This window comes from Streptomyces sp. CRCS-T-1, assembly GCF_024442335.1.
GTDB classification, from domain to species: Bacteria; Actinomycetota; Actinomycetes; order Streptomycetales; family Streptomycetaceae; genus Streptomyces; species Streptomyces koelreuteriae.
The window spans coordinates 5,861,291-5,974,517 of record NZ_CP101651.1 but is presented as its reverse complement, the minus strand read 5'-3'; the positions used below and the strand labels follow the sequence as shown (position 1 = coordinate 5,974,517).

106 protein-coding genes and 1 tRNA gene (2 of these 107 cut by a window edge) are annotated in these 113,227 nt (G+C 70.7%); 61 read left to right on the top strand and 46 right to left on the bottom strand.

Annotated elements, in window-relative coordinates:
• Both NNW99_RS27065 and NNW99_RS27060 read right to left on the bottom strand, forming a co-directional pair.
• Window positions 1–1,447 carry the 5' portion of an MFS transporter gene (locus NNW99_RS27065; RefSeq protein WP_251057952.1) on the bottom strand. Its footprint begins 830 nt before the window's first position, so 1,447 of the gene's 2,277 nt are visible here — the first part of the coding sequence; its start codon is at window positions 1,445–1,447; its stop codon lies beyond the left edge, outside the window.
• 227 nt (window positions 1,448–1,674) lie between these two features.
• On the bottom strand, window positions 1,675–3,729 hold the full coding sequence (locus NNW99_RS27060) for a phosphatase PAP2 family protein (protein ID WP_215121755.1): 2,055 nt from the start codon (window positions 3,727–3,729) through the stop codon (window positions 1,675–1,677).
• A gap of 275 nt (window positions 3,730–4,004) precedes the next feature.
• Between NNW99_RS27060 and proP the strand changes: the two genes are divergently transcribed.
• Together proP and NNW99_RS27050 are read left to right on the top strand one after the other, a co-directional pair.
• Complete coding sequence (gene proP / locus NNW99_RS27055) at window positions 4,005–5,396, top strand: glycine betaine/L-proline transporter ProP (protein WP_251057951.1); 1,392 nt, start codon at window positions 4,005–4,007, stop codon at window positions 5,394–5,396.
• A 104-nt stretch (window positions 5,397–5,500) separates the two neighbouring features.
• Window positions 5,501–6,172, top strand: coding sequence for an O-methyltransferase (locus NNW99_RS27050; RefSeq protein WP_215121752.1), 672 nt, complete (start codon window positions 5,501–5,503; stop codon window positions 6,170–6,172).
• Window positions 6,173–6,188: 16 nt separating this feature from the next.
• On the opposite strand, the gene NNW99_RS27045 is transcribed toward NNW99_RS27050, so the two are convergent.
• A complete protein-coding gene (locus tag NNW99_RS27045) occupies window positions 6,189–6,581 on the bottom strand; it encodes a hypothetical protein (protein WP_215121751.1) in 393 nt (130 codons plus the stop codon).
• A 114-nt stretch (window positions 6,582–6,695) separates the two neighbouring features.
• Here NNW99_RS27045 and NNW99_RS27040 point away from each other — a divergent pair, with 114 nt between their 5' ends.
• Entirely contained in the window at window positions 6,696–7,103 is a 408-nt protein-coding gene (locus NNW99_RS27040; protein ID WP_215121750.1) for a DUF1992 domain-containing protein, read from the top strand.
• A 7-nt stretch (window positions 7,104–7,110) separates the two neighbouring features.
• Here NNW99_RS27040 and NNW99_RS27035 read toward each other — a convergent pair whose 3' ends face one another.
• On the bottom strand, window positions 7,111–7,596 hold the full coding sequence (locus NNW99_RS27035; RefSeq protein ID WP_215121749.1) for a hypothetical protein: 486 nt from the start codon (window positions 7,594–7,596) through the stop codon (window positions 7,111–7,113).
• A 4-nt stretch (window positions 7,597–7,600) separates the two neighbouring features.
• Complete coding sequence (locus NNW99_RS27030; RefSeq protein WP_215121747.1) at window positions 7,601–8,302, bottom strand: hypothetical protein; 702 nt, start codon at window positions 8,300–8,302, stop codon at window positions 7,601–7,603.
• Between the two features lie 148 nt (window positions 8,303–8,450).
• Here NNW99_RS27030 and NNW99_RS27025 point away from each other — a divergent pair, with 148 nt between their 5' ends.
• Window positions 8,451–8,942, top strand: a complete 492-nt coding sequence (locus tag NNW99_RS27025; protein ID WP_215121746.1) for a GNAT family N-acetyltransferase — start codon at window positions 8,451–8,453, stop codon at window positions 8,940–8,942.
• 9 nt (window positions 8,943–8,951) lie between these two features.
• Here NNW99_RS27025 and NNW99_RS27020 read toward each other — a convergent pair whose 3' ends face one another.
• Entirely contained in the window at window positions 8,952–11,030 is a 2,079-nt protein-coding gene (locus NNW99_RS27020) for an MFS transporter (RefSeq protein WP_215121745.1), read from the bottom strand.
• A 1,899-nt stretch (window positions 11,031–12,929) separates the two neighbouring features.
• Here NNW99_RS27020 and NNW99_RS27015 point away from each other — a divergent pair.
• Window positions 12,930–13,832, top strand: a complete 903-nt coding sequence (locus tag NNW99_RS27015) for a peptidoglycan-binding protein (RefSeq protein WP_215121743.1) — start codon at window positions 12,930–12,932, stop codon at window positions 13,830–13,832.
• Between the two features lie 27 nt (window positions 13,833–13,859).
• Window positions 13,860–14,399 carry a chloramphenicol phosphotransferase CPT gene (gene cpt / locus NNW99_RS27010; RefSeq protein ID WP_215121741.1) on the top strand — a complete coding sequence of 180 codons (540 nt, stop codon included), beginning with the start codon at window positions 13,860–13,862 and terminating at the stop codon, window positions 14,397–14,399.
• 19 nt (window positions 14,400–14,418) lie between these two features.
• Here cpt and NNW99_RS27005 read toward each other — a convergent pair whose 3' ends face one another.
• A complete protein-coding gene (locus tag NNW99_RS27005; protein WP_215121740.1) occupies window positions 14,419–15,078 on the bottom strand; it encodes an HAD family hydrolase in 660 nt (219 codons plus the stop codon).
• A gap of 296 nt (window positions 15,079–15,374) precedes the next feature.
• A complete protein-coding gene (locus tag NNW99_RS27000) occupies window positions 15,375–15,956 on the bottom strand; it encodes a TMEM165/GDT1 family protein (protein WP_215121739.1) in 582 nt (193 codons plus the stop codon).
• 398 nt (window positions 15,957–16,354) lie between these two features.
• Here NNW99_RS27000 and NNW99_RS26995 point away from each other — a divergent pair, with 398 nt between their 5' ends.
• The 4 genes from NNW99_RS26995 (at window position 16,355) to NNW99_RS26980 (ending at window position 21,373) form a co-directional block, all read left to right on the top strand.
• The gene (locus NNW99_RS26995) at window positions 16,355–16,999 is read left to right on the top strand and encodes an HNH endonuclease family protein (RefSeq protein WP_215121737.1); all 645 of its coding nucleotides are present in this window, start codon (window positions 16,355–16,357) and stop codon (window positions 16,997–16,999) included.
• 80 nt (window positions 17,000–17,079) lie between these two features.
• Window positions 17,080–18,717 carry an alkaline phosphatase D family protein gene (locus NNW99_RS26990; RefSeq protein WP_215121736.1) on the top strand — a complete coding sequence of 546 codons (1,638 nt, stop codon included), beginning with the start codon at window positions 17,080–17,082 and terminating at the stop codon, window positions 18,715–18,717.
• A gap of 185 nt (window positions 18,718–18,902) precedes the next feature.
• Window positions 18,903–20,840, top strand: a complete 1,938-nt coding sequence (locus tag NNW99_RS26985) for an FAD/NAD(P)-binding protein (RefSeq protein WP_215121735.1) — start codon at window positions 18,903–18,905, stop codon at window positions 20,838–20,840.
• Window positions 20,841–20,920: 80 nt separating this feature from the next.
• Window positions 20,921–21,373, top strand: coding sequence for a DoxX family protein (locus tag NNW99_RS26980; protein ID WP_215121733.1), 453 nt, complete (start codon window positions 20,921–20,923; stop codon window positions 21,371–21,373).
• Window positions 21,374–21,496: 123 nt separating this feature from the next.
• Here NNW99_RS26980 and NNW99_RS26975 read toward each other — a convergent pair whose 3' ends face one another.
• Window positions 21,497–22,060, bottom strand: coding sequence for a superoxide dismutase family protein (locus NNW99_RS26975; RefSeq protein WP_215121732.1), 564 nt, complete (start codon window positions 22,058–22,060; stop codon window positions 21,497–21,499).
• Window positions 22,061–22,288: 228 nt separating this feature from the next.
• On the opposite strand from NNW99_RS26975, the gene NNW99_RS26970 reads away from it, so the two are divergent.
• Window positions 22,289–22,894 (top strand): DedA family protein, encoded by a 606-nt coding sequence (locus NNW99_RS26970; RefSeq protein WP_215121731.1) that lies wholly within the window; start codon window positions 22,289–22,291, stop codon window positions 22,892–22,894.
• 26 nt (window positions 22,895–22,920) lie between these two features.
• On the opposite strand, the gene NNW99_RS26965 is transcribed toward NNW99_RS26970, so the two are convergent.
• A complete protein-coding gene (locus NNW99_RS26965) occupies window positions 22,921–23,151 on the bottom strand; it encodes a DUF2277 domain-containing protein (protein WP_215121729.1) in 231 nt (76 codons plus the stop codon).
• A gap of 102 nt (window positions 23,152–23,253) precedes the next feature.
• On the opposite strand from NNW99_RS26965, the gene NNW99_RS26960 reads away from it, so the two are divergent.
• On the top strand, window positions 23,254–24,171 hold the full coding sequence (locus NNW99_RS26960) for a ketopantoate reductase family protein (protein ID WP_215121728.1): 918 nt from the start codon (window positions 23,254–23,256) through the stop codon (window positions 24,169–24,171).
• Between the two features lie 51 nt (window positions 24,172–24,222).
• Window positions 24,223–24,576: a hypothetical protein gene (locus tag NNW99_RS26955; protein WP_215121727.1), complete on the top strand. Its 354-nt coding sequence runs from the start codon at window positions 24,223–24,225 to the stop codon at window positions 24,574–24,576.
• Window positions 24,577–24,587: 11 nt separating this feature from the next.
• Here the strand turns inward: NNW99_RS26955 and NNW99_RS26950 are convergent, their stop codons facing one another.
• Window positions 24,588–25,172 carry a DUF305 domain-containing protein gene (locus tag NNW99_RS26950; RefSeq protein ID WP_215121725.1) on the bottom strand — a complete coding sequence of 195 codons (585 nt, stop codon included), beginning with the start codon at window positions 25,170–25,172 and terminating at the stop codon, window positions 24,588–24,590.
• A 109-nt stretch (window positions 25,173–25,281) separates the two neighbouring features.
• On the bottom strand, window positions 25,282–25,695 hold the full coding sequence (locus tag NNW99_RS26945; RefSeq protein WP_251057950.1) for a DUF6153 family protein: 414 nt from the start codon (window positions 25,693–25,695) through the stop codon (window positions 25,282–25,284).
• Window positions 25,696–25,817: 122 nt separating this feature from the next.
• Here NNW99_RS26945 and NNW99_RS26940 point away from each other — a divergent pair, with 122 nt between their 5' ends.
• The 3 genes from NNW99_RS26940 to NNW99_RS26930 all read left to right on the top strand — a co-directional run bounded on the left by NNW99_RS26940 (window position 25,818) and on the right by NNW99_RS26930 (window position 27,884).
• Window positions 25,818–26,342 (top strand): hypothetical protein, encoded by a 525-nt coding sequence (locus tag NNW99_RS26940; RefSeq protein ID WP_215121724.1) that lies wholly within the window; start codon window positions 25,818–25,820, stop codon window positions 26,340–26,342.
• 329 nt (window positions 26,343–26,671) lie between these two features.
• Window positions 26,672–26,983 (top strand): hypothetical protein, encoded by a 312-nt coding sequence (locus tag NNW99_RS26935; protein WP_215121723.1) that lies wholly within the window; start codon window positions 26,672–26,674, stop codon window positions 26,981–26,983.
• A gap of 259 nt (window positions 26,984–27,242) precedes the next feature.
• On the top strand, window positions 27,243–27,884 hold the full coding sequence (locus NNW99_RS26930) for a PASTA domain-containing protein (RefSeq protein ID WP_215121722.1): 642 nt from the start codon (window positions 27,243–27,245) through the stop codon (window positions 27,882–27,884).
• 169 nt (window positions 27,885–28,053) lie between these two features.
• Here the strand turns inward: NNW99_RS26930 and NNW99_RS26925 are convergent, their stop codons facing one another.
• The 3 genes from NNW99_RS26925 to NNW99_RS26915 are packed head-to-tail and all read right to left on the bottom strand — an operon-like array spanning window position 28,054 to window position 29,694.
• Window positions 28,054–28,908 carry a helix-turn-helix transcriptional regulator gene (locus tag NNW99_RS26925; RefSeq protein WP_215121721.1) on the bottom strand — a complete coding sequence of 285 codons (855 nt, stop codon included), beginning with the start codon at window positions 28,906–28,908 and terminating at the stop codon, window positions 28,054–28,056.
• 26 nt (window positions 28,909–28,934) lie between these two features.
• Window positions 28,935–29,462 carry a DUF6879 family protein gene (locus tag NNW99_RS26920; protein ID WP_215121720.1) on the bottom strand — a complete coding sequence of 176 codons (528 nt, stop codon included), beginning with the start codon at window positions 29,460–29,462 and terminating at the stop codon, window positions 28,935–28,937.
• Window positions 29,434–29,694 (bottom strand): hypothetical protein, encoded by a 261-nt coding sequence (locus NNW99_RS26915; RefSeq protein WP_215121719.1) that lies wholly within the window; start codon window positions 29,692–29,694, stop codon window positions 29,434–29,436. Before NNW99_RS26915 ends, NNW99_RS26920 begins: the two co-directional genes overlap by 29 nt.
• Window positions 29,695–29,927: 233 nt before the next feature.
• On the opposite strand from NNW99_RS26915, the gene NNW99_RS26910 reads away from it, so the two are divergent.
• The 3 genes from NNW99_RS26910 to NNW99_RS26900 all read left to right on the top strand — a co-directional run bounded on the left by NNW99_RS26910 (window position 29,928) and on the right by NNW99_RS26900 (window position 31,244).
• Complete coding sequence (locus NNW99_RS26910) at window positions 29,928–30,485, top strand: DUF6415 family natural product biosynthesis protein (protein ID WP_215121718.1); 558 nt, start codon at window positions 29,928–29,930, stop codon at window positions 30,483–30,485.
• A gap of 149 nt (window positions 30,486–30,634) precedes the next feature.
• Complete coding sequence (locus tag NNW99_RS26905; RefSeq protein ID WP_215124475.1) at window positions 30,635–31,093, top strand: hypothetical protein; 459 nt, start codon at window positions 30,635–30,637, stop codon at window positions 31,091–31,093.
• A gap of 22 nt (window positions 31,094–31,115) precedes the next feature.
• The gene (locus tag NNW99_RS26900) at window positions 31,116–31,244 is read left to right on the top strand and encodes a hypothetical protein (RefSeq protein WP_255961304.1); all 129 of its coding nucleotides are present in this window, start codon (window positions 31,116–31,118) and stop codon (window positions 31,242–31,244) included.
• Window positions 31,245–31,437: 193 nt separating this feature from the next.
• On the opposite strand, the gene NNW99_RS26895 is transcribed toward NNW99_RS26900, so the two are convergent.
• Window positions 31,438–31,509 (bottom strand) — tRNA-Val (locus NNW99_RS26895).
• Window positions 31,510–31,711: 202 nt separating this feature from the next.
• Here NNW99_RS26895 and NNW99_RS26890 point away from each other — a divergent pair.
• Both NNW99_RS26890 and NNW99_RS26885 read left to right on the top strand, forming a co-directional pair.
• Window positions 31,712–32,509, top strand: a complete 798-nt coding sequence (locus NNW99_RS26890) for a DUF4097 family beta strand repeat-containing protein (protein WP_215121717.1) — start codon at window positions 31,712–31,714, stop codon at window positions 32,507–32,509.
• Between the two features lie 74 nt (window positions 32,510–32,583).
• Window positions 32,584–33,996, top strand: a complete 1,413-nt coding sequence (locus tag NNW99_RS26885; RefSeq protein ID WP_215121715.1) for a hypothetical protein — start codon at window positions 32,584–32,586, stop codon at window positions 33,994–33,996.
• A 19-nt stretch (window positions 33,997–34,015) separates the two neighbouring features.
• On the opposite strand, the gene NNW99_RS26880 is transcribed toward NNW99_RS26885, so the two are convergent.
• The 3 genes from NNW99_RS26880 to NNW99_RS26870 form a co-directional block, all read right to left on the bottom strand.
• On the bottom strand, window positions 34,016–35,170 hold the full coding sequence (locus tag NNW99_RS26880; RefSeq protein WP_251057949.1) for an amidase domain-containing protein: 1,155 nt from the start codon (window positions 35,168–35,170) through the stop codon (window positions 34,016–34,018).
• A gap of 104 nt (window positions 35,171–35,274) precedes the next feature.
• Window positions 35,275–36,552 carry a hypothetical protein gene (locus NNW99_RS26875; RefSeq protein ID WP_215121712.1) on the bottom strand — a complete coding sequence of 426 codons (1,278 nt, stop codon included), beginning with the start codon at window positions 36,550–36,552 and terminating at the stop codon, window positions 35,275–35,277.
• Between the two features lie 57 nt (window positions 36,553–36,609).
• A complete protein-coding gene (locus tag NNW99_RS26870) occupies window positions 36,610–38,754 on the bottom strand; it encodes a transglycosylase domain-containing protein (RefSeq protein ID WP_215124474.1) in 2,145 nt (714 codons plus the stop codon).
• 214 nt (window positions 38,755–38,968) lie between these two features.
• Here NNW99_RS26870 and NNW99_RS26865 point away from each other — a divergent pair, with 214 nt between their 5' ends.
• Window positions 38,969–39,190, top strand: coding sequence for a zinc ribbon domain-containing protein (locus NNW99_RS26865; RefSeq protein ID WP_215121711.1), 222 nt, complete (start codon window positions 38,969–38,971; stop codon window positions 39,188–39,190).
• Between the two features lie 69 nt (window positions 39,191–39,259).
• The gene (locus NNW99_RS26860; RefSeq protein WP_215121710.1) at window positions 39,260–40,048 is read left to right on the top strand and encodes a DedA family protein; all 789 of its coding nucleotides are present in this window, start codon (window positions 39,260–39,262) and stop codon (window positions 40,046–40,048) included.
• On the opposite strand, the gene NNW99_RS26855 is transcribed toward NNW99_RS26860, so the two are convergent.
• From NNW99_RS26855 to NNW99_RS26845, 3 genes are read right to left on the bottom strand one after another with little or no spacing between them, the layout of a single operon-like run.
• Window positions 39,969–40,778 carry an HAD family hydrolase gene (locus tag NNW99_RS26855; RefSeq protein WP_215121709.1) on the bottom strand — a complete coding sequence of 270 codons (810 nt, stop codon included), beginning with the start codon at window positions 40,776–40,778 and terminating at the stop codon, window positions 39,969–39,971. The genes NNW99_RS26860 and NNW99_RS26855 overlap by 80 nt on opposite strands.
• Window positions 40,778–43,357, bottom strand: coding sequence for a phosphoribosyltransferase (locus NNW99_RS26850; RefSeq protein ID WP_215121708.1), 2,580 nt, complete (start codon window positions 43,355–43,357; stop codon window positions 40,778–40,780). The genes NNW99_RS26855 and NNW99_RS26850 overlap by 1 nt, the downstream gene beginning before the upstream one ends.
• Before the next feature lie 44 nt (window positions 43,358–43,401).
• A complete protein-coding gene (locus tag NNW99_RS26845; RefSeq protein WP_215121706.1) occupies window positions 43,402–44,568 on the bottom strand; it encodes an HpcH/HpaI aldolase/citrate lyase family protein in 1,167 nt (388 codons plus the stop codon).
• 227 nt (window positions 44,569–44,795) lie between these two features.
• Here NNW99_RS26845 and NNW99_RS26840 point away from each other — a divergent pair, with 227 nt between their 5' ends.
• Window positions 44,796–45,671 (top strand): TerD family protein, encoded by an 876-nt coding sequence (locus NNW99_RS26840; RefSeq protein WP_215121705.1) that lies wholly within the window; start codon window positions 44,796–44,798, stop codon window positions 45,669–45,671.
• A 34-nt stretch (window positions 45,672–45,705) separates the two neighbouring features.
• Here the strand turns inward: NNW99_RS26840 and NNW99_RS26835 are convergent, their stop codons facing one another.
• From NNW99_RS26835 to NNW99_RS26810, 6 genes are all read right to left on the bottom strand, one after another.
• Window positions 45,706–46,446, bottom strand: a complete 741-nt coding sequence (locus NNW99_RS26835; protein WP_215121704.1) for a Tellurium resistance — start codon at window positions 46,444–46,446, stop codon at window positions 45,706–45,708.
• Window positions 46,447–46,576: 130 nt separating this feature from the next.
• The gene (locus tag NNW99_RS26830; protein ID WP_215121703.1) at window positions 46,577–47,722 is read right to left on the bottom strand and encodes a DUF475 domain-containing protein; all 1,146 of its coding nucleotides are present in this window, start codon (window positions 47,720–47,722) and stop codon (window positions 46,577–46,579) included.
• 125 nt (window positions 47,723–47,847) lie between these two features.
• Window positions 47,848–48,423, bottom strand: a complete 576-nt coding sequence (locus tag NNW99_RS26825; RefSeq protein WP_215121701.1) for a TerD family protein — start codon at window positions 48,421–48,423, stop codon at window positions 47,848–47,850.
• 95 nt (window positions 48,424–48,518) lie between these two features.
• Window positions 48,519–49,094: a TerD family protein gene (locus tag NNW99_RS26820; protein WP_184592174.1), complete on the bottom strand. Its 576-nt coding sequence runs from the start codon at window positions 49,092–49,094 to the stop codon at window positions 48,519–48,521.
• Window positions 49,095–49,241: 147 nt separating this feature from the next.
• Window positions 49,242–49,700, bottom strand: a complete 459-nt coding sequence (locus NNW99_RS26815; protein WP_215121699.1) for a peroxiredoxin — start codon at window positions 49,698–49,700, stop codon at window positions 49,242–49,244.
• A 108-nt stretch (window positions 49,701–49,808) separates the two neighbouring features.
• The gene (locus NNW99_RS26810) at window positions 49,809–50,246 is read right to left on the bottom strand and encodes a DUF3052 domain-containing protein (RefSeq protein WP_039932421.1); all 438 of its coding nucleotides are present in this window, start codon (window positions 50,244–50,246) and stop codon (window positions 49,809–49,811) included.
• Window positions 50,247–50,673: 427 nt separating this feature from the next.
• Here NNW99_RS26810 and aceE point away from each other — a divergent pair, with 427 nt between their 5' ends.
• Window positions 50,674–53,421 carry a pyruvate dehydrogenase (acetyl-transferring), homodimeric type gene (aceE, locus tag NNW99_RS26805; RefSeq protein WP_215121698.1) on the top strand — a complete coding sequence of 916 codons (2,748 nt, stop codon included), beginning with the start codon at window positions 50,674–50,676 and terminating at the stop codon, window positions 53,419–53,421.
• 83 nt (window positions 53,422–53,504) lie between these two features.
• Entirely contained in the window at window positions 53,505–54,239 is a 735-nt protein-coding gene (locus NNW99_RS26800; protein ID WP_215121697.1) for a potassium channel family protein, read from the top strand.
• Window positions 54,240–54,302: 63 nt separating this feature from the next.
• On the opposite strand, the gene NNW99_RS26795 is transcribed toward NNW99_RS26800, so the two are convergent.
• On the bottom strand, window positions 54,303–54,614 hold the full coding sequence (locus tag NNW99_RS26795) for a small hydrophobic protein (RefSeq protein WP_215121696.1): 312 nt from the start codon (window positions 54,612–54,614) through the stop codon (window positions 54,303–54,305).
• Between the two features lie 235 nt (window positions 54,615–54,849).
• Window positions 54,850–56,475, bottom strand: coding sequence for an MFS transporter (locus NNW99_RS26790; RefSeq protein WP_215121695.1), 1,626 nt, complete (start codon window positions 56,473–56,475; stop codon window positions 54,850–54,852).
• A gap of 138 nt (window positions 56,476–56,613) precedes the next feature.
• Here NNW99_RS26790 and NNW99_RS26785 point away from each other — a divergent pair, with 138 nt between their 5' ends.
• From NNW99_RS26785 to NNW99_RS26775, 3 genes are all read left to right on the top strand, one after another.
• Window positions 56,614–57,246, top strand: a complete 633-nt coding sequence (locus NNW99_RS26785) for a TetR family transcriptional regulator (protein ID WP_215121694.1) — start codon at window positions 56,614–56,616, stop codon at window positions 57,244–57,246.
• A gap of 73 nt (window positions 57,247–57,319) precedes the next feature.
• Complete coding sequence (locus NNW99_RS26780; protein WP_215121692.1) at window positions 57,320–58,528, top strand: alpha/beta hydrolase; 1,209 nt, start codon at window positions 57,320–57,322, stop codon at window positions 58,526–58,528.
• Between the two features lie 66 nt (window positions 58,529–58,594).
• Window positions 58,595–59,452: a DUF4429 domain-containing protein gene (locus NNW99_RS26775; protein ID WP_215124473.1), complete on the top strand. Its 858-nt coding sequence runs from the start codon at window positions 58,595–58,597 to the stop codon at window positions 59,450–59,452.
• 80 nt (window positions 59,453–59,532) lie between these two features.
• Here the strand turns inward: NNW99_RS26775 and NNW99_RS26770 are convergent, their stop codons facing one another.
• Together NNW99_RS26770 and NNW99_RS26765 are read right to left on the bottom strand one after the other, a co-directional pair.
• On the bottom strand, window positions 59,533–60,546 hold the full coding sequence (locus tag NNW99_RS26770; RefSeq protein ID WP_215121691.1) for an aldo/keto reductase: 1,014 nt from the start codon (window positions 60,544–60,546) through the stop codon (window positions 59,533–59,535).
• Window positions 60,543–61,010, bottom strand: a complete 468-nt coding sequence (locus tag NNW99_RS26765; RefSeq protein ID WP_215121690.1) for a MerR family transcriptional regulator — start codon at window positions 61,008–61,010, stop codon at window positions 60,543–60,545. Before NNW99_RS26765 ends, NNW99_RS26770 begins: the two co-directional genes overlap by 4 nt.
• 98 nt (window positions 61,011–61,108) lie before the next feature.
• Here NNW99_RS26765 and NNW99_RS26760 point away from each other — a divergent pair, with 98 nt between their 5' ends.
• Both NNW99_RS26760 and NNW99_RS26755 read left to right on the top strand, forming a co-directional pair.
• Entirely contained in the window at window positions 61,109–61,579 is a 471-nt protein-coding gene (locus tag NNW99_RS26760) for a GNAT family N-acetyltransferase (RefSeq protein ID WP_215121689.1), read from the top strand.
• Between the two features lie 18 nt (window positions 61,580–61,597).
• On the top strand, window positions 61,598–62,413 hold the full coding sequence (locus NNW99_RS26755; RefSeq protein ID WP_215121688.1) for a serine hydrolase: 816 nt from the start codon (window positions 61,598–61,600) through the stop codon (window positions 62,411–62,413).
• Between the two features lie 3 nt (window positions 62,414–62,416).
• Here the strand turns inward: NNW99_RS26755 and NNW99_RS26750 are convergent, their stop codons facing one another.
• A complete protein-coding gene (locus tag NNW99_RS26750; protein WP_215121686.1) occupies window positions 62,417–63,070 on the bottom strand; it encodes a pirin family protein in 654 nt (217 codons plus the stop codon).
• Between the two features lie 58 nt (window positions 63,071–63,128).
• Between NNW99_RS26750 and fasR the strand changes: the two genes are divergently transcribed.
• The 5 genes from fasR (at window position 63,129) to fabF (ending at window position 68,067) form a co-directional block, all read left to right on the top strand.
• Window positions 63,129–64,334, top strand: a complete 1,206-nt coding sequence (fasR, locus tag NNW99_RS26745) for a fatty acid biosynthesis transcriptional regulator FasR (RefSeq protein ID WP_215121685.1) — start codon at window positions 63,129–63,131, stop codon at window positions 64,332–64,334.
• 89 nt (window positions 64,335–64,423) lie between these two features.
• The gene (locus tag NNW99_RS26740) at window positions 64,424–65,353 is read left to right on the top strand and encodes an ACP S-malonyltransferase (protein WP_215121684.1); all 930 of its coding nucleotides are present in this window, start codon (window positions 64,424–64,426) and stop codon (window positions 65,351–65,353) included.
• 25 nt (window positions 65,354–65,378) lie between these two features.
• Entirely contained in the window at window positions 65,379–66,380 is a 1,002-nt protein-coding gene (locus NNW99_RS26735; protein WP_215121682.1) for a ketoacyl-ACP synthase III, read from the top strand.
• Window positions 66,381–66,461: 81 nt separating this feature from the next.
• Entirely contained in the window at window positions 66,462–66,710 is a 249-nt protein-coding gene (locus tag NNW99_RS26730) for an acyl carrier protein (protein ID WP_003989952.1), read from the top strand.
• Between the two features lie 85 nt (window positions 66,711–66,795).
• The gene (fabF, locus tag NNW99_RS26725; RefSeq protein ID WP_215121681.1) at window positions 66,796–68,067 is read left to right on the top strand and encodes a beta-ketoacyl-ACP synthase II; all 1,272 of its coding nucleotides are present in this window, start codon (window positions 66,796–66,798) and stop codon (window positions 68,065–68,067) included.
• Window positions 68,068–68,193: 126 nt separating this feature from the next.
• On the opposite strand, the gene NNW99_RS26720 is transcribed toward fabF, so the two are convergent.
• A complete protein-coding gene (locus tag NNW99_RS26720) occupies window positions 68,194–68,688 on the bottom strand; it encodes a DUF3145 domain-containing protein (protein WP_215121680.1) in 495 nt (164 codons plus the stop codon).
• 258 nt (window positions 68,689–68,946) lie between these two features.
• Here NNW99_RS26720 and NNW99_RS26715 point away from each other — a divergent pair, with 258 nt between their 5' ends.
• Both NNW99_RS26715 and NNW99_RS26710 read left to right on the top strand, forming a co-directional pair.
• A complete protein-coding gene (locus tag NNW99_RS26715) occupies window positions 68,947–69,834 on the top strand; it encodes an SGNH/GDSL hydrolase family protein (protein WP_215121678.1) in 888 nt (295 codons plus the stop codon).
• Between the two features lie 15 nt (window positions 69,835–69,849).
• A complete protein-coding gene (locus NNW99_RS26710) occupies window positions 69,850–70,821 on the top strand; it encodes an aldose epimerase family protein (RefSeq protein WP_215121676.1) in 972 nt (323 codons plus the stop codon).
• Window positions 70,822–70,906: 85 nt separating this feature from the next.
• Here the strand turns inward: NNW99_RS26710 and NNW99_RS26705 are convergent, their stop codons facing one another.
• Window positions 70,907–73,339: a glycoside hydrolase family 3 protein gene (locus NNW99_RS26705; RefSeq protein ID WP_215124472.1), complete on the bottom strand. Its 2,433-nt coding sequence runs from the start codon at window positions 73,337–73,339 to the stop codon at window positions 70,907–70,909.
• A gap of 229 nt (window positions 73,340–73,568) precedes the next feature.
• On the opposite strand from NNW99_RS26705, the gene NNW99_RS26700 reads away from it, so the two are divergent.
• Complete coding sequence (locus NNW99_RS26700; RefSeq protein WP_215121675.1) at window positions 73,569–74,801, top strand: pyroglutamyl peptidase; 1,233 nt, start codon at window positions 73,569–73,571, stop codon at window positions 74,799–74,801.
• On the opposite strand, the gene NNW99_RS26695 is transcribed toward NNW99_RS26700, so the two are convergent.
• Window positions 74,752–75,585: an EI24 domain-containing protein gene (locus NNW99_RS26695; protein ID WP_215121674.1), complete on the bottom strand. Its 834-nt coding sequence runs from the start codon at window positions 75,583–75,585 to the stop codon at window positions 74,752–74,754. The genes NNW99_RS26700 and NNW99_RS26695 overlap by 50 nt on opposite strands.
• Before the next feature lie 143 nt (window positions 75,586–75,728).
• On the opposite strand from NNW99_RS26695, the gene NNW99_RS26690 reads away from it, so the two are divergent.
• Both NNW99_RS26690 and NNW99_RS26685 read left to right on the top strand, forming a co-directional pair.
• The gene (locus NNW99_RS26690) at window positions 75,729–78,305 is read left to right on the top strand and encodes a M14 family zinc carboxypeptidase (protein WP_215121673.1); all 2,577 of its coding nucleotides are present in this window, start codon (window positions 75,729–75,731) and stop codon (window positions 78,303–78,305) included.
• A complete protein-coding gene (locus tag NNW99_RS26685) occupies window positions 78,302–79,447 on the top strand; it encodes a serine hydrolase domain-containing protein (protein WP_215121672.1) in 1,146 nt (381 codons plus the stop codon). The genes NNW99_RS26690 and NNW99_RS26685 overlap by 4 nt, the downstream gene beginning before the upstream one ends.
• 68 nt (window positions 79,448–79,515) lie before the next feature.
• Here the strand turns inward: NNW99_RS26685 and NNW99_RS26680 are convergent, their stop codons facing one another.
• Window positions 79,516–79,935, bottom strand: coding sequence for an organic hydroperoxide resistance protein (locus tag NNW99_RS26680; RefSeq protein ID WP_215121671.1), 420 nt, complete (start codon window positions 79,933–79,935; stop codon window positions 79,516–79,518).
• Between the two features lie 94 nt (window positions 79,936–80,029).
• The gene (locus NNW99_RS26675; protein WP_215121670.1) at window positions 80,030–81,052 is read right to left on the bottom strand and encodes an NADP-dependent oxidoreductase; all 1,023 of its coding nucleotides are present in this window, start codon (window positions 81,050–81,052) and stop codon (window positions 80,030–80,032) included.
• A 102-nt stretch (window positions 81,053–81,154) separates the two neighbouring features.
• Here NNW99_RS26675 and NNW99_RS26670 point away from each other — a divergent pair, with 102 nt between their 5' ends.
• Window positions 81,155–81,604, top strand: a complete 450-nt coding sequence (locus NNW99_RS26670; protein ID WP_215121669.1) for a MarR family winged helix-turn-helix transcriptional regulator — start codon at window positions 81,155–81,157, stop codon at window positions 81,602–81,604.
• A gap of 387 nt (window positions 81,605–81,991) precedes the next feature.
• Here the strand turns inward: NNW99_RS26670 and NNW99_RS26665 are convergent, their stop codons facing one another.
• A complete protein-coding gene (locus NNW99_RS26665) occupies window positions 81,992–82,672 on the bottom strand; it encodes a hypothetical protein (protein WP_215121667.1) in 681 nt (226 codons plus the stop codon).
• Between the two features lie 234 nt (window positions 82,673–82,906).
• Between NNW99_RS26665 and NNW99_RS26660 the strand changes: the two genes are divergently transcribed.
• The 8 genes from NNW99_RS26660 to NNW99_RS26625 all read left to right on the top strand — a co-directional run bounded on the left by NNW99_RS26660 (window position 82,907) and on the right by NNW99_RS26625 (window position 93,444).
• Window positions 82,907–84,070 carry a mandelate racemase/muconate lactonizing enzyme family protein gene (locus NNW99_RS26660; protein WP_215121666.1) on the top strand — a complete coding sequence of 388 codons (1,164 nt, stop codon included), beginning with the start codon at window positions 82,907–82,909 and terminating at the stop codon, window positions 84,068–84,070.
• 11 nt (window positions 84,071–84,081) lie between these two features.
• The gene (locus NNW99_RS26655; RefSeq protein WP_215124471.1) at window positions 84,082–85,134 is read left to right on the top strand and encodes a zinc-binding dehydrogenase; all 1,053 of its coding nucleotides are present in this window, start codon (window positions 84,082–84,084) and stop codon (window positions 85,132–85,134) included.
• Between the two features lie 118 nt (window positions 85,135–85,252).
• Complete coding sequence (locus tag NNW99_RS26650) at window positions 85,253–86,221, top strand: hypothetical protein (protein ID WP_215121664.1); 969 nt, start codon at window positions 85,253–85,255, stop codon at window positions 86,219–86,221.
• A gap of 142 nt (window positions 86,222–86,363) precedes the next feature.
• Entirely contained in the window at window positions 86,364–87,476 is a 1,113-nt protein-coding gene (gene chvE, locus NNW99_RS26645; protein ID WP_370869162.1) for a multiple monosaccharide ABC transporter substrate-binding protein, read from the top strand.
• Window positions 87,477–87,522: 46 nt separating this feature from the next.
• Window positions 87,523–89,073 (top strand): multiple monosaccharide ABC transporter ATP-binding protein, encoded by a 1,551-nt coding sequence (mmsA, locus tag NNW99_RS26640; protein WP_215121661.1) that lies wholly within the window; start codon window positions 87,523–87,525, stop codon window positions 89,071–89,073.
• Window positions 89,070–90,314: a multiple monosaccharide ABC transporter permease gene (mmsB, locus tag NNW99_RS26635; RefSeq protein WP_215121660.1), complete on the top strand. Its 1,245-nt coding sequence runs from the start codon at window positions 89,070–89,072 to the stop codon at window positions 90,312–90,314. Before mmsA ends, mmsB begins: the two co-directional genes overlap by 4 nt.
• 58 nt (window positions 90,315–90,372) lie before the next feature.
• The gene (locus NNW99_RS26630; RefSeq protein WP_215121659.1) at window positions 90,373–91,521 is read left to right on the top strand and encodes an aldose epimerase family protein; all 1,149 of its coding nucleotides are present in this window, start codon (window positions 90,373–90,375) and stop codon (window positions 91,519–91,521) included.
• A 180-nt stretch (window positions 91,522–91,701) separates the two neighbouring features.
• On the top strand, window positions 91,702–93,444 hold the full coding sequence (locus tag NNW99_RS26625; protein ID WP_215121658.1) for a histidinol-phosphate transaminase: 1,743 nt from the start codon (window positions 91,702–91,704) through the stop codon (window positions 93,442–93,444).
• A gap of 15 nt (window positions 93,445–93,459) precedes the next feature.
• On the opposite strand, the gene NNW99_RS26620 is transcribed toward NNW99_RS26625, so the two are convergent.
• The gene (locus tag NNW99_RS26620; RefSeq protein ID WP_215121657.1) at window positions 93,460–93,918 is read right to left on the bottom strand and encodes an ATP-binding protein; all 459 of its coding nucleotides are present in this window, start codon (window positions 93,916–93,918) and stop codon (window positions 93,460–93,462) included.
• 144 nt (window positions 93,919–94,062) lie between these two features.
• Here NNW99_RS26620 and NNW99_RS26615 point away from each other — a divergent pair, with 144 nt between their 5' ends.
• From NNW99_RS26615 to NNW99_RS26605, 3 genes are all read left to right on the top strand, one after another.
• Window positions 94,063–94,884, top strand: a complete 822-nt coding sequence (locus NNW99_RS26615; protein WP_370869210.1) for a Scr1 family TA system antitoxin-like transcriptional regulator — start codon at window positions 94,063–94,065, stop codon at window positions 94,882–94,884.
• The gene (locus NNW99_RS26610) at window positions 94,881–95,129 is read left to right on the top strand and encodes a DUF397 domain-containing protein (RefSeq protein ID WP_215121654.1); all 249 of its coding nucleotides are present in this window, start codon (window positions 94,881–94,883) and stop codon (window positions 95,127–95,129) included. Before NNW99_RS26615 ends, NNW99_RS26610 begins: the two co-directional genes overlap by 4 nt.
• Before the next feature lie 899 nt (window positions 95,130–96,028).
• Window positions 96,029–96,805, top strand: coding sequence for an intradiol ring-cleavage dioxygenase (locus NNW99_RS26605; RefSeq protein ID WP_215121653.1), 777 nt, complete (start codon window positions 96,029–96,031; stop codon window positions 96,803–96,805).
• Window positions 96,806–96,900: 95 nt separating this feature from the next.
• Here NNW99_RS26605 and NNW99_RS26600 read toward each other — a convergent pair whose 3' ends face one another.
• Window positions 96,901–97,455: a YciI family protein gene (locus NNW99_RS26600; protein WP_215124470.1), complete on the bottom strand. Its 555-nt coding sequence runs from the start codon at window positions 97,453–97,455 to the stop codon at window positions 96,901–96,903.
• 108 nt (window positions 97,456–97,563) lie between these two features.
• Here NNW99_RS26600 and NNW99_RS26595 point away from each other — a divergent pair, with 108 nt between their 5' ends.
• Complete coding sequence (locus NNW99_RS26595) at window positions 97,564–98,334, top strand: alpha/beta fold hydrolase (RefSeq protein ID WP_215121652.1); 771 nt, start codon at window positions 97,564–97,566, stop codon at window positions 98,332–98,334.
• Window positions 98,335–98,345: 11 nt separating this feature from the next.
• A complete protein-coding gene (locus tag NNW99_RS26590; RefSeq protein WP_215121651.1) occupies window positions 98,346–98,753 on the top strand; it encodes a hypothetical protein in 408 nt (135 codons plus the stop codon).
• Between the two features lie 58 nt (window positions 98,754–98,811).
• On the opposite strand, the gene NNW99_RS26585 is transcribed toward NNW99_RS26590, so the two are convergent.
• On the bottom strand, window positions 98,812–99,456 hold the full coding sequence (locus tag NNW99_RS26585) for a DUF4360 domain-containing protein (protein WP_215121650.1): 645 nt from the start codon (window positions 99,454–99,456) through the stop codon (window positions 98,812–98,814).
• A 297-nt stretch (window positions 99,457–99,753) separates the two neighbouring features.
• On the bottom strand, window positions 99,754–100,212 hold the full coding sequence (locus NNW99_RS26580; RefSeq protein ID WP_184592257.1) for an Rrf2 family transcriptional regulator: 459 nt from the start codon (window positions 100,210–100,212) through the stop codon (window positions 99,754–99,756).
• 126 nt (window positions 100,213–100,338) lie between these two features.
• On the opposite strand from NNW99_RS26580, the gene NNW99_RS26575 reads away from it, so the two are divergent.
• Together NNW99_RS26575 and NNW99_RS26570 are read left to right on the top strand one after the other, a co-directional pair.
• Complete coding sequence (locus NNW99_RS26575; protein ID WP_215121648.1) at window positions 100,339–103,317, top strand: beta-galactosidase; 2,979 nt, start codon at window positions 100,339–100,341, stop codon at window positions 103,315–103,317.
• A gap of 132 nt (window positions 103,318–103,449) precedes the next feature.
• Window positions 103,450–104,505, top strand: coding sequence for a hypothetical protein (locus NNW99_RS26570; protein WP_215121647.1), 1,056 nt, complete (start codon window positions 103,450–103,452; stop codon window positions 104,503–104,505).
• Between the two features lie 13 nt (window positions 104,506–104,518).
• Here the strand turns inward: NNW99_RS26570 and NNW99_RS26565 are convergent, their stop codons facing one another.
• On the bottom strand, window positions 104,519–106,030 hold the full coding sequence (locus NNW99_RS26565; protein WP_215121646.1) for an alpha-N-arabinofuranosidase: 1,512 nt from the start codon (window positions 106,028–106,030) through the stop codon (window positions 104,519–104,521).
• 263 nt (window positions 106,031–106,293) lie between these two features.
• Between NNW99_RS26565 and NNW99_RS26560 the strand changes: the two genes are divergently transcribed.
• The 3 genes from NNW99_RS26560 to NNW99_RS26550 are packed head-to-tail and all read left to right on the top strand — an operon-like array spanning window position 106,294 to window position 109,525.
• The gene (locus tag NNW99_RS26560) at window positions 106,294–106,905 is read left to right on the top strand and encodes a toxin-antitoxin system, toxin component family protein (RefSeq protein ID WP_215121645.1); all 612 of its coding nucleotides are present in this window, start codon (window positions 106,294–106,296) and stop codon (window positions 106,903–106,905) included.
• Window positions 106,902–108,122, top strand: a complete 1,221-nt coding sequence (locus NNW99_RS26555; RefSeq protein ID WP_215121644.1) for an MAB_1171c family putative transporter — start codon at window positions 106,902–106,904, stop codon at window positions 108,120–108,122. Before NNW99_RS26560 ends, NNW99_RS26555 begins: the two co-directional genes overlap by 4 nt.
• Window positions 108,119–109,525 (top strand): NAD(P)/FAD-dependent oxidoreductase, encoded by a 1,407-nt coding sequence (locus NNW99_RS26550; protein ID WP_215121642.1) that lies wholly within the window; start codon window positions 108,119–108,121, stop codon window positions 109,523–109,525. Before NNW99_RS26555 ends, NNW99_RS26550 begins: the two co-directional genes overlap by 4 nt.
• A gap of 13 nt (window positions 109,526–109,538) precedes the next feature.
• Here NNW99_RS26550 and NNW99_RS26545 read toward each other — a convergent pair whose 3' ends face one another.
• Window positions 109,539–110,390, bottom strand: coding sequence for an SMP-30/gluconolactonase/LRE family protein (locus tag NNW99_RS26545; protein ID WP_215121640.1), 852 nt, complete (start codon window positions 110,388–110,390; stop codon window positions 109,539–109,541).
• Window positions 110,387–111,160 carry an IclR family transcriptional regulator gene (locus tag NNW99_RS26540; RefSeq protein ID WP_215121639.1) on the bottom strand — a complete coding sequence of 258 codons (774 nt, stop codon included), beginning with the start codon at window positions 111,158–111,160 and terminating at the stop codon, window positions 110,387–110,389. Before NNW99_RS26540 ends, NNW99_RS26545 begins: the two co-directional genes overlap by 4 nt.
• A gap of 232 nt (window positions 111,161–111,392) precedes the next feature.
• Here NNW99_RS26540 and NNW99_RS26535 point away from each other — a divergent pair, with 232 nt between their 5' ends.
• On the top strand, window positions 111,393–113,227 hold the 5' portion of the coding sequence (locus tag NNW99_RS26535) for a TerD family protein (RefSeq protein WP_215121637.1). The gene runs 214 nt beyond the window's last position; the window shows 1,835 of its 2,049 coding nt (coding positions 1–1,835); it begins with the start codon at window positions 111,393–111,395; its stop codon lies beyond the right edge, outside the window.

Below are 113,227 nucleotides of genomic sequence, written 5' to 3'. Positions count from 1 at the left end.
CCGCCCCCACCACCGCCGCCAGCAGCGCCAGCGACGCCGCGACGATCAGGCAGAGCTTGAGGCCGTCGAGGAAGGACTCGGACAGAGCGCCCAGGGCGCGGCCGGTGTCAGGGCCGAGGTTCAGGCGGGACACGGCTCCCAGCCCTGCCGTGTCGACGGCGGCGGTGACCTGATGGGCCGTCGAGCCGTGGACGCCGGCGTCGGCGAGGTGGCCGGGGAGGGCGTCGGTGGCCTTGGTGGTGAGCAACGTGCCCAGGACTGCGGGCCCGAGGGCGCCGCCGACCTGGCGGAAGGCGTTGTTGCCGGCCGCCGCCATACCGGCCAGGTGGTGCGGGACGGACGCGACGGCCGTGGCGGTCATGGGGGTGATGACGAGGCCCATGCCGAGGCCGAGCAGGGCCAGTCGCCAGGCGAGCGGACCGAACGCGGTGTGCGCGTCGAGGGCGGTCAGGGACAGCAGCCCGCCAGTCGTCGCCAGCAGGCCGGTGGTGATCAGGGCGCGGGCCGGGATGCGGCGCATCAGCGGTCCGACGACCACTCCGAGGAACAGGCTCACCGCCGTCACCATCAGCATGCGGTAGCCCGCGTCGAGGGTGTCGAGCCGCTGCACCATGCCGAAGTAGAGGCTGAGGACGAAGAAGAAGCCGATCAGGCCCAGGAAGCTGATCATCGCGATGAGCGTGGTCGCGCTGAAGGCGGCGCTGCGGAACAGCGTCAGGTCCAGCATGGGGCTCGGGCTGCGCCGTTCGGCCAGGACGAAGGCGAGGGCGCCGACGGCCGCGAGGGCCAGGGCGACGACGACCCGGGGCTCGGAGAAGGACTGGGCGCCGCCCTCGATGACGCCGTAGACGAGCGCGACGATGGTCAGCGCGGCGGTGAACTGGCCGGGCCAGTCCAGCTTGCGTGAGCCGGGGGCGCGCGAGTCGGCGACCAGGGGGACGGCGAGCGCCATGGTGAGGAGGGCCACGGGTATCGCGGGCAGATAGATCCAGTGCCAGGCGGTGTGCTGGAGGATCACGCCCGCCATGAGGGGGCCGACGGCCAGCGCCAGCGACAGGGAGGCGGCCCACAGTCCGACGAACTTGGCGCGTTCGTGGGGGTCGGGCACGGCGTGGCTGATCAGCGCCAGTGTCGTGGGCAGCAGCGCCGCCGCACCCGTCCCGGCCAGCGCCTGCCCGGCCCACAGCACCTGGACCGACTGCGCGCTCATCGCGACGGCGGCCCCGACGGCCGAGAACAGCAGGCCCGCCTGGAAGACCTTCTTGCGGCCGTGCACGTCTCCGACGACCCCGGCCGTCAGGATGAGCGCGGCCATGGGCAGCACGAACGCGTCCGAGACCCAGGACAGTTGGGAGGTCGAGGCGTGCAGGTCCCGCTGGATCGCGGGGAGGCTGACGGAGACGGTGGTGACCGGCAGGTAGGCGACGAACACCCCGATGCAGGCCATCAGGAGTGTGCCTTTCGGACTCCGCCGAGGTCCGTCAGCCGTCGTTGCCACGTTCACAGAACCCTCCATGTCGCTCTTCGGGTGGACAGCGAGGCACACCTTTCAGCCACCCGTGGCCGAGAGCCAGCCAGCGCCCGGCCGGGCACCGAAAACCGACATGTGGAGGGCATTTTCGACGGTTTTCCGACACACCGATCCGGCCGGTGGGGCACGTCAGACGACGTGTGTCAGCCGACGGAACTGGTCGAGCGGCCGGTGCTCGGGTCCGCCTCCCGGGACGCCCGGCGCGCGGCGGCGGTGTCCGCCCGGGGCCCGGACAGCAGATACGTGAGGCCGAAGCCCGCCCCGACCACCACCGCTCCCCCGGCCGCGTCCAGCACCCAGTGATTGGCCGTCACGACGATCGCGGTGCCGGTGAGCAGCGGATGCAGCAGGCCCAGGGCCTTCATCCACCACCGGGGTGCCAGCACCGCGATCACCACTCCGCACCACAGCGCCCAGCCGAAGTGCAGGGACGGCATGGCCGCGTACTGGTTGGTGACGTCCGTGAGGGTGCCGTAGTCGGGCCGGGAGAAGTCCTGGACGCCGTGGACGGTGTCGATGAAGCCGAGGGTCGGCATCAGGCGTGGCGGGGCGAGGGGGTAGAGCCAGAAGCCGACCAGGGCGAGGAGAGTGGCGAAGCCGAGGGCGGAGCGGGCCCAGCGGTATGCGGCGGGGCGGCGCCAGTACAGGACGGCGAGGACGGCCAGCGGGACGAAGAAGTGGAACGACTCGTAGGAGAAGTCGAAGAAGGCCCGCAGCCAGTCGGTCCGCACCACGGCGTGGTTGGCCCAGTGCTCGATGTCGAGGCGCAGGGCGCGTTCCAGGCGGAGGATCTGCCAGGCGTGCTCCTCGGCCTCGGCCCGCCCGGCCGAGACGCTGCCGCCGTTGGCCGCCAGCCGGACCTGGGAGTAGGCGGCGTAGGCGATGCGCAGGAGGAGAAGCTCCAGGAAGAGGTTCGGGCGGGTGAGGACCCGGCGCAGGAAGGGCAGCAGCGGCACGTGCCGGAAGCGGGACGGGACGGCGGGCGCGTACTCGGTCGGGATCGGTGACCGGTAGTACGGGGAGGCGCGGGACAGGAACGGGACGGCCACGGCGGCGGCGAGGGCGGCGAGCAGGACGAGTTCGGTGCGCAGCGGGTCCAGTGCCGTGATGTCCGGGAGCAGCAGCCTGGTCGGCAGGGTCATGACCAGGATGACGGCGACGGGCCATACGTACCGGTCACGGGCGCGTCTGCCGGCCAGGCCGACGATCGTGAGCAGCACCCACAGCAGCTGGTGCTGCCAGGCCGTGGGCGATACGACGATGGCGGCGCAGCCGGTGACCGCGACGGCGAGGAGGAGTTGCCCGTCGGCGACGTAGCGGACGGCGCGGCGCAGGGCGAGGACGGCGACGGCCGCGCCGAGGGCCAGGAAGAGCGCGACTTCCAGGGGGCCGTGCAGGCCGAGCCGCAGCAGGGCGCCGTGCAGGGACTGGTTGCCGAGGTCGTCGGCCCGGCCGCCGAGGCCGACGCCGGCCAGGTGGTGGACCCAGTAGACGGAGGAGTCGTGCGGCATCGCAGCCCAGGCGAGCGCGGTGCAGGCGGCGAAGGTGACGCCGCCGGAGAGCGCGGCGCGTCTGCGGCCGGTGCACCACAGCAGGGGCGTGAAGAGCAGCAGGGTGGGCTGGAGCGCGGCCGCCACCCCGATGAGCAGTCCGCTGGTCCGCTGTCCGTGGGCGACGAAGCAGCCGAGCAGGACGAGCAGGACCGGGATGATGCTGGTCTGCCCGAGCCACAGGGTGTTGCGGACCGGCAGGGACAGCATGAGCAGGCCGATGGCGACGGGGGCGGCCAGCAGCGCGGTGCGGCGGCCGACGGGCTGGGGCAGGGCGCGGGCGGCGATCAGGCCGAGGGCGGCGACCAGCAGCAGCGTGCCGAAGGTCCAGCCCCAGCCGAGGGCCTGTTCGGCCGAACGGGTGAGGGGCTTGAGGGCGAGGCCGTTGAAGGGGGTGCCGGTGAAGCGGGTCGAGTCGTAGAGCGAGCCGTTCACCTGGAGGACGCCGCTCGGCCCGACCCAGGTCTCCAGGGCCGTCAGCCGCTCCCCGCGCGGGGTGCCGAGGACGACGGCTACCTGCCGTGCGGCGAGGACGGCGACGATCAGCCACAGCCCGAGGCAGGCCAGGCGCAGGCGTGCGTGAGGCCTGCCGACGGCTGTCGCTCCGAAGGCTTCCGTCGGTCGTCCGCCGCGCTCCGCATTCGCCACGCCTCGTCGGCCTTCTACCCGGTATGACCTTTACGCCCCCTTCATCCGGTTGACGATAGTGCGCGGGGCGCGCGGTTGCCTCCCGTGGACGCGATAAGGATCACATCAAGATCACGTGGGAACGGCACGTGAACGGGCATGCGTGCCTGCACAGCCGGTGTTTAGATGCACCCTGCAACGAAAGGCATACCGCCCGTGAGCGGGCATTCTCCGCCTATCGTCGCCTTTTCGGCCCGTTCGACAGCGCCGCCGCGCGGACCGCGTTCCTGTCCCCGATGAAAGGTAGGCGAGCGAGTCTTGTGACTGCCTCAGTCATTGCTCCCACGTCCGCGCTCAAGAACCGCACGAAGGCCCAGGACACCACCGTCACCGACCCCGCGCTCGTCAAGCGCGCCGTGAAGGCGGCCGCGCTCGGCAACGCGATGGAATGGTTCGACTTCGGTGTCTACAGCTACATCGCGGTCACCCTGGGCAAGGTCTTCTTCCCGTCGGGCAACCCCACCGCGCAGCTGCTCTCCACGTTCGGCGCCTTCGCCGCGGCCTTCCTGGTCCGCCCCCTCGGCGGCATGGTCTTCGGCCCGCTCGGCGACCGCGTCGGACGCCAGAAGGTCCTCGCGCTCACCATGATCATGATGGCCGCGGGCACCTTCGCGATCGGTCTGATCCCGTCGTACGCGACGATCGGTGTCGGCGCGCCGATCCTGCTCCTCGTGGCCCGCCTCGTGCAGGGCTTCTCCACCGGCGGCGAGTACGCGGGTGCCTCCACCTTCATCGCCGAGTACGCCCCCGACAAGCGGCGCGGCTTCCTCGGCAGCTGGCTGGAGTTCGGCACCCTCGCCGGTTACATCGGCGGCGCGGGCCTGGTCACCCTGATGACCGCCCTGCTCTCCACCGACGACCTGACCTCCTGGGGCTGGCGCATCCCGTTCCTGATCGCGGGCCCGATGGGCATCATCGGCCTCTACCTGCGGATGCGCCTGGAGGAGACCCCGGCGTTCGCCGCCGAGGTCGAGAAGGCCGAGACGAACCGGCCCAAGGTGCCGCTGCGCGAGATGGTCACCGGCCAGTGGCGCGCGCTGCTGCTCTGCGTCGGCCTGGTGCTGGTCTTCAACGTCACCGACTACATGCTGCTGTCGTACATGCCGAGCTACCTGACCAGCGAGCTGCACTACGACGAGACGCACGGTCTGCTCGTCGTCCTCGGTGTGATGGCGCTGATGATGATCGCCCAGCCGTTCATGGGAGCGCTGACCGACCGCGTCGGACGCCGCCCGGTGATCGCCGCCGGCTGTGCGGGCTTCCTGCTGCTGTCCGTCCCGGCCCTGCTGCTGATCCGCGAGGGCAGCCTGCTCGCGGTCGGGCTCGGCATGGGCGCGCTCGGCATGCTGCTGGTGTGCTTCACCGCCGCGATGCCCTCGGCGCTCCCGGCGCTCTTCCCGACCCGGGTCCGCTACGGCTCGCTCTCCATCGGCTTCAACGTCTCCGTGTCCCTGTTCGGCGGCACGACCCCGCTGGTGGTGACGGCCCTGATCGGCGCGACCGGGGACATGATGATGCCCGCGTACTACATGATGGCCGCGGCCGTGATCGGTGGTTTCGCGGTGTGGCGCATGACGGAGTCGGCGGGCCGCCCGCTGCCGGGCTCGGCGCCGTCCGTCACGGAATGAGACACGCCGGGTGAAATCCCCCTGGCAGCGGACCGCCGCACCAACTATCTTCGACAGCGCCAGTAGTTAGGGAATCTAACTATGCGTACGAAAGGTAGAGGTGCATGAGCGAGTCGCACGTCTGGGACGAGGTCGACGCCTACTTCACCACCCACCTCGCACCGGACGACGAAGACCTGGCGGCGGCGCTGCGCGACAGCGACGCCGCCGGGCTTCCGCACATCAACGTCGCGGGCAACCAGGGCAAGCTCCTCCAGCTCCTCGCCCAGATCCAGGGCGCCCGCCACATCCTGGAGATCGGCACCCTCGGCGGCTACAGCACCATCTGGTTGGGCCGCGCCCTGCCCGCCGACGGGCGGCTGGTCTCCCTGGAGTACGACCCCGTGCACGCCGAGGTCGCCGTCCGCAACATCGCCCGCGCCGGTCTCGACAAGCTGGTCGAGGTGCGGGTCGGCCCGGCCCTGGAGTCGCTGCCCAAGCTGGCCGACGAGAACCCGCCCCCGTTCGACCTGGTCTTCATCGACGCCGACAAGGCCAACAACCCGCACTACGTCGAGTGGGCCGTGAAGCTCACCAGCACGGGCAGCCTGATCGTCCTCGACAACGTCGTCCGCGGCGGCCGGGTGACCGACGCCGGCAGCACGGCCTCGGACGTGGTGGGCACCCGCACCGCGATCGAACTGATCGGCAGCCATCCGAGGCTGAGCGGGACGGCGATCCAGACGGTCGGCACGAAGGGCTACGACGGGTTCGCGCTGGCGCGGGTGCTCGCCTGAGATCCCCTGGTCGGGGTCAGACCTCGTGGTAGAAGCCCACGTTGACGCTGCGCGGGGCGGTGCGGTCCTGGATGATGATCTCGCCGCTGCCGCCCCGGGGAAGCGGGACGGTGCCGCCGTAGGCGATCGGCTGGGCGTACTCCCCGACCGTCAGCCGGACTTCGGAGGACGGGTCGGGCTGGGAGCCGCGCAGCCAGGTGAGCTGCCAGGTCCCCTCGGGGCCGCACAGGAACTCCAGATGGACGCGGGAGACGAACAGCCAGTCGTCCGGCGTGGAGAGCCGGCACACCGACTTGTCGCGGCCCACCCGCAGCACGGCACCCGGCTCGCTGGGCGCGTCGGCCATGAGCATGCCGGCCGTGGCACCCTCCTCCGCCGGGGACACGGCGGCCATGGTGAGTTCGAGCACGTGCGCTCCTCCTGAGACGTCCTGGTGGGTCTGCCGGAGCCTGTGTGTCAGACAGGTCCCGGGCCCGCCGCATGATAGAACGCCCGACTGCGCGCTGTCCGGCACAATGGCCTCATGACCGAGCGAAAGCCACCCGGCGTCGACTTCGAATCCTGGGTCGACAAGCAGATCCGCGACGCGGAGACCCGCGGCGAGTTCGAACGGTTGCCGGGGGCGGGCAAGCCGCTGCCGGCCGATGTGGACTCCGGCTACGACGAACTGTGGTGGATCAGGCGGAAGATGGCCCGCGAGGGCTTTTCCGTCCTGCCGCCGGCACTGGCGCTGCGCAAGGAGGCCGAGGACGCGCTCCTCGCGGCCCTCGCGGCGCCCTCGGAGCGGATCGTGCGGAAGATCATCACGGAGGTCAACGACAAGATCCGCGAGATGATGTTCAAGCCGCCGCCCGGCCCCCCGCTGGGCAAGAAGCCGTACGACGTCGAGGACGTCGTACGGCAGTGGCGGGAGCACCGGGCGGATCGGTGAGCGTCTCTCACGCGTGCAGGAGCCGCTCCGCCAGTTCGCGGTAGTCCTTCAGGGCCAGCCTGAGCTGCTCGGTGTCGGAGCTCGACACCGGCTTGCCCTCGCCGCTCTCGACGGACTGCCAGGAGTGACGCAGGGTCCGGCGACGCTGCGCCACGGCCTCGGTGAACCGGGCCGCGATCTCCTCCAGCACATGGTCGGCCTCCTCGACGGAGGCCCGGGGCCCGTCGACGAACCCGGCGACGGCGTGCTGCAACTGCAGGCCGAGCTTGTCGGACTCGTCGTGGGGGAAGAGGTGGGCGTGCGTGCTCTTGCGGGGGATGCTCTCCTCGGGGGCGCCGGGGGTGCCGGGGGTGCTGGTGTCCTTGGGGACGGTGATCTTGCTTGTGGCGCCGCGGCCGGTGCCCAGGGCGCTCTCGCCTCGGGCGTCGGGGGCGGCGGGGGTGGCGGGGACGGCGGGGGTGTTCTCGCCGGGCGGTCGGGTCACGTCGGACATATCCTCAACTCTCCTTGGCCTGGCGTCGGTTGACGGCCCACGGCAGGTGCCCGCCACGGGTGTTCGCGGCCTTGCGGCCGCCGTTCAGTCCGGCACGGCGGTGACCGTCCTCGTGGCGTCGGTCCTCATGACGCCCGCCGTCGTGACGGCCCGGCCGCACCAGTTCCTCGAACAGGGCGCGGGCCGCCACCATGGCCTCCCGCATGTCTTCCGTACCGGTGCCGCCGTCGCGGGCGTCCTCCGCGCGCAGATGGGCCGCACGGTGCACACGCCGGTAGCCGTCGACGTGGTGGGCGTGGTGCACGGACAGCGCGGCGAGCTGTTCCTCGTACTGGCCGCCGTCCGGGAAGCCCCGGGCGCCGGCGAGCTCGGCGAGCAGCCGGTCCGCCTCGGCGACCGCCTCGCGCGGCGAGTCGACGAACCGCTCCTGGGCGGCCGTCCAACGCGCCTCGTAGCGCTCGCGCTCCGCCGGCTCCAGCGACCGTTCGCGCAGGTCGCCGTGGCGGTGCACCCGCTCGGTGAGTTCGCGCTCGGCGGCCTTGGCGTCGCCGTCGTGGCGGGCTACGGCCCGGTCGTACTCGGGTCCGAAGCGCCGCTTCAGGTTCGGGCCGCGACGAGGCCCGCGAGCGCGCAGGGTCATGGCCGCCGCGATGATGACGACGACCGCCGCGATCACGATCAGAGCAATGATCAGGCCAGTGGACATGGATGCCTTCCGGGTTCTCGGCCCAACCGGCCCTCCTCGCGGACCGGTTCGCCGCGTCGAGTAGCCCGGAAACCCGCCCCCAAACGGCACACGGCGGTCACACAAATCCGGTTGCGGGCCCGGTGCGGCCCTGGCCGAGAATGCGCTCATGATCTGGACCGTGGCCCCGGAGCCGTACGACTCCCCCGTCGCCGCCGCTCTCTGGCGGGCGTACTACACCGAGGTCAGCGACCGCTGGTACCTGCTGCACCAGGGCCGCCGGACCGACCCGGAGGAACTGGAGCGGGAGATCGCCGCGCAGTCCGGCGCCGATCTCGCGCCGCCGCGCGGGCGGTTGCTGGTCGCCCGGTACGGCGGTGAGCCGGCCGGCACCGCGGGCGTACGGCGGTACGACGACACGACCGCCGAGCTCACCCGGGTGTTCCTGCACCCCTCGATGCGCGGCAGGGGCGGCGCCGCGCTCCTGGTCCGGGCCGCCGAGGACGCCGCCCGCGCGCTCGGCGCCCTACGGCTGATCCTCGACACCCGCGGCGACCTCGTCGAGGCCCGCACTCTCTACGCCAAGCTCGGCTACACGGAGACCGAGCCGCACAACGACGACCAGTACGCCGAACACTGGTTCGCCAAGTCCCTCGTCTGAACCGGCGGTTCAGACCAGAGGGGCCGCCCGCCGCTCCTCGTAGGGCCGGTCGTCGTAGGGCCGCTCGCGCCGCGACCCGCACAGTTCGCCGTTCAACTCCTTTACGAGTTGGACCAGATCGGTCGGACGGTCGGGGCCCCACCAGTCGCCGAGCAGTTCGGCGAGGGACTCCTCGCGGGCCCGGGCCAGCCGCTCGGCGACCTCGCGCCCCCGGTCGGTGAGGACCAGGCCGAGGCCCTCGCGCACGGCGAGGCGCCGCTCCTCGACCTGGCGGGCGGCCTCGATGATCACGGTCAGCGGCACGGGCATGCTGTCGGCCAGCACGGCGGGCTCCACCTCGCCGAATCTGCGGATCCGCAGCAGCAGCCAGCTCGCCGCGGGCTGGAGGTCGTAGCCCGCCCGGTCGGTGATCGTCCGGTAGATCTCGCGGCGCCCCGCGCGGGTGCCGAGCACCGACAGCGCGCGGCACACCTCGTCGTACGAGGTCCGCTCGACGGGGTTGCTGGCCAGGGTCTCGGTGACGTCGGGCGCGGTGACCGAGCCGCGCAGCCGGTCCTCCTTGAGGAACCAGGCCAGCACGAAGCCGAGGAGCGCGACCGGGGCGGCGTAGAGGAAGACGTCCGTGATGGAGACGGCGTAGGCGTGCAGGGCCGGTGACTGCAGGCCCGACGGCAGGGCGGCGATGCCGCGCGGGTCGGCCTCCAGCGAGTCCACGGAGACGCCGGGCGGCAGCGACGCACCCCGGAAGGCGTCGGTGAGCTGGTCGCCGAGCCGGCTCGCGAAGATCGTGCCGAAGACGGCGACGCCGAAGGAGGCGCCGATCGAGCGGAAGAAGGTCGCGCCGGAGGTGGCGACGCCCAGGTCCTCGTACGGGACGGCGTTCTGCACGATGAGCACGAGGACCTGCATCACCAGGCCGAGGCCCAGCCCGAAGACGAGGAAGAAGCCGCTCAGCTGGACGGTGGAGCTGTTCTCGTCGAGCTGGTGGAGCAGGAGCAGCCCGAGCGTGGTGACGCCGGTGCCGGCGATCGGGAACACCTTCCAGCGGCCGGTACGGCTGACGATCTGGCCGGAGGCCGTCGAGGCCACCAGCAGACCCACCACCATCGGGAGCATGTGCACACCGGACATGGTGGGGCTGACGCCCTGCACGACCTGGAGGAAGGTCGGCAGGTAGGTCATCGCGCCGAACATGGCGAAGCCGACGACGAAACTGATCACGGCGGCGAGGGTGAAGGTGCGGACGCGGAACAGCTTCAGCGGCAGCACGGGTTCGGCGGCGCGCCGCTCGACGGCGACGAAGGCGAGGGCGAGGACCACGCCCAGCACGGCGAGCCCGATGATCTGCGCGGACCCCCATCCCCAGGTCGTGCCGCCGAGGGAGGCGACCAGCACCAGGCAGGTGGCGACGGCCGCGATGAGGAAGGTGCCGAGGTAGTCGATGACATGCCGTCGGGAGCGGCGCGGGAGGTGCAGGACGGTCGCGATCACGGCGAGCGCGACGATGCCGACGGGCAGGTTGACGTAGAACACCCAGCGCCAGCTCACATGCTGGGTGAACAGCCCGCCGAGCAGCGGCCCGAGCACGCTGGTCGCGCCGAACACGGCCCCGAACAGGCCCTGATATCGCCCGCGTTCCCTCGGCGGGACGAGATCCCCGACGATCGCCATCGACAGCACCATCAGCCCGCCCCCGCCCAGCCCTTGCAGGGCGCGGAAGGCGATGAGCTGGGTCATGTCCTGTGCCGCCCCGCACAGCGCGGAGCCGATGAGAAAGATCACGATCGCGGCCTGGAACAGCCTCTTGCGGCCGTACTGGTCGCCGAGCTTGCCCCACAGGGGGGTCGCGGCGGTGGCGGCCAGGAGGTAGGCGGTGACGACCCAGGACAGATGGTCCATGCCGCCGAGGTCGCTGACGATGGTGGGCAGCGCGGTCGACACGATGGTCTGGTCCAATGCGGCGAGCAGCATGCCGAGGAGCAGGGCGCCGATGGAGACCAGCACGTTCCCGGGAACTTGTTCCGGGGCGAGCGTTTCCGCAGGTGAAGGCGTGGGTGACGGTGTCGTGTCGTGCACATCCCCGGCCATGAGACCTCCCGAGGGTCCTGTGACATTTTCCATCGTGACCGGTGTGGCGGGGTATGGCCTGCCGAGTCCTTTTGGAAGCCGTCATTCCGGGGGCTCCTCGACCGCACTGTGGAGAAGATCTGGATAATCTCTGGAGTTCGCGAGGGGAGGGAGGAACGCGTGGAACCGCCTAATGGACACCCGTGCCCGGAGTGCGGCGCGCCCAGACTGCAGGACAAGTCCCCCACCTGCACCTGCACCCACCGAGCCGCCGAGGCCCTCCACGACACCCGCACGGCCCAGGCAGCAGCAGCGGAGGACTTCGACCCGCTCCGGATCCGCCCGTACGTCGAACTCGACGACGGGGCGGGGCTTTCGGGGGCCGGGGGGCGGGAGGTTCGTTCCGCACCGGTACGGGACACTGCCGAGCGCGAGGACGCCGCCCTGCGGGGGCATGTGACGGACGCTGCGGGGGGTTCGGGCGCGGGGGCTTCGCGTGCGGGAGGCTCGCAAGCGGGGGCTTCGCACGCGGGGGTTCCGGGCAGGGAGACTTCACGGGCGGGGGCCTCGTACCCGGGGGTTCCGGGCGCGGAGACTTCACGGGCGGGGGCCCCGTACCAGGGGGTCCCGAGCACGGAGACTTCACGCGCGGGGACCTCGCACGCGGGGGTTCCAGGCACGGAGGCCTCACGCACGGCGGCCTCCCACTCGGGGGTCCCGAGCACGGAGACTTCACGCCCGGGGGGCTCCCACGCGGGAGTTCCGGGCGCGGAAACGTCACGCACCGGAGCCTCGCACCCGGGGACCTCGCACGCGGGGGTTCCAGGCACGGAGACCTCACGCACGGCGGCCTCCCACCCGGGGGTCCCGAGCACGGAAACCTCACGCACGGCGGCCTCCCACCCGGGGGTCCCGAGCACGGAAACCTCACGCACGGCGGCCTCCCACCCGGGGGTCCCGAGCACGGAAACCTCACGCCCGGCGGCCTCCCACCCGGGGGTCCTGGGCATGGGGGACTCCCACTCGGTGGTCCCAAACACGGAGGCTCCACGCACCGCAGGAGCGGCGCAAGCGCCCTCGCCGGACAGTCGGCACACGCAGGCCCCGCGTACGGGGAACGCCGCGCAGGCGCCCGACGGAGCCGAGCGACACGCCCGGACGGACCAGGCGAAGGCCTCTCCCGCCGCAGGGGCCGCGCAACCGCCCCCGTCGACCCCGGTCGTCCTCCCGCTCGCCGAGGTCCCGAACCCGGGAGGACCCGGGCAGATACCCGACGGCCCCCCGCGACGGCCGCTCACGGACCCTGCGGGAGCTTCGCAGCCGCTCTCCTCTGACGTCCCGACCACGTCCTCGCACGCAGCGGGGGCACCTGACAGCACCCCGCGACACCCCCGGCCGAACCCGGCGGATGCCCCGCACACCGCAGGCCCCGCGCAACTGCCCTCACCCGGCACCCCGGCCGCACCCCCGCACAACGCAGCCCAGCCCCAGGCGCCCCACAGCTCCCCGCACCAGCCCTTCGCGGCCCCTACGGGAGCCACCGCCTCGGCCGCACGCCCCCATACTCAGGCCCCCCACCCTGGAGGCCCCGCGCAGGCGACCAACAGCACCCCGCGACACCCCCGGCCGAACCGGGCGGAGGCCCCGCGCACCACAGGGACCGCGCAACCGCCCTCACCCGGCACCCCGGCCGCGCCTCCGCACACCGCAGCCCGCGCCCAGGCGCCTCACGACACCCCGTACCAGCCGCTCACGGACCCGGCGGCCCCGGACAGGGCCGAGCAACGCCCCCCGGCGGAATCTGCCGCGACTTCACGCGCTGCGGGAGGAGCCTCACAACCGTCCTCGACCAAGGCCCCGCGCCCCGGCAGCACCGCCCCGCCGCCCTCCCCGGCCGGTACGACCATGCCCCTACGGCCGGTGGACCCGGACGCAACCACCGTGCTGCCGGTGACCCCGGCCTCGGATGCGACCACCGTGCTGCCGACCACCCCGGCGTCCGACACGGACGCCACCTCCGTACTGCCCGCCGTCCCGGCCACCCCCGCCCCGGACGCCACCGCCGCGCTGCCGACACCCCTGGTTCCCGACGGGAGCGAGCCGAGTGTCACCGATCTGCGGATGTTCGACGGCGGCGGACGTGCCGGGAAGGCGGCCGGGGTGCGGGGCAGGTCGGAGTCGGTGGGGTCCGAGTCCGGTGGCGGGTCCCGGCGGCGTCGGGTCGCTCTCGTCGCCGCGGCCGGGGCGTGCGTCGCCGTGGTGACGGCCGCGGGATACGCGAGCGGGCTGTTCTTCTACGAGGGGCCCTCCCGGAACACCGCGCTGCCGGACGGCATCAGGGCGAGCGTGCCGGACGCCCCGTCGAGCAGCGCGGCGTCCCCGTCGCCGTCGGAGAGCACACCGGCCACGCCGTCGACCCCCGCCGCACCACCGCCGGCCCCGTCCCGCACCAGCAGCCCGTCGACCTCCCCGTCGCCGTCCGAGACGAGCGCCTCACCGAGCCCGTCCCAGACGGCCTCCCCCTCGGCGCCCGAGACGTCCGCGTCGGCGTCCGGCTCCGCGAAGAAGCCGCCGGACAACTCCCGCCAGAACGGCGAACCCACCGTCCTGCGCCTCGGCGACCGCGGCCCGGAGGTCTCCGAACTCCAGTCGCGCCTGCGCCAGTTGTTCCTCTACGACGACGACACCGACGGCACCTTCGACGACCGCCTCCAGGACGCGGTCCGCAACTACCAGTACTCACGCGGCATCCAGGCCGACGACCTCGGCGTCTACGACCGCGACACCCGGACGAAGCTGGAGTCGGAAACCCAGGAGCCCTGACAGACCCCCGCACCGTACGGTGACGCCGTGACCACACAGGTGATCGTTCTCAACGGCGGCTCCAGCTCCGGCAAGTCCGGACTCGTACGGTGCCTGCAAGAGGTTCTGCCCGACCCCTGGCCGGCCTTCGGCGTCGACTCGTTCGTCGAGGCTCTGCCCGCGAGGATGAAGGGCTCGGACGGCGGCATCACCTTCACGCCCGACGGCGGCGTGGACGTCGGCGCGGACTTCCGGGCCCTGGACGCCGCCTGGACCGAGGGCATCGCGGCCATGGCCCGCGCCGGGGCCAAGGTCATCGTCGACGACGTCTTCCTCGGCGGCGCGGCGTCCCAGCGGCGCTGGGAGAAGGCCCTGGCCGGCCTCGACGTGCTGTGGGTCGGCGTCAGGTGTGACAGCGCGGTCGCCGCGGCCCGTGAGATCGCCCGGGGAGACCGGGTCAAGGGCATGGCCGCGGCACAGGCACAGCGCGTGCACGAGGGCGTGCGCTACGACCTGGAGGTGGACACGACCCACACCGAGTCACTGGAGTGCGCCCGCGCCATCGCCGCTCGGATTCGCATCGGGTGATCTGCCGGCGCCCGGTGGGCTACCCGACGTGCAGGCGGATCGTCCCGTCCCCGGCCGCCTCCACGCGTACTCGCGTGAGGTCCTCGACCACGACATCCGGCTCATGGACCGCGGCCCGGGGCCCGACCCCCACGACGGTCATCCCGGCCGCGCGCCCCGCCGTGATCCCGGCCCCGGAGTCCTCGAACACGACACAGTCCGCGGGCGCCACGCCCAGCTCGGCGGCGCCCTTCAGGAAGCCCTCGGGGTCGGGCTTGCTCGCCCCGACGGACTCCGCCGTCACCCGCACCTCGGGCTGCTCAAGCCCGGCCGCCGCCATCCGCGCCGTCGAGAGCGGCACATCGGCCGAGGTCACGAGCGCGTGCGGCAGCCCGCGCAGCGAGGCGAGGAACTCCGGCGCCCCGGGGATCGCCACGACCCCGTCGGTGTCCGCGGTCTCCTCGGCGAGCATCCGCGCGTTGTCGGCGTAGTTCTGCTCCATCGGCCGGTCGGGCAGCAGCAGCGCCATCGACGCGTAGCCCTGCCGCCCGTGGACGACCTTCATGATCTCGTCCCCGTCGAGCCCGTGCCGCTCGGCCCAGCGCCGCCAGACGCGTTCGACCGCGGCATCGGAGTTGACGAGGGTGCCGTCCATGTCCAGCAGGAGGGCGCGGGCGGTGAGCACGGCGGTGGCCGTCATCGGCTGCTCCAAGGCATCGGCTGCCCCAAGGCTCGGGGCGCGGGTCCAGCGCGGGGCCGGGCGCGGGAGGGGGCGGACGGCGGGTTCGCCCCGCACCCCGGAGGGACAAGGCGGCCCCGCCCGCCGGTCAGGGAAAACGGGCGAGGGCCACTTTGTTCCCCCACGGTACAAAACAATCCCCGCTTCGCGCCAGACCCCCCCTCCAGACGTTCACCGACCGTTCAGCTCACACCGGCCCGCCGAGCCCAGGCTCACGGAACCCCGAGCCACCGAGCCCGGGCCTACCGAGCCCCCGCTCACCCGGCCACGGCCTCCCACAGGCTCCACACCCCGAGCGCGAGCATCACCAGCGCCGCGATCTGCGTGATCAGCCGCAGCGGCACCTTCTTCATCAGCGCCTTTCCGCCGACGATGCCGATCCCGGCCACCGCCCACAGCGCGAGCACCGCGCCCAGGCCGACGGAGAGCGGATCGTCGTAGCGGGCGGCCAGGTTCGCCGTCATGATCTGGGTGAGATCGCCGAACTCGGCGACCAGGATGAGCATGAAGCCGGCGCCCGAGACCTTCCAGAAGGACTGGTTCTCGGGCTTGCGGACCTCTTCCTCGTCCTCGCCCTTCCGCAGCAGCAGCACGGCCGCACCGCCCAGGAAGAGCACGCCGGTCAGCGCCTGCACGATCTGCTGCGGCAGCAGCGTCAGCACACTGCCCGCCGCGACGGCGAGCACGACATGCAGCGCGAAGGCGGCGGCGACACCGGCGAAGACGTAGGAGGCGCGGTAGCGGGTGCCGAGGACGAGGCCGGCGAGGGCGGTCTTGTCCGGCAGTTCGGCGAGGAAGACGACGCCGAAGACGACGGCCGTCACGGTCAGGCTGATCAAGGGTTCCTCAATCGGTCGGGGCTGCCCCACCGAGAGTGCTGAACCTTCACGCGACACACCTCGGCACGGCAGCACACACGGCACCCGTACCGGTAGGCACGGGCGTGCACTGCTTGCCGAAGGTCTCGCTGGCGGGGCCCCTGGATGGACCAGAAGGACCGCCTCCGGGCGCCGGCTCAGACGAGCTGAGCAGTATGTCGACGGTCCGGCGAAGAGCTACTCCCCTTCTGCGCCGTCCATCGTACGCGACGTGTTCGAACCGACAGTTCCGCCTCGAACTCTTGTCATGTCATGAACTCGTCACTACCTTCTCACCTCACGCACATCTCCCCGCAACACGGCGCGGCGAGCATTCTCCCGCTCGCTGCCCAACACCCCCACCCCACAAGGGAGTTCGTATGCCGAAGTTCTACGCGCGTCGACGGCTCAGCATACTCGCGGGCCTCACCGGCCTCATAGCCGCGGCCGGACTGATCAACGGTCCGGCCGCCTCCGCCGCCCTCCCCACGCCCGTCAGCGCGGCCACCGCCCGCACCTACCTGGCCTCGCTCACCGTGGCCACCGAGGACCGCACCGGCTACGACCGCGACCTCTTCCCGCACTGGATCACCCAGTCCGGCGCCTGCAACACCCGCGAGGTCGTCCTCAAGCGCGACGGCACCAACGTCCAGCAGAACTCCTCCTGCGCCGCCACCAGCGGCAGCTGGTACTCGGTCTACGACGGCGCCACCTGGTCCGCCGCCTCCGACGTCGACATCGACCACCTGATCCCGCTGGCCGAGGCCTGGGACTCCGGCGCCGACTCCTGGACGACGTCCCGCCGCCAGTCCTTCGCCAACGACCTGACCCGCCCGCAGCTCATCGCGGTCACCGACAACGTCAACCAGGCCAAGGGCGACCAGGACCCGGCCACCTGGATGCCCTCCCGGACGGCGTACCGCTGCACCTACGTCCGCGCCTGGGTGCAGGTGAAGTACTACTACGGCCTCTCGGTCGACTCCGCCGAGAAGTCCGCGCTGACGAACTATCTCGCGAGCTGCTGACACCCAGGTATTTCCGGCCGGGATCTCCCCGCTGACCTCAGTCGTTCCGTACCGTACGGGGCGACGGAGAGGGGACCATCATGGCCGGACTGCGCCTCGGACCACTGCTGAGGTACACCGACGGCTCGTCCGCGACCGTATGGGTCGAGACGAGCCGTCCGTGCTCCACCGAGGTGCGCTGCGCCGACGGCGCGGGAGGCTCGGCCCACACCTTCCAGATCGCGGGGCACCACTACGCGCTGATCCCGGTGACCGGCCTGACCGCCGGTACGACCACGACGTACGAGGTCCTCCTCGACGGCACCCGCGCATGGCCGCTGCCCGGCTCCCCCTTCCCGCCCTCGGCGATCCACGCGCCGGGCCCGGAGGACGGTCTGCGTGTCGCCTTCGGCTCCTGCCGCTGGGCCGCGCCGCCCGCGGGCGGGCACGATCCGGTCGGCCCGGACGCCCTGGACGCGCTCGCCACCCGTCTCGCGGCCGACCCGGAGGGCGAGCGGCCCGACGTCCTGCTGCTGCTCGGCGACCAGGTGTACGCCGACGAGACCTCCGACGGCACCCAGCGCTGGCTGGCGGCCCGCCGCGATCTGAGCGACCCGCCGGGCGACGGGGTCGCGGACTACGAGGAATACACGCACCTCTACTACGAGTCGTGGCTCGACCCGCGCATCCGCTGGCTGCTGTCCACCGTGCCCAGTTTCATGATCTTCGACGACCACGACGTGATCGACGACTGGAACACCTCCGCCGCCTGGCTCACCGACATGCGCGCCACCGACTGGTGGCAGGAGCGGCTGCTCAGCGGCCTGATGTCGTACTGGGTCCACCAGCACCTGGGGAACCTCTCCCTGGAGGAGCTGGCGGCCGACCCGGTGTACGCGTCCGTGTGCGAGGTCCCCGACGGCACCGACGCGCTGCGCGCCTTCGCCGCCCGGGCCGACGCGGACGCGACCGCGGCCCGCTGGAGCTACCGGCGCGACTTCGGGCGCGTACGCCTGCTGATGGTGGACAGCCGGGCGGCCCGCGTCCTCGCCGAGGACGACCGCGCGATGCTCGACCCGGGCGAGGAGGCCTGGCTGCGCGAGCAGGTACGGGACACGCCCGAGGCCTACGACCACCTCCTCATCGGCACCTCGCTGCCCTGGCTGCTGCCGCATCTGGTGCACGACGCCGAGGGGTGGAACGCGGCGCTGTGCCGGGGTGAACGGGGCGAGCGCTGGGCGCGGTTCGGGGAGAAGGTGCGGCGGGCCGCCGATCTGGAGCACTGGTCGGCGTTCCCCGAGTCCTTCGCCGGGCTGGCCGAGCTGATCGCCGAGGCCGGCTCGGGGCCCGACGCGCCCGCGACGGTGTGCGTGCTGTCCGGGGATGTGCACCACGCCTACATCGCCGAGCCCTCATGGCCCGGCACCGGGCCCGACGCCCGGGTGATGCAGCTCGTCTGCTCCCCCGTCCACAACTCCGTCCCGCTGTCGATCCGGATGGGCTTCCGCATCGGCTGGACCGCGCTGGCGCGCACCCTCGGACGCGGCCTCGCCCGGCACGGGCGGCTCCCCCGTCCGCCGGTCACCTGGCGCAAGACGGGCGGCCCCTGGTTCGGCAACCAGCTCATGACCCTGACCCTGCGCGGCCGTTCGGCCCGGCTGCGGCTGGAGCACGCCAAGGCGCGGCAGGGGGCGGGCCCTCGGCTGACGACACTCCTGGACTCCGAACTTGCCCCGTAACACGCCTGTTCCACCCCTTTGCGACCGGCGTGTCCCTTGATGCTTGTGACGCATCCCACAGCGAGTGTCAATCCTTCCCCACGGACAGCGGTTCCCGCTTCCGGCGACGGCATGATGAGGCGGACCGTCCGCTTCCCGACCGGCGGACCGCCGATACGCGCCCCACACGCCCGGGAGTACCACCCTTGTCTGCGTCGACCGAGGAATCCCCACCGGCCGAGACACCCGCACCGGTCTCCGTCGCCCTGGTCGGCGCCGGGCCACGGGGCACCAGCGTCCTGGAGCGCCTGTGCGCCTCCGCCCCGGAGCTCCTCCCCGACGGTGCCCGGCTGACGGTCCACGTGATCGACCCGGACCCGCCGGGACCCGGCCGCGTCTGGCGTACGGCCCAGTCGCCCGAGCTGCTGATGAACACCGTGGCCTGCCAGGTGACCCTGTTCACCGACGACAGCGTGGACTGCTCGGGCCCGGTCCGCCCGGGTCCCAGCCTGTATGAGTGGGCACGCGGCACGCTGGGCCCGGACGAGTACCCGAGCCGGGCCGACTACGGCCGCTATCTGGAGTGGGTGTTCGCCCGGGCCGTACGGGACGCGCCGCCGAACGTGCGTGTCGAGACGCACCGGGCCCGCGCGGTCCGGCTCGACGACACACCGGGCGGCCGGCAGGCCCTCACCCTCGACGACGGCCGCACCCTGACCGGCCTGTCCGCGGTGGTCCTGGCGCTGGGCCATCTGCCGGCGACCGCGGACGCGGCCGGGCGGCGCCTCGCGGCCCATGCCGCCCGGCACGGCCTGCGCCACATCGCGCCCGCCAACCCGGCAGACGTCGACCTGTCCTCCGTCCCCGCGGGCGAGCCGGTCCTGCTGCGCGGCCTGGGCCTCAACTTCTTCGACCACACGGCCCTGTTGACGACCGGCCGCGGCGGCCGTTTCGTCCGGGACACCCGGGGCGGCGGCCTGCGCTATCTCCCCTCCGGCCGGGAGCCGCGGCTGTACGCCGGTTCGCGGCGCGGCATCCCGTACCAGGCGCGCGGTGACAACGCGAAGGGGCCGTACGGCCGGCATGTCCCGCTCGTCCTCACACCGGAGACGATCGCGGGCTTCCGCAAGCGCGCGGACTCCGGGGAGGCGCCCGACTTCCTGGCGGAGATATGGCCGTTGGTGGCGAAGGAGGTCGAGGCGGTCTACTACGCCGCGCTGCTCGGGCGGGCTGGAACCGCCGAGGGACGGCGCTCGGAGTTCACCGATCGCTTCCTGGCCGTACCGCACGGCGACTCCCGGGAGGCCGTACTGCTGGACGAGTTCGAGGTGCCCGGCGCCGACCGCTGGCGCTGGGAGCGGGTGTGCCGGCCGCACGCGGGGCGGGACTTCGCGCACCCCGGCGAGTGGCACGACTGGCTGCTGTCATATCTGCGCGAGGACGCCGCGCAGGCCGCCCTGGGCAATGTCCGGGGCCCGCTGAAGGCGGCCCTCGACGTGCTGCGCGACCTGCGCAACGAACTCCGGCTGATCGTCGACCACGGCGGTCTCGCCGGTGCCTCCCGCCGGGACCATCTGGACCGCTGGTACACCCCGCTCAACGCCTTCCTCTCCATCGGCCCGCCCCGGCGCCGTATCGAGGAGCTGGTGGCCCTGATGGAGGCGGGCGTGGTGCGGGTGCTCGGGCCGCGTCTGGAGGTGACGGAGGAGGACGGGGCCTGGGCGGCGCACTCCCCCGAGGTGCCGGGCTCGGTCGTCCGTGTGACAACACTCATAGAGGCCCGGCTACCGGAAGCGGACTTGCGGAGCACGGCCGACGGGCTGCTCGCCGGGCTGCTGCGGACGGGCCAGTGCCGCCCGCACACCGCCGACGGTTATGAGACAGGCGGGTTGGACGTCACACCGCGGCCGTATCGTCTGATGGATCGTCAAGGTGTTGTACACGAAAGGCGGTTCGCCCTCGGAGTGCCGACGGAAGGTGTGCACTGGGTGACCGCCGCAGGGGCTCGCCCGGGTGTGGATTCGGTCACGCTTTCGGACGCGGACGCGGTCGCCAGAGCGGCTCTACGTGCGGTTGCGACCGAGAGTGACACCCAAACGGAGGCAAACCCGTGGCCAAATGTTGAACTTGCAAGCATCAATTAGGCACACCTAACGTGGGCTACTCATCGGTTCTGTCCCCCGACCGGCCTTCCCCTGGCCGGCCGCCCGAAGGAGTCCCCCACATGACCGCACGCCTCAACGGCGCTCAGCCGTACGCTCTCGGGCTGTTCCGGATCGTCATCGGCCTGCTGTTCTCCTGCCACGGCGCCGTCGCGCTCTTCGGCGTCCTCGGAGGCGTGGACGGCAAGGGCGGCACCGCGGCGACCGGCGCCTGGCCGAACTGGTACGCGGCCGTCATCGAACTCGTCGGCGGCATCCTGGTCCTGCTGGGCCTGGGCACCCGCGCCGCGGCCTTCATATCCTCCGGCGCCATGGCCTACGCCTACTTCAAGGTCCACCAGCCCGAGGGTCTGTGGCCCATCGAGAACAACGGCGAGGGCGCGGCCATGTACTGCTGGGCCATGTTCCTGCTGATCTTCACCGGCTCCGGCGCGTTCGGCGTGGACCGGCTGCTCGCGCGGCGCACCTCCGCGCAGGGCCAGCGCTCCTCGGAGCAGACGCCGGTGGCCGCCTGAGCCACCCGGACACCATCACGGAGAACGGCGCCTTCCCTGCCCGGGGAGGCGCCGTTCCGCTGCCCGGCGGGTCGCCTGCTCGTCGTCCGGGGAGGCGCCGTTCCGCTGCCCGTGGCGGGTCGCCTACTCCTCTGCCCTGTCCACCGGCTCGAACGGCACCGTGAAGCAGGCCGCCCGCTCCCCCGCACCGCCCGGCACGTCGTGGATCACGACCGAGGACGCCTCGCCCGGCCGGAAGCCCCAGTCGTGCCGGGCGCTCGCCGCGCCCGCGCCGCGCCGGTCGGCCGTGAAGTCCAGCCAGACCTCGTTGTCCGGGCTGACATGGTGCGGATCGCTCGACGGCCGGTGCTGGTAGTGCCCGCCGGCGGCCTCCGGATCGACGCCGCAGGGCTTCTGGTGCACATGGACGCCGTAGGCGTGACCCGGCTTCATGCCGGCCACCTTCAGCCGTACGGTCGTCCCGCCGCCGGGCACGGTGTGCTGGCGGACCTGGATCCACGAGCCCACGGGCACCAGACCCCGGTCGTACGTCAGCGCCGCCGACCCCTGAGCCGCCCCGGCCGCCACGAACCGGGCCTCCGCCCGCACCGAGTAGCCCTCGACGTAGCCCTCGACAGCCCCGGCACCGCCCGGACCAGCGGCGGACAAAGCGGCCGCGACGGCGCTCGCGCATATCCCTGCCAGCATGATGTGTACCGTTCCTCGCCTTGTGTCTGATTCAGCCCCTTCTGTTGCTACGGGACACCCGCGCCCGCCGCCCTCCGGGACATGGCAGCCGGGTGACGACCGAGGGCGAACCCCGTGAACGGACCGTCACACCCCAGGCGTACGCTGTATGGCTGTCATGGCCACACCTGCCGCTCCCCGCGACATCGCGGCACGGTCTGGCCCACGGGGGATTCACGGGGAGTCGCGGTGCTGGAGCAGTTGGGGTCGCTGATGGGCAGCCCATGGATCTACGCGGTGGTGGCCCTGTCCATCCTGCTCGACGTGTTTCTGCCGGTGCTGCCCAGCGGCGTCCTGGTGATCACGGTCGCCACGGCGGCGGCCGCGGGCACGGCGACCGATGTGCCCGACATCCTGGCGCTGACCCTCTGCGCGGCCACCGCCTCCGTCCTCGGTGACCTGGTCGCCTATCGCCTCGCCTGGCGCGGCGGCGCCCGTCTGGACCGGGCGATCTCCCGCTCCCGGCGCCTGACCACCGCGCAGGAACGTCTCGGCGCGGCGCTGGCCCGGGGCGGCGGCGCGCTCGTCGTCCTCGCCCGCTTCGCTCCCGCCGGCCGCTCGGTCGTCTCCCTCGGCGCGGGCGCCGCCCACCGCCGCGCCCGCGACTTCCTCCCCTGGTCGGCCCTGGCCGGCCTGACCTGGGCGGCGTACAGCGTCGCCCTCGGCTGGTTCGGCGCCCACTGGCTGGGCGCGAGCTGGCTGGCGACGGCAGTGTCGGTGGGGGCGCTGTTCGGGGCGGGGGCGGGAGCGGCGTACGTCATGAAGAGGGCGCCGCGGCCCTCGGAGGCGTCGTAGGAACCCTTGTCGTACGGTCCGAGACCTCAGCTCGCGCGGCGAGCGGCGGCCCCCCGGATCTCCAGTCCGTCCAGCAACTCCTCCGTGGCCTGCGCGATCGCCTCCACGGCGCGGTCGAACACCTCCTGGTTGTGAGCGGCGGGGGCACGGAATCCCGAAACCTTCCGCACGTACTGCAACGCGGCAGCCCGAATGTCATCCGCCGTGGCCTCCTCGGCCATCGCGGGGGGACGCAGTGTCTTGATGCTCCGGCACATGCCCCCAGTCTCACCCTTTCGACCCCCGGACGACAGCGACCACTGTCATGATCTCCGCGAGGCGGCCACCACTGTGGGGCGGACCGACGAGAGGAACCCGACATGGGGAACGAACTCACCGTGGCCGTCCTGGGCCCCGGCGGCGTGGGCGGCCTGCTCGCCGCGCTGCTCTCCCGCGCCGGCCACCGGGTGATCTGCCTGTCCGGCGAGGAGACGGCCCGGACCCTGCGCACGGACGGCATCCGGGTCCGCAGCACGCACTTCGGCGACTTCACGGCCCCGGTCGAGGCGGACACGGAGCTGCGCGAACGGGTCGACGCATGCCTGGTGACCGTCAAGCACACCGCCCTCGACGCCGCCCTGGCGCGCGTCCCCGCACCCACGCTGTCCGACGGCCTGCTCGTGCCGTTCCTGAACGGCGTCGAACACCCGGCGACCCTGCGCGCCCGCTACCGTCCCGACCTCGTCGCCCCGGGCGTCATCCGCGTCGAGTCGACCCGGACCGCCCCGGGTGTCGTCGAACACGGCAGCCCCTTCGCGGAGATCGACCTGACCGGTACGGCGGTGCCCCGCGCCCGACTCGACGCCCTCGCCGAGGCCCTCACCGCCGCCGGGCCGGTCACCCGCGTCCAGGACGACGAGACGGCGACCCTGTGGGCGAAGATGTCGTTCCTGGCCCCGTTCGCCCTGCTCACCACGTACTACGGCCTCCCTCTCGGCGAGGTCCGCAGCCGCCACCGCGACGAACTGACGGCCCTGGTGGAGGAGACGGCCGCGATCAGCCGCGCGTGCGGCGGCCCGGCCGACCCGGGTCAGGCCCTCGCCCGCTACGACGCCTTCCCGGCGTCGACGAAATCGTCGATGCAGCGCGACGCCGAGGCGGGCCGCCCTCTCGAACTGGACGCCATCGGGGGCGCGTTGCTGCGCGCGGCCGAGCGGTACGGCGTTCCGGCGCCGGTGACGGCTCGGGTGACGGCTCGGGTGCTGGGCGAGCTGTCGGGAGAACACGGACTCACCTGAACCACGGGAAGAGACTCGCCACCCAAATTCGAACAGGCGTATCATTGATGCGTGGCTACGACCTATGACTTTCCGAGTGACCTCCTCGCCGGTCAGGAGGAACTCCATCAGGTCCGCGCCGAGCTGTCGGTCCTGCTGAAGCGGCTGCCCTGGTCGGTCGAGCCGGTGGACGGCTTCAGCGACGACAACGGCTGGCGCAAGGTCGAACGCCCCGCCTCCCCCGGCTGGAGCGCCGACGAACAGGCCGAGGTGGAGAAGCTCCGCCGACGGGAGCACGAACTGGCGGTGTTCCTCAGCACCCACCGCTACTGGTCCGAACTCACCGGCCCCGAGCGGGTGTCGGCCCGCTCCCAGCTGAAGCACGCGCACGAGGCTCCGCCGGAGGAACCCGACGGAGCCTCGTAACCGCGGGGGCGTCAGCCGCGACTCTTGCCCAGGAGCTTGTTCATCTGGCCGATCTCGGCGTTCTGCGCGGCGACGATGTCACCGGCCATGTCCTTGGCGGGCCCGTACCGCCCCTCGCTCTCCTCAAGGGCGGCCATCTTCACGGCACCCTCGTGGTGCTCGACCATCAGGGCCAGGAACTTCGTGTCGAAGGCCTTGCCCGCGGCCTTCTCCAGCTCGGCCATGTCCTCGCCGCCCATCATCCCGGACATGCCGGAGTGGCCCGCGGCGGAATGATCCATGCCGCCCGCCGACTCGGGGGCGTCCTCACCCCACTGCTCCAGCCACCCGGTCAGGGTCTTGATCTCCGGGCCCTGCGCCTTCTCGACCCGCGCCGCCAGCGCCTTGACCGCACCGGACGCGGCCCGGCCCTCGGCCAGTTCCGCCATCTCCAGCGCCTGCCGGTGGTGCGGGATCATGCCCTGCGCGAAGGAGACGTCCTGGGCGTTGTGTGCGGCACCGCCGCCGTCGCCGCCACACGCGGCGAGGAGGAAGGCACCGGCACCGGCAGCCACCACGAGGGCGGCCCGGCGCGTGAGAGTACGAATGCTGTTCATACGTGAACTCCTGCTTCTGCAAGGAGGGGGAACGGAACTAGGACACGACGACGCACCACACCGCACCGGCAAGGGCGTCGGCCCCGGCGCGATGCGTGCGCGGCGGTGTCTAGATCCGCAGAAGCTGAAGCTCGGCGAGCGAAGGCGGAGCACGCGCACCATCCGCCTCCCCGACCGCCAACACCCGTACGACGCCCTCCCCCACACCCCCGGCAACGGGGTCGGGCACCAGCGCGGGCAACACCGGCCCACCACTCAGGGCACCCGAAGCACAGGTCGCGTCGGCATGCTGAACGGACCCGCCACCGCAATGCCCGTAGGACATGCCCTGGGAATGGCTCTGGTCCGCGTGACGGTGGGGCGAGTGCGTCGCCTGCTCCGCGTGCGTCCCCCACGGGACACCCCCGGGCGCCAGCCCGTGCATCCCCAGCAACCCCGCCAACAGCCCCAGCACACACAGCACACGCCACCGCCGGACGACGGGGCGCGGGGCACACGGGACGGGGCCGTTCACGCTGCCCATCGTAGAGAAGGTGTGCGACCGCTCATGCCCCGATCGGGCGAACTGGTTCAGCCGCCTGCAACCGCGCCGCCCCTCCCCAGGTCATGCACCCCGCACGACACGAATGACCCCGAGGGGAAACCATGAGCCAGCAGTACCCGCAGCAGCCCAACCAGCCCTACCCGCCCCAGCAGCCGAAGAAGCGCAGTGCCGGCAAGATCGCGGGCCTCGGATGCGCGGGCATCATCGGCCTCTTCGTCATCGTCGCCGTCGCCACGGGCGGCGGAAGCAGCGAGAGCACGGACACCTCGAACAAGGACAAGGCCATCGCCGCCGACAGCAAGCCCGGAGACGGCGGAAAGAGCAGGGCAAAGCCGGCCGACGAGAAGTCCCAGGCCGAGCAGTTCCTCAGGTGCGTCGCCAAGAACGGCACGGACACCGAGAAGGCCGCGGTCGAGCACGTCACCAAGGTGACCGGCGCGGACAAGCGCAACGACATCCTCGACTCGGCCGAGGTCTTCACCGACTACACCGGCGGCATCATGGGCCCCCACCAGGGCGAGGGCAAACTCATCGCCTCCGCGTTCACATCCTGCTACGAGTCCGAGAACGGCCTCGTGACCGTCTACGACAAGGACGGCGAACTGCTCGCCAACGCGAACTACTGATCCCACATGCGAAATGCCTTCCGGAACTCCCCGGAAGGCATCCGCCCTGCTACGTCCGGATGTTCAGCGTGCGCCAGACACGACTGAACACGTTCTGGGCGTGGACCCGGTACACCGCCGAGCGGGATCCTCCCCCCCCAGCTCCACGGCGTCCAAGCCGATGGTTCCGAATACCAGGGCAATCACGGCGTCCGACTCTAGCCCGCCGTGAGGCCTATCCCGGGCAATTCGAAGAAGCCGAAGGAACGTAACAGATCAGGCAATTCGACTTCACGCGGCACCGACAGGCGCGCATGATGCCGCCCTGCACAACATCCCTGGGGGGACCCATGAAACGCCGCACCATCACCATCATCAGCGCCGCCGCGCTCGCCTTCGTCGGGCTGGCGACCGGGCTCACCATCTGGCTGCTGCAGCCGTCATACGACGACATCGTGAAGGGCTGCCAGAAGGCCCTCGCCGCACAGTCGAAGGCCGGCAGAGAGGGGAAGCCGAACGCCTGCAAGGATGTGAAGGAGGACGACTACGGGGCGCTGGTGATCAGCAACGCGTTCGACAACCTGCCGCAAAAGGACCAGGACGTCCTCGACTACTACGACGACGGCTCGATCAACGACAGTATCGGCGGCGATACGCCGTAGCTCCCGCGCTGCTGGTGCGCGCCACTACGATCCGGCCTTCTCGGCATGCGCCATCGATCGACGGTTGGATGGCCCTCATCAGCGAGACCCCCGACAAGGCAGCCGCGCGGGAGGAGCGGCCGCACCAGTTGCAGCCGGCATGCCCGGAAGCGGCTGCAACTAGCACTCATTCGTGTCACAGGAACGTCACTCAGTGTCCACACATACTTCACGTGACGCATGATGCTCCCCCAGCACCTGCACCACCCAGGGGGACACCATGATCAAGCACACCACCGCCACCGCACTCATCGCGGCCGCCCTGCTCACGCTCACCGCCTGCGAAGGCACCGACGCCAGCAGCGGCAGTTCCAAGAGCAGCCAGGGCACCAACGAGAAGGCCGACACCGGCAGCAACACCAGCGCCGACACGACGAAGGCCGAGATGGCGTCACTGCCCGACATGACCGGCAAGGGCCTCCAGTCTGCGCAAGACCAAGCCCAAGACGCAGGGTTCTACACCCTCACCTCGCACGACGCACTCGGCCGCGACCGCATGCAGGCATTCGACCGGAACTGGAAGGTGTGCTCCCAGACCCCGCAAGCCGGCGAGCACCCGACCGACACCAAGGTCGACTTCGCAACGGTCAAGCTCGAAGAGGACTGCCCGGCCAAGGACGAAGGCGCAGCCCCGGAGGCCGCCGGCGGCACGATGCCCGACTTCACGGGCAAGGCCGTCAAGGTCGCCCGCCAGGCCCTCGACTCCTCGACGAGCATCACCGTCACCGATGCCTCCGGCCAGGACCGCATGGTTCTGATGGAGTCGAACTGGAAGGTGTGCAGTCAGGAGCCTGCGGCCGGCGCCAAGTTGGACGGCCAGCCAGTGACCCTCACTGCGGTGAAGTTCAAGGAGTCCTGCTGATCTGACCCCGTTGACCGGCCCGGCCGCCCCGTTCCCGCGGCCGGGTCTTCGCACGTCCCGATGAGCTGGCTATGCCGTCACGGCAACCGGCCTGATCGACACCGTCACGCCTACGCGATGCCCCTCCTCTCACCTTCGGGCAGGAGAGGGCCCTGCGTCGCGCCCTGGTTCAGTGCAGAGCCTCAATCGCGCGCAAGATCAACGCACGGGCCTCGGCGCCGTACACGGCCATAGCGCGCAGTTGCTCGAACGTCTTCAGGTACAGAGCGACCTCGCAGGGCTGCGTTACCTTCACCTCAGCGGAGACCAACTCAACCGACACCATCTGGTCGTCGTACACCTGGAACGTCTCCTCCGGCCACTGCCGGCGCTCACCCGCCGCCATGGGGATGATGCCGAGCGATACCGCCGGCAGGGCACCGGCCGAGAGCAGGTTGCCCAACTGGGCTGCCATCGCGTCCGCGTCGGCCATCTGGCAGTGAAGGACAGCTTCCTCGAGCACGATGACGAACCGGTGGCCTTGCTCGTAGATCACACGGGATCGTTCGACGCGGGCGCGGGCCGCCTCGGCACTGTCGTCGGTCGGCAGGTCCCGGAAGCGTGCGGCGGCGCGCAGGACTGCGGTCGCATATCCCTCAGTCTGGAGCAGGCCCGGAACGATCGTGGAGGAATAGACACGGAACAGCTGGGTGTCTCGGTAGAACTGGGCAACCGAGTCCTGGAGATGCTTAAGGCCGGCGCGCACCTGGTGCCGCCATTCCCGGTACATGGACTCGGCGTTGAGGGACTGAACAATGAGGTCCTGCACCTGGTCCGTGGCGCCAGTGGCGGAGCACCACAGGCGGATGTCCGTGGTGGTCGGTGATTGCAGGGCGTTCTCGACGCGGGACGTCTTGGAGTGGTGCCAACGGCACGCGGCGGCCAGCTGGACGATCGTCAATCCTGCCTCCTTGCGGAGCTCGCGTAGGCGTCTGGCGACGGCTTCGCGGGCGGCCTGGGCGGAGGACGAGGGGGAGACGGACATCAAGCTGGCCTACCGGTGTTTCCCTGTCAGTGGATCTCGTACTGGTCGTGTGGAACGGCGCGTGCCCACACGGCCTCGAAGGACTCGGCGCACAGCTTGGCGTTTGTCGGATCCGCGGAGATCTCCTGGCGGACCCATGTTCCGTCGCCAGCGAAGTGATGCCAGCGGATCACGTGGTCGTCAAACAGCCAGAAGTCGTTGCCGGGGAGTGCCAGGTCCGAGGCATGGCTACGAGAGAGCCAGCGCACCTGTTCGCCTGCCTGGACGTTGACACCCGTCGCGGCGTGCTCGTACCGGATGTAGTCGGAGACGGGCTCGGAGACGATGCGAGCGCGCCGTACGACGACGCCCCGGGCCACGGTGTCGGAGATCAGGTCAACCCAGGGTGTCCAGTATTCCGAGGCGGGGTCGGTGTCCCGCTGCCCCGTACTGAGCCAGGTGCTGAAGTCCTGGGCCTCGTCACCGACGGCGTAGGCGTCCCGCATCTCCAAGTGCACAGCGGAGCGTGCGCAGTCCGCCAACAGCTCAGCGAATGTCGGCTCGTTCGACGGCATCGCACGCCTCCCTGATCATCGACACCATCCGGGCCGGGATTCGGATCACTGCCTCGTCGTCCGGGATGCCCTTCGCGTGTCCCGGCACGTCGAACGCAGCGCAGGCCGCCTCGGTTTCGGCGTCCGGCTTGTACCCCTGCAGAACGATCTCTCGCTTCGCCTGGTCGATCCACACGGTGGGGCTCTTGTCCTGGCCGGTCTCCGGATCGATCCCGATGAACAGTAGCGGCACGTCAGGCACCTTCCACGCGATGTGGGGTTTTCTGCACCACCGTCCCGCCGGGGGTACGCCTGGTCAAGGGCGCGAAGCAGTCAACACCCGCTCTGTGTACGTCTGCACGCACACATTCGCACACCACTGGCTGTGGCGCACACCACGCTTCTAGCGTCAGGAGTCACGACAGAACCCCGGCGAGGTGGAGGCCTCCCGGGGCGTGGCCCCACGCTGCGAGGAGCGTCGACGCCGTGACCGCTACAGCCCCACCGACCCTGGTCGAAGCCCCGCCGGACATCGCGACGATGCGCGAGACCGCGCACCGCGTGCTGGGCCCGGACAGCACTCCCGACGCCGTGCCGCCGGCCGGTGAGGAGCTGGACACGCTCACCGCCGCACTGCGCGGGCACATCGAACTGCTCGCACCGGAGGTCGAGCGGGCGGCCGGACTGCTGCCGGAGAATGCCCCGACCGGTTCCAGCGCCCGGGCCTGTGCAAGCGAGGCCGGCGGCCAGCTCCGTGCGCCCGAACTCGCCTTCGCCCCACTCAGCGGCAGCGTGATGTACGCGCGGCGACTCGCGCGCGTCCTGGTCGCCCTGTGCGACCACTACGAGATCGTCAGCGCGGGAGTCGAGGAGACGCCCGTGCAAAGGGCATTCGTGCGCCTGGCAGATCACTGCGTGAGGTGCCCGACCTGCCGAGCCATGAACGACCAGGGCGCGAACGCCGGACTTCCCTGCGAGGAAGAAGAGCGGCTGTACGAGGAGTACCGGCAGGCCCGGCGAGCGATCCGCCAGGGACAGCAGTAGCCCTCCCGGACTCCCCGCCCGGCCGGTGAATCCCGCGAAGAACCCCGGCGCGGGCGGGGCCAACCCCATACGCGAGAAGCGAAGGAGTCATCGTGAGCGTACCGCCGAACCCCGGACCCGACCCCGAGCCGATCCCGGCCCTGCCCCGCATGCTCATCACCGACAAGCAGTTCGACAGCTGCCGCCGCACCGTCATGGACGCCAACCCGAGCATGACCGAAGAGCTGGCCGGCCGGATCGTCGAGGAGGGCCTGAAGTTCGTCGCCGTCTGTTCCCGGAACCCGGGGGTCGGCCTGGCTCCGTCGCGCATCGTGGACGAGGGCTGGCACGCCCTCATCCTGCACACCGCGATCTACACCGACCTGTGCCAGTCCCTCGGCGGCGAGTTCGTGCATCATTTCCCGGGCTACGACCCCACGAACTACGACCCGCCGATCCTGGACCGGACGCGCGAGAAGATCACGGAGCTGGGATGGGATGTGGATACACAGCTGTGGGGGCCGCCGTCCGAGGAGACCTTGGCGTCGGTGGCGGCGAAGTGCCAGCACGCCCCGGAGTGCACGATCGTCGTCACGCCGAAGCCGAAGCCGAAGCCGAGCGTGGCGTAGCCTGCCGGCGAAGGGAGGCGCCGTGTCCGAGTGGATCGATCCTCGCTATGCGGAACTGGTGGCGGCGTGGAAGCGCACGCAGCAGCCCGCATCGCGCGACCCGAAGGAGCAGCGGCCTGTCCGGGGGTTCGTGATCCCCCGCAAGCTCTGAACCTCGGCCAGGTCTGCGGGCTGAGCCCGGGGCCCCGGCCGGCGTCCCCTCGACGCCCCGGGGCCGCCCACACACGATCTGTCCGACAGCGAGTCCACAAGGTCGGCTTGGCGCTGCCTGGTCATCCGCAGGGAACAACCGGAGAGGCCCCCCAGTTACTCCCTGGAGGGCCTCTGACCAGCTGTCTAGCCTGTGGGCGCGGACGGTTTCGAACCGCCGACATCCTGCTTGTAAGGCAGGCGCTCTACCCCTGAGCTACGCACCCGGGTCCCGGGGCATACGCCCAGGACGAGTCGACAGCCTACATGGCCCGGGGTGCTGACCGGCAATCCTCTTTCGGTGGGGCGGGCCGGGGGTTATCCCCCGTTCGGATCCGGGAGTGGTCCGGATCCTCAGGCGGGGCCGGGGTCCATACGGTCGTAGAGCGCTCAGGGGAGCGCCTGTAGTACGTCCAGGGGGAGATCGTCATGGCTCGCATCGTCCGTACCGTCGGCACCGTTCGTACCGCCTCCGCCCGCGCGGTCGCCGTCGCCGGTGCCGTGGCCGTTCTCGTCGCCGGGCTGAGTGCCTGCGGGGCGTCCGCCGGGGACGACACCGAGCCCGAGCAGCGGACGTTCGACCTCCAGGGGCGCACTCTGACCGTCGACTCCGACGACTCGGCCCTGGAGATCGTCGCCGCCGACGCGAACCCGGAGGGCAAGATCGAGGTCACCCGGTGGTTCCAGGGCTCGGTCGTCGTCGGCAAGGAGCCGAGGGTCACCTGGTCGATGCGGGACGATCGGCTGGTGCTGCGGCTGAAGTGCTCCGGTGTCGTCGCCGACTGCGCGGCCAAGCACCGCGTCGAGGTGCCCCGCGGCATCACCGTGAAGGTCCGGGAGGGCGACGGCAGCGTGCGCGCACGGGGCTTCCGGGATCCGCTGAGTATTCGTACGGGCGACGGTTCCGTCCGGGTCACCGACACCAGCGGGCCGCTGGAGCTGCGCACCGGTGACGGATCCATCCGTGCGGAGGTCTCCTCCCGTGACATCCGCACGCAGACCGGCGACGGCTCGGCCCGCCTCGAACTCGGTGTCGTACCGGACCGTGTGGAGTCCCGTGGCGGCGACGGTTCCGTGACCATCGCGCTGCCCGAGGCGACCTACCGCGTGAGCACGCGGACGGGCGACGGCGGGGTGGATGTGTCCGTGCCCCGCGACGAGAGCAGCCCCCATGTGGTGTCCGCCCGGACCGGCGACGGCAGTGTGACGGTCCGAACAGCGAACTGATCGGCCCGTGTGTTCGTCCTCAACCGGTGGGAGAATGACACGGGGCAGGGCGGACCACAGCACGGGAGAGGGATGTGACGGCGACACCAGGGCAGCCGGATTCGCCGTCGGTGCCGTGCGCGCCCAGACCACGCCGCCCGCTCCCACGGGTCCCGGACCGTCCGCGCGGTCCGCTGAGGGACGCGTTCGCCCTGATGGCGCTGCCGCTGGTGGCCGCGCTGGCGCTGCCCGCCGCCTTCGCGGGCGGGGGCACCCGGCGCTGGTTCGGCGGCCGTGCCGAGAACCAGCGGGCCGAGGCCCAGGCCGCGAAGGACGCCGCGGCGGCCGCCTTCTACGAGCTGGACACCGCCCAGCGTGACCTGCGCATCTCGATAGAGACGATCACCGCTGTCGACGACTCCCCGGCCGCGCGGCGCGCCGTCGCCGATTTCGACGCCCTGGGCCGCCGTATCGACGAGGTCAGCCACCGGTACATCAACGCCGTCGACGCGCACGATCTCGACCGCGACGACCTGGAGGCCTCGACCGCCTCCCGGGCCCGAGGCGAGCTGACCGCCGCCAAGGAGGAGCTGGACCGGGTCAAGCAGGAGCTGGACCGGTTCACCGAGGGCCTCGGCCCGCTGCTCGGCAAGGCCGAGACCCAGCTGGCCCGTCTCGCCCCCGCCGTAGAGCGCGCCCGCCAGGCCCTGCTCGGCGCCTCCAACGCACTCGACTCCGTACGGGCGTCGCAGCTGAAGGCGGACGATCTCGCCGCCCGGCTCGCCGCGCTCTCCCCGGAGCTGACCAAGCTGAACCAGGGCGCCGGCCGGCACGGCGTGCCGGAGACCCTGGAGCGGGCCGAGCGGGTCACCCGCGAGGCAGAGGCGATCCGGGTGGAGGCCGAGCGGCTGCCGGACCGGGCCGCCGAGATCGACCACCGGCTCGTCTCCCTGCGCACCCGCGCACAGGCCCTGACCACCCGCTCCGAGCAGGTGGACCCGATCCTCAGCGAACTCCGCCGTCGCTTCACCGCGGCCTGCTGGCAGGACCTCCAGCGCGTCCCCGACGACGCCGCCGAGCACGTCCGCCAGGCCGAGACGAAGCTGGCCGAGGCCCGCTCCGCCCGCGCCGAGCAGCGCTGGGCCGACGCGACGGCCCTGCTGTCGACCGTGCGGGCCCTGCTGAACAGCACCGACGAGGCCGTCTCGGCCGCCGGCGACCGCCTGCACCGGCTGAACGCGGTGCAGAAGGACCCCCAGCAGGAGATCGAACGCACCCGCTTCGCCATCCGCGACGCCCAGCGCCTCGCCATGGCCGGCCGCAACACCCCCGACCCGCAGGACGCCCGCCCCCTGGACGACGCCGTCTCCCGCCTGGACCGCGCCGTCGCCACCCTCGACGGCCGCCACCCGGACTACTGGCACTTCCTCACGGAGACGGAGGCCGTACGCCGGGCGGTGGCCCGGGTGGTCTCCCGGATCCGCGAGGAGCGAGGGACCGGGCACTGAGCCCGGCCCCGGCCCGGTCTCAGGTGCGGAAGGCGTAGTAGTACGCGTTCGGATCCGACGCGACGAGGCTCGCCACCGACCTGCGGAACGTGTTGGTGGAGTGGTACGTCACGTAGGGCATGCCGCCGGTCTTGGACGTGACGATCATCGTGTGGTCCTTGGACCCGTCCCGGTTGAAGTCCATCTGGAGGACGTCACCGACCTCGAGCTGGTAGACGTTGGCGAGCGGCTTGGTCCGCTTGGAGTTCTGGGCGAACCAGGACCACTCGTTGACGCCGATGAACGAGTGCGACTGGATGTCGGCGTTGCCGAACCACTTGGTGTAGTCGTACACATAGCCGGGCGCGTGCTTCCAGCCGCCCGCCTTCAGGGCCTGGCTGACGAAGTTGGTGCAGTCGCCGCCGGCGCCGCGGCCGCTGAAGTCCGGGTAGTCCTTGTTGTAGACGTTCCAGTGCTTCTCGGCGTAGGCCGCCATGGCCTTGTAGTCGTACGTCGTGCCGGTCTTCGGTACGGCGGCCGGGTTGCCGGTGGTCGCCGCGCGCGGGGCGCTGGGCATGGTGTCGTCGGCGGCCTTCGCCTTGACGGGGGCCGGCTTGGAGAGCGTGTTCACCGCGAGACCACCCTGGTCGGTGTCGCGGATGCCGGTCAGCTTCCAGTCGCCCCGTCGGTCGGCCTTGAAGGTCAGCTCGTGCCGGGTCTGGAAGCCGGTGGTCTTCGGGGCGTCGCCACGGGCCTGGGCGTAGGTCAGGGTCGTGGTCTCGGTGACCTCGGCCTTGGCCGTACGGCCGGTCACCCGCGTGGCGTCCAGGGTGACGGTGGTGGCGGCCTTGCCGTACTTCTCGCCCGCCTTCGCCAGGCTCTCCTTGCGCTGCCCCAGCGCGGAGAGGGTGGCGTCCTCGGAGCGGGCCGTACCGGAGGACAGCTCGACGTCGCCGGAGAAGCCGTCGGTCAGCGGCTTCTGCTGATCAGCCCGCCCGCCGTCGACGAGGGCGTTGGTGCGATCGGTGAAGACCGCGTCGGCCAGCCGCTGGAAGGTGGCCTTGGTCCGCGCGTCCACCGTCGGGTCGTCGAGGACCGCCGCGCCCGCGTTCCAGTTGGGCAGCAGGGCGACTCCGGCGACGACCGAGGTGGCCGCGGCCCCGAGTATCGTGACGCGCCGTCGCGTCCCGTTCAATTTCCTTGACTTCACTGAAGTTCCCCTCTAGCCCCGGCCAAGGGTTGCCGGGGTGAGAGATCTTTGCATGGGGTGTGTGGTCTCTGTGAAGAGGGTTGCCCCTGTTACTTCACGACGGTCGACCAGTCGGGCGACTGCGCCGGGTCCAGGCCGCGCAGCCGCTGCAGCGTCTCGGGCTTCTGCACATCGAGCCAGTCGGCCAGTTCCCTGAAGGACACGCACTTGACGTCCTTCTTGGTGCACATGTCCTTGACGACCCGGTCCACGGCCCGCATGTAGATGCCGCCGTTCCAGTCCTCGAAGTGGTTGCCGATGAACAGCGGGGCCCGGCTGCCGTAGTAGACGCGGTTGAAGCCCGACATGTAGGAGGCGACCGTCTCTTCCTCCCACTCGGGGTACTTCGCCGGATCGCCCTCGGTCTCGCCCTCGGACTGGTTGTAGAGGAAGTTGAAGTCCATCGACAGGCCCTGGTACTTGCCGCCCTCGTAGGGGAGCATCTGCAGCGGGAAGTCCCAGATGCCCTTCTTCTTGACGGGCCATATCTGGAAGTCGCCCGCGGAGCTGGCGTCGTAGCGCCATTTGTAGCCCTCGGCGGCCTTCAGCAGGTTCTTCTGGCCCTCCAGGCAGGGCGCGCGGCCGCCGGTGACCTCCTTCCTGATGTCGAAGGGCAGCGGGTCGACGTCCTGGAAGCCGGTGTTGGTCTTCCACTTCTCGACGAAGCCGTAGAACTGGTCGATCTCGCTCTTCCACTCCTCGACGCTCCAGTCGCCGCCGCCCTTGTCGCCGCAGAAGTGGCCGTTGAAGTGGGTGCCGATCTCGTTCCCGCCCTGCCACGCCTTGCCGAGCTCCCGCACCGTGGTGCGGATGTGCTCGTCGGTGGCGTAGCTGATCGCCGCCGAGCCTTTGTCGTGCTGGGGCGGGGAATAGAGCTCCTTCTTGCCCTTGGGCACCAGGTAGATGCCCGTGAGGAAGAAGGTCATGTTCGCGTTGTACCGGTCGGCCAGTTGCCGGTAGTGCGAGAAGAGTTCGTCGTCGCCCTGCAGCGCGCCGTCCCAGGAGAAGACCACGAACTGGGGCGGCTTCTCACCCGGCTTGAGCGGCACGGGCTTCAACTGCCCCTTCTGCGGACCGGTGTAGGAGGTGGAGCCGTCCCCGAGGACCTTGGTCCGGCCGTCCCACCGGGGCTCCTGGTCCCCCTTCGCGGAGGTCTGTCTGTCGGCCTCGGAGGAGGCGGTGGGAGTGGTGGTGCCCGGGCGGTTCAGTACGAGGTAGCCCGAGACCAGGGACGCGGCGACGAACAGGGCCGCCAGGGTCAATATCCCCGGGGACGGAGTGCGGCGGGATGCGCGGGGCCGGCGGCGGCGGCCGGACGGTGACTTCATGCGCGGCTCATTCTGCGAGGGGGGCGGGGATGGTGCGGTCGGGCCGGGGCGCGGGGGTCAGCCGAGGCCCCGGGCACCGGACCAGATGCGGTACGGCACGCTGTCGTCCGCGATCCCCTGCAACGGCAGCGGTTCGAGGCTCTTGCCGAGGTCGATGCGGTAGGCCACGACGGCCGTCGACACGGAACTGGCCGTGCCGACGTACCAGGACGCGGTGTCGTTCTGCACGGTGCCGGCCTTCCCGGCCACCTCGGGCGCCGGGTCCGCCCCGGCGTGGGCGGTGCGGAAGGCGTCCTTGAGGGCGGACTGGACCGCCTCGGCCACGCCCGCCCGCATCGCCCGGCGGGACTGCGGCTTCGCCAACGGGACCGTGGAGCCGTTGCGGGTGATCCGGGCCACCGAGAACGGCTCGACGTGTGTACCGGCGGCGGCGAACGTGGCGTACCCGCTCGCCATGCGGATCGCGCTGGGCGTGGCGCTGCCCAGGGACAACCCGGGCACCTGCGGGCCGAAGCTGGAGGAGAGCAGGCCCGCCGCCTGAGCGGTGTCGCGCACCTTGTCCAGGCCGGTCTCCATGCCGAGCTGCATGAACGGTGTGTTCGCCGACAGGGCGAGGGCCCGGCTCAGGCTGATCCGCCCGTAGGACCGCTTGCCGTCGTTGTGGGAGGTGACCTTCTTGCCACCGCGGTCCCAGTAGGGCCCTTCGGGGGTCATGACGGGGATGCCGTCGTCCGCGTCGTACAGCGACTGCGGGGTCACCCGGGTCACGGGGCCCTCGCGGGTCTTGCGCACGCCGTGCTCCAGGGCGGCGGCGTAGACGAACGGCAGGAAGGCCGAACCGGCGGGCACGGTGGTCGCGTTCGACTCGTTGTAGCCCTGCCTGCGGTGGTCGGGGCCGCCATGGACGGCGAGGATCCGCCCGTCGGCGGCCACCGAGGCGGCGCCGAAGTGCAGGGTCTTGGCCTTGGCCGCGTCGTCCTTGCGCGCCTGCTTGCGGGCCTTGGTCACGGCGTCGGTGAGCGCCGTCTCCTGCTTGCGGTCGAAGGTCGTGTAGATCTGGTAGCCGCCGAGGTCGAACTCCTTGTCCGAGATGTGCGTGGCCTTCTTGGTGTACTGGGCGGCCAGCTCCACGAGGTAGTCGCTCTGCTTGCCGGTGTCGAAGCTCTGTGCGTGCTTCAGCGGCTCGGGGAACTCCTTGTACGTGGCCCGCTCGGACTTCGACAGCATGCCGTTGTCGACCATGCGGTCGAGGATCCAGGACCAGCGCTCCACGGCCCGGGCGTGGTTGTCCTTGCTCAGGGCCGGGTCGTAGAGCCCCGCGCCCTTGAGGAGGGAGGCGAGGAAGGCGGCCTCGCCGGCGTCGAGTTCGCCCACCTCCTTGCCGTAGTAGGCCTGGGACGCGCGCTGGATCCCGTAGGTGCCGCGGCCGAACCAGCTGGTGTTGAGGTAGCCCTCGAGGATGTCGTCCTTGCTCATCTGGTTGTCGAGCTTGAGGGCGAGCATGGCCTCGGTGAACTTGCGGCTGACCGAGCGGTCCTGGTTGAGGTAGACGTTCTTGACGTACTGCTGGGTGATGGTGGAGCCGCCCTGGGTGTTGCCCTCGCCGACGGTGCGCCACAGGGCGCGGGTGATCCCGCTGACGGAGATGCCGGGGTCGCTGTAGAAACTCGCGTTCTCCGCCGCCAGCACCGCGTTGCGGACGTCCTCGGGTATGTCCTCCAGCGGCATCGCCTGCCGCTGCACCCAGCCGGTGCGCGCCATGGGCGTCCCGTCGGACCAGTAGTAGACGTTGTCCTGCTGAGTGGCGTACGAGTTGAGGTTCTCCGGGATGTCGGTGGCGGCGTAGGCGATACCGAGGAAGCCGAGGGCCAGGCCGGTGAAGGTCAGCGCGGCACCGAGCCACTGCCGCCAGGAGGGCGCCCAGCGACGCCAGCCGGTGCGGTCGGCGTGCGGGTAGCAGGGCCTCAGGCGGCGGGCGTAGGGCGCCGCGCGGGAGACGAGTGGGGCAAGCCGCGGTCCTGCGGCGGCGCGCACGCGGGACAGCGGGGTAGGCCGGGGCGCTTTGCGCCGACGGCGCGGCCCGTCGGACCCGCTCCCCTCCGTCGCCGACACCGCCGCCGTACGCAATTGCACGGTCTCGTCCGCGCGTTCCGTCCGGTCCGCGTCTTCGGTATCTGGGGAAGCGGGAACCTTCAACTGCATGGTCTCGTCCGGTTCCCACCCAGCCCTGGTCACGGCTGTGTCTCCCCTCCCCCGCTTACGGTGGTGCTCGCGCGGAGGGGCCTGGCTGCGGCTCCTCGCGACGATCGAAAGTTACCAGTGGCCTTTACATATTCTCCACACCGGATCGGACAAGAATGATCCCGGACCAGTCCCGAAGGGCGTCCTTCCGGTAGCCGGCGACTAATCTGTGCGCATGCCTCGCTATGAGTACCGCTGCCGGACCTGCGGCGACACCTTCGAACTGAGCCGTCCCATGGCGGAGTCCTCCGCTCCCGCGGCGTGCCCGTCGGGTCACGACGACACGGTGAAGCTCCTTTCCACGGTCGCGGTGGCCGGCTCGGGCTCCGCCCCGGCACCGGCGCCTCCCGCGGGCGGTGGCGGCGGCGGTTGCTGCGGGGGCGGCTGCTGCGGCTGACCCCGGCGACGCCCACCGCCGCGGGCTTCCTCAGGAACCCTTCAGGTCCGGTTTTCTAGCGTGGTCGGCATGACAGCCATCGCCGCCGCCGCGGACGCCGGACCGCAGTGGGTCAACGACCTCATGGACGCGCTGGGCGCCCCGGGTGCCGGTCTCGCCATCGCCCTGGAGAACCTGTTCCCGCCGCTGCCCAGCGAGGTGATCCTGCCCCTCGCCGGGTTCGCCGCGAGCAGCGGGCGGATGAGCCTGCTCGCGGTCCTGCTGTGGACGACGGCCGGCTCGGTGATCGGCGCGCTCGCGCTGTACGGCGTCGGCGCGCTGCTCGGCCGGGACCGGACGGTGGCGATCGCGGCACGGCTGCCACTGGTGAAGGTCTCCGACATCGAGAAGACGGAGGCGTGGTTCCTGAAGCACGGCACCAAGGCCGTGTTCTTCGGCCGGATGATCCCGATCTTCCGCAGCCTGATCTCCGTACCGGCCGGTGTCGAGCGCATGCGGCTGCCGGTGTTCCTCGGTCTGACCACGCTGGGCAGCGCGATCTGGAACACGGTGTTCGTCCTCGCGGGCTACTTCCTCGGCGCGAACTGGCACCAGGTCACGGACATCGTGTCCACCTACTCCAAGGTGGTCCTGGTCGTGGCGGCGCTGGCGGTGGCGGTCTTCGCCGGAGTCCGGCTCCTGCGACGCCCCAAGGCGAAGCGCCCCGAAGGGGCGCGGGGAACTGCGCGACAAGCCACCGCGAACCCGCACCCGCACGACGACCAGGACACCCGAGTTCTCAGGCGCCCCGTACTGTCTCCAGAAACTCCCGCAGAATCCGCTCCCCGGCGAGGACGCCACGCTCGGGAAGCACCCTGACCGACGGCGCCGTGAAGCCGGTGTCGGCCAGCTCCCCATGGCCGGGCCGCCAGCCCCGGTCGGCCGCGAGAAGCAGGTCCGCGTCGAGCAGGGAGTCCCCCGCGGCGAGGGTCAGATCGGCGCCCGTCCTCCGGGCGACCTCACGCAGCGCCGCGCTCTTGGTGAGCGGCCCCGGGACCGCGTAGATCTTGCGGCCCTGCAGCGACACGGTCCAGCCGCGGTTCTCCGCCCACACCGCGAGTTCCTTCACCCAGTCCTCGTCGAGCAGTTCCCGCTCGACGACGAGGTAGGCGAACAGATCGTCGGCGACGCGGTGCTTGCGCACCCAGACCGGGTCGGCGGCCCTCAGCAGGTGCTCCTGCACCTCGGCGAGGGACGCGCACTCCTCGGCCAGCCGCGCGGTCACCCGGGCGTGCCAGTCGGGGTCGGAGACCCCGTCCACCAGGAGGTGGCCGCCGTTCGCGCAGATCGCGTACGTGGGCGCGGGGCCCGGCAGGTTGATGCGCTGGTACTGCTTGCGCGTCCGGGTCGTCGTCGGCACGAACACGGCCGCGTCGCCCAGGTCGGTGAGAAGCCCGGCCGCCGTCTCCGTCATGTACGACAGCGGCTTGCTCTCGTGCACCTCCACGCACAGCAGCCGGGGCGCCCGGGCGTCCGGCATGGTCAGCGCCAGGGCGGCGGCGGAGTAGATCAGGGTGCGATCGAGGTCGCTGGCGACGAGTGCGCGCATCAGAGGGACACCGCCTTGCCGTCGGCGCCGGTCGCACCCCGGGTGTACTTGGGGTGGATCAACCCGACGCAGGTGTAGGGCAGTTCGGCGGTCTCCTCGACGGGTACGCCGCGCTGCTCGGCCAGCAGGCGTACATGGTCGAGGTCGCTGCCCGCCCCGGCACGGGCCAGGATCTTCCAGGGCACGCGGCGCAGCAGCACCCGGGTGGTCTCGCCGACGCCGGGCTTGACGAGGTTCACGTCGTGGATGCCGTACTCCTCACTGATGCGCTCGACGGCGGCCCAGCCCTCCCAGGTGGGTGAGCGGTCGGCGGCGAGCAGGTCCTTGGCCTGGGCGCAGGCCGCGTCCTCGATCTCGGGGAAGCGGGCGGAGACGGCGTCCAGGAAGGCCACCGAGACGTCGGTGGCGGCGAGTTCGCGGTAGAACTTCGCGCCGTGGAAGTCGTGCGGACCGACCAGGTCCGCCCGCAGCACGGTCCGCGAGATCAGGCCGGAGACGGTGGAGTTGAGGCAGGCGGAGGGGATGAGGAAGTCCTCGCGGGTGCCGTAGGTCCGTACGCAGGAGCCCGGGTCGGCGAGCACCGCGATCTCGGGGTCGAAGCCGGTGATGCCGTCGGACTTCTCGAACTCCTCAAGGGCCTGGGCGAGTTCGCGGGTGATGGCGCCCTTGCCGGTCCAGCCGTCGACGAAGACGACGTCCCGGGGGTCGTGGTGCGCGGCGAGCCAGCGCAGCGCGTTGGCGTCGATGCCGCGGCCCCGGACGATCGAGACGGCGTAGTGCGGCAGGTCGAGGCCATGCCGGTACTGGGCCCAGCGGCGCATCAGGATGCCGACGGGGGTTCCCGCGCGGGCCAGGGAGACCAGCACCGGGCGCGGCCCCCGCTCGGCGAGGATCGTCTCCGTGACGACGCCGGTCGCCCGGGCGATACGGGCCGCCGAGTCGGCCAGCGCGGCGTGGAACAGCTCCTGGTACCGCTCGCTCGGCTGGTACTCCACGGGCAGCGACTCCGCGTAGTGGGCGCCACCGCTCTGGATTGCCTCCTCGCGCTCCTCGGTCGGCGCCTCCAGCGTCACGTCCGAGAGGTCCTGGAGCAGCCAGCCGACCTCCTCGGGCGCGTACGAGGAGAAGTCGGGGCCGCGCAGGGGCTCGGGCAGCATGGAGGGCCTTTCGGGGACGTACGACGGTATGACGGCGAGCAGGACCCGCGGCGTGTGCGCGGCGAGCCGGGCCGTCAGACCGTCGGGCGCGTGCAGCGCGGGGGTGTCCCCGGCCGAGTCGACGACCACGACGACGGCGTCGAATCCGGCGCCGGCGACGTTGTAGGCGTATCGCTCCCCCGGGCCGTCGGCCGGGTCGTCGTGGGCGGGGAAGGCGAGGCGGGTGCGTATCGCGTAGCCGGGGTCGTCGACGGCCAGGACGGGTGAGCGGGTGGTGGTCGAGTAGCGGACCTCGATGTCCGGCGCGGTCCGCTCCAGCGCGGCGGCGAGTCGGAGGGGGGTGTACATCAGCTCTTCGAAGCCGAGGATGTGCACGCGGCGGGCGTCTTCGGGCAGGGCGTCGGCGATCCTGGCCGCCATGCCGGGCAGGGCGGCCTCCAGCCGCTCCCGATGGGCCGGGGTGAACCCATGCCGGGCGCCGTCCGGCAGGTTGGCCGGCCAGTGCAGGTCGATGCGGTTGTCTTCCGGGTGCGGGCCGGTGGGGGCTGTTCGCGCAGTTCCCCGCGCCCCTTGAGGGCGTTGGCGATACGCCCCTATTGGGGGCGCGGGGAACTGCGCGACCGGCCACGACGCAGCCGCACCCGCCGACGAACCCTCCGCCGCACTCTCGGCCTCGTACCGCGCCACCAACTCCTGCCCCCGCTCCAACACCCCCTCAGGCAGCCGCACAGTCCCGGAAGCCGCAGCGACGAGATCCACCCGCGCCCCGATCTCCCGAGCGAACCCCTCCAACCGCCCCGCGTCCTCCGCCGACCGCATGTCCACCAGCGCCACCACGACATACCTCCGCCGCGGATACCGCCCATGAAGATCTCGTACGGTGTTCAGCACCGTGTTACCCGTGGAGAACTCGTCGTCGACCAGGACCAGCGGCCCTTCCCCGCTCAGCAGCGCGGGATCCTCCGGCAGCAGCAGATGCGAGGTCGCGTGCGAGTGGGCCTCCTCGAAGCCGCCGGCCGCCGCGAGACCGGCGACGGGGCGGCGCGTGGAGTGCAGGTAGGGCGCGAGGCCCAGCCCGTCGGCGACGGAGTGGCCGAGGCCGGTCGCGGTCTCCGCGTAGCCGAGGACGACCGCCCGGGCCGACTCCTCCTCGCCCAGCAGCGCTCGCACCCGGCGGCCGAGCTCGACACCGTGGCCGTAGACGACGGACGGCGACTGCGGCACGTGCTTGCCCAGCACGTTCGACACCAGCAGATGGGCCCGCTTGGGGTTGCGGCGCAGCGCCAGCCCCAGCAGGCCGGTCAGCCGGTCGTCGCCGACGAGCTCGACGCCCAGCCGCTCCGCGACCCAGCTGCCGGACCAGACACCGCCGGCTTCGTCGCGCACCTCGCCGCGCACCCCCTCGTTCACTGCCTTCTCCACCAACCGTTCGAATTCGTCGGATGCCCCGCGGATGCCGGGCCGCGTCAGCCGGGCAGGCCGGCGGCGAGCAGTTCCACGAAGCCGATGTCCTCGTTCGCCACGCCGAAAACCTCGGCTCGCAGCAGGGTCCGCTCGGCCCAGGCCCGATGCGGCTTCACCTCGTTCATCTTGTTCGTGTACGACGATCGAAGCACACCCCCGCCGCCCCGCTCGGGGCGCAGGATGTCCTGGGCGTCGGAGAACTCCTCGTGGCTGACGACCGACAGGGCGTGCACCGGGAGCACATGGGAGGGGTGGATGCAGGTCTTGCCCAGCAGGCCGTTGGCCTGGTCGAGGGAGATCTCCCTGAGCAGGCCGTCCATGGCGTGCTCGATCAGCTTCTCGCGCAGTTCCGCGGCCTGCACCTCGAGGAAGGGGCTCTGCCGCAGCAGCGGCTTGAACATGCGCTCCTGGACCCGGAAGTACTCCCACACCGGCCCGGTCACGGTGAAGCCGGTCCCGTCGGCGCGGCCCAGCATGTTCACCACGTCGGCGATCACGGAGGCGACGATCTGCACGTCGTACGCCGTCATGTCGGGGCCTCTGCGCAGCCCGTAGGAGGAGCAGAAGTCAGTGACGCCGAGGCGCAGGGCGAGCACGCGGTCGCGGTACTTGTCGACGGCCCGGGAGATGCCCTCCAGGGTCTCCACCCGGGACTCGCGGTAGAGCAGCTCCGGCGACTCCAGCACCGGCATGGCGAAAAGGCGACGGCCGCTTTCGGCCTCGGCGCTCGCCAGTGCCTCGAGGAAGGGGATGCCGCGCTCCGCGGTGAACTTCGGCAGTACGAATCCGGACAGCAGCCGGGCCGAGGTGCCGAGCCGTCGGACGAGGTCGGGGATCTGCTCGGGGGCGCGGACCCGGATGAACAGCAGGGGCAGGTCCGCGTCCGGGAGGCCGTCGAGGGCCTCGAACTGGCGGACGAGGTTCTCCTCGCCCGGGCCGACGTCCGCGTCGTCGATCGAGTCCTCCAGGCACAGCACCATGGAGACGACTCCGCGACCGGCCTGCTTGAGGACGTCGTCGGCGAGGCGGGGGCGGGTGGCCGGACTGTAGAGCGTGGCGCCCAGGGCCGCCGCGAGCAGCCGGGCCGGGGAGTCCGGCGTGAACACACACGGCTCGCGGTGGAAGAGACGCTTCCGCACCTCAGGCGCGATGTGCCCGAAATGACGCATGGAACTCCCCCGTGGTTGTCGTGCGGCCTGCGAATCGTCGAAAGGTGGCCGGTAATAGTACGTAGAAGTCCATGTCAGAGGTTCCCGTCAGGCATGAATTTCAGGTAACGCGGGCAAGCACAGCCAGGCCCGGCCATGACGACGGTAGTCCGCGACGGCCGTCGGCGCCGCTCGTGGAGCCCGGCCCCGCGTTGTCGTGAGCAGGACCGAGAAGGCAGGATGACCGCATGACGCACGCGATGCTGAAGGGGTCGAACGTCCCGCTGGAAGCCACCACGGTGCGCGCCGTGCTGCGCTGGACACCCGGACAGGGGGTTCCGGACGTCGATGCCTCCGCGCTGCTCCTCGGCCCCGACGGTCGTGTGCGCTCCGACGAGGACTTCGTCTTCTACAACCAGCCCCGGCACCCCTCGGGGAAGGTGTGGCGGCTCGGCAAGAAGCGGGCAGCCGAGGGCCTGACCGACACGATCCAGACAGAGCTCACCGGTGTCGAGTCGGGAGTCAGCCGGATTCTGCTGGTCGCATCGGCGGACGGCATCCCGTTCGACCGCGTACAGGCGCTGCGCATCCTGCTGTACGACGCGGCGGGCACCGAGGCGGAAGCGCTGGCGTACTTCGACGTCAAGCCGGAGACGGGCGAGGAGACCGCGCTGATCTGCGGCGAGCTGTACCGGCGCGGCGAGGGCTGGAAGTTCCGGGCGCTCGGCGAGGGCTATTCGAACGGGCTGCAGGGGCTCGCGACCGACTACGGCATCTCGGTGGACGAGTCGGAGGCCGCGCAGGAGACGTCGGCCCTGCCCACCACGGCCGCGACCACGCAAGCGCCCGCCCCCGAGGTGTCGCGGCCGCTGCCTCCGGAGCAGCCGACCGTCGTCCCCGCGCAGCCCGCCTACGGCTATCCGCCCCAGCAGCCCGCGACGACGCAGCCGGCGTACGGCTACCCGCAGCCCGCGAGCCAGCCCGCCTACGGCTATCCCCAGGCTCCGGCCGCGGCCGGCGTCACGGGGGCGCAGACCGGCTACGGCTATCCGCCGCCGATCACCGCGGCCCCCGACCCGGACTTCCGCCTGCCCCCGCAGGGTCCGCAGTTCATCGGACGCTGAGAAGCCCCGGGCCCGCCCCCTCAAGGGCGGGCCCTCAGCGCTCGACCTTCGTCTTGTAGCCCCGGCCCCACTGCAGACCCCACCCGTACAGCCGGTCCAGCTCGGCCTGGAAGCCGTAGACGAACTTCGCCTCGCGGCGCACGATGATCTCGTCGTTCTTGACCTTCTCGATCATGACGACGGCACAGGAGCGCGCCTGCGGCTGGCGTTCGTCGAGGTGGATCTCGATGCGCGGGCCGCTGCTCGGGTAGAGGGTGACGCTGGCGTGGGTGCGGTCGAAGGCGGGTGTCTGGTCGTAGATGTAGACGAAGACCAGGAGCCGCTTGATGTTTTCGCGGTGGTCGAGGTTGATGTACATCGTCTCGCCGGACCCGGAGCCGAAGCGGTCGTCGCCGCTGAGCTTGACGTACGGCGGGGCGTTGACGTCGCCGAAGTAGCCGCCGAGGGGCTGGACGACGCCCTTGGTGCCGTCCTGGAGCTCGTAGAGGCAGCCCAGGTCGAGGTCGACGTTGACCATGCTCTGGCTGTGGCCGACGACCTCAGGGGGCTTCAGGGCCCGGAAGGGGTGCCGCAGCAGGCTCTCGCGCTGGGGGCCGCCGATGTCGGACGTGCGCATCCGCCAGCTCAGATTGACGCGCAGATGGCCGGTGGCCGCGTCCTGCTTGGTGAGTGATATCTGCGCGTGCCGCTTGGTCAGCTCGATCGCGTTCGTTGCCGCGTGGCCCGAGTCGAACTGCGTGTTCCGCCCGCGCCCGAGTCCGTCGAACAGGCCCATTCCGCCCCCCACCTTCACTTGGAGACCGCAGGTCATCGCATGTCCCACGGTCGTGACAGCCCGACGGGGCGGCGCCGAGGACTCGCCTCGGCAGCCGCCCCGCACAGAGCGTTCCTCACCCGGAGGGGTGTCACACCCCGGACGAGACCTCAGTCTTCTCGTCCGAGCCGGCTTTTCCCTCGGCCGCCGCGATGGCGCGGTTGCGGCGCACGGAGGACCAGAAGGAGGCGCCGATCAGCACGACACCGATGAGGCCGGTGATGAACTCGTTGATCTCGTACTGGATGGTGACGAGCAGGACCAGGGCGAGCGCGCCGATCGCGTAGTGCGCGCCGTGCTCCAGGTAGACGTAGTCGTCGAGGGTGCCCTCGCGGACCAGGTAGACCGTGAGGGACCGGACGTACATGGCGCCGATGCCGAGGCCGAGGGCCATCAGGACGATGTCGTTGGTGATGGCGAAGGCGCCGATCACACCGTCGAAGGAGAAGGAGGCGTCCAGGACCTCGAGGTAGAGGAACATGAAGAACGCGGCCTTGCCGGCCAGCTTGACGGCCGACTTGGGCTTGCCTTCGCGGGCGGCCTTCTCCTCGGCCTCGTGCTCGCGCTCCTCCTCCTCTTCGAGCTTGTCCTCGAAGTAGCCGGAGAGGCCGCCGACGATCATGTAGGTGATCAGACCCATGACACCGGAGAGCAGGACGGTCTCCGCCTTGTCGGCGTGGGTGCCGCCGTGCTGGTGGGCGTTGGCGCCGAAGGTCATCGAGGAGATCAGCAGGATGATCAGGGCGATGCAGACCGACAGCATGTCGACCTTGCCGAGCTTGGCCAGCGGGCGCTCCAGCCAGCCGAGCCACTTGATGTCCCGGTCCTCGAAGATGAAGTCGAGGAAGATCATCAGCAGGAACATGCCACCGAAGGCGGCGATCGACGGGTGGGCGTCGGTGACGTACTGCTGGTACTGGTCCTTGTCGGTGAGCGCGAGGTCGACGGCCTCGATCGGCCCCAGCTGGGCGCTGATCGCGACGATCACGACAGGGAAGACCAGTCGCATGCCGAAGACGGCGATCAGGATGCCGATCGTGAGGAAGATCTTCTGCCAGAAGGCATTCATCTTCTTCAGGATCCCGGCGTTGACCACCGCGTTGTCGAAGGACAGCGAGATCTCGAGGACGGACAGGATCGCTACGACGCCGAACGCGGTCCACCCTCCGTAGAGAATCGCTGCGACCAGGCCGAGCGCGGTGACCGCGAACGACCACCCGAAGGTTTTCAGAACCACTGGCTACCCAATCGTGTGTGTACGGGGCTCCCCCGCGCCGTACCCGGCTTTACGAACTTTTGAAGCCGAAGTCTAGTCCGGCCCCCTCCATACCCCACCGGGCCCCGGATTTTGCTCATAACGCGTTATGAGACGCTGACTCCGAAGTCCAGCGCGATCCCCCGCAGCCCCGACGCGTACCCCTGTCCCACGGCCCTGAACTTCCATTCGCCCTGGTAGCGATAGACCTCACCGAAGATCATCGCGGTCTCGGTGGAGGCGTCCTCGCTCAGGTCGTAGCGGGCGAGTTCCTGGCCGTCGGCCTGGTTCACGACGCGGATGAAGGCGTTGCTGACCTGGCCGAAGGTCTGGCCGCGCTCGTCGGCCATGTGGATGGAGACGGGGAACACGATCTTGTCGCACTGCGGCGGCACCTTGGAGAGGTCGATCAGGAGCGACTCGTCGTCGCCGTCGCCCTCACCGGTGAGGTTGTCACCGGTGTGCTCCACCGAGCCGTCCGGGCTCTTGAGCTGGTTGTAGAACACGAACCACTCGTCCCCGAGCACCCGCCCGCCGCCGCACACCAGGGCGCTGGCGTCGAGGTCGAAGGGGGCTCCGGTGGTGGAGCGCGCGTCCCAGCCGAGCCCGATCATCACCTGCGTGAGGTTCGGTGCGGCCTTGGACAGGGAGACATTGCCTCCCTTGGCGAGCGTGACGCCCATGATTCCCTCCCCTGTTCCTTCTCAGGTGGTCCTGCGCGTCCGGCGCCGCACGTAAACCGTGCGGCGCCGGATGGTGAGGCCTTGAGCTCGTCCGCTCAGACGTTCACGCCGAAGTCCTGCGCGATGCCGCGCAGGCCCGAGGCGTAGCCCTGGCCGATGGCGCGGAACTTCCACTCCGCGCCGTGGCGGTAGAGCTCACCGAAGACCATGGCGGTCTCGGTGGAGGCGTCCTCGCTCAGGTCGTACCGGGCGATCTCGGTGCCGCCGGCCTGGTTCACGACGCGGATGAACGCGTTGCGCACCTGGCCGAAGGACTGCTGGCGGGTCTCGGCGTCGTAGATCGAGACCGGGAAGACGATCTTCTCTACGTCGGCCGGGACGGTGGCGAGGTCGACCTTGATCTGCTCGTCGTCACCCTCGCCCTCACCGGTGAGGTTGTCGCCGGTGTGCTCGACGGAGCCGTCCGGCGTCTTGAGGTTGTTGAAGAAGATGAAGTGCTGGTCGTTGCCGACCTTGCCGGAGTTGTTCAGCAGCAGCGCGCTGGCGTCCAGGTCGAAGTCCGTGCCGGTCGTGGTGCGGATGTCCCACCCCAGACCGATGATGACCGCGGTCAGGCCCGGCGCCTCCTTGCTAAGCGATACGTTGCCGCCCTTGCTGAGGCTGACTCCCACGAGTCCTCCATTGGTGTTCTGGGGCGGGATGCCCCGTTGTGCTCGGATGTCGGATCAACGAGTCGATCCTAGTGACGGGTTCCCGCACCACCCAGGCCCTGAAGCCCGGAATTCAGCGGGTGTCGGGCACATGACGCCCGACCGGCGTCACAGGGAGTCGAGCGCCTTCACGTAGTCGTTCAGGTCGCGCGCGTCCGGCAGGCCGTTGACGACGGTCCACCGCACGACGCCCTCCTTGTCGATGACGAAGGTGCCGCGCGCGGCGCAGCCCTTGTCCTCGTCGAAGACGCCGTAGGCCCGCGAGACGTTGCCGTGCGGCCAGAAATCCGACAGCAGCGGGTACTCCAGACCCTCCTGCTCGGCGAAGACGCGCAGGGTGTGGATGGAGTCGTTCGAGACGGCGAGGAGCTGGGTGTCGCGGTCGGCGAACTGCGGCAGGTTGTCACGCAGCTCGCACAGCTCGCCGGTGCAGACGCCGGTGAAGGCGAAGGGGTAGAAGAGCAGCACGACGTTCTTCTCGCCGCGGAAGTCGGACAGCCGCACGCTCGCGCCGTGGTTGTCCTTGAGCTCGAAGTCGGGGGCCTTCTCGCCGGCCTGGATCGCCATCGTGGTGGATGTCCCTTCGTGCGGCTTCTCGGATGGAAGCCACCCTACGCAGGCACCGGGGCAGGCCGATGGGCGGGCCGACGGCTGTCGGCCCGCCCCGTCCAACGACTAACGCTTGGACTTGGCGGCCTTCGGCGTGGCCAGCCGGCTGCCGCTCCAGTCCTTTCCGACGCTGACGCTCTTGGACGCCGTCAGACCCGCCGTGGTGGCGGCCTCCGAGATGTCGCTCGGCTCCACATAGCCCGAACGGCCGGTCTTCGGCGTGAGGAGCAGGATCGCGCCGCCCTCTTCGATGTACGTGGTGGCATCGACCAGCGAGTCCGTCAGGTCGCCGTCGTCGTCACGGAACCACAGCACAACGGCGTCGGCCACGTCGTCGTAGTCCTCGTCCACCAGGTCGCTCTCCACAATGCCTTCGATGGCTTCACGGAGTTCCTGGTCCACGTCGTCGTCGTAGCCGATCTCCTGGACCACCTGCCCGGGCTGGAACCCCAGCCTGGCGGCAGGGTTCGTCCGCTCCTCCGCGTGGTCCGCGGTCGCGCTCACGGGTTGCCTCCTGATCATGTTTTGGGAATGTCTCAGCCACGCGCGTGCGCGAAGCATTGGCCGTAGTCCACACGGGCGGGGCGGATCGCGCAAGTACCCGGCCGTTCAGACCGCCGAAACGGTGACGATCCTGGCCGTGTCGCCGCAACTCCAGGCACACCATCATGGTCCGAGGTGACGTACACCACACCTTTCTGCCCTGTTTGGGCGTTTGGGAATCGTCTGTGGGTACGAGACTCGAATGTATTCGTCCCATACGTCACAGAGCCGAGTTCCCGCCGGCGTCACGCCTGGGGTTACCGATCGGTAGAGATGACGTTTACGGCGTCGAGGTAGACCATGGGTGGCGGCGCAGCCCAGCGACATCGCCCAGCGACCCCAGCGAAGCAGCGGCCCCGGCACGGCCCTCCGACAGGTAAGGAACAGCGTGGCTTCCGCATCCGATCGCAACCCGATCATCATTGGCGGCCTTCCGAGTCAGGTTCCTGACTTCGACCCCGAAGAGACGCAGGAGTGGCTCGACTCGCTCGACGCCGCCGTGGACGAGCGCGGCCGGGAGCGCGCCCGCTATCTGATGCTGCGGCTGATCGAGCGGGCCCGCGAGAAGCGCGTGGCCGTGCCGGAGATGCGCAGCACCGACTACGTCAACACCATCCCGACCAAGAGCGAGCCGTTCTTCCCGGGCAACGAGGAGATCGAGCGGAAGATCCTCAACGCGACCCGCTGGAACGCGGCCGTGATGGTGTCCAGGGCCCAGCGCCCCGGCATCGGCGTCGGCGGCCACATCGCCACGTTCGCGTCCTCCGCGTCCCTCTACGACGTCGGCTTCAACCACTTCTTCCGCGGCAAGGACGAGGGCGACGGCGGCGACCAGGTCTTCTTCCAGGGCCACGCCTCACCGGGCATCTACGCCCGCGCCTTCATGCTGGACCGGCTCAGCGAAGAGAACCTGGACGGCTTCCGGCAGGAGAAGTCGAAGGCGCCCCACGGCCTGTCCTCGTACCCGCACCCGCGTCTCATGCCGGACTTCTGGGAGTTCCCGACGGTGTCGATGGGCCTCGGCCCGATCGGCGCGATCTACCAGGCGCGGATGAACCGCTATATGCACGCGCGCGGGATCGCCGACACCTCCAAGTCGCGCGTATGGGCGTTCCTCGGCGACGGCGAGATGGACGAGCCGGAGTCGCTGGGCCAGCTCACGCTCGCCGCCCGCGAGGGCCTGGACAACCTGACCTTCGTCGTCAACTGCAACCTCCAGCGCCTCGACGGCCCGGTGCGCGGCAACGGCAAGGTCATCCAGGAGCTGGAGTCGGTCTTCCGCGGCGCCGGCTGGAACGTGATCAAGCTGGTCTGGGACCGCAGCTGGGACCCGCTGCTCGCCCAGGACCGCGACGGCGTGCTGGTCAACCGAATGAACACCACGCCCGACGGACAGTTCCAGACGTACGCGACCGAGACCGGCGCGTACATCCGCGACCACTTCTTCGGCGACGACCACCGGCTGCGGGCGATGGTCGAGGGCATGACCGACGACCAGGTCCTGCACCTGGGGCGCGGCGGTCACGACCACAAGAAGATCTTCGCGGCGTACAAGGCGGCGGCGGAGCACAAGGGCCAGCCGACGGTGATCCTCGCCAAGACGATCAAGGGCTGGACGCTGGGCCCGAACTTCGAGGGCCGCAACGCCACGCACCAGATGAAGAAGCTCACGGTCGACGACCTCAAGCGCTTCCGCGACCGCCTCCACCTGCCGATCCCGGACAAGGAGCTGGAGTCCGGCGCGCCGCCGTACTACCACCCGGGCCGGGACTCGGAGGAGATCCAGTACATGCACGACCGCCGCAAGGGACTCGGCGGTTACGTCCCGACGCGTGTCGTGCGGTCCGAGCCGCTGTCCCTCCCCGAGGACAAGACGTACGCGACCGTGAAGAAGGGCTCGGGCCAGCAGTCCATCGCGACGACGATGGCCTTTGTCCGGCTCCTCAAGGACCTCATGCGGGACAAGGAGATCGGCAAGCGGTTCGTGCTGATCGCGCCGGACGAGTACCGCACGTTCGGCATGGACTCGTTCTTCCCGAGTGCGAAGATCTACAACCCGCTCGGCCAGCAGTACGAGTCGGTCGACCGCGATCTGCTGCTCGCCTACAAGGAGTCGCCGAACGGCCAGATGCTGCACGACGGCATCTCGGAGGCGGGCTGCACGGCCTCGCTGATCGCGGCCGGATCGGCCTACGCCACCCATGGCGAGCCGCTGATCCCGGTCTACGTCTTCTACTCGATGTTCGGTTTCCAGCGCACCGGCGATCAGTTCTGGCAGATGGCCGACCAGCTGGCGCGCGGTTTCGTCCTGGGCGCGACCGCGGGCCGTACGACCCTGACCGGTGAGGGCCTCCAGCACGCCGACGGCCACTCCCAGCTGCTGGCCTCCACGAACCCCGGCTGCGTCGCGTACGACCCGGCGTTCGGCTTCGAGATCGCCCACATCGTGCAGGACGGCCTGCGCCGGATGTACGGCGGCTCCGAGGAGCACCCGCACGGCGAGGACGTCTTCTACTACCTGACCGTCTACAACGAGCCGATCCAGCACCCGGCCGAGCCGGCGGACGTGGACGTCGACGGCATCCTCAGGGGCGTGTACCGCTTCAGCGAGGGCACCGAGGGCTCGATCCCGGCGCAGATCATGGCGTCCGGTGTCGCGGTGCCGTGGGCGGTCGAGGCGCAGCAGATCCTGGCCGAGGAGTGGAACGTCAAGGCGGACGTCTGGTCGGCGACCTCCTGGAACGAGCTGCGGCGCGAGGCCGTGGACTGCGAGCGGCACAATCTGCTGCACCCCGAGGAGGAGCAGCGGGTGCCGTATGTGACGCGGAAGCTCGCCGACGCGCAGGGGCCGGTCGTGGCCGTGTCCGACTGGATGCGGTCGGTTCCGGACCAGATCGCGCGCTGGGTGCCGCAGACGTACCAGTCGCTCGGCGCGGACGGCTTCGGCTTCGCCGACACGCGGGGCGCGGCCCGCCGGTTCTTCCACATCGACGCGCAGTCGATCGTGGTGGCGGTGCTGACCGAGCTGGCCCGGGCGGGCAAGGTCGACCGGTCGGCGCTCAAGCAGGCCATCGACCGGTACCAGCTGCTCGACGTGGCGGCGGCCGACCCGGGGGCCGCGGGCGGCGACGCCTGACCCGCTGAACACCGTCAAGGGGTGGTGCGCGTCACGGGTACACCGTGGGCGCACCACCCCTTCACGTTTTCTACGATGCGGCCATGCAAGAGCAGTCGGCCCAACTCCGTTGGGAACAGCACACTCAGCGGCCCCTCTTCGGCCTGGCCCTGGCCTTCGCCGTCGCCTACGCCGTGCCCATCGTCCGGCCGGACGCGAGCCGGGACGTGGTGGAACTGTGCACCGCGGTGGAGTGGGTGGTGTGGGGCGCGTTCGCGCTCGACTACGTGATCCGGCTGGCGCTCGCGGAGCGGCGGCTGCGGTTCGTACGGACGCACTGGCTCGACCTGTGCGCGGTGTTGCTGCCGGTGATCCAGCCGATGCGGCTGCTGCGGCTGGTGTCGACGCTGCTGCTGGTCGGGCAGCGGGCGCGGATGGCCTCGCAGATACGGCTCACCACGTATGTCGCCGGCGCGGTGGTCGGGTTGCTGATGTTCGGGTCGCTGGCGGTGCTGTCGGTGGAGCGGGACTCGCCGGACGGGAACATCAGGACGCTGGGTGACGCGGTGTGGTGGTCCTTCACGACGATGACGACCGTCGGGTACGGGGATCACGCGCCGACGACCGGTCTGGGGCGGATGCTGGCGGTCGGGCTGATGCTCTCCGGGATCGCGCTGCTGGGTGTGGTGACGGCGAACATCGCGGCGTGGTTCATAGCGCGGTTCGAGAAGGACGACGTGGAGGAACGCCGGCAGACGGAGGCGATACGGGAGCTGACGGAGGAGGTGCGGGCGCTGCGGGGGGAGTTGGCGGCGCTGAAGGGGACGCCGGTGGAGTGAGACCCGAAAGGGCCGCCGGCTCGGTGCCGGAGGCCCTTTTCGTTTGCCGGTCGCTTCCCCGGGTCAGAACAGCAGGCCGTTGCCCGGAGTCGTCGCTCCGGCCAGCCAGATGATGGCCAGGAGGGTGTCGATGGCGCCCAGGATCAGGGCGACCACGGCCGTGGTCGGGCGGGAGCCCGACCACGTGCGGCCCATGGCGAGCCAGCCGCAGACGATCGCCGCGGGGCCGAGGATGATCCCCAGCACGAAGAATCCGGCGACCGCGCAGATGACTCCGATGATTGCGAGCGTCGCGCGATCCGGCCCGGTCCGTGACCCCGTCCGGCCACGTGAGCGGGGGTGCCTGCGCGTACCGTGTCCGAAGCTCGCCATCATCGACTCCCGTAAACCCTCGGTCGGTTGGGGTTGGTGCGGGTACGACATGGCGGGTACCACACGATGCGAGGCTCAATCCCGCTGCCTGCGCGCTGCCCCCCTCCGGCAGCGCGCCGCAGCGACCGTCCTCCATGCCCTGCGGAGGACTTGACCCACTGTGACCTGCGAGGCCCGCCGAAGGGGAGGGGTCAGCGGTCTGGTTCACCCTGATGAGCGAACGCCCCGTCAGGGAGCGTCAGATGTGCGCCGCTCCCGCGCCGGCCTCCGCGTTCTCACCGCGCTTGGTGAGGAACGCCACCAGCACCGCGACGACGGCGACCCCGGCGGCCACGAGGGACGCCGCGCTCATGCCGGAGATGAACGTGTCGTGCGCGACGCCCGTGATCTTCGCGGCGATCGCGTCCGGCGTCCCGGGCGCCAGCGGCGGGACACCGACCTGGACCGCCTCGGACGCCTGGTGCTCCTGCTCCGGCGTCAGCGGCGGAAGGCCCGCCTTCGCCCAGTTGCCCGCGAGGTCGCTGTTGACCTTGGAGGCCATCACCGCGCCCAGCACGGCCGTACCGAGGCTGCCGCCGATCTGCATGGCGGCCTGCTGAAGACCGCCCGCCACGCCCGAGAGCTCCATGGGCGCGTTGCCGACGATGACCTCCGTGGCACCGACCATGACCGGCGCGAGGCCGAAGCCCAGCAGCGCGAACCAGAGCGACATGACGCCGCTGCCGGTGTCCGTCTCCAGGGTCGACATCCCGTACATGGCGATCGCGGTGAACGCCATGCCGCCGGCGAGCGGGACACGGGGGCCGAACTTGGTGATCATCGCGCCGGCCAGCGGCGAGCCGACGATCATCATGCCGGTGAGCGGCAGCAGATGCAGACCCGCGTCGATCGGGCTCATGCCGTGCACGTTCTGGAGGTAGAACGTCACGAAGAACAGGCCGCCCATGAAGGCGATGGCCATCAGGATCATCAGCACGACACCCGCGGACAGCGCCACCGAACGGAACAGCGCGAGCGGGATCAGCGGCTCCTTCACCTTCGTCTCCCAGAAGGCGAAGAGCACGAAGCACAGCACGGAAGCGCCGAGGAACGACAGCGTCTTGACGTCGCCCCAGCCCCACTCGGACGGCGGGGCCTTGATGAGCGCCCACACCAGGCAGAACACGGCCGTCGACAGCAGGGCGATGCCCAGGAGGTCGAAGGAGCGCGGGGCGTTCTCGGCGCGGTGGTCGAGCAGGATCAGCACGCCGAGGACGACGGCGAGGATGCCGACCGGCACGTTGATGAAGAACACCGACTGCCAGTTGACGTGCTCGACGAGCACACCGCCGAGGATCGGGCCGCCGGCGGTGGACGCGCCGATGACCATGCCCCAGATGCCGATCGCCATGTTCAGCTTCTCGGCCGGGAAGGCGGCCCGCAGCAGGCCGAGCGCGGCCGGCATCAGCAGCGCGCCGAACAGGCCCTGAAGGACGCGGAAGACGACGACGAACGCGATGCTGTCGGACAGGCCGATCGCGCCCGAGGCGGCGGCGAAGCCGACGACGCCGATGAGGAAGGTCTGCCGGTGGCCGAAGCGGTCGCCGAGCTTGCCCGCGGTGATCAGGGAGACCGCGAGGGCGAGGAAGTATCCGTTGGTGATCCACTGGACCTCGGCGAAGGTCGCGCCGAGGTCCTTCTGTATGGCCGGGTTGGCTATGGCCACGATGGTGCCGTCGAGGGCCACCATCATGACCCCCACAGCGACGGTGATGAGGGTGAGCCAGGGGTGTCCCCGCAGCCCCTTGCCCGGCGTCGCGTCCGACGGCGCCACCGGTGCCTTGCCCCCCGACCCCGTCGTGTCGATGGTGGTCTGACTAGTCATGCGACGAGGCTAATGACAGCCACTGACAATTGACAAACCGATTCACAAGTCGGTAACTGACAGGACACCCTCGGATAGCCTGAACTGCGAAAACGGCCCGGAGGGGGGCCGGAGCAGACTCGGAGGAGAGAGAGCCGCTTGAACCTGCGTGAACGCAAGAAGCAGCGCACCCGGGACGCGCTGCTGCGCGCCGCCCTCGAACTGTTCGCCACGCGCGGGTACGACGAGACCACCGTCGACGACATCGCCGCCGCCGTCGACGTCTCGCAGCGCACCTTCTTCCGCTACTTCGCCGGCAAGGAGGAGACGGCGTTCTTCGTGCCGCGACTCGCGGAGGGACTCGTCGTCCAGGCCCTGCAGGTGCGCCCGCCGGACGAGGCCCCGCTGGAGGCGCTGCGCCGGGCCGTGCTGGAGAGCTGGGACACGATCAACGAGGCCGTCGAGGAGATCGTGCCGATCGACCTCCATCTGCGCGTCTACCGGGTGATCGAGTCGACGCCCGCGCTGTTCGCCGCCCATCTGCGGCGGTCGGCCGAGCTGGAGGAGCAGCTCGCGCGGATCATCGCCGAGCGCGAGGGGCTGGACGTGGACGCGGACCCGCGGCCGAGGATCATCGTGGCCCTGTTCGGCGGGGTGATTCGGGTCACCGAACGACTGTGGTCCGCGGGGGACGAACTCAGCCTCGCGGGAATGCGCCAACTCACCACGACATACCTGGATCAGGTGGGTCCGGCACTGGCCGGGAACTGGCGTACAGAACAGTCCCCTTAGCACACACACCGAAACGTGATCCCGGTCACTTGGTTAACGCGAGACCCTCTCGTTCTCCTAGTGTGTCCTTTCAGTGACTTCCTTCGACACCACCCCGCAATTGAACGTCTGGCGCGCGCTGCTCGCTCTGGCCGTCGTGTTCGTGATGCTGGCGACCACCGGCTGGACGGCCCTGCGCAACCAGCGGGGCGACACGCCGCTCCAGGCCTCGCTCTCCGCATGGGAGCACGGCCGGATCGGCGGTCACGGACTGCCGGACCCCGAGACCGAGCCGAAGAAGCTGGCCCGCTTCTTCGCCTCCCTCACCGCGCAGGACCGCGCGAGCCTGGTCCGCAAGTATCCGCTCGCGGTCGGCAACATGAACGGCGCCCCGGTCGAGCTGCGCTATCGCGCCAATCGCGTCGCGCTCGAACAGGCGCGCAAGGTCGAGCGGGAACGCATGCACGACACCCGTCTCACGGCGGTCGGGAAGCAAGAGGCCGGCCGGAGGATGCACCGCTTCGAGGACCTCATGGAGCCGGGGCGTCACATCCTCGCCTTCGACCCCGAGGGCTCGGGCCGGGTGGCGGAGGTCTTCGGCAATCTGCGCAGGGCGGACCGGGTCTCGGTCGTCGTGCCCGGCGTGGACACCGACCTGCTCACCTTCCAGCGCACCGAGCGCAAGTACTCGGCGCCCGTCGGCATGGCCGAGTCCCTGCACGCGGCCGAGCGGAAGGCTAGCCCCTCGACCCGTACGGCCGTGATCGCCTGGGCCGACTACACGGCCCCCAGCGGACTCGGCATCGACTCGGCCACGGCGATGCGCGCCGCGGAGGGTTCCGTACGGCTGAACGCGCTGGTGCGGGCGCTGCCCGGCGACAAGCCGGTCTCGCTGTTCTGCCACAGCTACGGCTCCGTGGTGTGCGGCGTCGCGGCGGGTTCGCTGCCCTCCAAGGTGTCCGACATCGCGGTGGCCGGCAGCCCCGGCATGAGCGTCGAGAAGGCCGCCCAACTGCACACAGGCGCCCGGGTGTGGGCCATGCGGGACGCCGACGACTGGATCCAGGACGTGCCGTACCTGAAGGTCGGCGGTCTCGGCCACGGGGCCGACCCGGTGTCCTCCGCGTTCGGTGCGCGGGTCCTGTCGGCGCAGGGCGCGAAGGGTCACGCCGGCTACTTCGAGCCGGGCACGGCAAGTCTGATGAATTTCGCAGAGATCGGCGTTGGCGCATACCGCTCGGTGCACTGCGCGCACGAAGACGGCGTCTGCCGGACCGGTTTGTCCGGCACGGCGGCGGCCTGACGCGCGTAGAGACGAAGAAATTGCGGTCTGCTCGGGAGGGGGACGGAGGGGCGCGTGCCGCATACGATGAGCCGCATGGGTGACGTACTGGCCGGATTTCATGCCGCCTGGGAGTTCGAGTCCGACTCCGTGCTCATCCGCTACGAACGGGGGATTCGAACACCGAAGCTCTTTCAGGCGCTCGGGGAACGCCGTGTCCCGCTGGACGCGATCGCCGGGGTGACGCTGACCCGCGGGAAGCGCGGCACAGTGGTGCTGCGCGTCGAGCCGCGACCCGGGGCGGACCCCTTGATGGAGGCGGCCGCCGGGCAGCTGAAGGAGAGCGGTGACCCCTACCGGCTGGTGATGCCCGCCGAGCGCGAGGTGCTCGCGGAGTACTACGCCGACGAACTGCGGGGCCTGCTGACGGAGTCCGGGCCGGCGGATCGGTTCCTCGTGGAGCCGCCCAAGGGGCCGTTGTCGTTCAAGGCGTACGACGGGAAGGCCTCGTTCGACGGGCGGACGGTCAACTTCCGGTGGTTCTGGACGGGGGCGTCGTCGGCGAAGTGGAAGGCCGGCGACCAGAACTTTCCCGTCGGGGAGCTGAACGGGGTGGAGTGGCGCTCGCCCGAGGTGTTCGAGGGGCATCTGCGGTTGCTGGGCCGGGACACGGGGTCTGCTGCGGCGCAGGCCGATCAGGATCCGGCGGCGGTGGTGTTCGGGCTGGGGTATGGGCCGGTGCATGAGTCACTGCCGTTCGCTGCGGCGGTGTTGGCGGCGGTGCGGACGTCTCAGCCGGTGGCTGCTGTGTCTGCGGCTGGGCCGCGCCGTGATCCTGCGGATATCGCTGAGCGGATTCGGCATCTTGGGGAGTTGCATCAGGCCGGGTTGGTGACTGATGAGGAGTTTTCGGTCAAAAAGGCCGAGTTGTTGGCGGAGCTTTAGCGTCTGCGGGCTGCTGCGCGCCGGCGGGTGCGGGTTGAGTGTGGCCGGTCGCGCAGTTCCCCGCGCCCCTTATGTCTGCTTCACTCCCGTCCGGCAGAAGTGAAAGCCATGTCCGCGTACCTGTTGCCTGCCACCTTGGCCGCTATCTGGTTCAGCTGGGTCAGTTCTTCGTCGGTGAGGACGATCCTCGTTGCCGCTGTGTTTTCCTCCACCCTGGACGGCTTGCGGGTGCCTGGGATCGGGATGACCGGGAGGTTGTGGACGGTCGACTGCTGGTGGGTCCAGGCCAGGGCGATCTGGCCTATCGATGCGTTGTGGGTGTCGGCGATCGTGCGGATGGGGTCCAGCAGGGCGCCGTTGGCCGTCGCGTTCTCACCCGTGAAGCGGGGCTGCTGGCGGCGGAAGTCGCCCGAGGACAGGTCATCGGCGCTGGCGAAGGAGCCGGTGAGGAAGCCGCGGCCCAGCGGTGAGTACGCGACGAGGGTCACACCGAGGTCGCGGGCCGCCGGGACGACGTTCGTCTCGATGTCACGGCTGAAGAGCGACCACTCCGACTGCACGGCGGCGATGGGGTGGACGGCGTGGGCGGCGTGGAGTTCGCCGGCCGTGACCTCGCTCAGGCCGAGGTGCTTGACCTTGCCCTCGCGGACCAGTTCGGCCATGGTGCCGACGCTCTCCTCGATCGGCACGTTCACATCGCGCCGGTGCATGTAGTAGAGGTCGATGGCGTCGACGTCCAGGCGCTTCAGGCTCGCCTCGACGGCCTCGCGGATGTAGGGCGGGTCGTTGCGGACGACGCGGCGCGTCGGGTCGTCCGGGGGGATCGACAGGGCGAACTTGGTCGCGATGACGATCTCGTCGCGGTGGGCCTTGAAGAAGGGCGACAGAAACCGCTCGTTCTCCCCGGCCCCGTACGCGTCGGCCGTGTCGTAGAGGGTGACGCCGAGTTCGAGGGCCCGCTCCAGGGTCGCCCGGGAAGCGTCGGCGTCCGAGGGGCCGTAGCCGAAGTTCATGCCCATGCAGCCGAGGCCCTGGACGCCCACCTCGGGGCCGTCGTCGCCGAGCTTCGCCGTCGTGATCCTGCCGTCCGTCATCGGGACCTCTCCGACGCCAGGGCACGCCCGGCGTCCGCGTAGAAACTGATCTTCCGGTCGAGCACGGCGAGCGTGCCGCGGAGTTCGTCGATCCTGGCCAGGACGTCCTCGCGGGTCGTCTTGAGCAGGCCGAAGCGCTCGCCGTAGGTGTGGTCGCCCTCGCGCACCAGTTCCGCGTACCTGACCATGTCGGCGACCGGCATGCCCGTCAGGCGGAGCTTGCCGACGAGGTCGAGCCAGTCGAGGTCGCGGTTGGTGTAGCGGCGCTGGCCGGTGTGGGACCGGTCGATGTGCGGCATCAGGCCGATGCGCTCGTACCAGCGCAGGGTGTGCGCGGTCAGGCCGGTGAAGGCGACGACCTCGCTGATCGTGTACCTGTCCTCGCCGTCCGGGCGGCGGTCCTGCTGCGGCGGGCCGGCGCAGGTGTCGGTCCTGGTCCCCGTGGTGGTATCCATCACCGTCATGGCCCCAACGCTAGAACCTTGGAGTGCACTCCAAGCAAGCGCCGACGGTAAGAAATCGGCAGGACGTTTCTTGATCCGTCTGGTTAGCGTACGGAGTCATGAGTTCAGTACGTCGTGCCCTGCCCGAGGACGCCGAGGAAGTCCTGCGGCTGCGCCAAATCATGATCGAGTCGCTGTTCGCAAGCGACACCTCCACCCGCTGGCACGGGGAGTCCCTGCCCACGCTGAAGGCCGAACTGGGCAAGCCGGAGGCGGACTTCGTGGCGTTCGTCGTGGACCATCCGGAGCGGCCCGGGGCGCTGGCGTCGCTGGTGGCCGGGACCATCGACTACCGCATCGGGAAGTCGGGCGACCCGCAGGGCAAGGTGGGTTTCGTGTTCAGCGTCGCCACCGACACGGACGCCCGGCGGCGCGGGTACGCGCGGGCGTGCATGCAGACCCTGCTGGAGTGGTTCCGTACGCGCGGCGCCCGGCGCGTCCAGCTCACCGCCTCCCCCGAGGCCGAGCCGCTCTACGTCTCCCTGGGCTTCCGGCCCAAGCCCGACCCCTTGCTGGAGCTGACGCTCTGAGCGCATAGGGTCGAACGCATGTCGCTCAAGAGCCTCGCGTTGATCGAGAACTGGCCGGTTCCCACCGCCGCGGCGGGTGTCGTCCGGGCGGACGGCACCGTCGTCGGCACCCACGGTCCGGCCGGGCAGCGGTTCCCGCTCGCCTCGGTGACCAAGCCGCTGGCCGCGTACGCGGTGCTCGTGGCGTACGAGGAGGGGGCCGTCGAGCTCGACGAGCCCGCCGGTCCCGCCGGGTCGACGGTGCGGCATCTGCTCGCGCACACCTCGGGTCTCGCCTTCGACGAGCACAAGGTCATGGCGCCGCCCGGGGAGCGGCGGCTGTACTCGAACGCCGGTTTCGAGCAGTTGGGCGACCATCTCGCGAAGGCGACCGACATTCCCTTCGGGGAGTATCTGCGGCAGGCCGTGCTGGAGCCGCTGGGGATGGCCTCGACGGTCCTGGAGGGCTCCCCGGCCAAGGACGGGGTGTCCACGGTCGAGGATCTGCTGCGGTTCGCGGCCGAGGTGCAGGCGCCGCGGCTGCTGGATCCCCGTACGGTCGCCGAGGCGATGACCGTGACCTACCCGGGCACGAAGGGCGTCCTGCCGGGGTACGGCCACCAGAACCCCAACGACTGGGGGCTGGGCTTCGAGATCCGCGACTCCAAGTCGCCGCACTGGACGGGGGCCTCGTCCTCGCCGCGCACGTTCGGGCATTTCGGGCAGTCCGGTACGTTCCTGTGGATCGACCCCGACGCGCGTGCCGCGTGCGTGGCGCTGACGGACCGGGCGTTCGGGCCGTGGGCGGTGGAGGCGTGGCCGGCGTTCACGGACGCCGTGCTCGCGGAGCTCTAGGGCCTAGGACATCTCCCAGATCAGCAACTCGGCGTCGGTCACGCCCTCGGCCTCCAGTGACTTGGCGTCGGTGATGCGGGCCGCGTCGCCCGCGGCCAGTTCCTCGCCGTCGAGGCGTACGTCACCCCGTACGACATGTACGTACGCGTGCGCCCCGTCCGGCACCGCCGTCCGCTCCCCCGCCGCGAGGCGCCGCACGTGCAGCATGGCTCCGGCCTCCGGGACGGCGTAGGGCGTCGAGTCGGCGATGCCGTGGACGACCTCGTAGGAGGGGTCGCCGCCGGGGCGGAGCGGGGCCAGCCACATCTGGACGAAGGTGAGGGGGCCGGGGCCGTCGTTGCGCTCCACGTGACGTACCCCACCCGCCGAGCTGAGCCGCTGCACGTCGCCGTGGCGCACCACCGACTCGTGGCCGGTGGAGTCCCGGTGCGTCAGCTCGCCCTCCACGACCCAGGTGACGATCTCGGTGTGGCTGTGCGGATGCTCGTCGAAGCCGGCCCCCGGCGCCAGCCGCTCCTCGTTGCAGGCGATCACCGCGCCGAAGCGGAGGTTGTCCGGGTCGTAGTGCGGCCCGAAGGAGAAGGCGTGCCAGGTCTCGATCCCCGCGGCGGGTTCCCCACCGGGGTAGCGCTCGTGAGCGCGCCGTACGTCCATCACGGAGACCACCGTAGACCCGCCGACGCACCTTCCCGTCCGGATAAGGCAGTCTTGTCCCGTGCCCGAACCCGAAACCAGTAAGAACGCAGCCGCCCCACACGACACCCACGCGCATGCCGCGACGCTGAAGCGGCTGGTGGAGTCGTCCGGATCGCTCGCCGCGCAGGCCATCGCGCGGATGGACGAGACGCTGCCCTGGTACCGGGCCATGCCACCGGAGAACCGTTCCTGGATCGGTCTGGTCGCGCAGGCGGGTATCGCCGCCTTCACCGAGTGGTTCCGGCAGCCGGACGCCCCGCAGGCCATCTCCACCGATGTGTTCGGAACCGCGCCGCGCGAGCTGACCCGGGCGATCACGCTGCGCCAGACCGTGGAGATGGTGCGCACCACCATCGAGGTCATGGAGAGCGCGATCGACGAGGTCGCGGCCCCCGGCGACGAGAGCGTGCTGCGCGAGGCACTGCTCGTCTACGCCCGGGAGATCGCCTTCGCGACCGCCCAGGTGTACGCGCAGGCCGCCGAGGCACGCGGTGCCTGGGACGCCCGGCTGGAGTCCCTGGTCGTGAACGCCGTGCTCAGCGGCGAGGCCGACGAGGGCGCCGTGTCCCGCGCCGCCGCCCTCGGCTGGAACTCACCCGAACACGTGTGCGTGGTGCTCGGCACCGCCCCCGACGGCGACTCCGAACTGACCGTGGAGGCCATCCGGCGGGCCGCCCGGCACGCCAAGCTCCAGGTGCTGACCGGTGTGCTCGGGGACCGCCTCGTCGTCATCGCGGGCGGCAGCGACAACCCGCTGGCCGTCGCCAAGTCGCTGATCGGCCCGTACGCGGCCGGCCCGGTCGTGGCGGGCCCGGTGGTGCCGGACCTGCTGGCCGCGACCCGGTCCGCGCAGGCCGCCGCGGCGGGGCTGAAGGCGGGTTCCGCCTGGCAGGACGCCCCGCGCCCGGTCCTGGCGGACGACCTGCTCCCGGAGCGCGCGATCGCCGGTGACCCCTCGGCCCGTGAGCAACTGGTGGAGGAGATCTACAGACCACTGGAGGAGGCCGGGGCCGCGCTCCTGGAGACCCTCAGTGTCTATCTCGAACAGGCGAGCAGTCTCGAGGGCGCCGCCCGGATGCTGTTCGTCCATCCCAACACCGTCCGCTACCGGCTTCGACGTGTGACTGACGTCACCGGTTGGTCACCCTCCGATGTACGCTCTGCCTTCACGCTGCGGATCGCTCTGATCCTGGGGCGTCTGGTCGATGGAGATCTCCAGCCCTAAGGTTTTGTCGGAGCCCGACAAAACCCCCTCGTGTTCTTCGTCCCTGTCCCCACGGGCGGCCGTGCCCGTCCCCAAGAGAGAGTGTGAGAGTGCTCGTACTCGTCGCTCCCGGCCAGGGCGCCCAGACGCCCGGCTTCCTGTCAGCATGGCTCGACTTCCCCGGTGTCCGCGGTGCCCTCGAGGCATGGTCCGACGCCGTGGGCCTCGACCTGATCCGTTACGGCACCGAGGCCGACGCGGAGGAGATCCGCGACACCGCGGTGGCGCAGCCGCTGCTGGTCGCGGCCGGACTGGCGTCCGCGTACACGCTGTTCGACGACCCGGCGGAGCTGCCGCGCAAGGTCGGCGCCATCGCCGGCCACAGCGTCGGTGAGTTCACCGCCGCCTCGCTCGCCGGTGTGCTCCCGCACGAGGAGGCCGTCCGCCTCGTCCGCACCCGTGGACTCGCCATGGCCGAGGCCGCCGCCGTCACGGAGACCGGCATGGCGGCCCTGCTGGGCGGCGACCCCGAAGTGACGGTTCCGCACCTGGAGAAGCTGGGCCTGACCCCGGCGAACATCAACGGCGCGGGCCAGATCGTCGCGGCCGGTACGAAGGAGCAGCTCGCCGCGCTGGAGGCGGACAAGCCCGAGGGCGTGCGCAAGGTCGTCGCGCTGAAGGTCGCCGGCGCCTTCCACACCCACCACATGGCTCCCGCGGTCGACACGCTGGCGAAGGCCGCCGAGGCCCTGACGCCCGGTGACCCGCAGGTGAGCTATGTCTCGAACAAGGACGGGCGGTCCGTCGCCGCCGGCACCGAGGTGCTGGACCGTCTGGTCGGTCAGGTCGCCAACCCGGTCCGCTGGGACCTGTGCATGGAGACCTTCAAGGAGCTCGGCGTCACGGCCCTGATCGAGGTGTGCCCGGGCGGTACCCTCACCGGTCTCGCCAAGCGTGCTCTGCCCGGTGTGAAGACGCTGGCCCTGAAGTCCCCCGCCGACCTCGACGCGGCTCGCGAGCTCATCGCAGAGCACGCCTGACCGCCGCCCCCAAGGAGCCGTCCGCATGGCGAAGATCAAGCCCAGCAAGGGCGCCCCGTACGCGCGCATCCTCGGCGTCGGCGGGTACCGCCCGACCCGGGTCGTGCCGAACGAGGTGATCCTCGAGACGATCGACTCGTCCGACGAGTGGATCCGCTCGCGCTCCGGCATCGAGACCCGGCACTGGGCGAACGACGAGGAGACCGTCGCCGCGATGTCGGTCGAGGCCTCCGGCAAGGCGATCGCCGACGCCGGGATCACCGCCGAGCAGATCGGCGGCGTGATCGTCTCGACCGTCTCGCACTTCAAGCAGACCCCGGCCGTCGCCACCGAGATCGCCGACAAGCTCGGCACCAACAAGGCCGCCGCCTTCGACATCTCGGCCGGCTGCGCGGGCTTCGGCTACGGCCTCACCCTCGCCAAGGGCATGATCGTCGAGGGCTCCGCCGAGTACGTCCTCGTCATCGGCGTGGAGCGCCTGAGCGACCTCACCGACCTGGAGGACCGCGCGACGGCCTTCCTGTTCGGCGACGGCGCCGGCGCGGTCGTCGTGGGCCCGGCCCAGGAGCCCGCCATCGGCCCCACGGTCTGGGGCTCCGAGGGCGACAAGTCCGAGACGATCAAGCAGACCGTGCCGTGGACGGACTACCGTTCCGGCGAGGTCGCCAAGTTCCCCGCCATCACGCAGGAGGGCCAGGCGGTGTTCCGCTGGGCCGTGTTCGAGATGGCGAAGGTCGCCAAGGAGGCGCTGGACGCCGCCGGCATCTCCGCGGACGACCTGGACGTCTTCATTCCGCACCAGGCCAACGAGCGGATCATCGACTCGATGGTGAAGACACTCAAGCTGCCGGAGTCCGTCACGGTCGCCCGTGACGTACGCACCACCGGCAACACCTCGGCCGCCTCGATCCCGCTCGCGATGGAGCGGCTCCTGGCGACCGGCGAGGCGAAGAGCGGCGACACCGCGCTCGTCATCGGCTTCGGGGCGGGTCTCGTCTACGCCGCGACTGTCGTTACCCTCCCCTAGGCACTCCGTGCCGGATCATGCGGTCCGGCACGGGAGGAAACACCTGCCACACCCTCTGGATATCTACGAAGGAGCGCCAACATGGCCGCCACTCAGGAAGAGATCGTCGCCGGTCTCGCCGAGATCGTGAACGAGATCGCCGGCATCCCGGTTGAGGACGTCCAGCTGGACAAGTCCTTCACCGACGACCTGGACGTCGACTCGCTGTCCATGGTCGAGGTCGTCGTCGCCGCCGAAGAGCGCTTCGACGTCAAGATCCCGGACGAGGACGTCAAGAACCTCAAGACCGTCGGCGACGCGACCGACTACATCCTCAAGCACCAGGGCTGATCGACCGACCAGCCCCTGGGCCGACTGCCCCGCCACCCGGCGGTGGCGCCGCTTAATCCTCGTATCCGTTGGAGAAAGAATTCCCGTGAGCCCGACCAATCGCACCGTGGTCGTCACCGGTATCGGCGCAACCACACCGCTGGGTGGCGACGCAGCCTCTACCTGGGAGGGCCTGATCGCCGGCAAGTCCGGCGTCAAGCCCCTGGAGCAGGAGTGGGCCGCCGAGCAGGCGGTCCGTATCGCGGCCCCGGTCGCCGTGGAGCCGACCGAGGTCATCCCCCGGCCGCAGGCCCGCCGTCTGGACCGCTCGGCGCAGTTCGCGCTGATCGCGGCCAAGGAGGCCTGGGCCGACGCCGGTTTCGAAGCGAGCGCCGACGAGGACCCGAACGTCGACCCCGACCGGCTCGGCGCGGTCATCGCCTCCGGCATCGGCGGCGTGACGACTCTGCTCGACCAGTACGACGTGCTGAAGGAGAAGGGCGTTCGCCGCGTCTCCCCGCACACCGTTCCCATGCTGATGCCCAACAGCCCCTCGGCCAACGTGGGGTTGGCCGTGGGCGCGCGGGCCGGCGTGCACACGCCGGTGTCCGCCTGCGCCTCGGGCGCCGAGGCCATCGGCTACGCCATCGAGATGATCCGCACGGGCCGCGCCGACGTCGTCGTCGCGGGTGGCACGGAGGCGGCGATCCATCCGCTGCCGATCGCCGCGTTCGGCAACATGATGGCGATGTCCAAGAACAACGACGACCCGCAGGGCGCGTCGCGTCCCTACGACGTGGCCCGTGACGGCTTCGTCCTCGGTGAGGGCGCCGGTGTCGTCGTCCTGGAGTCCGCCGAGCACGCCGCGAAGCGCGGGGCCCGGGTGTACGCCGAGGCGGTCGGCCAGGGCATCTCGGCCGACAGCCACGACATCGTGCAGCCGGAGCCGGAGGGGCGTGGCATCTCGCAGGCGCTGCAGCACCTGCTGGAGCGCAACGAGCTGGACCCGGCGGAGATCGTGCACGTCAACGCGCATGCCACGTCGACGCCGGCCGGTGACATCGCCGAGTTGAAGGCGCTGCGGAAGGTGTTCGGTGACGACGCCGACCACTTCGCGGTGTCCGCGACGAAGTCGATGACCGGGCATCTGCTCGGTGGCGCCGGTGGTGTCGAGACGGTGGCCACGGTGCTCGCGCTGTATCACCGGGTGGCTCCGCCGACCATCAATGTCGAGAACCTGGACCCGGAGGCGGAGGCGAATGCCGACATCGTCCGGGGTGAGGCTCGGAAGCTGCCGGTCGATGGGCGGATCGCCGCGTTGAACGACTCGTTCGGGTTCGGTGGGCACAATGTGGTGCTGGCGTTTCGGACGGTTTGATCGCTGAGTGTTGAATGGCCCGAACTCCCTGGTGGGGGTTCGGGCCATTCGCCGTTTTGTGTTCCGTTGTGGGGCGGGTGCGGCGTGGTGGGGGTTGTTCGCGCAGTTCCCCGCGCCCCTAACTACTCACACCACCTGGTGGAGCCAGCGGACCGGGGCGCCTTCTCCTGCGTAGCGGAAGGGTTCCAGTTCGTCGTCCCAGGGCTTGCCGAGGAGTTTGTTGAGTTCGGCTTCCAGGTCGGTCTCGCCGCGCTGGGAGCGTTGCAGGGCTGCTCTGAGGCGGTCCTCGGGGATGAGGATGTCGCCGTGGATGCCGGTGACGGCGTGGAAGATGCCCAGGTCGGGGGTGCAGCTGTAGCGCTCGCCCTCGGCGGTGGGGCAGGGTTCGGACGTCACCTCGAAGCGCAGCAGTTGCCAGCCCCGCAGGGCCGACGCGAGTTTCGACGCCGTGCCCGGCTGGCCCTGCCAGGAGAACTCCGAGCGCCAGGTGCCCGGCGCGGCGGGCTGGCGGATCCAGTCCAGGCTGACGCGTGTGCCGAGCACCCCGGCGATGGCCCACTCGACGTGCGGGCACAGCGCGCGCGGCGCGGAGTGCATGTACAGAACCCCACGTGTCGTCACCGGAACCTCCGGGCAGAGCGGACCATCTTTGAACGGGCGGAACGGCTGTGACCGGGCGGGTCACGTTGATGGCGAGGCTACCGTGCGGTGGCGCAAGGAGTGTGACGTACGGTCGGTCCAGGTGCCGGGAAACGCCCACCATTCACCCAGGGGGACGCTTGTACGGGTGTGAGCCGTTGCACCTGATCGGTCGGGAACCCTCGTGCGTTGTTAATGGGTGGGGAGACAGCCATGGCGCGGCGAGGGGATGGAACAGGCATGCGGAAGCGAAGCCACCGCTCACGGATCGTTGCCGCCGTGGCCGTGGCGACTGCCCTGGGAGTCACGGGATGTGACGCCGTGGGGGGCAATTCCCCCGCCCCGTCGGCCAGTGCCGAGCCGTCGCCCAAGCCCACTCCGCTGTGGGACAGCAGCCCCAGCTCTATCGCCGCCGTCGGTGACTCCATCACGCGCGGTTTCGACGCCTGTGATGTGCTGCAGGACTGCCCGGAGGCGTCCTGGGCGACCGGCGTCAGCCCCGAGGTGGACTCGCTCGCCGTCCGGCTGCTGGGGAAGGGCAAGGCCGCCGAGCGGAGCTGGAACCACGCGGTGACCGGGGCCCGGATGGCCGATCTGCCCGGGCAGATGACCCAGGCGGTGCGGCGGAAACCGCAGCTGGTGACGGTGATGGCCGGGGCGAACGACGCCTGCCGGTCCTCCGCGGCGGCGATGACCCCGATCTCCGCCTTCCGCAGCGACTTCGAGGACGCGCTGCGCACCCTGCGCGAAGCCCTGCCCAAGGCCCAGGTGTTCGTGGCGAGCGTGCCGAACCTGAAGCGGCTGTGGTCGCAGGGCCGCAACAGCCCGTTGGGCAAGCAGGTGTGGCAGCTCGGCATCTGCCCGTCGATGCTGGGCGACGCGGACGCCCTGGACTCGGCGGCGACCCTGCGGCGGGACACGGTGCAGAAGCGGGTGGAGGACTACAACAAGGTCCTGAGGGAGGTCTGCGCGGAGGACGAGCGGTGCCGGTACGACGGGGGCGCGGTGCACGACTACCGCTTCGGCACGGCTCAGTTGAGCCGCTGGGACTACTTCCACCCCAGCGTGAACGGACAGGCCCGGTTGGCGGAGATCGCGTACCGCACCGTCACAGCGAAGGGCCGCTGACTTAGAGTTCCGCACATGAACGAACTCTTCGGCACACTTTCCGACGGCACGCCGGTGCACCGCTGGACCCTGGAGCGGGCGGGCGTACGGGTGCGGGTGCTGTCGTACGGCGGGATCGTGCAGTCCGTCGAGGTGCCGGACCGGGCGGGCCGGGCCGGGAATGTGGTGCTGGGGTTCCCGGACCTCAAGGGCTATCTCGCCCACCCCGGGCCCTACCTGGGGGCTTTGGTCGGGCGGTACGCCAACCGGATCGCCGGCGGCCGTTTCCCGCTGGACGGGTGTACGTACGCTCTGGAACCGAACAACGCGCCGAACTCGCTGCACGGTGGGGTGTACGGCTTCGACCAGCGGGTGTGGGACGCGGCCCCGGTCGAGCACGGGGTGCGGCTCACCCGGGTCAGTCCGCACGGCGAGGAGGGGTTCCCCGGGCTGCTGGAGGTCTCGGCGACGTACACGCTGCTGGAGAGCGGCGCGCTGCGGATCGCCTACGAGGCGGTGACGGACGCGCCGACCGTGGTGAACCTGACGAACCACAGCTACTTCAACCTGGGCGGTTCCGGTGACGCGGGCGGCCATGAACTGCGGCTGGCCGCCTCCCGGTACACGCCGGTCGACGCGGATCTGATCCCGACCGGCGACCTGGAGGATGTGACCGGCACGCGCTTCGACTTCCGCGAGGCCCGCAAGGTCGGCTCCGGCTACGACCACAACTTCGTGCTCGACAAGGGCGTGGCGGACGTCCCGGTGGAGGTCGCCGAGCTGCACGACCCGGCGTCGGGGCGGGTGCTGACGGTGGCGACGACCGAGCCCGGACTCCAGCTGTACACCGCCGACCACCTGGGCGAGCCCTTCGCGCCCGGCGACGGCATCGCGCTGGAGACCCAGCACTTCCCCGACTCCCCGAACCGGCCGGACTTCCCGACGACGGTGCTGCGGCCGGGCGAGGTGTTCCGCTCGGAGACGGTGTACGGGTTCGGCACGCGCTGAATCAGGGGCTCGGACAAGAACTCACGAGCCCCGGTCCAGGGGTCAGGTCCCGGACCGGGGCTGCTCAGTGGGGAACGCGTCCCGGTCAGACGTTAATCGTCGCCGTGATCCTGCGGTCGGTGATCGAGCGCGCCACCTGGATCTCGTACGAACCCTTCACAAACGACCACGAGGCGTTCGTCTCGTCCCAGGTCTCGAAGGCGCGGCGCGGCAGTACGACCGTCGCCTCGACGGTCTCGCCGGGTGCGGCCTCGACGCTCGCGAAGCCGGCCAGCGTGCGTGCCGGGCGGGTGGGGCCGGGCTCGCTCGGGGCGAGGTAGAGCTGGACGGTCTCGCGGCCGGGGCGGTCGCCGGTGTTGCGGAGGCGGACCGTCGCGGTGGTCCCTTCGGCGCTCCCGGCGACCTCGACCGACTCGTAGGTCCAGTCGGTGTAGCCGAGGCCGTGGCCGAAGGGGTAGGCGGGGGTGCGGCCCTGCTGCTCCCAGGCGCGGTAGCCGATGAAGACGCCCTCCTCGTAGGGGAGTTCGCCGTCCTCCGGCACGACCTGGGTGACCGGGGCGTCGGTCAGGGAGCCCCAGGTGGTGGGCAGGCGGCCGCCGGGCTCGTGGGCGCCGGTGAGGACGTCGGCGAGGGCCGCGCCGCCCTCCTGGCCGGGGAACCAGCTCAGGAGCACGGCGGCGACGTCGTCGCGCCACGGCAGTTCCACCGGGGAGCCGGAGTTGACGACCACGACGGTGTTCGGGTTGGCGGCGGCGACGGCGCGGACCAGGTCGTCCTGGCGGCCGGGCAGACGCAGGTCGGTGCGGTCGAAGCCCTCGGACTCGACGCGGTCGGTGGTGGCGACCACGACGACGGCCGTGTCGGCGGCGCGGGCGGCAGCGGCGGCCTCGGCGATCAGCTCGTCGGGGTCGCGCTGCGGGTCCTGGTGGGCGAGGGTGAAGCCGATGACCCGCATGGGGTGCCCGTCGGGCGGCGGGACGGTGTAGGTGAGGGAGACCTCGACCGGTTCGCCCGCGGTGAGTTCGACGCGGGCGTGGGGCACCGGGGCGCCGAAGAAGGCGGCGAAGGGGTCGCCGTCCTCGGCGGGGCGCTGGACGTCGTCGAAGTACGTGGTGCCCGCGACGGTCAGCCTGAAGGGGCCGAGCCCCTTGAAGCCGAGGGTGTGGGTGCCGGTTTCGCGCGGGGTGAGGGTGCCGGTCAGTTCGACGCTGTGCAGGGTGTCGTGGGTGACGCCGTCGGGCAGGTCGTCGCCCATCCACTGGATGTGGCCGCTGGGGGCCGAGCGGGTGCCGAGGACGGTGCCGTCGCTGTCGCGGCAGACGGCGCGCAGTGCGAAGCCCGGGTCGGCGACGGGGAGTTCGGTGTTCGGGTCGGCGCCGAGGGAGTAGGTGAGGCCGCCGTCGGGGAGGGCGGCGGTGAGGCCGTCGAGCGGGGAGACGGTCCGGGCGGGGAAGACCGTGGCGGAGCCGCCGCCGAGGACGCGGGCGTCGCGGGCGGCGGCTCCGATCAGCGCGACGCTGCCGGGCCTCAGCGGCAGCGCGCCACGCTCGTTGCGGACGAGGACGAAGGAGCGGCGGGCGATCTCGCGGGCGAGCGCCTCGCCGTCGACGGGCGCGGGCGGTGCGGTGACGACCGGTTCGACGCCGTCCAGGATGCCGACCCGGGCGGCCAGGCGCAGGACGCGGCGGACGGCCTCGTCGACCTGGGCCTCGTCCGCCTCGCCGTCCCGGACCGCCTGCGCGAGGGCCTCGCCGTAGACGGTCCGCGGGCCGGGCATCGCGATGTCCAGGCCGCCGGCGAGGGCGCCGCTGGTGGAGCGGGCGGCGGTCCAGTCGGAGACGTTGATCCCGTCGAAGCCCCACTCGCCGCGCAGGACCTCGTTGACCAGGTGGTGGTGCTCGGTCATCGTCGTGCCGTTGACGGAGTTGTAGGCGGTCATGATGCCCCAGGGGTGGGCGTTCTCGACGATCGCCTCGAAGGGGGCGAGGTACAGCTCGCGCAGGGCGCGTTCGCTCACCAGGTTGTTCACCGTGAGGCGGTCGGTCTCGGCGTCGTTGGCGACGAAGTGCTTGACGGTGGTGCCGACGCCGCCGGACTGGACGCCCCGGACGTACTCCGTGCCGATCCGGCCCGTGAGGTACGGGTCCTCGCTGTAGGCCTCGAAGTGACGGCCGCCGAGCGGGGAGCGGTGCAGATTGACCGTGGGGGCGAGCAGGACATGGACGCCCTTGCGGCGGGCCTCCTGCGCCAGCAGCACCCCTGCCCGGTACGCGAGTCCGGGGTCCCAGGTGGCGGCGAGGGCGGTCGGTGAGGGCAGCGCGACGGAGGGATCGTCGGCGCTCCACTGCACCCCGCGGACGCCGATCGGGCCGTCGGACATCACCAGCGAGCCCAGCCCCACCTCCGGCAGCGCGGGCAGGCTCCACATGTCCCGCCCGGCCAGCAGCCGTGCCTTGGCGTCCAGATCGAGCTTGCCGAGAGCCGCCTCGACGGCGGCCTCGCGGGCCGCGTCCTGCATCGCCTGTGCTGTATCCGCCACGCCGGCCTCCTCGTTGCAGTCGAGTACGTCCTCATCCTGCCTCGGCAGAATGCGAAGGACTCGGGACGGCGACCAATAGTTGAGCCCAAGGCAAACGAGAGCACCGACTGAGCACCCATGGCGTAGATCACTCCCGTCACGCGATACTGCGGCCGTCCGGCACCACGCCACCGCAGTACCCCCACCGTGACGGAAGGCCTGAACCTCCTTGAATTCCATACGCGTTCGCCTCGGCGTCCTCGGTCTCGCCCTGTTGACCGGTCTCACCACCCCCACCACCGCGAGCGCCGCCGAGACGGCCCCCGCTCCCACCGTCGAGGAGCAGCGGCTCGGCAAGGCGGTCCCGCAGGAGATCCTGCGCCGCTCCGGGTTCGACACCGTGGCCCCGCGGCTGGTCCGGGCGCTGGACGGGGCCCGGTCCTACGGGGAGGCCCGCCGGGCCGTCGCGGCCGAGGGCGCGCAGCTCTGGCGGCGTGCGGTGGACCGGGCGCAGGGGCGTGGACCGGCGGTCGGTGATCTGAGCCGGGACGACGACCGGCCGCTGTACTGGGCCCGCCTCGGCATGACGCGTGAAGTGCGGACCTGGGAGCCGGAGTTCGGGCTGACGGACGGACAGCGGGCCGCGCTGCTGGACGAGCTGGAGCGCACCTCACGCGGCCAGAACGCCATCCGGTATCCGCACGGCAAGGGCCTGAAGCGGATCCTGCTCACCGGCTTCGACCCGTTCACCCTGGACCGGGACATCCGTATCTCCAACCCGTCCGGCGCCACCGCGCTCGCCCTCGACGGCACGGTCATCGAGACGGCGGACGGCCCGGCCCGGATCGAGACGGCCGTGTTCCCGGTGCGCTGGCAGGACTTCACGGAGGGGACGGTGGAGCGGACGCTGCGGCCGTATCTGCCGAAGGTCGACCTGTTCACGACCGTGAGCCAGGGCCGGGTCGGGAAGTTCGACATCGAGCGGACCAACGGGGCCTGGCGGGGCGGCTTCGGGGACAACGACACCATCGGCCGTACCGAGACCGTCCCCGTGACCGACCCGGCCTCACAGCCGCAGTGGACGACGACCACGCTGCCCTACCGGGCGATCGTCGACGCGAACACCGGCCGCTTCCCCGTGTACGACAACACGAGCGTCACCGAGATCCCGGCGGGCGGCACCCAGCCCGTCGTACGCCCCGACGGGCCGACCCCCGGCTCGACCGCACGGCAGGGCGGCGGCGGGGACTACCTCTCCAACGAGATCGCCTACCGGGCGACGCTGCTGCGGGACCGGCTCGGGCTGCACGACCGGCTGCCGGGCGGGCATGTGCACACGCCCGTGCTCCAGTTCGGCGCCGGGAACACCACCGAGGTCACCGACCCGGAGTTCGTGCGGAACCGGCTGGACATCATCGCCCAGGTGCGGGCCATCCTGAAGGCGGCTGCGGAAGAGAGCTGACGTCCCCGTCGCCCTCCACGGCGGAGCCACCCTCCTGAATGTCCTCACCGAGCAGTTCCCGAGCCATGAGGGTGGCTCCCGCGACCGCGCCCGGCATCAGGAACACCGCGACGACCGGCACCAGGAAGGCCGCGGCCAGCGGCGTGCCGAAGCCCCAGACCAGGGTCTTGCGGGAGCGGAGCAGGCCCAGGCGGGTGCGCAGGTCGACGCCCCGGCGCTGGAGGGCGACGGCGGTCAGCTCCTCGGTCAGGAAGAACCCGGTGACGAAGAACCCGAGCACCGGTACGGCCGTCTGGCCGATCACCGGGATGAAACCGCAGGCGAAGAGCAGCACACCCCACAGGGCGGCCCGCACCACGATGCGCAGGCTGTCGCGGCCGGAGATCCACAGTTCGCGCCAGAGCGGCAGGTCCGACTCGGGGGCGTGGCCGTCGGGGGACACGTCCCGGTCGACCTTCTCGGAGAGGCTCTCGTAGAAGGGCTGCCCGATCAGCAGCGTCACCGCGGTGAAGGTGACGACGGCGAGGAGCAGGGCGAGGGCGAACAGCACGGCGGTCAGGAAGCCGCGGAAGAGCCCGAGCCAGGGGCTGGACCAGTCGTCGGCGAACGGCGTCGCCCAGGTGACGGCGTCCTGGCCCCACAGCGCCAGCGCGACCAGCGCCGCCGCGTACAGGACCAGGGTGATCAGGCCCGGGAGCAGCCCGAAGCCGTATTGCTTGCCGTGCCGGGCCACCCATCGCTGGCCCTTCAGCAGGTACTGGAAGCCCACCCCGAGATCGCGCATGGGAAAACCCTATCGGGGCAGGCCCGGACGCCCTCCGCAGGGGCCATCCGGGTCAGCGGTGACACCGACGCGCACTTGTTGCCGTTGAGTCGAACCGGTACACCTCGCCGTACCGATCTCAGTAAGCCCAGGAGGAGGTACACGTGCGCACCACGAGAACCGTTCCTGCGAGACCTGTACTGATCGTCACCCTCGGTCTCGCGACGGCGGGCTTACCCCTGCTCGCCCCGCACGCCGCCGGCGCGGACCCGAAGCCCGTCGTCCGGGAGGGCGCCGCCGTCGACGACCGCGCGGCCGCCCGGGCACCCGCCAGCGCGGCCGGACGCGCCCTGGCCGACGAGACCTCCCCCGCCCCCGCGACCGCCACCCGCGGCTATCCGCGCCGCCAGGTCCTCTCCCCCGGCCCGGAGAACCCCGGCGACAAGTCCCTGAAGCTGGGGCTCACCCCGTACCACGCGATCGCCCCGAAGCTGAACGCCCTGCAACGCCTCGGCGACCGCGTCAGCGTGGAGGTGACCGGCCGCTCGGCCGGCGGCCACCGGCTCTACCTGGTCACCGTCACCGCCCCGGAGACCACCCGCCAGGCCCGCGCCCAGGAGCGGATGCGCGCACTGATCGAGAACGCGCCCGCCACGGCCGCGAAGTCCCGTGAGATCAAGCGCGCGTACAAGGCCCCGGTCTTCGTCAACAGCAACATCCACGGCAACGAGTGGGAGGGCACGGACGCCTCCCTGAAGGTCATCGAGCGGCTCGCGACGGCCAAGGACGCGGCGACCAGGGAGCTCCTCGCGCACAGCCGCCTGTACTTCAACGTCACGGCCAACCCGGACGGCCGTATCGCCGGCACCCGCGCCAACGCGAACGGCTTCGACCTGAACCGCGACTTCGTCACGGCCTCCCAGCCCGAGAGCCGCGTGATGCGGCAGATCGAGCTGGACAAGCAGCCGGCCGTCCTGCTCGACCTGCACGGTTACGTCAACGGCACGCTCATCGAGCCGACCACTCCCCCGCACGGCGAGAACTACGAGTACGACCTCTTCCTGAAGAACTCCTACGCCAACGCCCTCGGCATGGAGTCCGCCGTCAACGCCCTCGGCTACACGCCCGCGAAGGACGGTGTGGAACCGGCGCAGATCCCGTTCCGCGACCAGGAGGAGGGCTGGGACGACTGGCCGCCGATCTTCACCCCGCAGTACGCGGCCTTCCACGGCACGGTCGCCGCCCACACGGTGGAGATCCCGCTGGCGGTGAACAACGAGGAGTACGACACCCTCCTCGTCCCGGAGCTGCGCCGCCGCTCTGCGGTCAACACGGCCGTGGCGGGCGCGGCCGTCCGCGCGACCCTGAACCACGTCCGCGAGCACCGCGCCACCCTCGTCGCCGACCAGATCGAGACCTTCCGCCGCGGCGCGGCCGGCGCCCCGCAGGTGCCGGTCTCACCGAGGACGGTCCCCGGCGTCCCCGGCATCGGCCCGGAGGACGTCTACACCACCGACTTCCCGCGCGCCTACGTCATCCCGCCCGGCGACTCCCGCACCCAGCGCTCGGCCCCGGCCGCCGCCCGCCTCGTCGACCATCTCCTCGCCAACGACGTCCGCGTCACCCGCGCCACCCGCCCCTTCCGCCTCGCCGGACGGACGTATCCCGAGGGTTCGTACGTCGTCGACCTGCGCCAGCCCAAGCGCGGCATGGCGAACGTCCTGCTGGCCGACGGCCGGGACATCAGCGACAAGGTGTCCGTGATGTACGACATCTCCGGCTGGAGCCTGGGCCGGCTGTGGGGCGCCACCGTCGAGCGGGTGACCTCGGGCAGCCTGCGGGGCGCGCCCCTGCGCCCGGTCACCGAGGCCGCACCCGTCGCCCACGTGCCCGCGCACGGCACCCTGCGTCTGCGCCTGACCGACCCGCGCGAGATCGCGGCCCTCAACTCCCTCCTCGGGCAGGGAGTCCCGGTCCGGCAGGCCCGGGACGGCAGCGCGATCGTCCCGGCGTCGGCACGCCGCGCGGCGCTCACCGCCGCCCGCGCGCACGACGTCTCCTTCACGGCCACGCGACTCAAGGGCGAGACGCCCCTGCACCGCCTGCGCGTCGCCGCCGCCGTCACCCCGGGTGAGCTGTTCGCCCTGCGGGAGATGGGCTTCGACGTCACACCGGTCTCGACGGGCGTCCTGAACGCGGGCTTCGACTGGTCCGGCACGGACGTGCTGTTCGTCTCCGCCGGCCTGGACCACGCCGCCCTCACCTCCCCCGCCCGCAAGGCCCTGGACGCCTTCCTCGACGGTCACGGCCTGGTCGGCCGGGGCGCGACGGGAGCGGCCCTGAACGCGGCGGCGGATCTGCTGGCCGTCAAGCCGGTCGAGGGCAACCCGGACGCCAACGGCGTCGTACGCGCGGTGAACTCGGGCCGCCTCACCCAGGACGCCCCCGCGCACACCTTCGTCTACGCCCCGCTGTGGTTCACCGACCTCGGCCCGGGTGTGCGCGAGGAGCAGTCGTACGCGACCGGGAATCCGCTCGTCTCCGGGCACTGGCGTCCCCTCCGGGACGGCACCGGCGGCCCCTCGGCGGCTGCGGGGCAGGCCTCGGTGGTCAGCGGCGGCAGGACGGCCCTGTTCGGCACCGAACCCCTCTTCCGGGACCACCCCAAGGGGGAATTCCCGCAGGTGGCGAGGGCATTGTTCACAGTGGCACACAGCGGTTCAGATGAGGAGAACGGATGACGCAAGAGATCCACGGCACCGTAGCCGACGGCTTCGAGGGGGTACGCGAGGAGTTCGCCGCGTTCGTGGCCGGGGAACGGCCCGACTACGAGGGCCAGCTGTGCGCCTACGTGCGGGGCCGGAAGGTCGTGGACCTGTGGGCGGGGACCGAGGCGGACGCCCTCTACGGCGTGTTCTCGTCCACGAAGGGCGCCGCCTACCTGGTCGTGGCTCTCCTCGTGCAGGACGGCACACTCGAACCGGACCGCAAGGTGACGTACTACTGGCCGGAGTTCGCGGCCGAGGGCAAGGGCGAGCTGACCCTGCGGGATCTGCTCGCGCACCGGGCGGGCGTGGTCGGCACGGACACCGGCTTCAGCCTGGCGGAGCTGGCCGACGACCGTCAGCTCGCCGAACGCCTCGCCGACCAGCGGCCGTTCTGGCGTCCCGGCACGGCGTTCGGCTATCACGCGCTGGTCGCCGGCGCCCTGGCCGGTGAGGTGGTACGCCGTGCCACGGGCCGCACGCTCCAGGAGATCTACCAGGAGCGCGTCCGGACCCCGTACGGCCTGGACTTCCACCTCGGACTGCCGGCCCCTCAGGAACCCCGCTTCCGCAGCACCCAGCCGATGATCCCGACCCCGGAGCAGCAGGCCCTCCTCGACGCCACGCCGACGGGCCCGCACACGCTCGCCTCGATCGCCTTCAACCGCAACGCGAGCGAGCCGACCGACCTGGCCTCGCTGCCCAACATGCCGCTGGTCCGCGCCAAGGGCCCGGCGTCGGTGGGCGGGGTGGCGTCCGCGCGGGGCCTGGCCGGGATGTACGCGGCGGCGATCAGCGGTCTGGGCGAGCAGGCGCCGCTGCTGAAGCCGGACACGGTCGCGGAGTTCGGCCAGTTCCACTCCGTCGGCCACGACCTGGTGGCACGGGCCCACAAGTCGTTCGGCCTCGGCTTCCAGACGACGGCTGACACGTGGCACCCGTTCCTCGGCGCGGGGACGATCGGGCACAGCGGCGCGAGCGGCTCGCAGTCCTTCGCGGACCCGTGGAGCGGCCTCGCCTACGGCTACACGCGCCGCCGGTTCGCGTTCCCCGGCGGGGCGGCCCCGGAGAACGACCGCCTGGCGCGGGCGATCCACAGGGCGGCGCTCGCCTCCTGACCCCGGGCACGGGCGGAGGCCGCACCCCACGTCCAGGGGTGCGGCCTCCGCGTACGCAACGACTGAGGTCAGACCAGCGTCACGGTGATGTTCCCGCGGGTCGCCTTCGAGTACGGGCACACCTCGTGCGCCTTCTCGACGAGCGCCCGCGCGGCACCCGGCTCCACCTTGGGCAGGTCGGCCGAGATCTCGACGATGATCCCGAACCCGTCCCCGTTCTTCCCGAGGCCGACCTTGGCGGTGACGGTCGACCCGGTGAGGTCGGCGCCCGTCTCCCGGGCGACGACGCCGAGGGCTCCCTGGAAGCAGGCGCTGTACCCGGCGGCGAAGAGCTGCTCGGGGTTGGTGCCGGCGCCGCTGCCTCCCATGGCCTGCGGCGGGTTGACGACGACGTCGAGCCGGCCGTCATCGGTGGCCACGCGCCCGTCGCGCCCGTTCTCGGCGGTGGCGACGGCGGTGTACAGGACGTCGGACTGCTGGATCGGCATGCGGTTGTGTTCCTTCGGTCGTCCGCCGCGGCTCGCGCCCGGGCCGAGCGGATTCGGAAAAAACTTACCGCATACCGAAAACCAACAGAAGGCGTCAGAGCTTGACGATCATCTTCCCGGTGTTGTCGCCGCGCAGCACGCCCATGAACGCCTCGAGGTTGTTCTCGATGCCCTCGACGACGGTCTCGCGGTACTTCAGCTCACCGGAGGCGACCCAGGGGGCGACCTCGCGCACGAACTCGGGCTGAAGGTCGTAGTGGTCCCCGACCAGGAAGCCCTCGATACGGCCGCGGGTCGCGATCAGACGGGCGAGGTTGCGCGGGCCCGGGGCGGGCTCGGTGTTGTTGTAGACGGAGATCATGCCGCAGACGGCGATCCGGCCGCCCTGGTTGAGGGAGCCGATGGCGGCCTCCAGGTGGTCACCGCCGACGTTGTCGAAGTAGACGTCGATCCCGTCCGGGGCGGCGGCGCGGAGCTGCTCGCTCACGGGCCCGTCCTTGTAGTTGAAGGCGGCGTCGAAGCCGTACTCCTCGACGAGGAGCTTCACCTTCTCGTCGGACCCGGCGGAGCCGATGACCCGCGAGGCGCCCTTCAGCTTGGCGATCTGCCCGACCTGGCCGCCCACGGCACCGGCGGCGCCGGACACGAAGACGGTGTCGCCCTCCTTGAAGGAGGCAGTGCGCAGCAGGCCCGCGTAGGCGGTGAGGCCGGTCATGCCGAGCACACCGAGGTACGTCGACAGCGGCGCGGCGTCCGCGTCCACCTTCACGGCGTTCTTGGCGGCGACGACCGCGTACTCACGCCAGCCGAGGAAGTGCAGTACGTGGTCCCCGACGGCCAGCCCGTCGACGTTGGAGGCGACGACCTCGCCGACGGCACCGCCCTGCATGACCTTGCCCAGCTCGAACGGGGCGACGTAGGACTTCGCGTCACTCATCCGGCCACGCATGTACGGGTCCACGGAGAGGTACTTGTTCCGCACGAGGACCTGTCCCTCGCCGGGCTGCGGAATCTCCGCCTCGACGAAGGCGAAGTCCTCGGGCTTCGGCCAGCCGACGGGGCGGCTCGCCAGGTGCCACTCGCGGCTGACGGCGGGGAGGGTGGGGGTGTCGGTCATGATGCGCCTGTCCTCACTGGCTCGATGCGGATGTTTCAGTAACTGAAACAACCATGCGCCTGGAAATTTCATGTTGTCAAATAAACGGGTACCCTCGACGGCATGGTTTCCACCTCACCGACCCCGGACTCCCCCCATCCCGACGCACTGACCCTCGAGGTCGTCGAGCTCATCGGGGAGGTCGTGGCCCGGTTCCACGAGGACTACGAGGAGGCGGCGGCGGACCACTCCCTGACCGGGGCGCAGGCGCGGCTGCTGAGTCTGCTGTGCCTGGAGCCGCTGCCGATGCGGAGGCTCGCGCAGCGGCTGAAGTGCGAGCCGTCCAATGTCACGGGGATCGTGGACCGGCTGGAGGCGCGGGGGCTGGTGGAACGACAGCCGGACCCGGCCGACCGGAGGGTGAAGGTGGCGGCGGCGACGGGTGAGGGTCGGGCGGTGGCCCGGAGCCTGCGGGAGTCCCTGCGGTTCGCGCGGGAGCCGTTGGCGGGGCTTTCCGAGGGGGAGAGGGTGGCGTTGCGCGATGCGCTCAGGGGGATGCTGGGGGCTGCGTGACGGGCTGACCCGTATCGGTGCTCGGCGCTTCCGCTGAGGCCGGGGCGTTGCTGCGGGGCGGGTTTGCGGGGTACTCGGCGTCTGCGCCGGGGCCGGGCGGGTCCGCAGCCCGGCGTAGCGGGGTGCCGCTGCGCCCACCCGTGCCGCCCCTAGCGGCACGCATGCCCGCAGCTAGGCGGGATGGGGCGGCCCCCGTAGCGGCGGCCGGCGGCAGCTCAGCCGGGACGCGCCCGCACCCGCGTACGGCGAGAAGGGGACGTGTCGGGGGGTGTCCGCCCGCAGCGGTTGGCGCGTCAACGCCAGTCAATTGGTCTCTCACCCCATCGCGCCGTTCCGAGGACGGACACCCCCCGGCGCGGCCCCGACCCACCACCACCGCGTAGGCGACTACGCGCACCACCACAGGAAGCGGTTGCACGTTCTTGTCGGGGACGGTTCCGGGGTCGGCGTCGGGGTTGTCGGGGCCGCGGTGCGGGTCGGGGGCGGAGGGGGCGTCGTGGGGGCCGAGGTCGGGCGGTTCGGGGACGTTTCCGGCGAGGGGGGCCGGGTCGGCTCGGGGGGCTTCGACTTCTCGGGCTTCGGGGAGGTGGAAGCCGACGGTGAGTCAGATGTACCTGGGGAAGGGGATTTCGGCGCTTCCTCGGACCCGGCCTTGTCGCCCGCGGGGCGGATCGTCTCGCCGGCCTCCGCCGGGTCCCCCTCCGCTTCCGCCGGCTTCGACGTCGACTTGGGCGCGTCCATGCCCAGCTCGGCGAGGCTCAGCCCGCCCGCCGCCAGGATGAATCCCGCCGCGATGAACAGGGTCCGGCGCCGCCTCCGACGGTGCGCGGCCGCCTTCCGGTCCCGCCGGCTCGCCCCGCCCGGGCCGTCACCACGCCGCCGAGCGGCACGCCCCAACGGCTCTTCGTCGTCGTAGACGTCGCCGTCGCGGTCGGCATCGACCCCGCCCGAGTCGTCCTGATCGCCGTACTCACGCTCACGCCGGCGCAGCGCATCCGCCGAGGTGCCGCACCCCGGGCACGTCAGCGCGCCGTTGAGGTGCCGTCGGCACGGGTCGCAGTAGTCCATGTCGCGGGAAGGTTAAGTTCCGCACAGGTCACGTTCCTAGATCCAGCTGTGAAGGTTCTGCACGGACCCGCCTCTCCCCTGGTTTCGAAACTGTCGAAACCGTTATGCGCGCGACCCATTGACACTCCCACCACCCCGTCCTTACTGTCACGCCAGCATTTCGAACGTGTGCCGAAATTTCGAACACGTCGAACTGACAGAACTGAGCCGACGAAGCTGCGAGGGACAACCGCCGTGCGCATCACCGGAATCAGCACACACGTGGTCGGGACGCCGTGGCGCAACCTGACGTACGTCCAGGTGCACACCGACGAGGGGATCACCGGAGTCGGCGAGACCCGGATGCTGGGACACACCGACGCCCTTCTCGGTTATCTGAGGGAGGCCGAGGCCAACCACATTCTCGGCTCCGACCCGTTCGCTGTCGAGGACCTCGTCAAGCGCATGAAGTACGGCGACTACGGCCGCGCGGGCGAGATCGTGATGTCCGGTATCGCCGTGATCGAGATGGCGTGCTGGGACATCAAGGGCAAGGCCCTCGGCGTCCCCGTCTGGCAGTTGCTGGGCGGCAAGGTCACCGACAAGGTCAAGGCGTACGCCAACGGCTGGTACACCACGGAGCGGACCCCCGAGGCGTACCACAAGGCCGCCCAGGGCGTGATGGAGCGCGGCTACCGCGCCCTCAAGATCGACCCCTTCGGCACGGGCCACTTCGAGCTGGACCACCAGCAGAGCCTGTACGCCGTCTCCCTCATCGAGGCCGTCCGGGACGCCATCGGCCCCGAGGCCGAGCTGATGCTGGAGATGCACGGCCGCTTCTCCCCCGCCACGGCCGTACGCCTGGCCAAGGAGCTGGCCCCGTTCAACCCGGCGTGGCTGGAGGAGCCGGTCCCGCCGGAGAACCTCAAGGCGCTGGAGAAGGTCGCCGCCAAGGTCGACATGCCCGTCGCGACCGGTGAGCGCATCCACGACCGGATCGAGTTCCGCGAGCTGTTCGAGAGCCAGGCCGTGGACATCATCCAGCCGGACGTCGGCCATATCGGTGGAATCTGGGAGACCAGGAAGCTCGCGGCGACGGCCGAGACCCACTACATGCTGGTGGCCCCGCACAACGTCGGCGGCCCGGTGCTGACCGCCGCCTCCCTCCAGGTCGGCTTCACCTCCCCGAACTTCAAGATCCTGGAGCACTTCAACGACTTCGCGGACGCGGAGATCAAGAAGGTCGTCAAGGGCGCCCCGCAGGTGAACCCGGAGGACGGCTGCTTCCACCTCTCCGACGCCCCCGGTCTGGGTGTCGAGCTGGACGTGGACGCCGCCGCCGAGTTCCCGCAGCAGCAGGCCCGTTTCGACCTCTGGGCGGAGGGCTGGGAGCAGCGCAAGCCCAAGGGCAGCCAGTGAGCACCGAAGGGCTGCCCGCGAGCGCCGAAGGGCCGCCCGCGAGCGCCGAAGGGCCGCCCGCGAGCACCGCGGTCGTCATCGACGCCCCGGGCGCGCACCGCCTCGTCCCGCACGAGCCCCGGCGGCCCGAGGCCGGCGAGGCCCTGGTCCGGGTCCACGCCTCCGGCATCTGCGGCAGCGACCGCGAGGTCTACCAGGGCAACCGCCCCGAGGGCTACGTCCGCTACCCGCTCACCCCGGGCCACGAGTGGTCCGGGACGGTCGAGGCCGTGGGCGCGGGTGTCCCGGAGTCGCTCGTCGGCCGCAAGGTCGTAGGCGAGGGCTTCCGCAACTGCCAGGTGTGCGACCGCTGCCACGCGGGCGACACGACGCTGTGCACGGCCGGTTACGAGGAGACGGGCTTCACCCAGCCGGGCGCGATGGCGACGACGCTGACGCTCCCCGCCCGGCTGCTCCACACCCTCCCCGACGGCTGCGACCTGACCGCCGCGGCGCTCCTGGAGCCCGCCGCCTGTATCGCGGCCGCCGCGCTGAAGGCGAACGCTCGGCCGGGCGAGCGGGTCGCCGTGGTCGGCACGGGCACCCTCGGCATGTTCGCCGTGCAGTTCCTCAAGGCGAACTCGCCGGCGGAGCTGCTGGTCGTCGGCACCCGCCGGGACCGTGAGGCGCTGTCGCGGCAGTACGGCGCGACGGACTTCCTCACGAAGGACCAGGAACTCCCGGACGACATCGACGTGGTGATCGAGACGGCCGGCTCCGCGGACGCCGCCCGGATCTCCGCCGCCCTGCTCCGACGGGGCGGCCGGCTGGTCCTGACGGGCATTCCGGCGCCGGGCGCGGACGGTCTCGACCCGACCGATCTCGTCGTGAAGCAGCTGGAGGTGCACACCGTCTTCGGTGCTTCGCCGGACGCCTGGGCGCACACGGTGCGGGTGTTCGCCGCCGGTCTGCTCGATCCGCTGCCGCTGGTGACGCACGAGCTGCCGCTCGCCGAGTTCTCGCAGGCCATCGAGCTGGTGGGGGCCGGTGATCCGAAGGTGGGCAAGGTGTTGCTCCGCCCGTAGACGTACGCCGGTACGGGGGCAACCTGACGGCTCCCGTACCGGCGTACCCCACTGACCGCACCTTGCCGTACCCAGAGCCGCGAACCTCGTCCGAAATATCGAACCGAAGGACTTTCCTGTGACCGACGCTCCCGCCACGGCAGCCCGCAGGCCCGGTGAGCAGGCGCTCGCCGATCTCGGCCTGAAGGCCCCCGCCCTCGACCCCGCCGACGCCTCGCCGCACTCCTTCCCCGGCGGCGGCCGCTGGCGCACCGAGATCCCGTCCTGCGAGGGTCCCGAGGCGCTGGCGGTGGTGCTGAAGGAGGCCTCGCGGCTGGACGTGCCGATCCACCGGATCAGCCAGGGCAGCGGCGTCTGGATGCTGACCGACGCCGAGATCACCGAGATGGTCGAGTCGACGGCCGAACGCGACATCGAGCTCTGCCTGTTCACCGGCCCGCGCGGCACCTGGGACATCGGCGGCTCGACCCGGACCGACTCGCGAGGGGCGGGTCTCAGGGCCCGCGGCCACGACGCCGTCGCCGGTTGCGTCGAAGACGCCGTCCGGGCCACGGAGTTGGGCGTCACGTGCCTGCTCGTCGCCGACGAGGGCGTGCTGTGGACCCTGCACCGGGCGCGCGCGGCCGGCATCATCCCGGCCGACACGACCCTCAAGGTGAGCGCGCTCATCGGGCCCGTCAACCCGGCGGCGTACGCGGTGTACGAGAGACTCGGCGCCGACTCGGTCAACGTGCCCAGTGACCTGACGCTCGATCACCTCACCGAGATCCGCCGGGTGTCGGGCGCTCCCATGGACATGTACATCGAGGCCCCCGACGACCTCGGCGGCTACGTGCGGATGTACGAGGTCGCCGAACTCATCCGGCGCGGCGCCCCGTTGTACCTGAAGTTCGGCCTGTCGAAGGCGCCCGGGATCTACCCCTACGGGCACCACATGCGGGAGTTGACGCTGGCCACCGCCAAGGAACGCGTGCGGCGCGGCCGGCTCGCCCTGGACCTCCTCGCGCGCCACGGGGCGGACGGCGACATGGCCCCGCTGGGCTCCCGACTGCCGGGCGCTCTGCAACGGTTCGAAATCTCGGCATAACGTTCCGGAAACTCGGCTTCACAAAAGAAGACACAGCCGACCACAATCCGACACATCTCTTCTCGGTCTTTCCGGCACGACCACCCGGAGCGACTTCGCGCCTCCCAGACCGAGCCCTGCACACAGATCAAGGATGATCAATATGCGTAACCGCAGAGCCGCTCTCGCCGCCATAGCCGGAGCCGCGTCCCTCGCCCTGACCCTGTCCGCCTGCGGCCAGAACAGCGAGGGCGGCAGCAACGAGAGCGACGGGGACGCCAAGGGAGGCACCATCGGCATCGCGATGCCGACCAAGTCCTCCGAGCGCTGGATCGCCGACGGCAACAACGTCGTCAAGGAGCTGGAGGCCAAGGGCTACAAGACCAAGCTGGTCTACGGCGAGGACGACCCGGACCAGCAGGTCTCCCAGGTCGAGAACCTGATCACGCAGGGCGTCAAGGCGCTGATCGTCGCCGCCATCGACAACAAGTCGATGAACAACGTGCTCCAGCAGGCCAAGGACGCCAACATCCCGGTCATCTCCTACGACCGCCTGATCCTCGGCACGCAGAACGTCGACTACTACGCCTCGTTCGACAACGAGAAGGTCGGCGAGCTCCAGGGCACCTACATCGTCGAGAAGCTCGGCCTGAAGGACGGCTCCAAGAAGGGCCCCTTCAACATCGAGCTGTTCGCCGGCTCCAACGACGACAACAACACCCGCTACTTCTTCGGCGGCGCGATGAAGGTCCTGCAGCCCTACATCGACAAGAAGCAGCTCGTCGTCCGCTCCAAGCAGACCAAGCTCAACCAGGTCACCACCCTGCGCTGGGACGGCGGCACCGCCCAGAAGCGCATGGACGACATCCTGACCTCGGCCTACAAGAGCGAGCGCGTCGACGCGGTCCTCTCCCCCTACGACGGCATCTCCATCGGCATCCTGTCGGCGCTGAAGTCCGACGACTACGGCTCCAAGGCCAAGCCGCTGCCGGTCGTCACCGGCCAGGACGCCGAGGTCGCCTCGGTGAAGTCGATCATCGCCGGCCAGCAGTCGATGAGCGTCTTCAAGGACCTCCGACGGCTCGCCAAGGTGTCCTCGAACATGGTCGACGCGCTGCTGAACGACAAGAAGCCCGAGATCAACGACGACAAGACCTACGACAACGGCTCGAAGGTCGTCCCCGCCTACCTGCTGGAGCCGGTCGCCGTCGACAAGAGCAACTACCAGAAGGAGCTCATCGACTCCGGCTACCTCAAGGAGAGCGACGTCAAGTAGTCCCCGCCACCGACCGACGATTCACCACTGACTGGAAGGCACGACCATGGCGGGACCCGTCCTGGACATGCGCTCGATCGTCAAGACCTTTCCCGGCGTCAAGGCGCTCTCGGACGTCACGCTGACCGTCCGGCAGGGCGAGGTCCACGCCATCTGCGGGGAGAACGGCGCCGGCAAGTCGACCCTGATGAAGGTCCTCTCCGGCGTCCACCCGCACGGCACCTACGAGGGCGACATCCTCTTCGAGGGAGAGGTCTGCCAGTTCAAGGACATCCGGGCCAGCGAAGAACGCGGCATCGTGATCATCCACCAGGAACTGGCCCTGGTGCCCTACCTCTCCCTCGCGGAGAACATCTTCCTCGGCAACGAGCACGCCACCCGCGGGATCATCAGCTGGACCGAGACCCTGCGGCACGGCACCGAACTGCTGCGCCGGGTCGGTCTCTCCGACCACCCGGACACCCGCGTCGCCGACATCGGCGTGGGCAAGCAGCAGCTCGTGGAGATCGCGAAGGCCCTGTCGAAGAAGGTCAAGCTGCTCATCCTGGATGAGCCGACCGCCGCGCTGAACGACGAGGACAGCGGCAAACTCCTCGATCTCATCCTGGAGTTGAAGAAGCAGGGCATCACCTCGATCATCATCTCCCACAAGCTCAACGAGATCCGCAAGGTCGCCGACTCGGTGACGATCATCCGCGACGGCCAGAGCATCGAGACCCTCGATGTGAAGGCCGCGGAGACCACCGAGGACCGGATCATCAGCGGCATGGTCGGCCGCGACCTGGAGCACCGCTTCCCGGAGCGGTCGCCGCACGAGCCCGAGGAGGGTGTGGCGCCCGCCCTGGAGATCCGCGGCTGGACCGTGCACCACCCGATCGACCAGCAGCGCAAGGTCGTCGACGATGTGTCGCTCCAGGTGCGGCGCGGGGAGATCGTCGGCATCGCGGGCCTCATGGGAGCCGGCCGCACCGAACTGGCGATGAGCGTCTTCGGGCGGACGTACGGCCGGTACGCGGGCGGCACGGTCCTCAAGGACGGCACCGAGATCCGTACGAAGTCCGTCCCCGAGGCGGTCAAGCACGGCATCGCGTATGTCACCGAGGACCGCAAGCACTACGGCCTCAACCTCATCGACACCATCAACCGGAACATCTCGTTGTCCGCCCTGGGCAAGGTCGCCAAGCGCGGTGTGGTCGACGAGCACGAGGAGCGGCACGTCGCCGAGGGCTTCCGCAAGTCGATGAACATCAAGGCGCCGACCGTCTTCGAGCCGGTGGGCAAGCTGTCCGGCGGCAACCAGCAGAAGGTCGTCCTCAGCAAGTGGATCTTCTCGGGTCCGGACGTGCTGATCCTGGACGAGCCGACCCGGGGGATCGACGTCGGCGCCAAGTACGAGATCTACACGGTCATCGACCAGCTGGCCGCCCAGGGCAAGGCGGTCGTCTTCATCTCCTCCGAGCTGCCCGAACTGCTCGGCATGTGCGACCGCATCTACACGATGGCCGCGGGGCGGCTGACCGGTGAGTTCTCGAAGGCCGAGGCCTCCCAGGAATCGCTGATGCGGCAGATGACGAAGGACAAAGAGGTATCCCGATGAGCACGGACGTGACCGCCAAGACGCCGGCCCCGGCGCCGACCGGCAAGGGAGGGGAGGCCACGGGGGGCGGACTGCTGCAGCTGATGCTGGACGGCATGCGCCGCAACATGCGGCAGTACGGCATGCTGTTCGCCCTCGGTCTGATCGTGGTCCTGTTCGCCGTGTGGACCGACGGCGACCTGCTGCTGCCGCGCAACGTCTCCAACCTGGTGCTGCAGAACAGCTACATCCTGATCCTCGCGATCGGCATGATGCTGGTCATCATCGCGGGCCACATCGACCTCTCGGTCGGCTCGCTGACGGCGTTCGTCGGCTCGATGGCCGCCGTGTTCATGGTCAAGCACGACATACCGTGGCTGCTCGCCGTGGTGCTGTGCCTGGCCGTGGGCGCCATCGCGGGCGCCGTCCAGGGGTTCTTCATCGCGTACGGCGGCATACCGTCGTTCATCGTGACCCTGGCGGGCATGCTGATCTTCCGCGGTCTGACCGAGATCTTCCTGGAGGGCCAGACGCTCGGCCCGTTCCCGGAGGGCCTGCAGAAGGTCGCCAACGGGTTCCTGCCCGAGGTCGGCCCGCAGACCAACTACCACAACCTGACGCTGCTGCTGGGCTTCGCGATGATCGCCTTCGTGGTCTTCCAGGAGGTCCGTGACCGCAGGCGGCAGCAGGAGTTCTCCCTGGACGTCCCGCCCTTCAAGCTGTTCCTGCTGAAGCTGGTCGCGCTCGGCGCCGCCATCCTCACGCTGACGATGCTGCTGGCCAGCTACAAGGGCGCCCCGATCGTGCTGCTCATCCTCGGTGTGCTGCTCGTCGGTTTCGGCTACGTGATGCGCAACGCGATCGTCGGCCGCCACATCTACGCCATCGGCGGCAATCTGCCCGCGGCCAAGCTGTCGGGTGTGAAGGACAAGAAGGTCACCTTCCTGGTCTTCCTGAACATGGGCATGCTCGCGGCCCTGGCGGGTCTGGTCTTCGCCGCCCGCTTCAACGCGGCCTCTCCCAAGGCCGGCCTCAACTTCGAACTGGAGGCGATCGCGGCCTCGTTCATCGGCGGTGCGTCGATGAGCGGCGGTGTCGGCACCGTGCTCGGCGCGATCATCGGCGGCCTGGTCCTGGGCGTGCTGAACAACGGTATGAACCTCGTCGGCATCGGCACCGACTGGCAGCAGGTCATCAAGGGCCTGGTCCTGCTGGCGGCGGTCGGGTTCGACGTGTGGAACAAGCGCAAGGTCGGTTCGTAAGTCAGATCGGGGCCCCGCCGGGAAGGCGGGGCCCTCTCCTTATACGGGAGCCGCACGCATGGAACTGAACAGACGCACGGTCATCGCCGGAGCAGCGGCGGCGGGCATGGCCGCCACCACCCTCGGCGGCACGGCGCACGCCACGGGAGGCAGGAAGCCGGTGAAGACGCTCTTCGGCAAGCTCGCCGACGGCACCAAGATCTACAGCTGGGCCCTGGAGAACGGCGGCACCCGCCTGAAGGTCCTCTCCTACGGCGGCATCGTCCAGTCCCTGGAGATCCCCGACCGCCGCGGCCGCTACGCCAACGTCTCCGCGGGCTTCGACAACGTCGAGGACTACGTCGCCAAGAGCCCCTACTTCGGCGCCCTGATCGGCCGCTACGGCAACCGCATCGGCAAGGGCAAGTTCACCCTCGACGGCAAGGACTACCAGCTCTCCGTCAACGACGGCGAGCAGAGCCTGCACGGCGGGGCCAAGGGCTTCGACAAGCGCGTATGGGACATCGAGCCGTTCACCAAGGGCTCCGACGTCGGTCTGCACCTGTACTACACGAGCGTCGACGGCGAGATGGGCTACCCCGGCACGCTCAAGACGAAGGTGACGTACACGCTCACCCGGCACGGCGACTGGCGCGTCGACTACGAGGCCACCACCGACAAGGCCACCGTCGTCAACCTCACCAGCCACGTCTACTGGAACCTCGCCGGCGAGGGCAGCGGCACGATCGAGGACCACGAGCTCCAGATCGCCGCCTCCCGCTACACGCCCACCGACGCGGGCCTGATCCCCACGGGCGAGCTGGCCAAGGTCGCGGGCACGCCCTTCGACTTCGGCCGTGCCAAGCCGATCGGCCGGGACATACGTGTCGCGCACCCCCAGCTGGTGACCGCCAAGGGCTTCGACCACAACTGGGTCCTCGACAAGGGCCGCACCGCCCGGCCCGAGCATGTCGCGACCCTGCGCGACCCGGCCTCCGGCCGCACCCTGAGGATCGCCACGAACGAGCCGGGCCTGCAGTTCTACTCCGGCAACTTCCTCGACGGCACGCTGACCGGCCCGTCCGGCCGCACCTACCGGCAGGGCGACGCGCTCTGCCTGGAGACGCAGCACTTCCCGGACTCGCCGAACAAGCCGAAGTTCCCCTCCACGGTGCTGCGGCCCGGGCAGACGTACCGGACGACGACGATCCACTCGTTCGACTGCTGACACCTGTGGCGCCACTGACAAGCCTTCACAGGTAGGACACAAGTTCTGACCGTATTCCCAACGGTTGAACAGTGTCACCACAGTCTCCGTATGTAAGGGCGGCCCGCGCTCCCCCGCGCGGGCCGCCCTTAAACGTCGGGTCCGGCCGTCCCCAACGGACCCGCCTCATACGGAGGTTCCATGGCCGACAACGTCACGTCGCTGTTCCGCAGCACCGCGGCTCACAGCCCGTCGATGGCGGCGTTGACACGTGAGGGCGGCGAAGGCGCCGGGCCGGTGGACTTCTGTATCCCCTGCAACCCGTACTTCCCGACCCCGGCCATGTTCGACGACATGGGGGCCAGACTCCGCGACATCATCACGTACTACCCGAGCGGCGCCGACACCATCACGGCCGAACTGTGCAGCCTGCTCCAGCTGCCGCCGCAGTGCGTGGCCATGGGCAACGGCTCCACCGAGCTCATCACCTGGATCGACCACCTCCTCGTCCGCGAGTCCCTCGCCATCCCCGTCCCCACCTTCGGCCGCTGGACCGACCAGCCCATGGAGACCGGCAAGCGGGTCGACATGTTCCCGCTCCAGGAGTCCAGCGGCTTCGCCCTCGACCTCGCGCAGTACGCCGAGTTCATCCGCGCCCGGGGCACGCGGGTCGCCGTCATCTGCAACCCCAACAACCCCGACGGCGGCTTCCTCCACAAGCACGCCATCGTGCAGTTCATGGACGCCATGGCCGACCTCGACCTGGTCGTCATCGACGAGTCGTTCCTGGAGTTCGCGGACGCCGAGGCCGAGCCGTCCGTCGTCCAGGAGGCCATGCTGCGGCCCAACGTCATCGTGCTGCGCAGCCTCGGCAAGAACTTCGGCCTGCACGGCATCCGCTTCGGCTACCTCGTCGCCAACCCGTCGCTCGCGGGCCGCGTCCGCTCGATGCTGCCGAAGTGGAACCTCAACTCCTTCGCCGAGCACGTCGTCTTCATGCTCAAGGAGCACGGCGCCGAGTACGCGCAGAGCCTCCAGCAGGTGCGCCGCGACCGGCTCGACATGGCCAGCCAGCTCTCCTCCCTGCCCGGGCTGACGGTCTACCCCTCGCAGGGCAACTTCCTCTTCGTGCGCCTCCCCGTGGGCGCCGAGGGCACCGTGGTCCGGGACAGGATGCTCACCGAGCACCGGATCCTGGTCCGCGAGTGCGGCAACAAGATCGGTTCGTCCAGCCGCTTCCTGCGTCTCGTCGTGCGCCCCCAGGTGGACGTGCGTCGCCTGGTGTCCGGCCTGGAACAGGTGCTCTACGGGACGTCCAGGAGGGGAGCCGCCGTACCGGAGCTGAGCAACGGGACCAGCTACAGCTCCGGTACGGCGGCCGTGGACCGCCTGGTGAGTGAGACCAACGGGTCGGGCATGCGCGGGCTCGCCGCTCAGGCCACCGGTTTCGGTGGTCCGGGGCCCGCCGCACCCCCTGCCGCCGTCGGCACCGGCATGCCGCTCCCCGCCACCGCGTCCGCCGCCCCGGCGGGCCCGGGCGGAGGGATGCCGATGCCGGCGGCGGCACAGATGGGCCAGATGGGCCAGATGCCGCAGATGGGCCAGATGGGTCAGCAGCAGATGCCGCAGGCCGTGCCGCAGCCGGTACCCCAACCCGCTCCACAGCCCATGGCCGCACCGCTCCAGCAGCCGCTGGCCCCCGTGGCCCAGGCCCCTGCTCCGGCCCCCGTCCCCACCCCTGCCCCTGCTCCGGCCCCGGCTCCCATGCCGACACCGGCACCCGCACCGGCCGCCGCCGGCCCCACCCCGCCGGGCGTTCCCGCCCGGGGCGGACTGACCGCCGCGCAGGTCAGGGGCACGAACGGCCTCTCTCCCGCCCCGGCCACGGGCTGGCCGGGCACCCAGGCCTGGCCCAACGCGGCGGGCATGGGGGCGGCGGGCTAGGACCGTCTCGCCGCCCTACGGGGCGCCCGGCAGATCGACCTCGGCGCGAACCGTCTTGCCGGGGTCGCGCCGCAGCACTTCCCACCGGTCGGCGAGCGCGTCCACGAGGAGGAGACCCCGGCCGTGCTCGTCGAGAGGGCCCGGGGGAGGCACCTCTCGCGGCCCGGGCGGGCAGGAACCCGCACACGCGTCACTGACCTCGATCCGCACGCCACCCGTGACGAGACCGAGCCGCAACTCGAAGTCCCTCCCCGGCACACGCCCGTGTATCACGGCGTTGGCGGCCAGCTCGGCGACGATCAGAACGACGGTCTCGGAGGCGTCGGTGCCGTGCGGGATGCCCCAGCCGTCCAACTGGTGAGCGGCCAGACGCCGGGCGAGTCGCGCACCGCGCGGGGTGGCACTGAAGCGCTGACTGAACACACGTACGGTGACCGGGGGTTGGGGCGTCGCGGGGGTGGTCCTTGCTGTCATGCGCCCAATGTGGCGACTGAGGGCCGGAGTTCTCCAGGTCGACGCCGCGTACGCTGCGGCAGCGTACGCGGTGACGGACTGGACAGTACCGATCACGCCCCGTAACCATGCTCCGGGAGGTGACCGACAGTGGTCGATGGCGCGATGGGGACGGGCAGCGAGCCGGAGTCGTCGGACAGTCTGCGGACGTTCGGGGCGGTGGTCCAGGGCTTGCGCGAGCACGCGGGGTTGAGCAGGGAGGAGTTCGGAGAGCTGGTGAGGTTCTCCAAACACACGGTGGCTTCGGTGGAGCTGGGGAGGCGGATGCCGGATCCGGAATTCGTGACCAGGGCGGAGGAGGTGTTCGGCAGGACGGGGGCGTTACGGAAGGCGGCGGGGTGCCTGGAGAGGCAGCCGGGGTTGGCGGCTTGGTTTCGGCGGTGGGCTCAGTTGGAGGCCACGGCTATCACGCTGTACACGTACGAGTGCCGGTTGGTGCCGGGCCTGCTGCAGACCGAGGCATACGCCCGGACGCTCTTCACGAACCAGCTCCCTCCGCTGAGCGACGAACAGATCGAGGCACAGTGGGTGGCGCGGGCGGAGCGGCAACGCCTGCTGCGGGAACGGCCGAACACGGCATTTGGCTTCATCCTGGAGGAGCACCTCTTCCGGCGTCGCACTGGCGGAGTGGAGGTCACGCGTGAACTCATCGACCACGTTCTGGAGATCGGCGAACTACGCAACGTGGAGATCCAGATCATGCCAACGGAGCAGGACACACACGCGGGTCTGGACGGGCCCATGCAGTTGCTGGAGACCCCGGAGAACAAGTGGTTCGCATACTGCGAAGGGCAGGAAAGCGGGCAGTTCATCGCTGACCGAAAGGTGGTCAGCATGCTCCAGATGCGGTATGCCAGGATGCGCTCACAGGCTCTCACTCTCAAGGACTCCACGAGCCTGTTGCAGCGGATGCGAGGGGACCTATGAGCACCAGCGAACTGGCCTGGTTCAAGAGCAGCTACAGCAGCGGGGGCTCCGGCGACTGCGTAGAAGTCGCTCTCACCTGGCACAAGTCGAGCCACAGCAGCAGCGGCGACGGCGACGGCGACTGCCTCGAGATAGCGACCCGCCCCGAGGCCATCCACATCCGCGACTCCAAGAACAAGCAGGGCCCCCAGCTCACTCTCTCCCCCACCACTTGGACGGCCTTCCTCACTCACGCCGCCAAGTAACAACTGTCGGGGCCGCCCGCTTCTTTGCAGTGTCGTGCTTCCACGGCCTGCATCAAGGGCGCTTCGCGTCGCCTTCGGCGATGACCCTTCGGGTCACCCTTGACCCAGCCCGCTCCAGCACGGGAGAGAAGCGAGCGAGCGGCCCGAAAAGGCGGGTGGCCAGGGCAGTCGGGCCCTACGGCTGACTCCATGGCCGCTCGGCGATGCGGGGCGCGTCAGCGGAGTGGCGGCACGCCGGGTTGCTAAGCGACCGCAGGCGGGTGGGCCATGCCCTTCGGGCGACTCACCCGGCGTAGGCGGTGAGGGACGACAAGCGGACGCCGGCGCACCCGACCACCCCGCCCACGGCCCAGTTCGCGAGGGCGCCACCGCCGATTGGAGCGTTTGGGCCTGCCCGCTACCTCCCAAGGGGCATCCAACCTGGGCATCTCCCCCTCACGGACTGCCCGAATGCTCCGATCGCCGCACCAAGCCGCACCAAGCCGCCCCCAGCGGCCGGACCGCCCGACATTCGGCAACGGGATCCCGGCCGGGGCGCCCCACCTGCCGGTAGCCGCTAAACCCGCCCGGCGTGCCGCCGCTCCGCTGACGCGCCCCGCGTCGCCGATGGCCATGGAGTCGGCCTGAGGGGCCGACGCCCCTGGCCACCCGTTGCTCCCTGGCCGCTCGCTCGCTTCTCTCCCGTGCTGGAACGGGCTGGGTCAAGGGTGACCCGAAGGGTCATCGCCGAAGGCGACGCGTAGCGCCCTTGATGCAGGCCGTGGAAGCACGACACTGCAAGGAAGCGGGCGGCCTCGACAGCACCACACAACTCCGGTGTCTCACAACACACTTGACGCCTCGTCATTTTACCGAACACACAGCTCTCCAACAGCAAGCCTCCTTACGGTGCCGTGTCCATGACAGACACGCAGAAGGACCCCACACCCAACCCCGTAGGCCGCCGGACCGTACTGCTGGCAGGAGGTGCCACCGCAGCTGCCCTGGCCGTAGGCGCAGCTGCACAGCACACCCCGACCACCGCCACCACCCCGAGCACAGAACCCGTCGCCGCCGCAGCCGTCTGCACGCTCACCAAGCAGATGACCGAAGGCCCGTACTACCTCGACGGACAGTATGTCCGCTCGGACATCAGCGAGGACAAGACGGGCATCCCCCTGAACCTGACCCTCACCGTCGTGGACGACGACACCTGCGTCCCGCTCAAGAACGCCCTGGTCGAGATCTGGCACTCGGACGCCCTCGGCGAGTACTCCGGCTTCGTGGGCAACAACGGCCACGACGAGCCGGACAACGGCACGTTCCTGCGGGGCGGCGTCCTCACCGACTCCAGCGGCGTCGCGAAGATCACCTCGGTCTACCCGGGCTGGTACCGAGGCCGCTGCGTCCACATCCACATCAAGGTCCACACGGACGTCACCCTGACCCCCGACGGCTCCTTCACCGGCGGCGAGGAACTCCACACCGGCCAGCTCTTCTTCAGCGAGACCATCACCACCAGGGTCGCGGCCCTCGCCCAGTACGCGGTCAACACGGTCCCCCGCACCACCCTGGCCCAGGACTCCATCTACGACGAAGGCGGCGCGGCCTCGGGCCTCCTCACCCTCACCCCCCTCGGCAGCACGACCTCCGCCGGTTACGCCGGCACGCTGACACTGGGCGTGGAACAGGGCTGACGCCCGACGCCCGACACCCGACGCACGGCTCCGGGCCGAAGAGGTCGACAGTCCGTAGTCTCCTTAGTCTCCTTCTGCCGGTCCGGGGCCTCTCGTCATCGCCGTCCCCCGAACTCCCAGGCCCGCACCTCGACATCCGCGTACCGCCCTTCCGTCAGGACGCCCCGCGCCGCCTCCGCGTCCGAGGCCCGCACCAGCACAGCCGTACCCACCCACACCTCACCGTCGTCCGACAGCAGGGGCCCGTAAGCGATCAGGTCGTCCCGGGCCTTGGAAGGCGGCGGCTCAGGGGCGGTGGCCGGGTCCGGGCCGAGGCCGATGACCAGGTAGTGGTCGCCGGTCGTCCGGTCGCCGGGGAAGTCCCACATGGTGCGGCCCAGGGCGTTGCGCCACCGCCGCAACAGCACGTCCCGGTACGCCCCGGCCTGGTAGTTGGGCTCGTCGAAGGCGAAGGCGCGGGCGGCGGTGGGGTCGGGGAGGTCGACGATGTGGACGCTGCCGGTGGGAGTCTCGCCGTCGTCGGCGAAGGTCGGGCCACGGGCGATCAACTCGGCCTCGTACTGGTCCATATAGGCCCAGTGCGCCTCCCCCAGTTCCTCACGCAGTTTCAGGGAGCCGACCCGGTCACGGTGAAAGCAGAAGAACTCCATGGATCCAGACCCTTCCATCCCAACCCCTGGCTACTCTCGTCTCTCCACTCATTCGTGACCGCGGATGAACAAAGATGAACAAGATGAACGACAGGAGAGCAGCAGACCGTGCGCGCCGCCGCCGTAACGCCCGAGGGCGATCACATCCGCTGGGTCGAGTTGCCGGGGCAGGAGCCGCCGCGTGTCTATGTGCACGGGCTGGGCGCCACATCGCCCGCCTACTTCACGGAGGTCGCGGTCGATCCCCGGCTGGCCGGACGCCGGTCGCTGTTGATCGACCTGTTGGGGCATGGGATCAGTGACCGGCCGGCCGGCTTCGACTACACGCTGGAAGGGCATGCCGACGCGCTTGCCGGTGCCCTGGCCCAGGACGGAGTCGAGGGCGCGGAGCTGATCGCGCACAGCATGGGCGGCTCCGTGGCCATCGTCCTGGCCGCCCGGCATCCCGGCCTGGTGTCCCGGCTGGTTCTGATCGACGCCAACCTCGACCCCGTCCCGCGTGTGCCCGGGTCGTCCGGCAGCAGCGGTATCGCCTTCTACTCCGAGGAGGAGTTCCTGGAGGGCGGTTGGGCGGAGGTCCGCGACCGGGTCGGGGCGCACTGGTGGTCCACCATGCGGCTGGCCGGCCGGGAGGCCCTGCACCGCAGCGCGTTCCACCTCACCCGTGGCACGGTCCCGACCATGCGTGAACTGCTGCTGGACCTGAAGATCCCCCGGAGCTTCCTGCTGCCCGAGGCCGACGGTCCGCTGCCGGGCGCGGACGCTCTCACCGAGTCGGGGGTGTCCGTCGTCTCGATTCCCGACTGCGGGCACAACATCATGCTGGACAACCCGGAAGCCTTCGTGAAGGCGACCGCGGCGGCACTGGAAGAGCGGTAGGGAAGCAGGCGATGAAGCCGTTCGACCCGAAGATGCGACTCGTCAAAGGCGCCGTCACCGTAGCCGCCGCCACCGTGATCTGCCACAGCCTCATGTACGCCGGTTTCGCATGGGCACGCGACATCGCGGCCGAGGAGAACGAAGGCAACACGTTCGCCGGCGCCTTCGAGTTCCTGCTCACCATGGCCGCCTCGTGGGCACTCATGCCCCTGCTGCTGTGGTTCGGCATGCTGGTGCTGCGGGAGAGCGGCAACACCGTGCTCGTCCTCGTCGGTGGGCTGGCCTGGGTGGGGGTCTCGGGGTATTTCACGAACGACATCGACCGCGCGGGCGGGCACATACCGATAGCGGCCCTCATCGTCTTTGTGCTGCTCGGTACGGCGCTGGCCGGGGCCGGACCCGGCCGTCCTCGCGACTGAGGCTGCGAGGGGGGGGCGGCCCGCCGGGCCGGAGGGCCGCCCCTTCACGCCGTCAGGGCTACGGGCATTCCTTCCAAGCCAAGTGGTACACCGTGCTGATGTCCCCGTCCGTCGAGTCCATCGTCATGAAGCTGACCTTGTCGGCCGACTGGGTGCCGGCGTTGACCCGGATCTCGGTGTTGATGTTGAAGTTGCGCTGGACTCCGCAGGGTGCGTAGACCAGTTGGGCCCAGTCCGTCTCGTCGGTGGCCTGCCAGTTGTCGTTGAGGGGGCCGCTGAAGGGGTGGTTCTTGTAGACCGTGCTGGGCGAGCCCTGGAAGTAGTACGAGGCTCGCTGGGTCGCGCTCGCGCCGCGCTGGAGGGCGGCGAAGCCCCGGTAGTCGGCGCTGGCGATGGCGTAGGTGAAGCCGCCGGGGACGTGGACCTTCAGGTTGAGCTGGCAGTTCCTGCGGAACGCGGTCGGGTCGGAGTTCCCGCCGGCCTGGGCGAGGTAGTCGCTGTAGGTCACCGTGAAGGCGGTGTTGTCCTCGGAGACGGCGACCGCCGCCGTGCCCTGCGGACAGCCGGAGCCGTTCACCGTGGCGACCTGGATGACGATCTTGTCCGGGGGCGGGTCGTCGAACCCGGAGGACGGGGATGTTGCGGGGAGTGCGCTGGTGAGGAGCGCGGCTACCGCGCCGCTCAGAAGCAGGCCACCGGCCATGGTTCTCCCATCCGTTCGTGGGGGGTGGAACACCGAAGGGCATGGACATGTCAAGACGACAGTGCATGCGCACCCGACCTGTGACCGTCCCATGAAGGAGCTGTGAAGGCCGGGGGCGGTCGCATCGTACGCAGGGCGGCAGAGGTCGGCCAGGTCGCTGCCCGGCCATTCACAGTGGCGGGATTTCGTCCGGGGTGTGGGCGGGCGCATAGGGTGCGTTCCACCGACGCGTCAGACCGAGGACACTCCGAGGACGTCATGAGGATCACGCACAGTGCGGCGAGCGGCCGCCGCCCCTCACGGGTTCTCCCAGGCCGCCGGTTCCGCCGCCAGCCGCTCCACCTGCTCGGGCAGCGCGCCGGCCGCGAGGTCGGCGACCGTCACGCCCTCCAGGATCCTGCGCACATTGGCCCGCAGGGCGATCCACAGCGGCAGCAGCGGCTCGGCGGTGCCGCTGTAGGCGAGGCCGGTCGGCCGCTCGCCGCGTACCGAGACGATCGGTCCGTCCACCGCCCGGATCACATCGGCGACGGTGATCTCCGAGGCCTCCCGGGCCAGCCGGTAGCCGCCGCCCCCGCCCCGCCGGCTGTCGACGACGCCTCCGCGCCGCAGATCGCCGAGGATCCCCTCCAGGAACTTGTGGGGGATGTCCTGCGCGGTGGCGACGGCCTCCGCCTTGACCGGCCCTTCCTCCTGCCGGGCGGCCAGTTCCACGACCGCTCGTACCGCGTAGTCCGCACGTGCCGAGATCCTCATAGGACCATTGTCGCGGCGGGCTGTGGACAATGACGCACAGCACCACCCGGGCACCACGCACCCGGCACAACCCACGCACCACGTAAGCACCACGCACGGCACGGCAGCACAACAGGAGGCGCTCCCTTGGAGCTCAGCAGGCGTACCTTCCACGCTCTCGCCGGCACGGCGGCGCTCGGCTTCGCGCTGACCGGCAGCGGGTCGCCGACCTCCGCCAACCCGGGACGGACCGCGCCCACGGGCCCGCCGCCCCCGGTGCCGAGCGCGGACGGCGAGCGGCACAGCATCGGCTTCGACCGGTACTCGCTGCTGGTCGACGGCCGCCGTCTGGTGCTCTGGTCGGGCGAGATGCACCCCTTCCGGCTGCCGAGCCCGTCCCTGTGGCGGGACGTGCTGCAGAAGATGCGCGCCCATGGCTACAACGCCGTCAGCGTGTACGTCGCCTGGAACTATCACTCCGCAGCGCCCGGCCGGTACGACTTCACCGGGGTGCGTGATCTGGACCTGTTCCTGCGGATGGCCGCCGAGACCGGCCTGTACGTGATCCTGCGGCCCGGCCCGTACATCAACGCGGAGGTCGACGCCGGTGGCTTCCCCGGCTGGCTGACCGCCACCGAGGGCACGGCCCGGACCTCCGACCCGACGTATCTGAAGTACGTCGACGAGTGGCTGACCGCCGTCAACGCCATCGTGGCGAAGCGGCTGTTCACGCGGGGTACGGGCACCGTGCTGCTCTACCAGATCGAGAACGAGTACGACGCCCACGTCGACGAGCCGGCCGGGCGCGCCTACATGTCGTATCTGTACGAGAAGGTCCGCGCCGACGGCATCGACGTCCCGCTGTTCCACAACGACAAGGGGCGGGGCGGCCACTGGGCGCCCGGGACGTTCGACACCGGCGGCGAGAAGGGGCGCTGGCTGTACGGGTTCGACGGGTATCCGGAGCCGGACGAAGTGCCGCCCGACTGGGGGCACTTCGGGGCGGGAGGGGTGAAGGGCGGGGCGACCGCCAGCCCTCGGACGCCCGGGTTCGTGCCCGAGTTCGGCGGGGGCTGGTTCGACCCGTGGGGCGGGTCCTGGTTCGACGGGAAGGGCTACGCCGAGGCGCGCCGGACCCGGGACGCGGCGTACGAGCGGCGCTTCTATCTGACCAACCTCGCCAACGGCATCACGCTGCACAACGTCTACATGACGTTCGGCGGCACCTCCTGGGGCTGGCTGCCGGCGCCGGCCGTCTACACGTCGTACGACTACGGCGCGGCCATCGACGAGGCCCGCAACGTCACCCCCAAGCTCGCCTCGATGCACCAGATCGGGCAGTCGGTGCGCCATCTGCCCGACCTCGCCAAGCTGGACCGGGCGAAGGCCGGGCGCGCCACCGACAAGCGGGTCAAGGTCTATCCCCTGACCAACCCCGACACCGGCGCCCGCTTCTACGTCCTGCGCAACGACTCCGCCGAGGCGGTCTCCGTGACGCTGCCGGGCGCCGGGATCGATGTGCCGGTCATGGTCCCGGCGCGGGACGCCAAGCTGATCGCCGCCGATCTGAGGCTCGGGAAGCGGACGCTGGTGCACTCCACCGTGCAGCCGATGCTGAGCCTGACGGCGGGGCGGCAGGACATCGCCGTGTTCGCGGGCAGGCGGGGCGATCTCGCACAGGTCGTGCTGGAGTGCGTCGACGAGCCGACACCGATGCGGCTGGACGCGGAGCCCGCGTGGTCCTGGAACCTCAACAAGCTGAACATCACCGCTCCGCTCGGCGCGGGCGGGCTGAGCCGGGTGCGGGTCGAGGGCGACGGCGTGGACACGCCGATGCTGGTGCTGTTCGCCGACGACGCGACGGCCCTGCGGCTGTGGCCGTACGAGACGCCCTCCGGCCGGCTCCTCGTCTACGGCCCGTCCCTGCTGCGGTCGGCGACGCTGCGCGGCTCCACGGTCCATCTCACCGGCGACACCACCGGCGCGACCGGCCTGGAGGTGTGGGGGCCGCGCGGGATCACCCATGTCACCTGGAACGGACGGCCGGTGCCCGTGCGGATCAGCGCCTCCGGCAGCCTGCTGGCGCTGCGGCCGCTCCCCGGCGTGACCCGGCCCGCGCTGCCCGCGCTCGACGGCTGGCGGCGGCGGACCGAGAACCCGGAGTCCGAGCCCGGTTTCGACGACTCCGGCTGGACGGCGGCCGACAAGACGACGTCCTTCAGCACGACGCCCGTGCCGGACGGGCAGCCCGTCCTGTTCGCCGACGACTACGGCTTCCACTACGGCGACGTCTGGTACCGGGGTGAGTGGAACGACGAGAACGGCGTCGAGTCCGTCTCCCTCGCCTACAGCACGGGCACGCAGGGCCTGCTCATGGCCTGGCTGGACGGCGAGCCGCTGGGCACCCACCGGATGCCCGTACCGGACAAGAGCCGGGCCCGGCAGGGGACATGGACCGCCAAGGCCACCTTCGCCCTGCCGGAGGAGGTGCGGGAGAGGTTCCGTGAGGCGCGGGACGGAGAGCGCGACCGGCATGTGCTGTCCGTGCTCGTCCGGCCGATGCCGCACGACATGGACGGCAAGGCGCTCGACACGCACAAGGCGGCGCGCGGCCTGACCGCCGTCACCTTCGAGGGCGGTTCCCCCGAGGTGACGTGGCGCGTCCAGGGCGCGTCCACGCCCGACCCGGTGCGCGGGCCGATGAACAACGGCGGGCTGTACGGGGAGCGCGAGGGCTGGCATCTGCCCGAGCACGACGACGCGGACTGGAAGGACGCCGAGCTGCCCCGGGCCGACCGGCGGCAGGGCGTCACCTGGTACCGGACCGATTTCCGGCTGGACGTCGCCCCGGACGTCGACGCCTCGGTCGGGCTCGTCCTCGACGACGACCCGGGCCGGGCCTACCGCGTGCAGATCTTCCTCAACGGCTGGAACCTGGGCCAGTACATCAACGACGTAGGGCCGCAGCACACCTTCGTGCTGCCGAACGGGATCCTCCGCACACGGGGCGCCAACACACTGGCGCTGGCGGTGCTGTCGGACGGCAGCACACCTTCCGGGCCGAAGGACGTACGGCTGACCCTGCTGGGCGCGGCGGCGGGCGGGGTGCCGGTCAAGCCCGTGTGACCGGATCGAGCCGTCCTCGTGCATTGCCTTCTGCGGCCCGCTGGTTGACCGTGTTGACCTTTCAAGGGCTTACGACCGGGAGGGGAACTCGTGCGAAGACGGCGTTTCATCAGCGGATTAGTCGGTGCCGGGGTGGGTCTCGGACTCGCCCCGGCCGCGATCGCCCGGGACACCGGCGCACCTCATGCGTGGCAGGCCGTGCCGACACCGGCGGCCACAGCGGCCGCCCAGTTGCGGGACGTCGCCGCCGCCGGGGACGGTCTCGCGTGGGCCGTGGGCGAGGAGGGCCGCAGCGGGAGCACGCTCGGCTCGCCGCTGGCCCTCGTGTGGGACGGCACGGCATGGGCGCGGACCGGCCTCGGCCACCTGGGCTTCCGCGGCTATCTGCACTCCGTGGCCGGTACGTGCGCCGGCTCGGCGTGGGCGATCGGCACCGACACGGCCGGGGTCACGCACCTGCTCGCGTGGGACGGAGGAACCTGGCGGGAGACCGACTTCCCCGGGCGGGGGCAGTCCGGCACCTCCCTGACCGGTGTCGCGGTCGACCCGGGTGGCGGGGCCTGGTTCTCCGGGCGCACCTCGGAAGGCCGACTGCTCCTGCACCGGGACGGCGGCACCTGGACCTGGCTGCCCGCGCCGCCGAGCGCGACCGCCGCCACGCCTTCGGGCGTGCAGCTCACCCCGGCCGGTGACGTCTGGTTGTACGGCGTCGGGGTCGTGGCCCGCTGGGACGGCTCGGCGTGGAGCGAACTGCCCGCCTATCAGGGCATCCGGGCGAGCATCACCGGGCTGTTGCCGGTGGCGGACGACGACCTGTGGCTCGTCGGATACGACTACGGGGTGGGCGGCCCGCCCGGCAAGCCCCCGGGTGTGCTGCTCCTGCACGGGGACGGCAGCACCTGGCAGGGCGTGACCGGGCCGTTCGGCGTCGGCATGCTGAACGGGATCGTCGCCGACGCGCAGGGGCGGCCGGACCGTATCGCCGGGTGGGACTTCTGGGACCAGACCCGGGCCCACTATCTGCGGTGGGACGGCACGGCCTGGGTGAGCGAGCGGGGGCCGGTGGCCTCGACCCCCGTCGTCATGAACGCCCTTGCCTCGGTGCCGGGTTCGGCGGGCGGCTACTGGGCGGTCGGTACGACGTCGACTTCGGCGTCCTCGGCCGCCCTGCTCCGCGTCGAGCGCTGACCCGGCCGGTCTCTCACGCCAGCCGGATCACGTTCCAGGACAGCGGCTCCAGGACGGCGCTCAGGGTGCCGTCCTGGAGAGCCGTGCCGTCGACGGTGTGCGGGGTGACCCGCTCGGGCTCGTCGAGGGTGTTGCGGGCGTCGGGGTCGGCGTCCGCGAGGGCGCTGTGCTCGACGACCGACGTCAGACCGAGCCCGCCCAGGGCGACCTCCAGCGGCAGCGCCTCCGTGCGGCTTCGGTTGACGGCGAAGACCGTGACCGTGCCGTCCTCGGCGCGTACGGCGGTGGCGTGCAGCAGGTCGGCCTCGCCGTACTTCTTCGTCTTGTACGTCGGTGAGTCGACGCGGACGTCGAGGACCTGGCCGCGGCCGTAGCGGCTCGCCTGCGCGAACGGGAAGAACGTGGTCTGGCGCCAGGCCGAGCCGCCCGGCTCGGTCATGATCGGCGCGATGACGTTGACGAGCTGGGCGAGGCAGGCGACCGTGACGCGGTCGGCGTGCCGGAGCAGGGCGATGAGGAGCGAGCCGAAGACGACGGCGTCGGTGACGCTGTAGTTGTCCTCCAGGAGGCGGGGGGCCTCCGCCCAGTCCCGGTCACCGGAGTTCTCGATCTCGTGCCACTTCGAGATGTACCAGACGTTCCACTCGTCGAAGGAGAGGTTGATCTTCTTCTTGGACTTGAGCCTGGCGCCCACGTGGTCGGCGGTGGCGACCACGTTCTCGATGAAGGACTCCATGTCGACGGCGGAGGCCAGGAAGGAGTCGATGTCGCCGTTCTCGGGCTGGTAGTAGGCGTGCAGGGAGATGTGGTCGACGAGGTCGTACGTCTCGGCGAGGACCGTCGCCTCCCACTCGGCGAACGTGGGCATGGACTGGCTGGAGGAGCCGCAGGCGACGAGTTCGACGCCCGGGTCCATCTGGCGCATCGCGCGGGCCGTCTCGGCGGCGACCCGGCCGTACTCCTCGGCCGTCTTGTGGCCGGTCTGCCAGGGGCCGTCCATCTCGTTGCCCAGGCACCACAGCTTGATGCCGAAGGGGTCCTTGTCGCCGTGCGCGGCGCGGAGATCGGACAGGGCCGTGCCGGCCGGGTGGTTGGCGTACTCCTGGAGTTCGAGGGCCTCGGCGACGCCCCGGGTGCCGAGGTTGAGGGCCATCATGGGCTCCGCCTGGGGGCCGATCTTCTTCAGGAAGGCGATGTACTCGGAGAGGCCGAAGCGGTTGGTCTCGGTGGAGCGCCAGGCGAGGTCGAGGCGGCGGGGGCGGGCCTCGGCGGGGCCGACCGAGTCCTCCCACTTGTAGCCGGAGACGAAATTGCCGCCGGGGTAGCGGACGGCGGTGACGCCGAGTTCCCGCACCAGGTCCAGGACGTCCCGGCGGAGGCCGGCCTCGTCGGCCGTGGGGTGGCCGGGTTCGAAGATGCCGGTATAGACGCAGCGGCCGAGGTGTTCCACGAAGCTGCCGAAGAGGCGGGGGTTCACCTCGCCGACGGTGAAGGCGGGGTCGAGGGTGAAGCGGGCGGTGTGCATGGTCGCCTTTCTCCAGGACTGCCGGTTTCTCCACAACGGCCGGCGTTCGGCATTTCGAATTATGCTCGTGACTTCGAACAGGACCGTAAATTCGAAGCGCTGGCGCGTCAATGGTGCGGCCGGACTCCGGACACCGCTTTCAGCGCGAAAACGGTCATTCTGCATTGAACAATGGGCGTCGGATCGCATGACGTGAACACATTCGGGCGCGTAGTCTCGGACCCGCTGCCGAGCCGCCGGCCGGCGGTGAAGAAGGGGGAGCGATGGACATCGCGGGCGCGCGGGCGCTGGCCGCCCGGGTCACCCGTGCCTGTGGACGTTCACGCAGGGGCTCGGGAATGCGCGAACTCGCCGCCGGGCTCGCCGCCGGGATCCGGGCGAGGGAGCAGTCCCCCACCGACGTACGGTCGTTGTGCCGGGCGCTGTGCGAGGAGATGAGCGCGCGGCGCGGAGGGCGTCCCGTCGAGCTGCGTTTCGAGCGTTTTCCCGATGAGATCGAAGTGACCGGGCTGTGGGTCGAGTTCCAGGACTTCGACCTCGTCATCGTCGAGGAGCGGGCCGAGGCGGTGCAGCAATTGGTCATTCTCGGGCATGAGTTGTGGCATCTGCACGCCGGGCACGGACATCACCACGTCGCCGGTACGGCGGCGGTGCGGGCGCTGGAGGGGGAGCCCGGCTGGAAGTCCGCAGCGCTGACGGTGGCCGCCCGCGACGGCTCGCGTGAGCGTGACGAGGCCGAGGCCGACACGTTCGGGCACCGGCTGGCGGCGGCTTTCCGCTCCTTCGCGGACGGTCCCTCACGCGACACGGACGCCGCTCTCGATCCGGTGCGGCGGTCGATGGGCTACCGGGGACGCGGAGGCGGCGCCCGATGATCCACGCCCGGGACGTCCTCGACGGCTTCTCCGTCTCCTTCTGGCTGCCGATCGGGGCGCTGACCGTCGCCCTGGTCATCAAGCTGCCCAGCCTGGTGAAGATGTGGCGGGACCCGATGCTGCGCGCGGTGGGCGGGCTGCTGCTGTTCGCCTGCGCCGTGTTCGTCTTCGCGTCCCCGGCCGTCATCGGCTGGACCAACCGCGTCACCGGCGTGCCGAACATCGCGGCGCCGCTGGTGTACTCGCTGCTCACCGCACTGTGCGCGTCCTGGCTGCTGCTGATCGTCGCCTGGCGCAACGGCCTGTCCGACCGCTCGGCCTCGACGCGCCGTGCCGCCCGCTGGGTCGTCTTCGCCTATGCCGGTGTGGTCGTCGCCCTGTGGGTGCTCTTCTGGCTCGCGGACGTGCCCGTGGAGCGCCGCCAGGATCTGGACACGTACTACGCCAACACGCCCTTCATGCGCGAGGAGATCCTGCTCTATCTCCTCGCCCATACCGTGGCCTGCTCGATCACGGCCCGGCTGATCTGGAACTGGGTCCGCACCGACGGCCTCGACGCCTGGCTGCGCTGGGGCCTGAGGTTCCTCGGTGTCGGCTACGCGACGAACCTGCTCTTCGACGCCGCCAAACTCACCGCCGTCATCGCCCGGTTGACCGGCAACAACCTGGACTGGCTGAGCACGTATCTGGCCCCTTCGGCCGCGTGCCTCTCGGCCACCATGGTCGCGACCGGGTTCATCATTCCGCACGGCGGCCAGTATCTGCACGAACGGTGGCGCATCCGGCTCGCCCACTGGCAGTTGCGTCCCCTCTATCTGCTGCTGCGCACCGTCAACGGCGGCGGGGCCCCCTTCGCCCCGCGCGCCACCGGCGAACTGCGCCTGATCCGCCGCGAGACGTACATCCGCGACGTGCTGCTCCAGCTCTCCCGGCACCTCGACGAGGAGCTGCGGGAACGGGCGTACGACGCGGCCCTGGAGCTCGGCTTCGAGGCCGGCCGGGCGAAGGCGCTGGCCGCGGCCGTCATGATCCTGGACGCCGTCGACGCCCGGGAACAGGCTCCGCAGTCCGACAGCGCCGCCTCCCCCTCCGGCCCCGACACCACCTATCTGCTGCAGGAGATCCAGGCCGTGTCCCGCGCCCTGCGGCACCGCGACCACATCGAGGCGGTACGCTCGCGCGCGGCCGCCCCCGGGAGAGAGAACGCCCGCGCATGACTGACAGCTCCACCCCCGCCAGAACCGCCGTCGTCCTGGGGGGATCCCACTCCGGCATGCTCGCGGCACGCGCGCTGGCCGATGTCGCCGACCGGGTCGTCGTCGTGGAGCGCGACGCGCTGCCCGCCGCTCCCGGCCCCCGCAAGGGACTTCCGCAGGCACGGCACGCCCACATGCTCTGGTCGGGCGGGGTGCGGGCCATGGAGGAACTGCTGCCCGGGATCACCGGGGCGCTCAGGGAGGCCGGGGCGAACCGGCGGCCCGTCACCACGGACATCGTCGCCCTCGGCACCCGGGGCTGGTTCCGGCGCTGGCCCGAGTCCCACCATGTGGTCCTGGCCGGCCGGGATCTGCTGGACGCGACGGTCCGCGCGCGGGTCCTGGCCGACGAGCGGATCGAGGTCGTCGAGCGCGCGGAGGCGGTGGGCCTCACCGGCACGGACGGCGCGGTGACGGGCGTACGGATCCGGCCCCACGACGGCCCCGAGCGGACCCTGGAGGCGGACCTGGTCGTCGACGCCTCGGGCCGCGGCTCCCAGGCCGCGAACTGGCTGACCGCCCTGGGTCTGCCCCCGGTGGAACGGCGCGAGGTCGACGCGGGCCTGGCCTACGCCAGCCGCCTGTATCTCGCGCCCGCGGCGGCCCGCGACGGCTTCCCCATCATCAACGTCCAGCCCGACCGGCGGGACGGCGGGCCCGGCCGGGCGGGGTTCCTGCTGCCCATCGAGGAGGGCCGGTGGATCGTCACCCTGTGCGGCACGCGCGGCGGCCGGCCGTCCCGGGAGAACGACGACTTCGTCAGCTTCGCCCGTGAGGATCTGCGGCACCCGCTGATCGGCGACCTGCTCGAACAGGCCGAGCCGCTGTCCGACGTGTCCTTCACCCGCACCACCCTCAACCGCCGGCACTTCTACGAGCGGATGCCGGCCTGGCCGGAGAACTTCGCCGTCCTCGGCGACGCCCTCGCCTCGTTCAACCCGGTCTACGGGCACGGTCTGGCGGTCGCCGCGCAGAGCGCCCTGCTGCTGCGCGACACGGTACGGCGGCACGGCTGGGCCGCGCCCCGGTTGTCCCGGCGGATCCAGAAGGCCGTCTCCCGCCCGGTCGGCGCGGCCTGGGACCTCGCCATCGGGCAGGACGTCTTCTACCCGGGCGCGACGGAAGCGGGCCCCACCCTCCGGGACCGGCTCGTGACCGCGTACGTGGACCGGCTGATGTACACGGCGACGGGCAGCGGGCGTATCGCCCGCCGGGTGACCGATGTGACGTCGCTGGAGCGGGGGGCGGGGGTGCTGCTGACTCCGTCGGTGCTGCTGGCGGCGGCGGTCGGGCCGCTCAAACCGTCGTTGAGCGGACCGCCGTTGACGGCCGCGGAGCGGAAGGCGGCGGGGCTGGAGCCCTAGGGCTCCAACGGGACTAGCCGGCGAACGCGGGCTGTGCCATGCCCTTGCCCGCCCCCGGCACCACGAACAGCGACCCGGCGAGCGCGGGCGGTTCCGTCAGGCCCACGCGGGCCGTCGTGATGTACAGATCGCTCAACCCGGCCCCGCCGAACGCGCACGCCGTCACCAACGGCACCGGCAGCTCGATCACCCGGTCCAGCTCACCGTCGGGCGTGTAGCGCCGTACGGCCGAGCCCTGCCACAACGCGACCCACACGCACCCGTCTGCATCGACGGTCAGCCCGTCGGGGAAGCCCGCGCCGTCCTCGATCTCGGCGAGGGTCCGGCGGCCGGACACCCGCCCGTCCACGTGGTCGAAGACGTCGACCCGCCGGGTCGGGGAGTCGATGTAGTACAGGAGCCGCCCGTCGGGGCTCCACCCCGTGCCGTTGCTGACGGCCACGTCGTCCAGGACGACATCGACCGTGCCGTCACCGGCGATCCGGGACAGCGTGCCGCCGCCCGGGGCCTCGTCGTAGCGCATGGTGCCGGCCCAGAGCGTGCCGTCGGGCGCGACGGCGGCGTCGTTGGCGCGGCGGCCGGGCACGGGCTCGTGGTGCAGCCAGCGGAACCCGCCGTCGGGATCGAGGAGGCCGACCCCGTCACGCAGGTTCATCACCAGTCCGCCCCCGGCGCGCGGCTTGACCGCGCCCACGTGCTGTTCGGTGCGGCGGACCGTGCGGTGGCCGGTGGCCGGGTCGTAGGTGTGCACCCGGCAGCCGAGGATGTCGATCCAGATCAGCCGGCCGGTCGCCGCGTCCCAGGTCGGCCCCTCGCCGAGCTCGGCCTCGGCCCGTACGGCGACCTCGTACGGCTTCGCCGTCATGCCATGCTCCGGTGGCCCAGGTGCTCGGACAGCTCGGCGGCGCCCTTCGCGGCGAGCTGCTCCAGCTCGGCGCGGCGCTCCTCGCTCCAGCGGATCATCGGCACGGAGATCGACAGGGCGGCGACGACCTGGCCGGTGCGGTCGCGGACCGGCGCGGCCACGCAGCTCACGTCCGGGTTGGACTCGCGGCTCTCCACGGCGATGCCCCGCTCACGGATCTCGGCCAGGGCCTCGCGCAGGGCGGCCGGGTCGGTGATGCTGTTGGGGGTCATCGCGACGAGCGCCGCCATGTCGGGGATGCGCGTGGCGAGTTCCTGCTCGGGAAGGGAGGCCAGCAGCATCTTGCCGACGGAGGTGCAGTGGGCGGGCAGCCGGCGTCCGGCCGCCGACACCATCCGCACGGCGTGCGTGGAGTCGACCTTGGCGATGTAGATGACGTCCGCGTCCTCGAGGATCGCCACGTGCACGGTCTCGTCGCAGGTCTCGGCGACGGACCGGGCGACGAGCTGCCCCTCGGCGGCGAGGTCGAGCTGCTCGGCGTAACGGGCGCCGAGCTGGTACGGCCGGACGCCGAGCCGGTAGCGTCCCGGCTGCCCGGGCACCTGGACGATGTACTTCCGGGCGGCGAGCGTGGTCACCAGCTCGTGCACGGTGGTGCGCGGCAGCTGCAGCTTGCGCACGATGTCGGGGGCGGAGAGCGTCCCGTCCCCGTCGAGGAAGAGCTCGAGAATGTCGAGAGCCCGGGTCACGGCTGGTACGAGTCGTCCCACGACCGGCCCCTCCCTATGTGTCTCAGGCGCCTGTGTTCGAGATATCAACAGGCGATCGGCATGACGAACACAGGCTAGCCATAGAGGTTTGGCCGGGCAATGGGCAGACGAGGCAGACGGACAGCGGGCGGAAACCGAAGAGCGGCCCACGAGCGCGTTGCGTGCACATTAAAGTGCCGTATGTGCGACACGTCACAGGTGTCGCAGAGGTGGGGGGATTTCTGTGCGTGACATGACCAAGGGCTCGAACTTGTCCTTAACGGCCCTGAGCGAGAACGTCGGTTCCGCGATCATCAGCCTGGGCTGGTCCAGCCCGACCGGGGAGGGCGACGCCGATGTGTCCGTCCTGCTGCTGGACGCCGGCGGCAAGGTGCGCAGCGACGCCGACTTCTACTTCTACAACAACCCGGTGGCGGCCGACGGCAGTGTGCAGCTCCTCGGCAAGGAGCCAACGGGGGACGGCAGCGAGGACCGGATCAGTTTCGATCTGACGGCGGTCCCGGCCGAGGTGGAGCGGATCGTCGTGGCCGCGAGCCGGTACGAAGGTGCCCGCTTCGGGGAGTTGGACGATCTCAAGGTGACGCTGGCCGACGCGGGGGGCGAGAGTCTGCTGCAGTTCGTCATCGAGGACGCCGGTGAGGTGAGCGCGATCATCTTCGGCGAGCTGTACCGGCGGGCGGACGAGTGGAAGTTCCGGGCCGTCGGGCAGGGCTACGAGAGCGGGCTCGCGGGGCTGGCGACGGACTTCGGCGTGGACGTCGACGATGACGAGCCGGATTCCGAGACGGCGGCGGCCCCGGAGGTGCCCGTGCCCGTCGTACCGGCCGCCGCGGCCGAACCCGAGACCGGACCGGCGGCGATGCTGGAAGCCGTCCCGGCGCCGCGCGGGCCCGTCGACGCGACGGAGGAGACCGCTCCGAAGAAGCGGGCGGCGCGGCCCCGGACCGCGAAGAAGAAGGTCACGCCGCCCAGGGCGCCCGTGAAGAGCCTGGCGGAGAACGAGTCCTGGCGGCAGGCCCGGCTCTTCCCGGTGTCGGCGCTCAAGAGCGACCGGGACCGGGAGACGCGGGCCACGTCCGTGCTGTTGTCGGTGATGGCCCAGGTGCCCCGGTTCGGCAGGCGGGTCACCGCCCCCTTCGGCGCGCCCTCCGGCCGGATGGAGACCTTCACCGAGGTCTCCCTGCCGCACGGTGACACACCCCGGCGCCCCGACGGAGTGATCCGCGTGGAGCGCGCCGGCAAGCTGTGGACGGCGCTCGTCGAGACCAAGACCAACGGCAACCCCCTCAGGTCCGACCAGGTGCAGGCCTACATGGACATCGCGGCCCGGCGTGGCTACGAGGCCGTGATCACGCTGTCGAACGATGTCGCGCTGGAGGGCAGCCCGCTGGTCGATGTGAAGATCGACCGGCGGCGCAAGCACCAGGTGGCGCTCTGGCATCTGTCCTGGGCCGAAGTGGCCCACCAGGCGCAGATGCTGATCCGGCACGAGGGCGTCGGCAACGCGGCCCGCACCTGGCTGCTCCAGGACCTCCTGCACTACCTCCAGCACGAGAACTCCGGCTGCCACGGCTTCCAGAACATGGGCGCGGCCTGGGTGCCCGTGCGCAACGGGATCGGCGACGAGACCCTCTGCCAGGGCGACCCGCGCGCCCTGGAGGTGGTGGAGAGCTGGGAGCGGCTCATCCGTCAGGTGTGCCTGCGGCTCGGCGGCGAACTCGGGCAGAAGGTGCTGCCCGCCCAGCGCACCCGGCGCGGCACCGACCCCGGGGCCCGGCGTGCCCGGCTCGCCGACCAGCTCTGTCTGGAGGGCAGGCTCCAGGCGGAACTGCGGGTGGAGGGGGCGCCCGGCCTGCTCACCCTCAGCGCCGATCTGCGAACGGCCAAGCTGCGCACGTCCGTGGAGATCCCGGCACCCGAGCAGGGCTATCCCCTGACCTGGGCCAAGCGTCTGGTCCGGCGGCTCGCCGAGGCACCGGCGGACCTGCATGTCGAGACGCTGGTGGAGGGCGAGACCGGCGGCCCGCGGGGCACGCTGGAGCGGCTGCGTCCGGAGCCGGCGGATCT

Bases quoted from the DNA above. Each gene is read 5' to 3' on its own strand.
- proP (WP_251057951.1), top strand. From the start codon at position 4,005: ATGAAAGGTAGGCGAGCGAGTCTTGTGACTGCCTCAGTCATTGCTCCC.
- NNW99_RS27050 (WP_215121752.1), top strand. From the start codon at position 5,501: ATGAGCGAGTCGCACGTCTGGGACGAGGTCGACGCCTACTTCACCACC.
- NNW99_RS27040 (WP_215121750.1), top strand. From the start codon at position 6,696: ATGACCGAGCGAAAGCCACCCGGCGTCGACTTCGAATCCTGGGTCGAC.
- NNW99_RS27035 (WP_215121749.1), bottom strand. From the start codon at position 7,596: ATGTCCGACGTGACCCGACCGCCCGGCGAGAACACCCCCGCCGTCCCC.
- NNW99_RS27030 (WP_215121747.1), bottom strand. From the start codon at position 8,302: ATGTCCACTGGCCTGATCATTGCTCTGATCGTGATCGCGGCGGTCGTC.
- NNW99_RS27025 (WP_215121746.1), top strand. From the start codon at position 8,451: ATGATCTGGACCGTGGCCCCGGAGCCGTACGACTCCCCCGTCGCCGCC.
- NNW99_RS27020 (WP_215121745.1), bottom strand. From the start codon at position 11,030: ATGGCCGGGGATGTGCACGACACGACACCGTCACCCACGCCTTCACCT.
- NNW99_RS27005 (WP_215121740.1), bottom strand. From the start codon at position 15,078: ATGACGGCCACCGCCGTGCTCACCGCCCGCGCCCTCCTGCTGGACATG.
- NNW99_RS26995 (WP_215121737.1), top strand. From the start codon at position 16,355: ATGCCGAAGTTCTACGCGCGTCGACGGCTCAGCATACTCGCGGGCCTC.
- NNW99_RS26990 (WP_215121736.1), top strand. From the start codon at position 17,080: ATGGCCGGACTGCGCCTCGGACCACTGCTGAGGTACACCGACGGCTCG.
- NNW99_RS26980 (WP_215121733.1), top strand. From the start codon at position 20,921: ATGACCGCACGCCTCAACGGCGCTCAGCCGTACGCTCTCGGGCTGTTC.
- NNW99_RS26975 (WP_215121732.1), bottom strand. From the start codon at position 22,060: ATGCTGGCAGGGATATGCGCGAGCGCCGTCGCGGCCGCTTTGTCCGCC.
- NNW99_RS26965 (WP_215121729.1), bottom strand. From the start codon at position 23,151: ATGTGCCGGAGCATCAAGACACTGCGTCCCCCCGCGATGGCCGAGGAG.
- NNW99_RS26960 (WP_215121728.1), top strand. From the start codon at position 23,254: ATGGGGAACGAACTCACCGTGGCCGTCCTGGGCCCCGGCGGCGTGGGC.
- NNW99_RS26950 (WP_215121725.1), bottom strand. From the start codon at position 25,172: ATGAACAGCATTCGTACTCTCACGCGCCGGGCCGCCCTCGTGGTGGCT.
- NNW99_RS26945 (WP_251057950.1), bottom strand. From the start codon at position 25,695: ATGGGCAGCGTGAACGGCCCCGTCCCGTGTGCCCCGCGCCCCGTCGTC.
- NNW99_RS26940 (WP_215121724.1), top strand. From the start codon at position 25,818: ATGAGCCAGCAGTACCCGCAGCAGCCCAACCAGCCCTACCCGCCCCAG.
- NNW99_RS26935 (WP_215121723.1), top strand. From the start codon at position 26,672: ATGAAACGCCGCACCATCACCATCATCAGCGCCGCCGCGCTCGCCTTC.
- NNW99_RS26930 (WP_215121722.1), top strand. From the start codon at position 27,243: ATGATCAAGCACACCACCGCCACCGCACTCATCGCGGCCGCCCTGCTC.
- NNW99_RS26925 (WP_215121721.1), bottom strand. From the start codon at position 28,908: ATGTCCGTCTCCCCCTCGTCCTCCGCCCAGGCCGCCCGCGAAGCCGTC.
- NNW99_RS26920 (WP_215121720.1), bottom strand. From the start codon at position 29,462: ATGCCGTCGAACGAGCCGACATTCGCTGAGCTGTTGGCGGACTGCGCA.
- NNW99_RS26905 (WP_215124475.1), top strand. From the start codon at position 30,635: ATGCTCATCACCGACAAGCAGTTCGACAGCTGCCGCCGCACCGTCATG.
- NNW99_RS26890 (WP_215121717.1), top strand. From the start codon at position 31,712: ATGGCTCGCATCGTCCGTACCGTCGGCACCGTTCGTACCGCCTCCGCC.
- NNW99_RS26875 (WP_215121712.1), bottom strand. From the start codon at position 36,552: ATGAAGTCACCGTCCGGCCGCCGCCGCCGGCCCCGCGCATCCCGCCGC.
- NNW99_RS26870 (WP_215124474.1), bottom strand. From the start codon at position 38,754: ATGCAGTTGAAGGTTCCCGCTTCCCCAGATACCGAAGACGCGGACCGG.
- NNW99_RS26865 (WP_215121711.1), top strand. From the start codon at position 38,969: ATGCCTCGCTATGAGTACCGCTGCCGGACCTGCGGCGACACCTTCGAA.
- NNW99_RS26860 (WP_215121710.1), top strand. From the start codon at position 39,260: ATGACAGCCATCGCCGCCGCCGCGGACGCCGGACCGCAGTGGGTCAAC.
- NNW99_RS26855 (WP_215121709.1), bottom strand. From the start codon at position 40,778: ATGCGCGCACTCGTCGCCAGCGACCTCGATCGCACCCTGATCTACTCC.
- NNW99_RS26845 (WP_215121706.1), bottom strand. From the start codon at position 44,568: ATGCGTCATTTCGGGCACATCGCGCCTGAGGTGCGGAAGCGTCTCTTC.
- NNW99_RS26840 (WP_215121705.1), top strand. From the start codon at position 44,796: ATGACGCACGCGATGCTGAAGGGGTCGAACGTCCCGCTGGAAGCCACC.
- NNW99_RS26835 (WP_215121704.1), bottom strand. From the start codon at position 46,446: ATGGGCCTGTTCGACGGACTCGGGCGCGGGCGGAACACGCAGTTCGAC.
- NNW99_RS26825 (WP_215121701.1), bottom strand. From the start codon at position 48,423: ATGGGCGTCACGCTCGCCAAGGGAGGCAATGTCTCCCTGTCCAAGGCC.
- NNW99_RS26815 (WP_215121699.1), bottom strand. From the start codon at position 49,700: ATGGCGATCCAGGCCGGCGAGAAGGCCCCCGACTTCGAGCTCAAGGAC.
- NNW99_RS26800 (WP_215121697.1), top strand. From the start codon at position 53,505: ATGCAAGAGCAGTCGGCCCAACTCCGTTGGGAACAGCACACTCAGCGG.
- NNW99_RS26795 (WP_215121696.1), bottom strand. From the start codon at position 54,614: ATGATGGCGAGCTTCGGACACGGTACGCGCAGGCACCCCCGCTCACGT.
- NNW99_RS26790 (WP_215121695.1), bottom strand. From the start codon at position 56,475: ATGACTAGTCAGACCACCATCGACACGACGGGGTCGGGGGGCAAGGCA.
- NNW99_RS26775 (WP_215124473.1), top strand. From the start codon at position 58,595: ATGAGCCGCATGGGTGACGTACTGGCCGGATTTCATGCCGCCTGGGAG.
- NNW99_RS26770 (WP_215121691.1), bottom strand. From the start codon at position 60,546: ATGACGGACGGCAGGATCACGACGGCGAAGCTCGGCGACGACGGCCCC.
- NNW99_RS26765 (WP_215121690.1), bottom strand. From the start codon at position 61,010: ATGACGGTGATGGATACCACCACGGGGACCAGGACCGACACCTGCGCC.
- NNW99_RS26760 (WP_215121689.1), top strand. From the start codon at position 61,109: ATGAGTTCAGTACGTCGTGCCCTGCCCGAGGACGCCGAGGAAGTCCTG.
- NNW99_RS26755 (WP_215121688.1), top strand. From the start codon at position 61,598: ATGTCGCTCAAGAGCCTCGCGTTGATCGAGAACTGGCCGGTTCCCACC.
- NNW99_RS26735 (WP_215121682.1), top strand. From the start codon at position 65,379: ATGGCGAAGATCAAGCCCAGCAAGGGCGCCCCGTACGCGCGCATCCTC.
- NNW99_RS26730 (WP_003989952.1), top strand. From the start codon at position 66,462: ATGGCCGCCACTCAGGAAGAGATCGTCGCCGGTCTCGCCGAGATCGTG.
- NNW99_RS26715 (WP_215121678.1), top strand. From the start codon at position 68,947: ATGCGGAAGCGAAGCCACCGCTCACGGATCGTTGCCGCCGTGGCCGTG.
- NNW99_RS26710 (WP_215121676.1), top strand. From the start codon at position 69,850: ATGAACGAACTCTTCGGCACACTTTCCGACGGCACGCCGGTGCACCGC.
- NNW99_RS26705 (WP_215124472.1), bottom strand. From the start codon at position 73,339: ATGCAGGACGCGGCCCGCGAGGCCGCCGTCGAGGCGGCTCTCGGCAAG.
- NNW99_RS26695 (WP_215121674.1), bottom strand. From the start codon at position 75,585: ATGCGCGATCTCGGGGTGGGCTTCCAGTACCTGCTGAAGGGCCAGCGA.
- NNW99_RS26685 (WP_215121672.1), top strand. From the start codon at position 78,302: ATGACGCAAGAGATCCACGGCACCGTAGCCGACGGCTTCGAGGGGGTA.
- NNW99_RS26680 (WP_215121671.1), bottom strand. From the start codon at position 79,935: ATGCCGATCCAGCAGTCCGACGTCCTGTACACCGCCGTCGCCACCGCC.
- NNW99_RS26675 (WP_215121670.1), bottom strand. From the start codon at position 81,052: ATGACCGACACCCCCACCCTCCCCGCCGTCAGCCGCGAGTGGCACCTG.
- NNW99_RS26670 (WP_215121669.1), top strand. From the start codon at position 81,155: ATGGTTTCCACCTCACCGACCCCGGACTCCCCCCATCCCGACGCACTG.
- NNW99_RS26665 (WP_215121667.1), bottom strand. From the start codon at position 82,672: ATGGACTACTGCGACCCGTGCCGACGGCACCTCAACGGCGCGCTGACG.
- chvE (WP_370869162.1), top strand. From the start codon at position 86,364: ATGCGTAACCGCAGAGCCGCTCTCGCCGCCATAGCCGGAGCCGCGTCC.
- mmsA (WP_215121661.1), top strand. From the start codon at position 87,523: ATGGCGGGACCCGTCCTGGACATGCGCTCGATCGTCAAGACCTTTCCC.
- mmsB (WP_215121660.1), top strand. From the start codon at position 89,070: ATGAGCACGGACGTGACCGCCAAGACGCCGGCCCCGGCGCCGACCGGC.
- NNW99_RS26630 (WP_215121659.1), top strand. From the start codon at position 90,373: ATGGAACTGAACAGACGCACGGTCATCGCCGGAGCAGCGGCGGCGGGC.
- NNW99_RS26625 (WP_215121658.1), top strand. From the start codon at position 91,702: ATGGCCGACAACGTCACGTCGCTGTTCCGCAGCACCGCGGCTCACAGC.
- NNW99_RS26620 (WP_215121657.1), bottom strand. From the start codon at position 93,918: ATGACAGCAAGGACCACCCCCGCGACGCCCCAACCCCCGGTCACCGTA.
- NNW99_RS26615 (WP_370869210.1), top strand. From the start codon at position 94,063: ATGGGGACGGGCAGCGAGCCGGAGTCGTCGGACAGTCTGCGGACGTTC.
- NNW99_RS26610 (WP_215121654.1), top strand. From the start codon at position 94,881: ATGAGCACCAGCGAACTGGCCTGGTTCAAGAGCAGCTACAGCAGCGGG.
- NNW99_RS26605 (WP_215121653.1), top strand. From the start codon at position 96,029: ATGACAGACACGCAGAAGGACCCCACACCCAACCCCGTAGGCCGCCGG.
- NNW99_RS26600 (WP_215124470.1), bottom strand. From the start codon at position 97,455: ATGGAGTTCTTCTGCTTTCACCGTGACCGGGTCGGCTCCCTGAAACTG.
- NNW99_RS26590 (WP_215121651.1), top strand. From the start codon at position 98,346: ATGAAGCCGTTCGACCCGAAGATGCGACTCGTCAAAGGCGCCGTCACC.
- NNW99_RS26585 (WP_215121650.1), bottom strand. From the start codon at position 99,456: ATGGCCGGTGGCCTGCTTCTGAGCGGCGCGGTAGCCGCGCTCCTCACC.
- NNW99_RS26580 (WP_184592257.1), bottom strand. From the start codon at position 100,212: ATGAGGATCTCGGCACGTGCGGACTACGCGGTACGAGCGGTCGTGGAA.
- NNW99_RS26565 (WP_215121646.1), bottom strand. From the start codon at position 106,030: ATGCACACCGCCCGCTTCACCCTCGACCCCGCCTTCACCGTCGGCGAG.
- NNW99_RS26560 (WP_215121645.1), top strand. From the start codon at position 106,294: ATGGACATCGCGGGCGCGCGGGCGCTGGCCGCCCGGGTCACCCGTGCC.
- NNW99_RS26555 (WP_215121644.1), top strand. From the start codon at position 106,902: ATGATCCACGCCCGGGACGTCCTCGACGGCTTCTCCGTCTCCTTCTGG.
- NNW99_RS26550 (WP_215121642.1), top strand. From the start codon at position 108,119: ATGACTGACAGCTCCACCCCCGCCAGAACCGCCGTCGTCCTGGGGGGA.
- NNW99_RS26545 (WP_215121640.1), bottom strand. From the start codon at position 110,390: ATGACGGCGAAGCCGTACGAGGTCGCCGTACGGGCCGAGGCCGAGCTC.